Below are 111,641 nucleotides of genomic sequence, written 5' to 3' on the forward strand. Positions count from 1 at the left end.
ACTTCCCCATAGGTGATCTCGCCGGTCGCGCGGTCGACGATCTTGGTCGACTTGCCGATGAAGACACCCATGCCGAGCACCGAGCCCTCGCGGACGATGCAACCCTCGACGACCTCGGAGCGGGCGCCGATGAAGCAGTTGTCCTCGATGATGGTCGGCCCGGCCTGCAGGGGTTCCAGCACGCCGCCGATGCCGACGCCGCCGGATAGATGCACGTTCTTGCCGATCTGCGCGCAAGAGCCGACCGTCGCCCAGGTGTCGACCATGGTGCCTTCATCGACATAGGCACCGAGGTTGACGAAAGAGGGCATGAGCACCACGTTCTTTGCGACATAGGCCGAGCGGCGTACCACGGCGTTGGGAACCGCACGGAAGCCGGCCGAGCGGAACTGTTCCTCTCCCCAGCCTTCGAACTTGGACGGAACCTTGTCCCACCAGGTGGAAGCGCCCGGGCCGCCCTTGACGACGCCCATGTCGTTCAAGCGGAAGGAGAGCAGGACCGCCTTTTTGAGCCACTGATGGACGGTCCAGGTGCCGTCCGCTCCCCGGGTCGCCGCGCGTGCCTTGCCGCTGTCCAGCAGTTCCAGCGAAGCTTCCACGGCATCGCGGATTTCGCCTTTGGTCGCCGTCGTGACCGTATCGCGATTGTCGAAGGCGGCTTCGATGACCTTTTCGAGGGCGCTGATATCCGTGGCGTTCATTTGATTTCCTTAAATTTCGTTGTCTATCGTGGAAACGGACGATATCCGAATTCTCAATCGGGGAACCGGCACTGATCTAGCGTATTCGCCCGGGGTTGAAAACTGCCGCCGGCGCATTCGCGTCCAGGTAAGGCAAAGAAAGGCATGAAGCATGGCAAAGCTGCGCAACGGTCGGCATCGGCAGGACGACGGGGTTTGGAAGACGCTGAAGAGCAGTCAGACGGATCGCAGCCGCGTGGCCGGCATCCCACGGACCCCGCAATCGGAATCGCCCTCCTACCGGCTGGCCTATCTCGATGACGATTTTCTCTGCCGTGAAGAGTTACGACCCGTCAGGCTTCAACTCGAACTTCTGAAAACGGAGATGATCCTGACTGAGCGCGGCATCAAGTCGACGATCGTCATGTTTGGCGGTGCGCGCATTCCCGCGCCCGGCGCAAGCGCCTGGGCGGCCCGCAACGAAACCCAGAAAGCCAATCTTGAGGCAGCGTCGATCTACTACGAGGAAGCGCGCAAGTTCGCCCGTCTCTGCGGAGAGCATGCGGCTCTCCACAATCACCAGGAATATGTGGTCGTCACCGGTGGCGGACCGGGCGTGATGGAAGCCGGCAACCGTGGGGCCGCCGAGGTTGGCGCACCGACCATAGGTCTAAACATCGTCCTGCCGCACGAACAGGCGCCCAACGCCTTCGTGACGCCGGAACTGAGCTTCAATTTCCACTATTTCGCCATCCGGAAAATGCACTTCCTGATGCGCGCGAAGGCTATCGCGATCTTTCCCGGCGGCTTCGGCACCCTCGACGAGCTTTTCGAGGCCGTGACCCTGATCCAGACAAAGCGCATGGAACCGATCCCGCTTATCCTCTTCGCCGAAAAATTCTGGCGCAAGATCGTGAATTTCGAGGCGCTTGCCGAGTTCGGCACCATCGCGCCCGATGACCTGAAGCTTCTCCATTTTGTCGAGACGGCAGAGGAGGCATGGAAGATCATCGCGGACCGCTATGAACACACCCACGATGTCGCGGTGAAGTGAACTCAAGAAATGCGGAAAGCCGCCAGATGTCTGGCGGCTTCCTTTGTTCCCTGATCGGATTTTGTCAGGGCAGGATCTTCGGCCCGGCCGGGAAATCGTCGGCGGAGATGAAGCCGTCCTTGTTCGTGTCGAACCGGTCGAAGAGCTTGTCGGTCGCTGCTGCTGCTTCCGCTTTGCTGATCTGGCCGTTCTCGTCGGTATCCATCCGGGCCATGATGCGGCGCATCCCGTGATGCCCCATCGGTCCCATACCCATCTCGTCGCGCGGGCGATTACGATCGGGGCCGTCGCGGTCGTCATGCCGGCCGAAGCGCGGCTTGTCGTCTCTCCAGCCCTTGCCATCGTGCGGGCCCTTGCCGTCCCGCGGACCGCAATCGCGAGGACCGTTCGGCATGCCCATGTCGTCGTCATCCGCCATGTCGTCCGGGGGAGGCGGGGGCGCGGTCGAGGCATCGTCCTGAGGTGCAGGCGCCTGCGCCTTGTCCGCATCTTCGGCGGCCGGCGGTTTTGGCATCGAAGCTTTCCAGGCTTCCGTGCGGGCTTCGCGGTATTTGCGCAATTCGCCGGGCGTCAGGTTGCCGTCTTTATCCGCGTCGATAGCGGCAAAGAGCGTGTCGGAGCCGGCCTTGGCTTCATCCTTCGAAATCTTGCCATCCTTGTTGGCGTCGAATTCTTGGAGCCCATGGATGAACATACCGGCCGGTCCGCGCATCATCATCGGGCGTGGGCCGCAGGGGCCGTCCATCGGTCCGGAACCTTTGCCACTTTGCGCGAGCGCGATACCGGAGGAGGCGCTGACAAGCAGCGCGGTCGCAAGAGCGGCAAGCGTCGTTTTGCGAGCGTACATAAGACTTTCCTTTCCTCGTTTACGAAGAAAAGATTACCGCCGACGTTCGCCTATTCCGACTTAAACCTTGTTAAGGCTGGATGAAACTTCCGTAATGTTGGCAAGCCCTGCCGAGATCAGCCAACCAGCCCGGCAAGGAAGCGGGCGAGATCGTCGGTGACGAAATCGATGTTCTCGGGTTCGGCGTTTTCTGCCAGTTCCCAGCTTTCCAGAACCACGCTCTCCAGATTTCGGGGCACGAGCAGCACGGTCCTCATGCCGAGGGCTTTCGGAACCATCAGATTGCGCGGCAGGTCCTCGAACATGGCGGCCTTCTTCGTATCCACCCGGTTGAGGCTCATAAACTTGTCATAGGTGCTGCCGGCCGGCTTCGGCTGGTAATCGGCGGCGACGATATCGAAAATGTCGTCGAAATTGTCGAGGATGCCGAGCGCACGCGCCGCCGCTTCCGCGTGAGCGACGGTGCCGTTGGTGAAAATGAATTTGCGGCCCGGTAGGGCCTTGATTGCTGCTCCCAGGGCTTCATCGGGAAGCAGCGCGGAATAGTCGATCGCATGGGCCCTGGCGAGGAAGTCGTTCGGATCGACCCCGTGATGCAGCATCAGGCCGGCCAGGGTTGTGCCGTGGTCGTGGTAATATTTCTTCTGCAGAAGCTTCGCCTCGGCGGGCTCCATCTGCAGGAGTTCCGAAACATAGGCCGTCATGTTGCGGTCGATCTGCGCAAACAGGTCGATGTGATGCGGATAAAGTGTGTTGTCCAGGTCGAAGACCCAGTCACGGACATGGGCGAAATCGCCGGCTGTTGGGGCGGAGGCTCTCTTGTTCATGACGTCCTTATGGCACGCCTCGCCGGCAGAAGAAAATGCGAAACTCCGATTCCAGCCGGAAGTGACCTTGGCGGCGCTATCGATGCCGTGATACCGCCGCGGCATGGAACCCTGGATACTGATTACCGTCGCTGCCGCTTTCCTGCAGAACCTGCGGTCGGCCCTTCAAAAACATCTGCAGACATCGCTCGGTACGAGAGGCGCAAGCTTCGTCCGGTTCGGCTACGGTTTTCCGATCGCCATTCTTTATGTCCTTGGTCTGCATTTTCTCGGCGGCTATGAATTGCCGGTCCCCAATCCGGTCTTCGCCCTGTGGGCCATCATCGGTGGCCTTGCCCAGATTTTCGCGACCATGCTGCTGGTGCATCTCTTCTCGCTGCGCAACTTCGCAGTCGGAACCGCTTATTCGAAGACGGAACCAGTGCAGGCCGCGATTTTCGGCTTTATCCTGCTCGGCGAGCGCGTGACGACGGGTGCAGTAGGCGCCATCATCGTGGGTGTGGCCGGCGTGATGATGATCTCGGTGGCGCGCATGCCGCTCACTTTCGCCAACCTGTTGAAGGCGCTTGCCGGTCGCACAGCCTTGATAGGCATTGCCTCCGGTGCGGTTTTCGGCATATCCGCCGTGGCCTACCGATCGGCATCCCTGTCGCTTGGGGATCACAATCCCATCGTCGCGGCGGCCGTCACGCTTGCCTGCGTAACGACCTTCCAGACGGTTTTCATGCTTGTGTGGATGGTCCTGCAGGACAGGCGCGAGATCGTCGACGTGATCCGTTCCTGGCGCTCGTCCTCGCTCGTCGGTCTCGCCGGCGTCCTGGGCTCCGCCTGCTGGTTCACGGCGATGACGTTGCAGCAAGTCGCCTACGTTCGAGCGCTCGGTCAGATCGAACTGGTCTTCACCTTCCTCGCCTCGTTCTTTCTGTTTCACGAGCGCGTAAATCGCACGGAGGTCGCCGGCTGCCTCCTGATCGTTGCCGGCATCCTTCTGTTGTTGCTCGGCTGAAAGCGAGCCACCCGGATTGCATCTGTGCACTGATTGTTCTCTTCGCCGCAGGCGGGTAGACTGCGGCTCCAGGAGAGGAAGCGGGTCATGAAACGGACGGTTTATTGCGAATGGCTCGACAGTCCGGTCGGAGATCTGGTCGCGATTGCCGACGATAAGGCGTTGCTGGCGCTGCAGTTTCGCGAACGCACGACACCGGAGACCGACGATGCAGCGATCCGGCGGCAGATGAACGCGGATGCCGTGCTGCCCGGCAATGCCCTGACCCGGACGGTGGGCAAGGAGCTCGAAACCTATTTCGCTGGCCGCGCTTTTGAGTTCTCCGTGCCACTTGCACCGGCTGGGAGCGAATTCGAACGGAAGGTATGGGCGGAGCTTCTCAAGGTGCCGCTCGGCGAAACCTGTTCCTATGGCGATATCGCAAGAAATGTGGGCGGCATGGAAACCGTGCGGGCCGTCGGCAAGGCGAATGGCGCCAATCCCATCGGCATCATCGTCCCGTGCCACCGCTGCATCGGCGCGGATGGATCGCTGGTCGGTTATGGCGGGGGACTATGGCGCAAGAAATGGCTCCTGCGCCACGAGGGCAAGATGCGTCCGGTCGGCCTTTTCGCCTTGTGACCGGACTAGAGTACCGGTTCAGGGAACCAGCAGCGTGCCGGCGCCGTGTTCGGTGAAGATTTCCAGCAATACCGAATGAGCCGTCTTGCCGTTCAGGATGACGACGCCCTGAACGCCGGCATGGATGGCATCGATGCAGGTCTCCACCTTCGGGATCATGCCGCCGGAAATGGTTCCGTCCTTGATGAGGGCCCGCGCCTCGGCCACCGAGAGTTCCTTGATAAGTTCGCCCTGCTTGTTGAGTACGCCCGGCACGTCGGTGAGGAATAGCAGGCGGTCGGCGCGCAGCGCCCCGGCGATGGCGCCGGCGAAGGTGTCCGCATTGATGTTGTAGGTGTGGCCGTCACGGCCCGGCGCGACCGGAGCGATGACCGGGATCATTTCCGATTTTGCCAGAAGGTCGAGCAGGGTGCGGTCGACTTCCACGACCTCGCCGACAAAGCCGAGGTCGAGAACGCGCTCGATATTGGAGTCGGGATCGGTGACGGTCTTCTTGGCCTTTTCGGCGAAGACCATGTTGCCGTCCTTGCCGCAAAGGCCAATCGCCCATTCGCCAGTCTGGTTGATAAGCGCGACGATTTCCTTGTTGATCGAGCCGGCGAGCACCATCTCGACGATCTCGACGGTTTTCTGGTCGGTTACGCGCAGGCCGCCTTCGAACTTCGATTCGATGCCCATCTTGGTCAGCATGGCGCCGATCTGCGGGCCACCGCCGTGAACGACGATCGGGTTGACGCCCGACTGCTTGAGCAGCGCGATATCCGCCGCGAAGGCCTTGCCGAGCTCCGCATTCCCCATGGCATGGCCGCCATATTTCACGACGATCGTCTTGTTTTCATAGCGCTGCATGAAGGGCAGGGCCTGGGCCAGAAGTTGCGCCTGGATTTCGCTATCGGAAGCCGTCATGGAATACCCTCGTCGTTGGATCGCGGCCTTTTAGCGCAAGATCGATCCCGATGGAATAATCCGGGAAAAGATAAGCGAGGCGGATGATCCGCCTATGACCAGTGGGCGTAATCCCCAGCAGAACAGAAAAAAACTGCACCCGGGCGGGGGCTGTCTGGAGGAGAGGGCCTGAAAGCCGATGCCAAACGACGAGATCGCCGTATTGTTGAGCCGCGTGGCCCTTAAGGACCGCGCTGCCTTTTCCATACTCTATAGCCTTTCATCGCCGAAACTCTTTGCTATCTGCCTGCGTATATTGCGAGACAGGGCCGACGCCGAGGAGGCGTTGCAGGATATATTCGTGAAGGTCTGGCAGCGCGCCGAGACTTTCTCCTCGTCCGGCAATGGCGCCATGGGATGGCTGGCGGCGATCGCACGCTATCACTGCATCGATCGTCTGAGGGCCCGCCGCCCGACGACAGAGGAACTGGAAACTGTCCTCGAGCTTGCCGACAGGGCGGCGAACCCTGAACAGAGCGCAGTGTTGCGCTCGGAAGGAAAGCGGATTGACACCTGTCTGCAAGCATTGGATCCTGATTGCGCGAGCGCGGTGAGGCATGCCTATGTGGAGGGATTGTCCTATCAGGAGCTTGCGGATCGGTTCTCGGTGCCGCTGAACACGATGCGGACATGGCTACGTCGCAGCCTGTTGAAATTGAGAGAGTGCATGGATGACCACGCCAGACCAGAGCAAGGGTGACCGCTCGCGAGAAGAAGTCCTCGCTGGCGAATATGTGCTCGGCGTTCTCGGCGTCGAGGACCGCTTTAAGGTGGAGGAGCGGCTGCGCCACGATCGCACCTTCGCTGCCATCGTGCGCCGCTGGGAAGACAATCTTTCGCAGTTCAACGACGATTACGGTATGGAACTGCCGCCCGAGGCGCTGTTTGCCAGGATCGAGGGGCGATTGTTCAGGGAACCGCCGAAGAGCGCCTGGACCTCCGCCCTCGGGACCCTGTGGAACTCGCTCGCTCTTTGGCGTGGCCTTGCTTTCGCCGGCGTGGTTGTCGCGGCGGTTGTCGCCGGGACGGAAGCCGGTCTGTGGGACAGGCCCGCGGGTGGGCCTCCGTTGGTTGCCGAACTTGCTGGCAAGGATAGTGTCATCAGTCTGGTCGCGCGTTATGACAGCGGATCGGGCAGGCTACAGGTGACGCCGGTTGCGACCGGCGAGCGCCAGCAGAAATCGTTGGAGCTTTGGCTGATCGAGGGCGATATGGCACCCCGCTCACTCGGTGTCCTTCCACAGACGGGGGAGGGCGAGATCATCGTTCCTGACAGCCTCCGGGACCGTTTCGCCGAAGGAGTCGTGCTTGCTGTCAGCCTCGAGCCGTTTGGCGGCTCTCCGACCGGCCAGGCCACCGGTCCGGTCATTGCCCTCGGACCCGCCCATCTCTGATGGGCTCTTGCTGCGCGAAAACTCTCTTTTCGTTTCAGTGACTTGAGATTTTTTCCCGATCTTTTGGCTGCTCTCTGAAACTTTTTTCGCCGACCTCTCGTCCCTTGTTGTGTTCCCGATATCAGGATCGAAACAGCCGCCCGGATGGCAATTCTGCCGCCGAGGACGGATCGAGAACACAAGGACAGAGGAAAACCGAAATGTTCAAGACCACTCTTCGCCCGCTCACCCTTGCCGCCGCACTCGCAGTCGGTACCGTGGCCGCCCACGCCGAAAACCCCATGGTCGGCGGTGCTGCCATGTATGCAGACAAGAACATTGTCGAGAATGCCGCCAACTCCAAGGATCACACGACCCTGGTCGCCGCCGTGAAGGTTGCTGGCCTGGTCGAAACCCTGTCCGGCGCTGGCCCGTTCACGGTCTTTGCTCCGGTCAACGCCGCCTTCGATGCCCTGCCGGCAGGCACGGTCGATACGCTGCTGAAGCCTGAGAATAAGGAACAACTGACCAAGGTACTGACCTGCCATGTCGTGGCAGCCGAAGCCATGTCGTCCGCCGTTGCCAAGATGATCGCCGATGAGGGCGGCAGCCATGCGGTCAAGACCGTTGGCGGCTGCACGCTGAAGGCCAAGATGGACGGCGACAAGATCACCCTCACTGACGAAAACGGCGGCGTGGCGACTGTCACGATTGCCGACGTCAAGCAATCGAACGGCGTCATCCACGTGATCGACAAGGTCCTGTTGCCGAAGGCTTGAAGATCAAGCCGCTGGCCCCACCTCTGGCGGGGCCCCAGAAGGCCGGGCCCACTGCGTCAGGTGGCCTGGCCGATGGCCTTGAGGATTGCCGCGCGCAAATCCTCGAGGCCATTTCCTTTTTCCGAGGAGGTGGTGGCGACGAAAGGACAAGGTGGCAAGCCGTCATGGAATACCATCGTCGCTGGATCTCGGCCTTCCAGTGCAAGATCGATCCCGATGGGTAGTGGGGCTCTTATCGCCGGGTCCGTTCAATAAACCTCGATCCCCGTGGAACGAAAGCGGATTGACACTCGTATATAAGCGATAGATCCTGATGCTGTGTACGCGGGGAGGCGTGCCGATGAGGAGGAGCTCTCATATCCGGACCGATGGGACGGCGTGGCGTGCCGTAGGGGATGGTGTGCGCTCGTGGCTGCGTTGCAGCCTTTTGATCGTGGGGGAGGAGGGCATGCATGACGATACCGCACAAGAGCAAGGGTGATCGTTCGCGGGATGAGGTCCTCGCGGGCGAATATGTGCTCGGCGTCCTCGGGAGCAAGGAACGGCTGAATGTGGAGGAACGACTGCGCGGCGATCGCCTGTTTGCAGCCATGGTTCGCCGCTGGGAGGATAATCTCCTGCAACTCGATACGGTCGATGGCGCCGAGGTGCCGTCGGAAATGCTGCTCTCGAAGATGGAAGGCCTTCCGTGGCCCCCCCGCCGGCGCCGGGGTCCGGTGGCAGGCATTGTTTTTGCCTTCTGGTCTTCGCTTCCCTTCTGGCGTGGCATCGGGCTCGCCGCGCTTGGCACCTTCGCGCTTTATCTCTGTCTCGAGGCTGGCGCCGACATGCGCCCCGGCCCCGGTCAGCCCATGGCCCTTCGCTCGGTTGGCGGCGATGGGGCCATAAACCTGGTCGCCCATTATGACGATGTTTCGGGGCGCTTGCAGGTGACGCCAGCGGTGGTCGGCGGCGGCGGCAAGAAATCGCTCCAGCTATGGTTGGTCGGAGAAAAGGAGGAACCGCGCTCGCTCGGCGTTCTGCCGCAGACCGGAGAAAGCGAGATTGTCGTTCCCCCGGAATTGCGAAACCGGCTTCTCGAAGGAGCGAGCCTTGCCTTCAGTGCCGAGCCCCTTGGAGGCTCCTCCTCGGGCAAGGCGAGTGGACCCGTCATGGCTCTGGGCTTGGCGCATCCCTGAGATGTTCTAGGGCCTGCCGCGCAAAACTGTTCGGCTGTCCTGCGCGCGAAATTGCGTGACAACAGGGAAATAGGGCTTTGAATGCGCGTCCGTTCTTGCCGGGAATGCTCTAGCTGACGGTCTCTACGATTGCCGCGCGCAACTCTTCGAGACCGTTGCCCTTTTCGGATGAGGTGGCGAGGACGAAGGGGTATGCGGCCGGCCTCTTCCTGATCTTGTCGAGCGTTTCCGCGACAAGCCGCGGCACGCCGGCCTCCTTGATCTTGTCCGTCTTGGTCAGAACGATCTGGTAGGAAACCGCGGCCTTGTCGAGCAGGTCGAGGACTTCGTCGTCATTCTTCTTGAGGCCGTGACGGGCATCGATCAGCACATAGACGCGCTTGAGGGTCGCGCGGCCGCGCAGGTAATCGAAGACGAGCTTGGTCCATGCATCGACCTGTTCCTTCGGTGCCTGGGCATAGCCATAGCCGGGCATATCGACAAGAGCCATCGGCGGCAGGTCGCCTGCCTCGCCGGAATACCCGTCGGGAACGAAATAATTGAGTTCCTGGGTGCGGCCGGGCGTGTTCGAGGTGCGGGCAAGTCCCTTCTGCCCGGTCAGCGCATTGATGAGCGACGACTTGCCGACATTGGAGCGGCCGGCGAATGCGACCTCGAGCGGTCCTTCCGGCGGCAGGAACTTCATCGAGGGTACGCCGCGGATGAAGATCCACGGACGACCGAACAGGGGCTGTTCGCCGGCTGGCAATTTGGCTGTCATGGGCGTCGCCTCTCCCGGTGTGTTGATCGGTCCGTATACTCGCAAGATCCTTACAAAAAAAGCCCCGGACGAACCGGGGCTTTTCCGTCTTACTTGGTTTCGGCCGGTTTTCGTTTGAACATGCCCTTCAGATTGTCGAACAGCTCTACCTTGACGCCGTGGCGTTTCATGATGATCGCCTGCTGCAGGATCGAAAGCGTATTGTTCCAGGCCCAGTAGATGACGAGACCTGCGGGGAAGGTGCCGAGCATGAAGGTGAAGATCAGCGGCATCCAGTTGAACAGCATCGCCTGCGTCGGGTCCGGGGGCGTCGGGTTCATGCGCATTTGCAGGAACATGGTAATGCCCATGATGATCGGCCAGATGCCGAGATGCAGGAAGGTCGGCGCCTCGAACGGCAACAGGCCGAACAGGTTGACGAAGGTCGTCGGATCGGGAGCCGAAAGGTCCTGGATCCAGCCGAAGAACGGCGCATGCCGCATCTCGATGGTAACGTAGATCACCTTGTAGAGCGCGAAGAACACCGGGATCTGCAGGAGCACCGGCCAGCAACCGGCCACCGGATTGATCTTCTCGGTGCGGTAAAGCTCCATCATCGCCTGCTGCAGGCCCATCTTGTCGTCGCCGAACTTGGCCTTCAGCTCTTCCATCTTCGGCTGCACGCGCTTCATGTTGGCCATGGAGGCATACTGCTTGCTGGCGAGCGGGAAGAAGATCAGTTTGACCACGATCGTGGTCAGCAGGATCGCGACGCCGAAATTGCCCACCAGACGATAGAAATAATCCATCATCTTGAACATCGGCTTGGTGATGAAATAGAACCAGCCCCAGTCGATCATCAGATCGAATTTCGGGATAGCATAGGTCGCTTCATAGCTGTCGATGACCGGAACTTCCTTGGCCCCGGCAAAAACCAACTGCTTGACGCTCGCGCTCTGACCGGGAGCCACGGAAACCGCGGCGTTCTTGTAGTCGGCCTGGAAGCGGGGCTGCCCGTCGGTGAAATGCGAGAAGCGCGACTCGTAGCTCAGCGTTTGCTGCGGCACGAGGGCGGCCGCCCAGTACTTGTCGGTAATGCCGAGCCAGCCGCCGGTCGCGGCTTCGTTGGCGACGGCTTCCTTCTCGATGTTCGAATACTTGTCCTCGGTGAGGCCGTTGTCGGCGCCGATAACGCCGAGGAAGCCCTCATGCAGGACATACACGGAAGGCGTCGAGGGTTTGTTGTAGCGCGTTATGCGGCCATAAGGGGCGACGTCGAGGGCTGCCGCACCGGCATTGGTGATCGTGTCCTCGACCGTGAACATGTAGCGGTCGTCGACGGAAATCTTGCGCTGGAAGGTGAGGCCGGCCTCATTGGCGAAGGAAAGAGTAACTGGCGTCGTCTGGGTCAGCTTGTCGCCCTCGGCCAGCGTCCAGACAGTCGAGGGCCCCGGAGCAGCACCTGCGCCCGCGCCGGCGATGTAGCCGAGCTCGGCGAAATAACCGTCCTTGGTATCGGCCGGGTTGAAGAGTGTAATGATCGGGCTCGTAGGGTCCACGGTTTCGCGATATCCCTTGAGCTTCAGGTCGTCGAAACGGGCACCGGCGAGATTGATCGAGCCGGAAAGGGCGGGCGTATCGATGACCACCCGCGTCGATTTTGCGAGCGCTGCGTCACGATCGAGCCCCCCGGTGGCCGGCGCCGTGCTTCCCGGAAGCGTCCCGCTGACGGTGCCGGGTGTGGAGGCGGCGGTGTTCTGGTTTGCGGCGGGTGCGGTCTTGGCCTGTTCGGCGATCCGGGCCTGCTCTGCCTGGCGCTGCGCCTCGATCCTCGGATTCATGATGAAGAACTGCCATCCGAAGACGATCAGCACGGACAGAGCAATCGCGATGATGTAATTGCGGTTGTTTTGCATCATTCTTTCCTGGAATCGGTCGCGGAGGACCGAGCGTTTCTTGGTTTGGCCTTGATCCTGTCGGCCAATTGCGCGGCAAGCTGCTGGAAGGGGGCGTTCAACACGTCCCTCCGGGCGACAACCACATAGTCATGTCCGGGCTGCATTGCAAACGCTGCGTTCAGCCGCACGGCCTCCTTGAGGCGGCGGCGCATGCGATTCCGCTCGACGGCGTTTCCATGTTTCTTGGTGACGGTAAAGCCGACGCGGGCCTCGCTGTCGGGTGCCTTGCGATCGAGAACCTCGAGCAGGAACAGGCTTCCCCTGCGTTTCTCTCCTGCGCGGACCGCAAGGAACTGCGGCCGGCTTTTCAGCCGCCCGACAGATTTCTTGTCTTTGGGAGCAGTCATTCGCCCGGCTCTCTCAACGGGCCGGCCCGGCCTTAGGCCGAGAGACGCTTGCGACCGCGGGCGCGGCGGGCTGCGATGACCTTGCGGCCGCCGGTGGTGGCGATACGTGCACGGAAGCCGTGACGGCGCTTGCGGACAAGCTTGGAGGGTTGGTAGGTACGCTTCATTTATTTAATACCGCGGTGTGCGGCCCTTCTTGGGTTTGCATTGCTGCAAGAGCGTTGGATTGAGCGCACGGCAGACACCCGTCGGTATGGGCAGGTCGAGCCGAACGTGCGCGGCTTATAGGTGCGAAAGGCGCCTGAGTCAATTCCGGAGCCGTCTTCGCCTTGATTTGTAGGCCCTGCAAAAAATCGCAGTCATTTGTTAACTTTTCGGACCCGGCCGGTCGGGGGCGAGAATCTTGCTTTTCATCAATAATGGGCGGGATCGGTCCGCCGCGTGCATGAAGGTCTCATCGAGCGACGGATTTTGCGTCAATCATGCGCGTCGGAGAGGTGTAAAATCGAAAATTCCTCGCTGCAACAGTTCGTTAACGAGCATATTCTACTTTAGTAAAAATGTAGGGGTCTTCGCAGACGCCCGTCGAGGCCATCAGGGAGAGGTTCGTGAAGATTAGCGGCAAGGTTTATTCATTAGTTGGCATCCTGGGACTGGCGGCCATCGTCATAGCGGCGATGGGCATTTTCGTGACCGTTCAGTATGGAGCGAAATCCTACGAGCTCAAGACGGTTTCCGATCGTGCCTATCTGGGCGAACGTCTGAACCGCATGGTGACTGCGGTGGTCATGGAGGCACGCGGCATCTATGCTGCGCCGAATACTGAAAAGGCTGCCTCCTTCGGCAAGGGTCTCATGAAGAACCTGGACGAAATGGACAAGGTGATTGCCGAGTGGCAGCCGCTGGTGCCGGCAGCTCAGAGGGCGACCTTCGATGCAATGGTCAGCCGTGCCAAGGAATTCCGCACCTTCCGATCCGAGACGGTGCGTCTCGGCACCGAGGTTTCGCCCGCCGCCGCGAACGAACAGGGCAACAACGAAGCGAACCGCGCGAACCGCAAGGCCTTCCAGGCGGAAATCGATGCTGTGGTCAATGCCGACAAGACCGAACTGCAGGCATTGAGCAGCTCGCTTGCCTCCTTTCAGCAGCTGATGCTCATTCTGATCTCCGGTGTCACGTTTGTCGCTGTTGCCATTGGCGTCGGTTTCGGCATCCACATCGGCGTCAATCATCTGAGCCGCCCTATCCGCAATGTTACCGCTGCCATGAAGAGGGTGGCCGAGGGCGACTTCTCCGCTGAGGTACCCTATAACGGCCGGCCCGATGAAATCGGTGAAATGGCCGCAACCGTCGAGGTATTCAAGCAGAACGGCCTCGCTGTCCAGCGTCTGAACGCCCAGGAAGCCGCCATGCGGGCGAAGAGCGACGACCTGCAGTCCGGCATGTCCGTCGTGGTCGCTTCGGCCGCGGCCGGCGATTTCAGCAAACGCATCGAAAAGGACTATCAGGACGCAAATCTCAACCAGTTCGCGGCCAATATCAACGACCTCCTGTCCTCCGTCGACTCGGGCGTTTCCGAGACCCGTCGCGTCATTGCCAGCCTTGCATCCGGGGATCTCACCCAGTCGATGCGGGGCGAGTTCCGCGGCGCCTTCGCTGAACTCAAGACCAACGTCAACACGACCTTCGATCGCCTGCGCCAGACCATGATGGAGGTTCGCGGCAAGACCGATACGATCAACGGCAGCACCTATGAGCTGACGTCCGCGACCAATGATCTCGCCAAGCGTACCGAACAGCAGGCGGCGGCGCTCGAGGAGACTTCGGCGGCGCTCGACCAGATCACCGTCGTGGTCCGCGGTTCCAGCGAACGCGCCCAGGAAGCAAGCCGCATGGTAAGCGAGGCTAAGGAAAGCGCTGCCCAGTCCGCCATCGTCGTCAGCAACGCTGTCGAGGCCATGGGGCGCATCGAGCAGGCCTCGCGCGAGATCAGCCAGATCATCAACGTGATCGATGAGATTGCCTTCCAGACCAACCTTCTGGCGCTTAACGCCGGTGTCGAGGCCGCCCGCGCCGGCGAAGCCGGCAAGGGCTTTGCCGTCGTCGCCCAGGAAGTGCGCGAGCTTGCCCAGCGTTCCGCCAACGCGGCCAAAGACATCAAGGCGCTCATCACCAAATCCGGCCAGGAAGTTGCCGGCGGTGTTTCTCTCGTCCAGCGTACGGGCGAATCTCTCGCCGAGATCGAGACCCGGGTTCTGCAGATCAATGACCACATTCATTCGATCGCATCGGCGGCCAAGGAGCAGTCGACCGGCCTTGCCGAGGTTGCCACCGCCATGAATCAGATGGATCAGGTGACGCAACAGAATGCTGCGATGGTCGAGGAAACCTCTGCCGCCACGCACAAGCTCTCGGCCGAGGCCGACAACCTCGCGGCCCTGGTCGCCCGGTTCCGCACCGGCGAGGGGCATGCGCAGGCCTCGCCGGCGACGGTGGCCCGTGCCACGCAGCACAAGCCGGTATCGTCTCCGGCCCGCCAGATGGTCGGTACGGTTGCCAGGGCCTTCGGCGGCGGTCGCGCGGCGACGGCCAGGGCCCCAGTTCAGGAAAGCGAAAGCTGGGAAGAGTTCTGAGCGACACCCGATCGCTGCCCAGAGATATCGGCCCCGGACTATTCCGGGGCCTTTTCATTCGCCTTGGCTCCGATTTGCCGGTATTGGCCAAGTCCGGTTCGCTCGTTTATGATGGCAAGTCTGAATGAGCGATTTGCACCCGATGCGCCGCTGGAGGCGGCGGTCCGGAGATGTGGAATGTTGGAGCACGAAGGGGCCGAAACGAACGCGGAGGGCGGCGGCATCGCAGCGCGGCCGCGCTGGGTGCGGGGCCTTTCCGGCAAGCTGCTCTGGTTGACAGTCAGTTTCGTCATGCTTGCGGAGGTGCTGATCTTTGTGCCCTCGGTTGCCAACATGCGACTGCGCTGGCTGCAGGATCGCCTGAACACTGCGGCCGCGGCCGCCGTCGTGATCGATGGTCTCCAGCCGCTCGAACTTCCGCGCACCGTCCAGGACGATACCCTCCTCGCCACCGGTACGAAAGCGATCGTGCTGCGCAAGGAAGGCACCTCGCGGCTGCTCGTGGTCGATAACATGCCACCAGAGGTCGATGCCAAGTTCGACCTTGCCAGCGTGACGACCCTGCAATCGATCAGCGATGCACTCTATACACTTGCGCTGGGTGGCGATCGAATCGTGCGCGTCTACGGCCCGGTCGGAGACACCGGCACCGTCGTCGAGATGGTGATGCAGGAGAAAAGCCTGCGCAATGCGATGATCGCCTATGCTCGTAGCGTTTTCACCGTCTCGCTGCTGATTTCCGTATTCACGGCGCTTTTGATGTATCTCGCCATCAATCGCATGATGATCCGGCCGGTACGACAGCTGACGAACAGCATGCAGGCCTTCGCGGAACAGCCGGAGGATCCGACGCGTGTGCTGGTGCCGGCACCCGGCGATGATGAGGTCGCCATCGCCGGGCGTCACCTGTCGATGATGCAGCAGCAGTTGCAGAAGACGCTGAAGCAGCAGAAGAACCTTGCGGATCTCGGCCTCGCGGTCTCGAAGATCAATCACGACATGCGCAATATTCTCGCCTCGGCGCAATTGATGTCGGACCGGCTGGTCGATGTCGAGGACCCCATGGTGAAGAGCTTCGCGCCGAAGCTTCTGCGCACCATCGACCGTGCTGTCGGCTATACGAGCGAGGTTCTGGCTTACGGTCAGGCTTCGGAGGCCGCGCCGCGCCGCCGCCGCTTCCGTCTCGCTGAACTCAGCCAGGAAGTGCGGGATATCCTCGCGCTCGATTCCGACAGCGGCATTGAGTTTGTCGATCTCATTGGCCCCGACATCGAGGTCGACGCGGATAGCGAGCAGCTGTTTCGTGTGGTTCATAACATCTGCCGCAACGCGGTTCAGGCGCTGACGAACCATGGGGCCGATGATCCGGATTCCCTGCGTCGAATCACCGTTTCCGCCCAGCGCGTGGGCAGTGTCGTCGCGATTGCCATCGATGACACCGGTCCGGGCATGGCGCGCAAGGCGCGGGAAAACCTCTTCGCAGCCTTTCGCGGCTCCGCTCGTTCCGGCGGCACGGGGCTTGGTCTGGCTATTGCCCGTGAACTCGTGCTCGCTCATGGGGGAACGATTGCCCTTGTGGAAAAACCCGGGCCGGGGACGCTTTTCCGCATCGAAATCCCGGATCGCCCTGTGGCGCTTGACGATTGGCGAGTTCGGGCGTGATCGGGAAATTCCGCGATTTCAGCGGGCCGATCAGCTTGTTACAGCAAAATGACTATTTTTTCCGAAAGGCGCTTGCATTCCTGCGCGGCACGCTTTAGAGGATCGCCACGCAGCCGGTGACACACCGGTGAGGCAAGCACCCGTAGCTCAGCTGGATAGAGCACCAGACTACGAATCTGGGGGTCAGGAGTTCGAATCTCTTCGGGTGCGCCATTTCCTTCAAGAAAATCCTTAAATCCCAATAGTTTCAAGCCTTTCGCAATCTTTCCGGTCCACATTCGGGTCCACGGAAGGTACGCAATGGGGTTAACTTTGAAGCGTGTTATCAGAACCAAGGCGGGGACGTTTCACTACCGACGCAGGGTGCCGAAAGACGTTGCCGCGATCATCGGAAGGAATGAATTCAAGCGTCTCTTGGGCGAGACGGAACGCGAAGCCCTCAAAAATTACATGAAGGTCGATGCGCTTTATGAGCGGATGATCGAGGAAGCGAGAGGGCGGAGCGCCGGAGAAGCCCCGACGCCACTTGAGTTGCACCGCATGGCCGAACTAAGGGCCGCTGAACTGGCTGACATGAAGGTCTATGTCGGTGGCCGTGCGTTGACCGGAGCCGATCCCGAAGCCGCTGACGTGATTCGTGACAGCGCCCTGTCGCGGTGTGTCGCTGATCCTGTGGAGCGTCAGGCGGTCAATCTGGTGGCGAACGGGGGGACCCTTCCCCGGCCTATTCCGACTGTCGAGGACGCGAAGCGGCTCTATCTCAAAGAAAAGGTCAAGGGCGATATAAACGAGAGCAAGCGGACGCTCCGGCTTGAACGTGTCATGGACATTCTGGCCCACTCTGTCGAGGCCAGTAGGCCGCTCGACAAGCTGACCCGCGAAGATGCCCGTGAGGTCCGGGACCATATGCTCCGCGATCTCGACATGAAGCCCGGAACCGTGAAGCGGTATATCGCTGACATTCGCTCAATGGTGAACCTCGGCCTTCGGGAAAACGACATGAGCAATGTCGGCAACCCGTTCAATGGTCTTCCGATCAAGATGGAAACGCTTGCGGTGGATGAGCGGCACCCGATCCCGGAGGACATGCTTCCGGCGATCAATGGCACCATATCAACCCACGCGGGGGCCGATCTGTGGCAACTATGGCGGATGCTTGAGGGAACCGGATGCCGGTTGGCGGAGGTTGCCGCGCTGCTGGTCGAGGACGTGAAGCTAGACGCCCCGATCCCCTTCCTAGACGTAGGCTTCCGGGAGCATCGTCGGGTCAAGAACCAAGGGTCGGCGCGGCGGGTGCCGTTGATAGGCGATGCCCTGAACGCCGCCAGAGAAGCCGTAGAGGCTGCGGGCGGAGGCCCCTATCTCTTTGTCCAATATGCCGGTGTCCTGAAAACCAAGGGTGGCAGGGGCAAAGGGAAAAAGGACGCCACCCACGCCTCTAACGCGCTCATGAAGCATATCCGCAAGGTGACGGCTGATCCTAAGATCACCGTCCATTCCCTGCGGCATACGATGGAAGACCGGCTGATCCGGGCAGGGGTCGAGGAGTTTGACCGCAATCTCGTTCTAGGTCATTCCAAGGGCGGCATGAGTGAGCGGTATGGTGGCCCGGATGCGCGGCTAGAAGCGGCGGCGAAGGCCGTGAGGGCGGCTCTCGGGATATAGAAAATTCGGAGGAACAAATGCTGCTTAATGGACAAATCCCACACGACTTGGAAGCATACGTCCAATCTCAAGCGGTGTCGTTTGATGACGTTATGCAGGTGGAACGTGCGCTGCCCCTGACCGTTGTTGAAGCCTATGCCGTGGAAGACATGATAGCCTCGTTATGGCTGAAACGGGGGAAACGGACATTTCTATCCTCATTCGCCCTTGAGTTTTTCCCGCATAGTCCAGACGAGAGGCGTGAATACCTCGGATTGGCGTTGGCGGGCGGGTGGGTCCCTGTATATAGCGCGGACGCCCGTGTTGAGTTTCGCATTGTCAAAACGTTCCAAGGTACGGGCTTTTTCGGAAGAGAAAAGGCATTTTATAGGCTTTATCGTTCAATGTCTTCCGGGAGATTTGCCTTCATCAGCGAACACAAGTCTATGTCGGGTGCCATGCAACGGCTGAACGCGGAGCTATATGGATAATCTATTCTTGATGATGATCGGAACAAAAGACCCTACACCCAGAATGCTTAATGAATAGGCATCTTTGATCGTCGGGCCGAATGCCGATTTCTCGACAATGAACCGTGTCCAGTTTTAGGCGACAACTTTGTAGTAAAAACAGACAATAATTAAGGGACTAGGATGCGGTTCCGCTCGGGGTCCTCTTGCGCTGGTCGGCGGCAGCGATTTGACCAATCTGCGCCAAGCGGCCCCTTAGCTGTCTTTCGAGCATCGCTTTATGAGTAACGGAAGTCGTTCGCGCAATTTCATCGCGGACTTTAGTAATCTTCACATGTTGCCGATTCGGCGCTGCAATGCCACTTCTCCGTAGAATGACTCCCGTGATCTCTACGGGTTTATCGCGAATGGACCGTTCTTTATTCTTTACGTACCGATGGCCGTGGCGAAATAAGGTCTTTTTGATTTGCCATATTTGAGCTTCTGGAACTGAAACGCCGGAAATCGTTAAATCATCGGCATAAACGCTTAGCTTACACTGGCAGTCTTCTACCAACTTGGAAATCTCGTTCCACATATCGACGTAGCAAAGATAAGCGAGAATGGGACTGCACGGGCTTCCCTGCGGCAATGCGCCCCTAAAGGTCACGATATTCGCCAAAATGGCGGCAACGTCTGGCGAGCATTCCATTCGCGTTCGGAAGAACCATATAGCTTTCTTTGCGGTGCAGCTTGGGAAAAAGTCTTCTATATCGAGCAGCCGGACTGACCTTGCGCCGATATGAAACGCCGCATTGTCCGCATAGGATCGCCCCGACACGGGCGCAAACAAATAATTCGGGGGAGTAACCCGACTTAACAAGTCAGCGATCCGAGATTGGACCTGCTTAAGCGGAGCGATGGGCGCACTTATTTTCCGCACACCACCAGATTTCTTAGGTTTGGTGAACTCGAAATAACGCTGGTCGCCATCAGTAAGCGTTCGCAATTTGTCAAGAGACACATACAGCAGACTTGCGAGCTTCGCCTTCGATCTAAGTCTGAAAAAGGGGCTGTCGCGAAGCGAGTATGTGCGCTGGTCCATCAATTAAGTCCGAGCTTCTACGAATTGAAGAAACTGCAAAACTTTTCCGGCTATTGCGCCCTTCACTTTTGAAGCTTTGTTTGGGCTCCCAAGGTTTTCGGAAAAGAAAAGGATTGATGACGCAGGTATTCCGAACTGCGAAGCATATTTCTCGATTAGTTCGATTGTCGGAGTTTTCTTGCCACTCTCAATTTCAGATAGATATGATTTCGATATTTCCAGCCGCTCGGCAAGCTCCTGCTGTTTAAGATCGTGATAGATGCGGATGAGCCGCAACGCTTCTGATAACATGATACGGTCCTTTCCTATCGGGATATATTGGAAGCGACTTAGCTATCGGGATCACCAGTGAGCCAATTCCAGAAGCGCCAGAGGCGATACAGGAAAATCATCACTCGAAAAGTCCATTTCAGCAGAGAAGCGTTGCGAACCCATTTGGGAAAGACCCACTTCCTTTTCAGTCGCTGTCGTCGTTCATTAGTTTCTAAGACCATGTTGGTCTCCTTTCTGTCGCCCTCCCCACGGGATTGTGGTTCGGGGTCATCTCGACAGATCGGCGCGGAACACGACGACTTAACCAATATACCAAGAGACCCAAGGTCATCCTGGGTCTCGCTTCGCCCGCCATCGTCCTCCGGAGGGTCCGGGGCCGTGGGCCGGATAAGCAGTAGAGGGCTTCCCCTCCGCGAACTCCAAAGAGTTCAAGGTGTGATGAACTTACTTCCGCTACAACTAACGCGAACGGATATACAATGGCTCTCGGAGAATGTCAACGAAATTTGTTCGCCATAAGCGAACTAATTTCGATTGTACGGCAGCGGTTTCCATATCCCGGATCATTAATGGTCCCGCCGGTTCCCCCGGCGAGACCCGTATGTCTAGCTTTCGCTTCTTATCGCCCGTCAATCCGCATAGTGGGATTGGTGCCGCCCCCAAGAACCGTCTGGCCCCCGATCTTCACTGTCGGGACCAACGAACGGAAGAAGTTGGACAGGGTTCGGTCAATCCGATCTCCGCGAGCCTTCGCTTCACCCATCTTCTTGAGGGCTTCCGCTTTCCGGGCTTCTGCCTGTTCACTAACCGTTTGATCGTTGGCGATGCGCTCATTCAGGTTGTCCCGGAGTTTTTCCGCAACGTACCTGTTCAGCCGGGACGGGTTGCTTTCCGCCCGCCGTTCCCACTTGAGAACCGTCTGGCGCTCACTTTCGATGGAAGCCTTGTACTCCTCCATGTACTTCGCTTGCTCCTCGGCCTTCGCCTTGATGAGCTTGTCAGCGATTTCCCTGTCAGACCGCTCCTTCTTGTCCCGGAGGACGGCCAGGTCCTTGGGCAGGACAAAGAAGCCGGTTCCGCCGTACTTCTTGGAGGCGATTTCCCACCTGCTCTGGCCGGAGGCGGGACGGACGTAGAGGTCCTGATCGTTGTCCTCGTCGGTGCGCCCGCGCTGGAGCATCATGGGACGAATGTCGGAAAGGTACTGCTCCATGAGCGGCGGGAAGTCGGGCGGAAGGTCCCGGTGATCGGGAACCAGAACGCCATTAATGACCACCGTGCTGTCGGCAAGGCGCTTGGGAAGCTCCCTTTTGATCTCCTTGAGCGTCATGTTCTCGTTCTCGGCCATCTGCCGGATTTCTCCGGTGAGATACTGCCGGTCGGAGGATCGGTCGTCCAAGTTCAGGTCGTCAATCAGGTCGTCCACAAGGTCCTGTTCGTCCTTCGCGGAGATTTGCCGATTGGAGGCTTTGTTCCAAGGAGACCGCGAACTCCACCCTGCGGCCACGCGAAGGGCCTCTTCCGGGGGCATACGGTTCCGCGTCACAAGCCGGTCATAGTGGTCCAGCATGGCGCGGCTGCTGTCGTCGGTAAGAAAGGTCCGAAGGTATGCCGGATTGCCCGCCTTCAAGCGGCGATACAGTTCCGCGTTCTTGACGAGATACTTGGCGGTTTCCCCGCCCTGCAACACCGTGTCGGAGGCCGCTCTACCGGCGAAGCCATTGAGGAGATTGTCCCACTCCTCGTTCTCGATCTTCTGACCGGCGTACCAGTCGAGGCGCTTTGCATCGACCGTGGCTTGGGCCTGATCCGGGTCCATGCCCTGCGAGACGAGCCGGTCCCTCTCGTTGGCCCATCCATCCTCCATTCGCTGGACAACGGCGTCCACCTGTTGCTTGACGGTGATCGTTCGGGTTCCTTCACCCGTGGGGGACGGAATTTCCTGATCCCGCAAGCGATTGATGCCGCCCATCCGGGACAGGACGCCCGCCGCTTCGGAATAGACCCGGTTTTCCTCGGACTTGGCATAGACGCGCTGTTGGGACTTGACCTCTTCGCCTTGCTCCTTCGCAAAGATGCGCGCCCGGTTCTCCTCGCTCTGGAGGACCTGACGTGTGAGGTAGCTGTCGGGGACCTTGCCCTTGAACTCCTCGGCGTCCCGCTTGGTGAACTCGCCGTTGCGAACCTTCTCCTCGATCCCGAGGCGGCTGTTCAGGTCCTTGTCAAGGAACTCCTGCTCGGCCACGCTCTCCGCCTGTTTGATGAGCCGGAGGGACTTGGTGCCGTACTCTCGGGTGGACATGAGCGACGGGACCTTACGCCCATCCGCGCCCACTCGGTCAGCCGACAGAAGCTCACGGGCCACGTCAACCTGACCCTTGAGGGCGTATTCCTCGGCAATGGCGTAGATGGTTTCGTTCTGCTCCTGCCCGGACATTCCGAGAAAGATGCGGTTTGCCGCCGACTTCTCGAACACCATCCGAGCGGCGTCCTTGGGGGACTTACCGTGGAGACCGATAGCGTCGTCAATCGTGGCCCGGAAGGAGCCGACAACAGTGGTCCCGATCTCACCCTTGACGATGGCCGTCTTCTCCTCGGCGTCCTTCTCCAGCCACGCCCGACCGAAGTCATTGGACAGGCGGTAGAGGTGGCCTCTGGAGACTTCGGAGGGAAGTCCTGCGGCGATCTCGGAGCGCATACGCTCGAACTCCTCGGCGGCATTGCCGTTGGAGCGGTCGAACTCGGTATTGTAGTATTCGGACCACCTCTTGCGGAGGTCGTCGTTGGCCCGCTCGGCAAGAAGAACTTCGGCGGCGTCCTGCTGGACCCGCTTCCCGTCGAGGGAGCCGGAGGCGATTTCCGCCGCAAGCTGCTCACGGTTCATCTGCTGGAGGCGGGCAATCTGCTCCCTGTTGGCCCTAGCGTTCGGGTCCTCCTCGGTCGATTTCGTGACCACGGCGTAGTTCTGGAGGGCGCTGTTCATGGAACCGAGGGCTTCCGCAAGGGCGCGGGCGTTGCCCCCGACTTCGCGCTGCTGTGGGCGGACAAAGGTGGAACCGGGGATGCCGGTCGGTTGAATTGCGGTCTTCTGGATAGGTCGAATTTGGACGTTGGTGCCGAATAATCCTGCCATGTGGCTATGCTCCTTTCACGGCGCGATGGCCGGTGTTAGAGAATGTGGAAATGGAAACGCCCCTGCCGTGGTACGAACAGGGGCGACGGGGGTGGTGGGAAGAAAGGTTCGGATGCGGTCGGAAGCCGATCAATCCGCGAACATGATTTCGGCAGCTTTCCGCCGCGCCAATTCCTTCTGTTGATCGGCAAGCCGGTCTACTTCCTCGTTCATCGGATCACCGGCATGGCCCCGGACCCATTCCCAAGTGATCGCCTTGCCCTCGGCAGCGGCAATGATCCGCTCCCATAGGTCCCGGTTCAGGACAGGCTTTCCGTCGCCCTTGCGCCACCCTTTGGCGATCCATCCGGCAAGCCATTTGGTCATACCGTCCGGAATCATGCTATTATCGCTGCGGATGATTATGGGCTGCGGCTCATCCGGTTTCAGGTATTCGAGCGCCGACGCCACGGCTGTCATTTCCATTCGGACATTGGTGGTTTCGGTCGGGTCAAAGCCTTCAACCCTGCGGCATTTCAGGGCGCTGCCGTCTGCGGCGATGCGGCGGAGAGTGGCGGCATAACCTCCGGGACCGGGGTTTCCGTGGCAAGAGCCATCGGTGTAAATCAGGATATGTGGCTGGTTCTGTGGATTTTTCATGCGGGTCTTTCGGTTGGAGTGAAGCGGCATCGGGCGGAGCCAATGGCCGGAAGACAGCGAAGGAAGACATGAGGACGGAACGCCATGTCTCGTGGAACCTTCGGGCGATGATGCGGAGCATGGGGAGGAAGGTGTTTCGAGACCATCCAGCGGATGCGACACGAAAATGAAAGACGACGGAGGGCGGCGCTCCGCCCGAAGACAACAAAGGTATGAAGGACGTTGACGAGAACACCTTGGCGAAGCCAATAAGAGGGTGTCTTGGCCGTTCGGCTTCTCGCCGTCCGTCCTCGTCGGCTCAAGTAGAGCGATTAGTCCCCGTGTCTTCCGCTTCTGATGGACCTTGTTCCAAGGTCAGCCAGAACATCCGACATAACCCTAATAGGTCATCATCCTTGGTGTCAGCCCGCGTTATCTACCCTCGTCCCGAACGTGGTTTTCTTTATATAGACAAGAACGGGTTTCATTTGACCAATCATGCCGCCAGCTTCTTCGCGTGGTATGACACAAGCTGTTTGGAGAGCCCCATCATTCTGGAAATCTCCGCCCGGCTCTTCCTCTGCTCCAGCAACCGCCGTACCTCTTCGCGAACCTCATGGCGGCGATTGGGCTTCCTCCCTGTCGCCCTGTTGTGGAGCCGATCCGCCACCCATTCCTGCCCCTTCGTGGTCAACACGTCATAGGGCGGTCCCGAGCGTGGCTCCAGCCGACGCCCCAAGCCGCCCTTGACGGCCTCCGAGGTGAGGCGGGCGGTATGCAGGTATTTCGGCGGGGCGGCTCCTCGGTCCCTGACTACAATCTCGGTCTGGAGAAGCCTCAAGGAGAGGAGCTTCTTCCGTAGTTCCCGAGGGCCGACGCCGATATGAGCGCCGAACTCGGTCAGGGACAATTCCCCTTCCCGGCGCGTTCGGGCCTTCCGTGGCGCACTGACCTGTCGCGTTGGTGATCCCTTGCGGCCTTCCCGAAGGCGTTCCAAAAGGCCCATGACCTGTTTCCCGAGCGGGGAAATGAAGGGCGAAGGATATGGCGGCGCTGGTTCAAAGGGCCGGGAAAAAGCATAGTAACCCCGGATTTCTTTGGGAGGAACGTCTTTTCCCTCCGCCGCCCGTTGGTCGTGATACGTCGTCACAGGCCAACCCCCGGCATTGCCTCCACAACACCCTTGAGCCGCTGGAAAGCCTCCTCTGCGGCCCGCTCCGCCTCTTCGTCCCGGACAACGGGCGTCAAGCGAATGGCTTCCTCCTCGACCTGCAATTCCGGCCAACGGGCTTGGATGGTCGCCAGCTTTGGCCGAAGCTCCCGGACGACACGTAGGGGCTCGACAACGTTTCGAGACATTCCCCATCCCCCGGAGGTCAATTGCTTGAGATAACGTGCGTCCCGTGACGCGGACCCGAGGAGACCGGGTAGGTCGTCGCTTTCTCCTCTATAAGCCCGGTGCTGCGGTTCCACTGATGGCTTCTGTTGGGCGGGGCATTGGCGCTGGAGGGCCATGAGGTGCGCTTCCAGTTCCTCGGCCAGCTTCACGGCGGCGGTCACGTTCGGCTTTGCCTTCTTGCCGCCCTTGAGGGCATTAAACAAGGCATGACCTTTTTGAGAGATGCGCGGTGCGAGCGGTGAGGAATAGCTATCCGAAGCGACAAGCGCGGCAACAATGTCTTCGGATGGAGCCGCCATCTCGGTCCTATTCATGGTTATTTCAGTTCCTTTATCGCGTTGATGATGGTTTGTTTCTCCTCCTCGGCGGCTCGGCGTTCTCGTTCCTCCAATTCGGCCAACTGAATACCTGGGCTCCCGAAAGCCAGCGCCAGCTTATGCCCGAGGATCGCTCCCGCTTTCGGCGTCATTTCCCGATAGATCGCCTGTTGCTGTCCGGTGGCGTGGACATAGCGGCTCCCCCGGTGGCGCGTGGAAAGCGCCCTTACGCGGCGGGCAAGCTGCATTCGGAAGGCCCTGTCATCGGCAAATCGGTCGGGACGTTCCCGCCACATGACGAACATGGCAAGGGCGGTGATGACGATCTCCCGAACCGGAGCGTCCGCATTGATGCCGAGGATTTCACGGGCGGCGGAACGCTCATAGCGGTTGCCGACACGCTTCTCCGCGATGGTGTTCGCATCGGAGACGATAGCGGCCCATGAGGTTTCCAGCGCGGGCCACAGAGGGCTTGTCGGGTTCTTGTCGATCCTCGCCCGGATGCGGGCAAGATAAGGATTGAGTTCGCCCTTTCCGATGCCGGTTTGGTTCACCGCGCCGTGTCGGCGGAGCATGGACTTATGGCGTCGGCAATGTGGAGAGAACTTGGAGGAAGTCGGATTGCCGCAATGGGGAGCGGCGCAAATGCGAGCCGTCAATGGAGGTTCCTCTTTCTGGCCCGTGCCGTGGCGAAGCTGGAAATCAGGGAGACACCTTCCGCCGCGTTTTGAAGCGAGGCGAGGACTTCCGGGGACGAAAGATCATCGCCCTTTGCCAGATCGCGAGCGGCGCGGTGTAGGTCCTCGGCAAGAGCAAGAAGGGTGCCGAACGCGGCTCCATTGGGGCTGGAGCGTAGGGCCTCATCGGTGAACCTGTGCGTCTCTATTGCGTCTGCGATATGGGCGATTGAAGTCCCGGCAATCAGCATAAGGGCATCGCGATCAATGGAGTTTGTGTCATTGTTCGACATGGTGTTTTCCTTTTCTCGTATCCGCCCCTACGGACACAGGGACGGGAAGATTAAAACTTAGGCATTGCTGCCTGTGGTGCATTTTCTTCACTGTTTCGGCCCTGCCGTGGGCCATCGTCAGCGGTCGAGGCGTCACGACCGGACAGGAAAGCCGTTACTGCGGCACTAGGTCGGCTCCTCGCGTATCCCGCCCCCTTTGGTTTATGCCGTGGCGGTGGGAAACCGCCGTGCCGAGCTTTCCAGCCGTGGGCTGTGGACTGCTCGGGGAACCTGTTGGAGACACGCCTTCTCCACCCGGAGCCCGTCAGGGACCGAAGGGAAAACACACGTCTCCGGCCCGTGAACACGTCACGGGGACCGTCCGGCTTGCTGCCGGTGTTTTGGGAGAATGCTGGCTTGGTGCTGGTAGTGCCGGAGAACCTCCTTGCGACTACCGCCAGCGGGCTTCATTTCGGCGGAGAGTGCCGCCGCACCGGAGAGGCTGAACACCTCATGAGCCGGGTTATAGACGCGGATACGAAATCCGTCAATACGGAAACTTTATCAAGCCTTTGTTTCTGCTATACAAATTCATATTTATGTCTTTTGCGAAGCATTGATTTTCAAACGGTTACGTCCGAACAAGGCGTGAATTTGTGACCAAATCTGTGACCGAGAAATTTTCAGGGAATGGACATACCGGGGTTAGCCGCCCTCCCTCCGGCCATTCGCGGACAAAGAAAAAGCCCCCGGCAGGAACCGGAGGCGACAGGGCAATTAAATGGCGTCGGGCGGGTGTGTGTGTCAGTTCAGCGCCAGAACCCCGCAAGCCAGTCCTTCAACAACATCACTCGGAACGGGCAACCATCCCCCGCCGATCTTGAACGCCTCCTCCAGCTTGGAAGCCGCCCATTCAATCGGCTGTGAAAGCTCCCGGTCAGCCTCGCTGTGGCCCCAAGCGGCGCTCCGAAGGGCGCACATTAGAAACTCAACCGAAGTTGCCAGCGCGTCCACCGTCTCCGCCGTTGTGTTCTCGTCTTCCCCAGCTTCCAATACGGCGCGGATGGACGTGTTCAGAAATTCGGCCAAGGTGGAGATATTATAGGCCCGGTCAGCGGCGGTTGCACCGTGGGCGATGGTGGCGAAGTGGTTCAAAAGCTGGTTCTGCATATCCGTGGTTCCTTTTGCTGTCGGGGCCTATTCCCCTGTTCGTCTCGATTGGACAGCCGGAGCATGGATAGAAATTTCATGTTTGAAAACAATTATTTAGTCCCGATAATGGGACGATTTTCGCCCCTGTCGAAACCCTCCCGATAGTGGGAATGGGAAAGCCAAGCGCGGCACCGGAAGGGGCGACATGCGGGCAACGGATGGTGCCGATAGTGGGACGGTTTCTATGTCGATCACGAATTGTTACAAAGACATTCGGACAGTGTGAGGGCATGAAAAAGCCCCCGGAAGTGATCCGAGGGCGGAGCCTGTAGAGGGCGAGACAGGTGGTGCGGAGGGTGCTATGGGCGGGGCCAGACCCTACCACCGGAAGAACGTGTCGTAGACGCCCCATATTCCGGCCAGCGTCATTCCGCCGATAGTGGCATAGCAAATGCCGGTCATGATGATTTCCGCAATCGTCATGGTTATGCCTCCTCCCACTTTGCTAAAGCCTTCTCGGCCCCCACCCGGTCATCCCTGATCCTCAGAATGGCTTGTCTGGATAGCCCCGTGGCCTTCGATATGGCAGACGCCCCGGCCCCCTGTGCCAACATATCGACAACCTCCGCGAACGTATTCCGGTCATAGCTCGGCTTCTTCCCCCGATACCTCGTCTCATCCCCCTTCCTCGCCTCGATACCGGCCCGTTGAGCGGCCTTCGTCGCCTCGGCCTGTGCCTGTGCCGTCGCGGCCATGAAGGCTATCAGCGCGTCCCTGACGGCCTGTTGCACGGGGTCCGTAGTCGCTCCGTCGAATGTCATGTTGTTGATGACGGTGCGGATGACGACGCCTTGCCGCATGAAATGGCGGATCGTGTCCGTCACGTCCTGATAGTTGCGGCCCAAGCGATCAACCCACCTGACCACAAGCGTATCCCCGCGCCGGAGCTTATCGAACAGCCTCCTTCCCTCGGGCCGCTCCTGCAATCGTGTCGAGACGCCCGACACGCCCTCGTCGGCAATCACCTCGTCAATGACAAAGCCCGCTGCCTCGGCTTGGGTCCGTTGGTGAGAAAGGTTCTGCTCTAGCGTGGAGACGCGGGCGTAGAGAATGGTGGTCATGGGCTGCTCCGATATGTCCGTATGGGATGTGTCCGTTAATATGCCTGTCCGTTGAAAGAAGTCAACCCATACGGACACACTTTCCCGGCCTCTTGCGTGCGTCCGTTGAAGTATACCCTTGTGGACATAAATAGGCGGGCGACCAGCGCCAGAGCGTGGCGCTAATAAGGAAGAAGGTGGAGCCGGTGGTCTGGGATGGGCAGGAACCGGAGGACGGCCCTATGCGGGCATCGGATAGCGAGAAGGAAGGGGCCACGGGGGTAGCGCGGGTCATCACCTGTCGAGGTCGATGCCTCAGATTTTTGAGCCATTTTTAAACCGGCACAATCGAAAGGCCGCTGACTTCTCCCGAACGGGCAACAAGCGCAATCTGGAGGCCAGCCATTTTGACACGGGGCCGCTCTCTCCAGTCGGTGGCTATGCGGCGGAATGCCGGGGTGTCGGGAACCGCCGCGACGAGAATGTCGCTAGGGGCGGACGGGAAGAGGAGAGCTTGGCCCAGTGCCGAAGTGAGAAGTGGATACTCCTTGCTGCCCGGAAGTTTCACCAACGGGCCTTTCTTACACTCCGCTATTATCCTCCGCCCGCCAACGACTGCCACCACGTCCCCCATACCAGAACGGGAATGGATGCGCATGAGTGCATCCCGCCGCCGATACGTTGCGGCCCAATCGTTGCGGCCCATATTGGCGCGCTCGGCAACATTCCAGCCATGCACGGCAAGGTATCCCCGAATATCGAAAACGTCCGCACCGTGAACCCGCACCGAAGCGCCGTCGATAGCTACGTCAACTGTTCCAGCGAAGGACGGCAATTCAGAAAGGTACTCTGCCAGCCGGATAGAGACTTCGGCTTCCGGCATTCGGTCAATCGTTTCGTTCCAAGGTGCATTCGCCGCTCCGTTTCCTATGCTCAATTGTGCCATGCCGCCCGTCACCTTTTCAAGAATAAGCGACAAAATACGGAGCGGCGGCACCGGATGGCAAGACAGGCATTGATTAAACCCGGCCACCTAGATAAATTTGTGGTTGCGGTCCACATTTGGAGCCGTATGAAGTCCACACGAGCAAATTGGATCGAAGGCCGGATTGGCAGTAAGGCATTGAAATATACCGGATATTTCGGATTTCTTGAGGGGCGCATTCCATTCCCGACACGCTCTTCGGGTGCGCCATTTCTTTCCATATATTCTTTCCTTCTCATGGCCGTGAACGGCTCATCGCTGACATCTCGTCTGTCGGATGATGAGAATATCGCCCGTATGTCTCCATCGCATCTCATGGTCGACTCGAATCCAGAAGATATGCACAGATTGCATGTCAGGTCTGCTGCCGATCAGACTGAAGGATGATTGCGCCCGTGGCGGGCTGGCCGGTAAGCCATTGGCCACTCGCCTCGCTGTCAGGCGCCCGCAAAGTTATTCCATCGATAAGGACGAGAGATGTTGCGCGACCGGATCCGATACAAGCCCTTGCTTGACCGCGTGGTGAGCGCCGAACAGGCCGCAAGCTTCATCAAGGACGGCATGACTGTCGGCATGAGTGGCTTCACGCGTGCGGGCGAAGCGAAGGCGGTACCGCTGGCTCTGGCCGAGCGCGCGAAGAAGGATCCGTTAAAGATCACGCTGATGACCGGGGCCTCGCTGGGCAACGATCTGGACAAGACCCTGGCGGAGGCTCATGTGCTCGCCCGCCGCATTCCGTTCCAGTCCGATCCCGGCCTGCGCAAGGCGATCAACGCCGGCGAGGTCATGTTCATCGACCAGCATCTGTCGGAAACGGTCGAGCAGTTGCGGACCAACCAGATCAAGCCGGTCGATATCGCCGTGATCGAGGCCGTCGCCATCACCGAGCACGGTGGCATCGTGCCGACCACGTCCGTCGGCAATTCGGCAAGTTTTGCGATTCTTGCGGACAAGGTCATCGTCGAGCTTAATCTCTCCCAGCCGGTGACGCTGGAAGGTCTTCACGACATCTATATTCCGACACGCCGACCCGCCCGCATGCCGATCCCGGTGGTCACGCCGGAAGCCCGCGTTGGACTGCCCTTCATTCCGATTCCGCCGGAAAAGATCGTCGGGATCGTCGTGTCGGAGAAGCTCGACAGTTCCGCGACCATCCAGTCGCCGGATGTCGAAACCAGGGCGATTGCCGGACACCTCACGGATTTCCTGCTGAACGAAGTGAAGCAAGGGCGCATGGGTTACGAACTGCAGCCGCTGCAGGCCGGTATCGGCACCATCGCCAATGCCGTTCTGCACGGCTTCATCGATACGCCCTTCCATGACCTGAAGATGTATTCGGAAGTGCTGCAGGATTCGACTTTCGAACTTTTTGATGCAGGCAAGCTCACCTTTGCTTCGGGTTCATCGATCACCTTGTCGGCCGGCATGTATCAGAAGGTGCTGCCGCGCCTTGCCGAATACAAACATCGCCTGATCCTGCGGCCGCAGGAGATCAGCAACCATCCGGAGGTTATCCGGCGTCTCGGCCTGATCTGTATCAACACTGCGCTCGAATTCGACATCTACGGCAATGTCAACTCGACCCATGTGGGCGGCACCCACATGATGAACGGGATCGGTGGGTCGGGCGATTTCGCGCGAAACGGCTTCATGTCGATCTTCGTGACCAAATCGGTTGCCAAGAACGGTGCCATTTCCTCCGTCGTGCCGATGGTAAGCCACGTCGATCACACCGAACACGATGTCGACGTGCTGGTAACAGAGGTCGGCCTTGCGGACCTGCGCGGTCTCGCTCCGCGCGAGCGTGCCGCGGTCATCATCGCCAACTGTGTCGAACCGAGCTACCGCGATGCCCTGCAGGATTACTTCGACCGCGCGGTGAAGCGCGGCGGCCAGACGCCTCACGTCATCGAGGAGGCGCTGTCCTGGCATGTGAACCTGCGTGAGAAAGGCACCATGCGGCCCGCCTGAGGCGGGTCACACGGCGCAATAGGTTCCGTAAAGAGCCGTAATCACGTTGCGCGCCGGTTCGCTCTCTATCCGGTACCAGATGGTCTGGCCATCCCTGCGACCGGCGATGATCTTGTCGCGGCGCAGGAGCGCCAGATGCTGCGACACGGTCGAATCCCGGATACCGAGAAATTCGGCGAGCTGCCCGACAGAGCGTTCGCCATCCACCAGTTGGCAAAGGATCAGCAGCCGGTGACGGTTGGCCAGCGCCTTGAGCAGTTCGCTGGCGTCGTCGGCCGCAGTTTGCATGGAATCGGGGTCAATTTTCATTGTTGCGTATCTACGTTAGAATGAATATATTGTCAAGTGACCCACCCCGCCAGCATGGGGTTTGAAATCGCGGAGAATTGCAAGATGTCCGACGAGCTAAAAATCGTTTGTCCGCAATGTTCTGCCGTCAATCGGCTGTCATCGGCGCGTCCGGCTGCAGAGGCGCGTTGCGGCAAATGCGGGCACGCGCTGTTCGCGGGGCATCCCGTGGAGGCGAATGGCGTCACTTTTGAAAAACACACGAGCCGGAACGACATCCCGGTGCTGGTCGACGTCTGGGCACCCTGGTGCGGTCCCTGCCGCATGATGGCACCGGCCTTCGCGGAGGCAGCGGCGACTCTTGAGCCTTCCGTACGCCTTTTGAAGCTCAATTCGGATGCAGAGCCTCAGGTGAGCGCAGGCCTCGGCATCCGTGGCATTCCGACCATGCTGCTTTTTCGCGGCGGACGGGAAATCGGCCGCGTGTCTGGTGCAATGACCGCCCGCCAGATTGTCGACTGGACGAAGGGGACCCTCGGCGGCGCTGCCTGACCGCCCGATCCAGAGGGCGTATGGGGACTGGAAACCGGCCTTGAAGCCCGCTAAAACTAAAGCCGCTGCTTGCGTCTTGCGTTGGAGGGCTGCCGTCCTTGACATCCGTCGAACCTGATACCGGAGTTCGAATTGCTCTCCTTCACCGAGTTGGCTTGATCGTCCGTGGCCTCTGCACGCTTTCGATCGTCTTGCCGGTGCTTGCTGCCTGCGCCGGCCGGCCGATCGGCGTCATGGAGCCGGTCGGAAAGATCGCCGATGGAGCGACCCGAGTGGACCTGATTGCCGCGACCACCCGTGCGCCCGCAGCCGACAAGGCGATCCTCTTTACCGGGGAGCGCGGCACGGGCCTGATGATCGATGCGGTCACAATTTCCATTCCACCCGATGACAAACGGACCGTCGGCCAGGTTCAATGGCCCAAGAAGCTTCCGCCGGATCTCGAAAAGGATTTCGCAACGGTCGCTGTCGAGCCGATCGAGACGCGCCAGGAAGGCGAGAAATGGCTCGCCCGGCATGTGCCGAAAAGCCGCCGCGTCCTGGTCTTCGTGCACGGCTTCAACAATCTCTATGAAGAGGCGGTCTACCGCTTCGCCCAGATTGTGCATGACTCAAAGGCGGACGTCGTGCCTGTCGTGTTCACATGGCCGTCCCGCGGGTCGATTTTCGACTACGCCTATGACAAGGAGAGCACCAACTATTCACGCGACGCGCTGGAGGATCTGTTGACCCAGATCGCGCGCAACCCGGCGGTAGGCGAGATCACTGTCATGGCCCACTCCATGGGAACCTGGCTTGCCGTCGAAGCCTTGCGTCAGATGGCGATCCGCAATGGGCGCATCGACCCGAAGATCGGCAACGTTATCCTAGCGGCGCCGGACCTCGATGTCGACGTGTTCGCCCAGCAGTTCCAGAGTTTCCGGGGCAAGGCGCCGCATTTCACGCTCTTCGTTTCGCGTGACGATCGTGCGCTGACGCTTTCCAAGCGTATTTCCGGCAATGTCGAGCGCCTCGGCCGCATCGATCCATCGGTTGAGCCCTATCGCAGTGAACTGGAAAAGGCCGGGATTACGGTTCTGGACCTGACCAAGCTGAAATCCGGCGACCGGCTCAATCACGGCAAGTTTGCAGAAAGTCCCGAGGTCGTTCGCCTCATTGGAGACCGCCTGATCGCGGGCCAAGCGGTGACGGAATCCCAGATCGGCATTGGCGAGAGCCTTGGCGCCGTGGCGATTGGCGCCACCAATACCGTGGGTCAGGCGGCGAGTTCTGTGATCTCGGCTCCGATTGCCATCTTCGATCCACGCACCCGCCGAAACTACGGTCAGCAATTGCTGCTTCTCGGCAATTCCGCCGGAAATACTGTCGGTGCGGTGGGAGACAGCCTGGGAACCGTGGGGAACTGACCGGTCAGCGCCTTCCCGGATGCAGAAGGAAGAGGGGCCTGCCGTAGTCGGCAAGCGTGCCGTCCTCGATCAGTCGTTCGGTCAAAATACCGTCCCGAGGCGCGAGCACGGGACGTAACAGCATGCCTATCTGCAGAAAACCGATGATTTCGCCTTCCCGCACGTGCCGTGGTAACTCGACCGGTTGCGGTGAGACGGGATGTGCCGAACGGAAGATGCCGATATGGGGCGACCCGATTTCGATCGGTGCGGGGAGCGGTAAAGTTTCGTCGGATCGAGCGGGCGTTGCTTCGGTTATCCGGCCGTTGCCGGCGATGATATGCCGTGTTTCGTCCTCGTATTCGAATTCGGCGATGTCGTATCGTTCGAGAAGTCTGAGAACGGCCTCAAGCCATGCGTCGCTCATCGGCTCTTTCTCCCGAAACCCTCGGCGAGCAGGCGTTCGAGGTGATGGATGTCAAAGCCGCCATTCATGATGCCCGGTTCGCCGAGAAGCGTCTGGTGGAGCGCAATCGTTGTCTCCGGTCCGACGATGACCGTTTCATTCAGCGCGCGCCGCATGCGGGCAAGCGCGACTTCCCGTGTTGGACCATGGGCGATCAGTTTGGCGATGAGCGAATCGTAATGGGGCGGGATCGTGTAGCCGGGATAGAGATGCGTATCCATTCGGATTCCAGGCCCGCCGGGCGCGATGAAGCGGGACACCGCGGCTGGAGAGGGCGTGAAGGTGAAGGGATGTTCGGCATTGATCCGGCATTCGATGGCATGGCCGGAGAAAGCAACGTCCTCCTGTTTCACCTTTAGCGGTTCGCCCATCGCGATCTTCAGTTGTTCACGCACGATGTCGATGCCGGTGATTTCCTCCGTCACCGGATGCTCGACCTGAACCCGCGTATTCATCTCGATGAAGTAAAACGAACCGTTCTCGTAAAGGAACTCGAAGGTTCCCGCTCCGCGATAACCGATGGCAAGACAAGCCTCGGCGCAGCGCCTGCCTATGCTGTCGATGGTCTCGGATGCGATGCCGGGAGGGGGCGCTTCCTCGATCAGTTTCTGGTGTCGGCGCTGGGTAGAGCAGTCGCGCGCGCCGAGATGGATCGCATGGCCGTGGGCATCGGCAAGCACCTGGATCTCCACATGGCGCGGAAATTCGAGGAAACGCTCGAGATAGACTTCCGGATTGCCGAAGGCGCGCCCGGCTTCCTCCCGTGCCATCTGTACCGCTGTGGCAAGCGCCGTTGGTTCGCGCACGATGCGCATGCCGCGCCCGCCGCCGCCGCCCGATGCCTTGACGATCAGCGGATAGCCGACTTCATCGCCGATTGCCGCGATGGCTTCCGGATCGTCCGGCAGGCTGCTGTCCGGTCCGGGCACGCAAGGCACGCCGGCTGCAATCATTGCGCGCTTGGCCGCTACTTTGTCGCCCATCATGCGGATTGCGTCGGCAGGCGGTCCGACAAAGGCGAGACCTTTCGCCTCGACCATTGCTGCGAAGCGGGCGTTCTCAGAGAGAAAGCCATAACCGGGATGGATGGCTCCGGCGCTGGTCAACCTTGCCGCAAGCAGGATCTCATCGATGTCGAGATAGCTGCGGGCGGCCGGAGCCGGCCCGATACAGAGCGCCTGATCGGCGAGCTGTACGTGGCGCAGCTCCCGGTCGGCCTCGGAATGGATGGCGATGGTCCTGAGGCCAAGGTCGCGGCAGGCTCGGAGAATGCGCAGGGCGATTTCCCCGCGATTGGCGATCAGGACGCTGTCGAACATCGCCTCAGTCCGTCAGCAAAGTGATGAGAGGTGTCCCGGCTGTCACCGGCTGCCCGTCCTCGACGAGGATATGGCCTATACGACCGGCAATGGGGGCCTCGACCGGATTGAGCATCTTCATCGCCTCGATGAGCGCAAGTGTCTGGCCTTCTTCGATCAGATCGCCTTCCCGGGCATAGGGGTCGGCGCCCGGCGCCGGTGCGCGGTAGAAGGTGCCGGGCAGGCCGGCGACCACGACCGTTTCGACGCTGCTTTCGACCTCCGGCAGAGCAAGCAGCGAAGCGATTTCGGCAGCGGCCATTGCTTCCGGCGTTTCGCTTCGCGCCGAGGCCGGAACGACCGGTGCCCCGTTCCGGCTCGAGGTTTTGGAAAGGCGGATGCGCATGCCCGCCTCAGAAACCTCCAACTCGTTCAGCGTCGAATCCTGCAGCATTTCCATAAGTTTGGCGATAACGGCCAGATCCATGCGATGTCCTCAGCGCAGGAAGTTGCGGATGGTGATGCCGGCATCTTCGAGCCCGGCGCGCACGCGTGCCGCAATCCCGACGGCGGACGGCGTGTCGCTGTGGACGCAGATGGAATCGATCGGCGTAACGATCGCCCGGCCGGTGATGGTCTCGATCGCGCCGTTCCTGACCATGCGCACCACCCGTTCTGCAGCCGCCGCCGCATCGTGGATGACTGCTCCCGATTTGCTCCGGTGAACGAGGAAACCTTCATCCGTATAGGCACGGTCGGCGAAGATCTCGGAACGGCAGGCAAGTCCCATCTCCCGCGCCAACCGCTCCTGATGGCCGAGCGCGATGGTGAGGCAAACAAGCTTCGGATCGACCGCCTTGATCGCATTGTTGACGGCCCGCGCGACGCTTTCGTCCTGCTGGGTCAGGTTGCCGAGTGCGCCATGGGCTTTCACATGAGTAATCGGGTGACCGACATAGGTTGCAAGCGCCTGCGCCGAACCGACCTGGTAGGCGACGAGCCGTTCGATTTCTCCAGCCGAAAAGGGAATATTGCGCCGGCCAAAACCCCAGAGATCGGGAAAGCCGGGATGGGCGCCGACCGCCACGCCCTTTTCCTTCGCCAGAGCAAAAGTCTGCGCCATGATTTCGGGATCGCCGGCATGCAGGCCGCAGGCTATGTTGGCGGAACTGACGATCGACAGCATTGCCGCGTCGTCACCCATCCTGTAGGCGCCGAAGCCTTCGCCCATGTCTGAGTTGAGATCGACGCTGAGGCTCATGTCCTTGCTCCGTGTGTTCGGTCCTTGCCAATTCTAAGGGGAGCTTCGGGGAACAGACAATGGCGGCCGCGAAGAAATGCTTGGGGTCTCCACAGGCTTCTGATATATCACATCTGGCGAGGTTATCATGACGGGCAGTATGAATGAGCAGGACGGCAATCCGAGAGTGAGCGCGGAAGGCGCCGGTTCCCTCTTGCTCGATGTTGCCGGCCCTGTCTTCGATCAGTCGAAGCAGGAGCGCATTTGGACGCTTGCGGAAGCCCTCAAGGGGCTTCCCGGCGTTCTTGAAACGGCGCCGGGCATGAACAATCTCATGGTCGTTTTCGATCCCTTGCGACTTGATCCGGACGTGCTTCAGACGAAGCTTCTCGCCGCATGGGAAAAGGCCGAGGCCGGTCACTCGAGGGGCCGTCTCGTTGAAATTCCCGTTATCTATGGTGGGTCGGGCGGCGCGGATCTCGAGGAGGTCGCGGGTGTCAAGGGAATGATGCCGAAGGAACTGGTGAAGTTGCATGCCGCTCCGGTCTATTCGGTGGCTGCCGTGGGCGCGATGCCCGGCTTTGTCTATCTTTCCGGCCTCGATCCAAAGCTCGCAATCCCGCGGCGAGCGGTGCCGCGTATGGGTGTTCCCGAGGGCTCGGTGATTATCGGCGGTGCCCAGGCCGGCATCATGCCGCTCACGGCGCCGTCCGGCTGGCATATTCTCGGCCATACTGACTTCCGTCTTTTCGATGCGTTTCGCGAACAGCCGGCGGCACTCCGCCCTGGGGACAAGATCCGCTTTGTGCCCACGGAGGTCATCGCATGATCGAGATATTGACGACGGGCGTTGCCAACAGCGTACAGGATCTCGGCCGTTTCGGTTATCTCGAGGCTGGCGTTTCGCGTTCCGGCGCGATGGATGGGCCGGCGCTCGAAACCGCGAACCTCCTGCTTGGCAATCGGCCGGAGGCCGCGGGACTGGAGATTGCAGTTTTCCCGTTCCGCGCCCGCTTCGATTCTTCAACTCTAATTGCCGTGACCGGTTCGGATTGCCCGGTATCGCTCGGCGGCAGGATCTATCCGAGCTGGTGGGTTCAGGAGGCTCGCGCCGGCGACGTCCTGGAGCTTGGCCTGCCGCGTTTCGGTGCGCGCGCCTATATCGGCTTTTCCGGGGGGATCTCCGTCCCTCCCGTGCTCGGTTCCGCCTCCACCGACATCAAGAGCGGCTGGGGTGGCTTCGGGGGCAGGGGCCTTCGGCGTGGGGACAGGCTGGAGCTTTCCCCTGGCACTTCAGTCCTTGCCAATCTGCCGGGTGGCTTTGGTATCGATCCGGCCGAGATAAGGCCCAATGCCTCGGGAGGCGATGCGATCCGGGTTATCGCCGGCGCCGAGCATCCGGTTTTCGATCCCGCTTCGCTTTCGGCTTTCGAAGCCGCGCCATGGCGGGTAACGGACGAGGCCAATCGTCAAGGCTACCGTCTTGCCGGTCCCGAACTGAAGCTGACCCGCCGTCTCGAACTTCTCTCTCACGGCATCATGCCCGGCACAATCCAGGTGCCGCCATCCGGACAGCCGATCATACAGCTCGCCGAGGCGAATACCTGCGGCGGCTACCCGAAGATCGCGCATGTCATCGAGGCCGATCTCTGGCGCCTGGGCCAGGCGCCGGTCGGAACCGAACTGCGTTTTACCGTGGTGAACCGCCACGAAGCGGTTGAAGCCTTGAAGCGCCAGCGGAGCGCGCTCGCGCGCGTGGCGGACGAAGCCGCACTTGCCCGCCGGGACGCGACACGCCACCGGGGGACGGTCGGTCGTGCGGCGGAATGAACCCTTTTGATTAACGGAGCAATCTCATGAGATGGAAACGGACCCTTCAGCTTCTCGACGTGCATGCGGAAGGTGAGATCGGCAAGGTGGCGATCGGAGGCGTGCCGAAGATCCCGGGCGAGACGATTGCCGAGCAATTGCACTGGCTGAACACTGATCCCAAGGGCCAGGAACTGCGCCGCATGCTCGTGTTGGAGCCGCGCGGCGCGCCGATCGGTTCCGTCAATCTGCTGCTGCCGGCGAAGAACCCGAAGGCCGATGCAGGGTTTGTGATCCTGCAGCCTGACCAGGCCCACGCGAGCTCCGGTTCCAATTCCATCTGCGTCACCACCGCCTTGCTGGAAAGTGGCATCGTCGAAATGCAGGAGCCCGAGACGATCGTCATGCTGGATACGGCCGCCGGACTCGTCCGGGCGACGGCCACCTGCCGAGACGGCCGCTGCGAGCGGGTGAGGCTCACCATGGTTCCCTCCTTCGTGCATGAACTCGACGTCGGTATCGATACCGCCGAATGGGGGCGAATCACCTTCGATCTGAGCTATGGCGGTATCTTCTATGCGCTTGTCGATGTCGGCCAGATCGGCCTCACGATTGAAAAGGCCAATGCACGCGGTCTTGTCGAGGCGGGCATGATCCTCAAGGAGCAGATCAACCGAGCGATCCCGGTCGCGCATCCGGAAATTCCGGCCATCTCCGGTGTGGCCTACGTAATGTTCCGGGACGTCGATCCCGATGGCGCGATTCGCACCTGCACCACCATGTGGCCGGGGCGCGTCGATCGTTCTCCATGCGGAACGGGCAACTCCGCCAATCTCGCGACGCTCTATGCCCGCGGCAAGGTGAAGGTCGGCGATACCTTCAAGTCCCGCTCCATCATCGGTTCGGAATTCGAGGTAGGGCTTGATTCGGTTGCCGAGGTGGCTGGGCGGACAGCTGTGATCCCGACGATCAGCGGGCGCGGCTTCACCTTCGGATTGCACCAGGTTGCCCTCGATCCGTTCGATCCTCTCGGGAACGGCTTTGCCCTGACCGACGTCTGGGGGCCCTCCGCCGGGTCCATAGGCTAGAAAAGAAGAGAAGTTATCCTCGAACAAAATTGGTAATAGTTCAGTAGGCTTCTTGTCGTCGCCTATCTTGCTATTGATGAAATGCAGGGAATATGTAGGAATTCCGCCCGCGCATCGCGTAAATTAGCAAGTATAATAAGTGGAACGCACAATTGACGACAGGAGCCACCCTGCTGACAATCTCGCAAAGTTTGTCTTCTTTGCGTGGAGGCCCGATTTTTTCGAGTCTGACTGTGGAGGAGGACAGGGAGTGGCTGACGAAGTGCCACACCCGCAGCCTCTACGCCGGCGAAAGTCTCGTCGATTACGAGGATCTCACCAAGGATGTATTTCTGGTGCAGAGCGGGGAGATGCGCGCGGTCTTGCGTTTCTCGGTTGGCAAGGAAGCTATTCTCGGGACGTTTCGGCGGGGCGACCTGATGGGCGAGCTGTCGGCGATCGACGATCTCTCCCGTTCGGCAAGCCTGATGGCGGTGACGGATGCGGTGGTAACCGTCATTCCCTATGTGGTTTTTCACGACATATTGCGCACTTGCCCGGGCGTGACACGGGCATTGATGCAGCTCCTGTCTCTCCGCATCCGGGCCATGAACGAGCGGGTTTCGGAGCTTTCCTTCCTGGATACCAAGCATAGGCTCTATAACGCCTTGCTGCGGCTCTCCCGTTCGCGCGGCGATGGCGGCGGCGAACGCATTATCTCGCCGCCGCTCGTGCATGCGGAGCTTGCCGAGCACATCGGTTCCAGTCGCGAGACGGTATCCCGCGAAATGTCCCGCCTGATCCGCGAGCAGCTGATCGAACGCACCAGCCGGGCGATCGTGCTGAAGAACCCCGTCGAGCTTTCGCGGCGGATTTCGAAGGCTCTGGAGGGCTAAGCCCGCTCAGGGATAGATGACGCCCTTGCGCAGGATGACGTTGGCATAAAGCCGAGGTTCGCCCGTCTGGATGACCGCATGCGCCGCGCGTACGCGATCGTAGAAGGCGGCCCCCACCAGCGACACGACATTGGTGTTGGGTTCGTGACGGGCGCAGCAGGCTATGATTTCCTGATGCACCGGATCGAGCCGCTGGGGGTCGGAACCCACTGTCGAGCGGAAGATTGCCTGTGGCACGAAGTCGTCGATCGGCAGCACGCTGAGAACGGCGTTGAGCACGGGAACCAACGGATGTCCGTCAAGGCGAACGAGGCGCCGTGCATGTTCCAGCGCCGGATAGTTGCCGTCGACGATGGCGATCTCGTCGCCATGGCCCATGGCGCGCAGTGTCGCGAGCAGATCGGGGCTCAGAAGCGGGTCAATTCCCTTCAGCATTGTCTATTTCCTTGAACAGGACCGTCTGGTCGATGAGGTAACGGGCAAAGATCGGCAGGCTGGCGCCGCCGATGGCACGGGCCTGGGGGCCGACGACGCCTTCTATGATATCGGGTGTGACGATCCCCTGCAGGTCGAGACGGTTGACTGCTGCGACCGTCGCCTTGACGAGGCGGGCGCGCACCCAGTCCGGAAAGCCGCCGTCGATGATCGCGGCCGAAAAGTCGATGATCGATACCGCCGCGACGATGGCCTGTGCCAGGGCGTCGGCGCTGTCCTGTATCCAGATTTCCAGCGGGTCCCCGAAATCGATCCATTCCTCGGCCGCATACCAGAGAGGCTGCGGGTCGAGGCCGCGTTCGCGGAGCAGGTTTTCAAGGACGAAAATGGAGGCGATTTCCAGTAACTGCCGGGTTTCTCCATGCTTGTTGCGCACGGGCAGGGGGGCAATCGCACCGGCTGTCCCGGTGCGCCCCACGAAGACCGACGAGTTCAGTACGATGCCGCCGCCGATGAACGAGCCGACATAGAAATAGATGAAGTCGGGATAGCGCGGGCCGGCGCCGAAGACGAGTTCCGCCCCGCATGCACTTGTCGCATCGTTCTGGAGATAGACGGGATAGCTGATCCGCGCGGCGACTTCTGCCTGCAGGTCGAAGCCTCGCCAGGCGTCCATGGCGCCCTCGGGGGCGCCTACTTCCTCTGCCCAGTTCCAGAGTTCGAAGGGGGCGGCGATACCGACACCGGCGATGCTGTCTCTCTGAGCGGAGTGAATTGCAGCTTCGACTTCGGCAATTCCATCGCTGATGAAGGAAAGGATTTCCTCCGGATCCGGATAGCGATAGGTGCGATGGAGCTGCTTGCGGATCTTTCCGACAAAATCCATCAGCACGAGATCGGCGCTGCGTCGGCCGATTTTCACGCCGAACGAGAAGACCGCCTCGGGGTTGAGATACATCGGTATCGAGGGCTGGCCCACCTTGCCGCGCATCGGTTCGCCGCGCATCAGCAGGCCGTCCTTTTCCAGTGCCCGCATGATGACCGAGACGGTTTGCGCGGAAAGACCGGTGCGCCTTGCGATATCGGCCTTTGAAAGTCCGAGGTGACGTCGCACGACCGAAAGCACCAGTCGCTCGTTATAGGCGCGAACACGCACCTGATTAGCGCCGCCGCCGGTGCTGATCGGTTCGGGCGTGCGGGTCGGCGATGATGAATTGTCGTGCGTCAGGGACATGGCCGCTCCTCTCGACCCTCTCCTACCTTGAAGCAGCAGAGGGCGCCAGCATGTCACATCCAATTAATAATTCAATTGGATTTATTTATTGACACTCGAATTTTCTGATGTTCTAAATGGCTACGTGGAGGAGCGGTACGGCCGAGAACGGCGTGCCCGACCGGGCAAATGGGTTTGCCCGGGCCGACATCTCGTGGCCGGAGGAGCCGGTCGAGTCTTTTTCGGGAGGAAAATATGAAAAAATCACTGATCGCAGCAGCCCTGTCCACGCTTGCTCTCGGCGTAGTCTTCGCCGCACCGGCCAGCGCGGCCGACGTTTCTGCCTGCCTGATCACCAAGACGGATACCAACCCCTTCTTCGTGAAGATGAAGGAAGGTGCCACCGCCAAGGCCAAGGAACTCGGTGTCACGCTGAAATCCTATGCCGGCAAGGTTGATGGCGACCATGACAGCCAGGTCGCGGCCATAGAATCCTGCATTGCAGACGGCGCGAAGGGTATCCTGCTCACCGCTTCCGATACCAAGGCCATCGTCGATCAGGTGAAGAAGGCGCAGGAAGCCGGTCTTCTGGTGATCGCGCTCGACACGCCGCTCGATCCGGCGGACGCAGCGGACGCCACCTTTGCGACCGACAACCTTCTCGCCGGTAAGCTGATCGGCCAGTGGGCGGCAGCAACCCTCGGCGACAAGGCCAAGGATGCAAAGATTGGCTTCCTCGATCTCACTCCGTCCCAGCCGACCGTCGACGTTCTGCGCGACCAGGGCTTCATGATCGGCTTCGGCATCGATCCGAAGGACCCGAACAAGATCGGCGACGAGGACGATCCGCGCATCGTCGGCCATGACGTGACCAACGGCAACGAGGAAGGCGGCCGCAAGGCGATGGAAAACCTTCTCCAGAAGGACCCGGATATCAACGTCATTCACACGATCAACGAACCCGCTGCCGTCGGCGCCTACCAGGCTCTCAAGGCTGTGGGCAAGGAAAACGACGTCCTGATCGTGTCAGTCGACGGCGGATGCCCGGGTGTCAAGTCCGTTGCTGCCGGCCAGATCGGCGCGACCTCGCAGCAATACCCGCTGCTGATGGCTTCGCTCGGCATTGAGGCGATTGCCAAGTATGCGAAGGACGGCACCAAGCCGCAGCCGACGCCCGGCAAGAGCTTCTTCGACACCGGCGTTTCGCTGGTGACCGACAAGCCGGCCCCTGGCGTGGAATCGATCGATACCAAGGTCGGCACGGAAAAGTGCTGGGGCTGATCGGCTGATCGATAACACGACGACATCATGAAGAAGGGGCGGTGTAGGCCGCCCTTTCCGAAGGTGCAACGCACCTGTCCTATGGGATGGAGACACGTCCATGGCAAGCATCCAGGAATTCGAGAAGGTTCTTGAAAAGAGCGACACGTCCGTTGCCGCGTTCGAGGATCATTCGCCCCTTCGCAGGATCCAGCATTTCCTGCATTCCACGCCGGCCGCAGTCCCGCTGATCGTGCTGATCGCATCGATCGTCATTTTCGGTCTGGCCATCGGCGGCAAATTCTTCTCCAGCTACACCCTCACCCTGATCCTTCAGCAGATCGCGGTGGTGGGCATTCTCGGAGCGGCCCAGACCCTCGTTATCCTGACAGCCGGCATCGATCTGTCGATCGGCGTCGTCATGGTCATCTCGGCGGTGGTGATGGGTAACTGCGCCCTGCATTATGGCATTCCCTCGCCAATCGCCGTCATCGTCGGGCTGGCGGTGGGCACGCTGTGCGGTCTCCTGAACGGATTCCTGGTAGCCAAGATCAAGCTGCCGCCTTTCATCGTGACGCTTGGCACATGGAATATCGTCATGGCCACCAACTTCATCTATTCGGCCAACGAGACGCTGCGCGATGCCGACATCGAGGCCATTGCGCCCTTCCTGCAGATCTTCGGCGAAAGCTTCCGGATCGGTAAGGCAGTGTTTACGCTCGGCGTCCTCTTCATGGTCCTCCTGGTCTTCGTGCTCTGGTATGCGCTCAATCATACCGCCTGGGGCCGACATCTCTATGCTGTCGGTGACGATCCGGAAGCGGCGCAGCTTGCCGGCATCCGTTCGGATCGTGTGCTGCTCGGCACTTATGCGCTGGCCGGGTTTATTGCAGCGCTTGCTGCCTGGGTTTCGATCGGCCGCAATGGTTCGATCTCTCCGTCCGCAGCCGTCACCGACTACAATCTTCAGGCGATAACGGCGGCGGTCATCGGTGGTATCTCGCTCTTCGGCGGGCGCGGTTCCATTCTCGGAACCTTGTTCGGCGCGCTGATCGTCGGTGTGGTGTCGATGGGTCTCAACATGCTTGGCGCCGATCCGCAATGGAAAGTGCTTCTGACCGGCGTCCTCATCATCTCGGCGGTTGCCGTCGACCAGTGGATCAGAAAGGTAGCAGGCTGATGGAACGCACCCCCATTCTTACCACCCGCGGTCTGGTCAAGCGTTATGGCCGTGTCACCGCTCTCGACAACGCCGATTTCGATCTCTACCCGGGCGAAATCCTCGCCGTGATCGGCGATAACGGCGCAGGCAAATCCTCGCTGATTAAGGCGATTTCCGGCGCCATCACGCCGGATGAAGGCGAGATCAGGCTGGACGGCAACCTCGTGAACTTCCGCAGCCCGATGGAGGCGCGCGACGCCGGCATCGAGACGGTTTACCAGAACCTCGCCCTCTCGCCGGCGCTTTCCATCGCCGACAACATGTTTCTCGGCCGCGAAATCCGCCGGCCGGGCATCATGGGATCGCTGTTCCGCACCCTGGACCGCAAGAAGATGGAAAAGGTCGCGCGCGACAAGCTTTCCGAACTCGGCCTGATGACCATCCAGAACATCAACCAGGCGGTGGAAACGCTTTCGGGCGGCCAGCGTCAGGGGGTTGCGGTTGCCCGCGCGGCGGCTTTCGGCTCCAAGGTTGTCATCATGGACGAACCGACAGCCGCACTCGGGGTCAAGGAATCCCGCCGCGTTCTCGAACTGATCCTGGAGGTCCGTTCGCGTGGACTGCCGATCGTGTTGATCTCGCATAACATGCCGCATGTGTTCGAGGTGGCCGACCGTATCCACATCCACCGTCTCGGACGGCGGCTCTGCGTCATCAACCCTAAGGACTATACGATGTCGGACGCCGTTGCCTTCATGACGGGCGCCCGTCCGGCGCCGGAAGAGAGCATCGCGGCATGACGTCAGCCATGTCGGCGGTTGACACACTGGCGAAAGCCATCAGCGAGCAGGCGGCGGGCTCTCCACGCCTGCTCGTTGCTATCTCAGGGCCTCCGGCTTCGGGCAAGTCCACGCTCGCCGAAGCGCTGGAACGGGAACTGGTCGCGCGGGGCGTACCGACCTCCGTCTTGCCAATGGACGGCTTCCATATGGATAATGCCGTGCTGGAAGAACGCGGCCGGCTGGCGCGCAAGGGCGCACCCGATACCTTCGACGTCCGCGGACTGATCGATATCGTCCGCGCGGTTAGGGCCGGCGGCGAGGTTCTTGTGCCGGTATTCGACCGCAGCCGCGAGCTTGCCATTGCCGCTGCCCGCACGATTCCGGCAGGCCCGCGCATCGTGCTTGCCGAGGGCAATTATCTCCTGCTTGAAGACGAACCCTGGTCCGCGCTTGCGCCGCTCTTCGACCTGACGGTGATGATCGCGCCGCCGGCGGACGAACTCAGGCGGCGCCTCGAAGCCCGCTGGCGGGGTTTCGGCCTCGGCGAAGCCGAAGTCGCCGCCAAGGTCGAGCAGAACGACCTGCCGAACGGACGGCTCGTGCTTTCACGCAGCCGCAAGGCCGACTTCGTGTTCGGCGACAACTGATACCCAACCCGATTTGCCTGTTGCGCCGTCTTTTCCCTGAAACCAAAGGGAAAGGCGGCGTTTTAGCTCCGTCTAAAAATTTAAGGAGCACTTAATGTAGCAACAGTTAAAATTGTCGCGATTTGCTTCAACGAATTTCAGGGTCCGGTTGCTACAACCCCTCCATGAACCGGTGAGGAATTTCCCCTTCAGTGTGGACGAAAGGGATGGAACTCGACAGCCGGCACGCTGGAGGACAAAACCAATGACCATTCTGATCGTGGAAGACAATGCGACCAACGCGCTGATCCTGAAGCGTCTCGCCGGAAAGGTCACGGACGAGGAAATCGTCATCGAGGCGGACGGGTCCCGCGCTCTCTCCCTTTGCCACAATACCTTCTTCAGCATGCTCGTCGTCGATCAGATGCTGCCCGGCATGAGCGGCCTGCAGTTCGTGAAGGCGATCCGCATGCTGCATCGCTATGACGATGTGCCGGTAATCATGGTCACAGCCGATCAGGATCCGAAGTTGCGTGAAACCGCGTCCGCAACGGGCGTCACCGGTTTTCTGACCAAGCCCGTCGACGCCGTCACCTTCCGAGATCTGCTCGCAGCCCATGTCGGTCATGTGCCGCCGCCGCGCGTGGCTGCCCGCTGAACCCTGGGAGCCGTCGGAACATCCGCATGACGCACTTCTCCAACGCACTTCCGGATAGACTGCTTCGCCCGCTCCGTCTCATGGCGCTGCGCAATGGCGGACAGGTCGCCCGTTGCGGCGGGGAAGTCAAGCGCATCGGAGTGATGCTGTGACAGTCCTTTCTTCCAGCAGCGCAATCATGAAGAAGGCAGGCAGCACGACCCTGATCCTCCAGGTTCTGTCGACTGTCCTGCTGATCGTGCTGATTTTGCTGGCGATTGAGATTTCCCGGCAATTCCTTTCTCTTCATGACGGTGCCGGCGAAAATACCGTCTGGTCGGTCTACCAGCTCGACCGGGATGTCCGTGCGGCAGGAGCCGCCGCTGAGGAACTGCGTCGCCTTCCGGGCGATGTTCTTGGCGATGCATTGTCTCAGCGTCTCGATGCCCTTCGCTCCGGTGTCGCCCTCCTGCGCGAACCGCAGTTCAGCCGCGTCATTCTGGAAAATCCCGAAACCGCGCCCCTTTTCAACCGGATTGCCGGCTCCGTTGAACGTCTTGCTCTCCTGTCTGGAAGCGGTGAGCAGGCATCACGGCCCGACGCGGCAAAGCTTGATGCACTCGCATCCGAGCTGGCTGAACTTTCCGAGGTGAGCGAAAGCCTTCTTGCTTATACCAACACCCGGCTCGGGAAAGAGCGGGCCGCCGCTCGGGCAAACATCGTCAGTCTCGAAAAGACTTCCGCGGTGATGCTGGGTCTTCTGATGGTCTCCGTGGTGTTTCTTGTCGTCACCCTTCGCCGTCAGCTGAAATCGGTTCGCAAGGCGGGCCTCGAACTCGAAACCATGGCGAGGCAGCTTACCGAAGCGCTGGAAGGCGCCGATGCCGGCAATCGCGCCAAGTCGCAGTTCATGGCGACCATGGGGCATGAGATCCGCACCCCGCTCAACGCCATCCTCGGCATGTCCGAACTGTTGGAACTGTCGCAGCTTCCGCCCGACGCACTTTCAAGCGTCAAGACCATCAGGTCCTCGGGCGAGGCTCTGCTCGAGATCATCAACGAGATCCTCGATTATTCGAAGATCGAACACGGCAAGCTGGAACTCGAGGAGCGCATCGTCGACGTTGCCGCTCTGGCCGAGACGACCGTCAGCATCATTCGCGGCCGCGCCGACGACCACGAGAATACCGTGGTTCTCGACATCCCGGAATCGCTCGATGCGCTCTATGTCCGCACCGACCCCACCCGTCTCCGCCAGGTGCTCCTCAACCTGCTCTCCAACGCGGTGAAATTCACCAACAACGGTACGGTGACGCTCCGGCTGCGCGAATTCTATCGCCTCGGCAAGCTGATGCTGCGTTTCGAGGTCGAGGACACCGGTATCGGCATCGATGAGGCCGGCCTTTCCAAGCTCTTTAAACCCTTCTCGCAGGTCGATGCCTCGATCAGCCGGAAATATGGCGGCACGGGCCTCGGCCTCACCATCTGCAAGCAGATCGTCGAGAAGCTTGGTGGTGAGCTCGGTATGAGCAGCACCGTCGGTGTCGGCAGCATCTTCTGGTTCGAGCTGGCGGTGGTTGCCGTGGGCAAGGACGAGATGCGCCGCCTTTCCACCGCCAAAAGCCATAAGGGGGACGAGCTGCCGCAGCTTCGTGTTCTGCTCGTCGAGGACAACAGGGTCAACCAGCAGGTGGCAACCCGCTTCCTCAATCATCTGGGCCAGGATGTGGTCGTGGCCAACGACGGTGCGGAGGCGGTCGCCATCGCCGCAAGCCAGGCTTTCGATGTCATCCTGATGGACATGCAGATGCCGGTGATGGACGGCATCGAGGCCACCCGCCGGATCATGTCCGGCGGCGGTCCCTGCGCCGGCGTTCCGATCATCGCGATGACGGCGAATGCCTCCGATGACGATCGCCGCCGCTGTCTCGATGCCGGCATGACCGGTTTCGAATCCAAACCCGTCACCATGGAAAGGTTGCGCAACGTGCTGTCCTCGCTGAACGAGACACTGGTGGCCGATTTCGTCGACACGCCGGCCGACGATGGCGCCTTGCCGGACCCCGTGCTGCTTGAGGGGCTCAATATTCCCGGCCTTCAGCAGCTCTGCCCGGATGGCCTCGACGAAGCCCGTTACTCGGAGCTTGTGGACGCTCTCGGCGAGGATGTCTTCCAGGAACTGGTCGAATCCTTCTTCGACGATGCTTCCGCGCTCATTGGCGAACTGCATGGCGCGCTCGAAAGCCGCGACGCCGAACATGTCGACCGCGTGCTCCACACGATCAAGGGTGCGGCGGTGAATGTCGGGCTCAAGGAAATTGCCGGCAAGGCCAACGCTCTGCGCGAGCAGCAGCCGACGATGGCCGATGTCGAAATGCTCAACAACGAAATCGAAACGATGAAGTTCAAGCTGGTCGCTTAGAACGAAGGAGGCGTCAATGCGTATCTTGCTGGTGGACGACAACAGCACCAACCTGAAGCTTCTGACGAAGCTCGTCGGCAAGCTCGACAATTGCGAGGCCGTTGCTTTCTCGAGCCCGGATGAGGTTCTTTCCTCGCTGCCGGACATCGATTTCGACATTGCCATCATCGACTACCAGATGCCGGTCTATAACGGTGTCGAACTCTACACGGAGATCGTGCGCTTCGACAAATATGCCGATGTGCCGGTTATCTTCGTCACCGCCGACAAGGACATGACGACCCGAATGGCCGCGCTCAACGCCGGCGCGATCGATTTTCTCACCAAGCCGGTCAATCCGATGGAATTCCAGGCGCGTGTGCAGAATATCGTCAGCCTGTCGCGCGCGCGCCGTCAGCTAGCGGATCAGGCCGAGTGGCTGCGTCGCGAAGTGGATCGCGCCGTGGGCGAATTGCGGCAGCGCGAACAGGAAATCATTCACCGCCTGACGGTCGCTGCCGGTTACAAGGACCCGGAAACGTCGCGCCATACGCTGCGCGTTGCCGCCTATTCCGAGGCGATTGCGCTCGAACTCGGCCTTTCCCCGGAATTCTGCAACGACATCCGCATGGCGGCGCCGATGCATGACATCGGCAAGGTCGCGATGCCCGATACGGTGCTCCTGAAACAGGGCCGGCTGACCGAGGCGGAATACCGCCAGATGCAGGCGCATGCCCAGATCGGCAGCGATATCCTTGCGCGCTCCCATTCGTCGCTGCTGCAGCTCGCCTCGGAAATTGCCGTCAGCCATCACGAGCGCTGGGACGGCCAGGGCTACCCGAACCGGCTCGCCGGCACGGCCATCCCGCTTTCCGGCCGGATCGTCTGCATCGCCGACAATTTCGACGCCCTGACCACGGAGCGCCCGTATAAGCCGGCCTGGAGTTTCGAACGCACCGTCGAACATATTCTCGGCCGTGCCGGCACCCAGTTCGATCCGGATTGTGTCGCTGCCTTCGAGCGTGCCTTGCCGCGCATTCGACAGATCATGGAGGACGATCGTCGGGAACAGGCCCAGGAAGCTGTGCAGAAGACGTTTACCACCAGCAATGAAAAGGTTGCCTGAGACGCAGCCCCGAAACGCGGCTTTGACCGGCCGGCGGAACATGGTATCTGCGGGCGACAATCGATGCCCGGAGGTTACATCATGCGCTCGCTCACCATTCGCCGTCCGGATGACTGGCACCTGCATCTGCGGGACGGCGCCATGCTCGAAGGGGTGATCGGCGATACAAGCCGGCATTTCGCACGCGCTATCATCATGCCGAACCTCGTGCCTCCGGTCGTGACGACGGCGGACGCGCGGGCCTATCGCGAGCGCATCGTGAACGCCCTGCCGAAGGGCGATCGCTTCGAGCCCCTGATGACACTCTATCTTACGGAAGATACCAGCCCCGACGATGTCGAGGAGGGCAGGAAGAGCGGCCTCATCACCGCCGTGAAGCTCTATCCAGCCGGCGCAACCACCAATTCCCATGGCGGCGTGCGCAACATCGAAAACGCCATGCCGGTTCTGGAACGCATGGCGAAGATCGGTCTGCCGCTCTGCGTTCACGGAGAGGTGACGACCCCCGAGGTTGATATCTTCGACCGCGAGAAGGTTTTCATCGACACGGTCCTCGACCCGTTGCGCCGACGTCTGCCGGAACTGAAGGTGACGATGGAACATGTCACGACGTCCGACGGCGTGGACTACATCCGCTCCTCCGTCCGCAACATCGCGGGATCGATCACCACACATCACCTCATCATCAACCGTAATGCCATTCTGGTGGGCGGCATCAAGCCGCATTACTATTGCCTGCCGGTCGCCAAGCGTGAAAGCCATCGCCTCGCACTCAGGGCTGCCGCCACATCCGGCGACCCTCGCTTCTTCCTCGGCACTGATTCTGCACCGCATGTCGATCCGCTCAAGGAATGTGCCTGCGGCTGTGCCGGCATCTACACTTCGATCAACACCATGAGCTGCCTTGCCCATGTCTTTGAGCAGGAGGATGCGCTTGACCGGCTGGAGGCTTTCGCCTCGCTCAACGGGCCGGCCTGGTACGGCCTTGCCGCCAACGAGGAAACGATCACGCTGGAGAGGGGTGACGAACCGGTGGTCTTCCCAGCCAAGATCGAGACCGGCGCGGGTCCGGTGACGGTCTTCGATCCGATGTTCACGCTATTTTGGCGGGTTCGGTGAATTGACCGCGAGTTGCTAGGATTGTTGCGATCCGGGTAACCTTTTGGAGAGAACCGGTGGTTAGCCTTCGCCAAGGAAGATCGGCGGCGGTTTCACGCTGAAGAGAGCGCTTGGCATGATGCTTGACTATAATTCTCTTCTGCTCGCCCTGGGTTTTTCCGCGACCTGTCTCATGGTGACCCTTCTGGGAACCTGGGTATCGCGTCGCACGGATTCTTTCCTGCTGACCCTCGTCGTCGCGCTGCTCTTCATCGTTATCGGTATCTTTGCCTACAGTTCCTACACGCTGGAAGCGGGTCTTCTCAGGGCGTCTTTTGCCTATGTCTTCCTGATGATCGGCTTCAGCATGATCTACGCGGGTTCCGTGCAGTTTAGGACCGGCGGGGCCCCCTGGACGCGATCGATCGTTCTTTCGATCGCCACCATCGCACCCGGATTGCCACTGATACTCGGCGGGCTCGATGGATTGGGCATCATTTTCATGAATGCGGCCACCGCGCTGCTCCTGATCGGCACGGGATGGCAATATTGGCGTGCGCGTGCGGAGGCGCCGGGACCGCTCATCGGAATGGTTTTCCTTTATGTCGTCAGTGGACTGTCCTTCGCGCTGTGTGCCGCCGTGCTGATCGACAAACGCCAGTGGGTTCTCGGCCATGCGCCGGACAATTGGGCGGAAGATCTGAATATCGCGATTTGCATTGCGGGCATGTCCGGCATCGGCGCGCTGTCGCTTGCGCTTCACCAGTGGCGACTTGCGGCGCGCCATCGGCACGAGGCCAACACCGATCCGTTGACCGGGCTTCTCAATCGCCGGGCGCTTTTCGACCAGGTCGCCGGTCGCCCCATCGGATCGAAGACGGCGGTTGTCGTCTTTGATATCGATCGGTTCAAGTCGATCAACGACGAGCACGGCCACGCCACCGGCGATGCGGTCATCCGGATATTTGCGGAAGAACTGACGACCGGAACCGGTGGCCAGCAGACGGTCGCCCGACTGGGGGGCGAGGAGTTCGCCGTCATCCTCTCCAACACCCTGCCGGGCCGGGCCGAACGTGTGACCGGCGATATCGTCCGCAGCTTTGCCGCGCGCGAAATCCGGATCGGGGAGGTGGTGCTGCGATGCACGGTGAGCGCGGGCATTGCCTTCGGTACAAAGGAGACAGACAGCTTTGACGCAGTTCTGAGCCTCGCTGACGCGGCCCTTTATCAGGCGAAGCGCAACGGTCGTAACCGGGTCGAAATGGCAGACTTCCTGCACAGGGTCGAAACGGTGGAAACCCGTACCAACGTTTCCCCCTGAATGGCAGCACTATCTAGTATCCGCCGGCGCATGCTGCTATTCGCCTGACAAGGACGATCAAGGAGCGGGCGCATGATTCAGACGACATTTCCCGAACCGGCCGTGATGGCCGAACTGGTGGCCAGGATGCTCTGGGAGATCAAGGCGGTGCATTTCAATGCGGCCGAACCTTACAAGCTCTCTTCAGGCATGCGCAGCCCCGTCTACATCGATTGCCGCAAGCTCCTGTCCTATCCACGCATCCGCTCGGCCGTCATGGATTTCGCCGCCGCGACCCTGATGCGCAATGCAGGCTTCGAGCAGTTCGACTGCATCGCTGGCGGTGAAACGGCTGGCATTCCTTTCGCCGCTCTCCTGGCGGATCGTCTTGGCCTGCCGATGATCTATGTCCGCAAGGCGCCCAAGGGGCATGGCCGCAATGCCCAGATCGAAGGCCATATGCCGGAAGCCGCCCGTGTCCTCGTCATCGAGGATCTGACGACGGCCGGTGGCAGCATGTTCAAGTTCATCGATGCCGTGCGCGCTGCCGGCGGCGTGGTCGATCACGGTATCGCCCTCTTCTACTACGGTATCTTTGCCGAAGCCGAGGAACGTTTCACCAACGGCAATGTGAAGCTGCATTACATCGCCACCTGGCGTAATGTGCTGGCCGTTGCGCGCGAGCAGAAGCTTTTCGATGAAAGGACGCTGACCGAGGTCGAGTCCTTCCTCGATGCCCCGCTGGCCTGGTCGGGCCGCCACGGCGGCGTTACGGAACTCGCTTAAACCGAAAGCAGCTCTGGCGTTTCCACTCGGATTGCTTTAAATCGATTGAAAGTCGTTCTTGGTAAGGGAGGATGCCCGGATGATCCTGTGCTGTGGCGAGGCGCTCATCGACATGTTGCCGCGCGAAACCACGCGCGGTGAGAGGGCATTTGCGCCCTATGCCGGCGGCGCGATCTTCAACACCGCAATTGCGCTCGGGCGCCTCGGCATTCCGACCGGTTTCTTCACCGGTCTTTCCGACGATATGATGGGCGACATCCTGCGTGAGACGCTGAAGCAGAGCAATGTCGACTACGCCTTCTGCGCGACGCTCTCGCGTCCGACCACCATCGCTTTCGTCAAGCTGGTCGACGGGCACGCAAGCTACGCCTTCTATGACGAGAACACTGCCGGCCGGATGATTGCCGAGTCTGACTTGCCGGTGCTCGGCGACGATTGCGAGGCCCTGCATTTCGGTGCGATCAGCCTCATCCCCGAGCCGTGCGGCGCGACCTACGAAGCGCTGATGACCCGTGAACACGCGAAGCGCGTGATCTCGCTCGATCCGAATATTCGTCCCGGCTTCATCAAGGACAAGCAGGCGCATATGGCGCGCATCAACCGGATGGCAGCCATGTCCGATATCATCAAGTTCTCCGATGAGGACCTTGCATGGTTCGGTCTGGAAGGCGATCAAGATACTCTCGCCCGTCACTGGCTGAACAAGGGTGCCAAGCTCGTGGTGATTACCCGCGGTGCGGAAGGTGCCACCGGTTACACCGCCGGTTTCAAGCTTTCCGTGCCGAGTGAACGGGTTGAGGTCGTCGATACCGTCGGTGCCGGCGACACCTTCGACGCCGGTATTCTCGCCTCACTGAAGCGTCAGGATAGACTTACCAAGGAAAAGATCGCCACGCTCGACGAAGCGGGTGTCGAGGCGGCGCTTCGACTGGGCGCAAAGGCCGCGGCGGTGACGGTTTCGCGGGCAGGGGCCAATCCGCCCTTCGCAGCGGAAATCGGGTTTTAAGGAAAATAAGCGCGGCCTCAGCCGCGCGCATTTCGAAGAGCGGTGACGAGACCGGCCGTCGAGCTGTCGTGACCGGTTGCTGCGACCTTGCCTTCCACCACCGGCAAAAGGCCGGTCGCCAGTTCCTTGCCGAGCTCCACGCCCCACTGGTCGAACGAGTTGATGCGGAAGATCACGCCTTCCACGAAAACGCGATGCTCGTAGAGCGCGATCAATCGCCCCAGCGCGAACGGGGTCAACTGCTCGTAGACGAAGGTGATCGAGGGACGGTTGCCTGAAAACACCCGATGCGGCGCGAGGAAATCCGCTGTCGCTTCGTCCACGCCCTTTGCCGTCAGCTGCGCCTTGGCCTCGGCAAGCGTGCGGCCGCGCATCAGGGCCTCAGACTGGGCAAGGCAATTTGAAATCAGCAGTTCGTGCTGGTGGCGGAGGTCGGGCTCGAAGCCTTTGGCGGCGATCATGAATTCGGCCGGAATGATGCTCGTTCCCTGATGGATGAGCTGATAGAAGGCGTGCTGACCATTGGTGCCGGGCTCGCCCCAGACGACCGGGCCGGAGGCGCCGGCGACCGGCTTGCCGTCGATCGTCACGCTCTTGCCGTTCGATTCCATGTCGAGCTGCTGCAGGTAGGCCGGAAAGCGCGACAGACGCTGGTCATAGGGCAGGATGGCCCGAGTCGGATAGCCGAGCACGTTGCGGTGATAAACGCCGATCGCGCCAAGCAGCATTGGCAGGTTCTTCGAAAACGGCGCCGTGCGGAAATGCTGGTCCATCGAATGGGCGCCATCGAGGAAGCGGCCGAAATTCTCAGGCCCGATGGCGATCATCAGCGGCAGGCCGATGGCCGACCAGATCGAATAGCGACCGCCGACCCAATCCCAGAAGCCGAAGACACGATCGGCGGAGATGCCGAAAGCGGCGACCTTGTCGAGTGCGGTCGACACGGCAGCGAAATGCGCGCCGACGGCATCCTCGCCGAGCGCCTTCGCGATGAAGGCGCGGGCCGTCTGTGCGTTGGTCATCGTCTCGATGGTGGTAAAGGTTTTGGACGCCACGATGAACAGCGTCGTCTCCGCAGAAAGCTGCTTCAGCGTATCTGCGATATGGGCACCATCGACATTCGACACGAAATGCAGGCGCGGGCCATCATGAAAGGGAGCGAGCGCCAGTGTCGCCATGGCTGGGCCGAGATCCGAGCCGCCGATGCCGATGTTGACGACGTCGGTGACGGTCTTGCCCGTCGCGCCGGTAAGCCGGCCGGAACGAACCGAATCGGCGAACGTTCCCATCGCTGCAAGAACGCCGTTGACGTCGGGCATCACATCGGCGCCGTCAACGATCACCGGCGTATTTGCCCGATTGCGCAGCGCGGTATGCAGCACGGCACGGTTTTCGGTGAAGTTGATCTTCTCGCCGGCAAACATCGCGTCACGCTTTTCCGCGACGCCGGCGGCCATGCAGAGTTCTTCCAGCAGCGCCATGATTTCATCGTTCACGGCACATTTCGAGTAGTCCATCAGCAAATCGTCAAGGGAAGTGCTGAAGCGGGTGAAGCGCTGGGCGTCGGCGGCAAAGGCGGCTCGCAGATCCTCCGCGCGAGTGGCGGCGGCAGTGCTGGTGAGTTTGTCGATGATAGCCTGCATCTTCTTTTCCCTGGTTGGCAAAGATGAGGGCGACACTATTCTGGGGAATGCGCCCGATCAAGGCGCACTCCGCGAGAATGAAACATCGACGGCAGGTATCGGCTCCGCCGGCCGGCCATTGTTGCAAAGACGTTACTTGGCGGCCGAACTGTCGCGGAGCTCGCGCCGCAGGATCTTGCCGACGTTGGATTTGGGTAATTCCGCGCGAAATTCGATGTAACGCGGGCGCTTGTAATTCGTGAGGTTTTCGGCGCAATGGGTCTTGAGCTCGGCCTCGGTCAGAGCCGGGTCCTTCTTCACGACGAAAAGCTTGACCGCCTCGCCGGAATGTTCGTCGGGAACGCCGATTGCCGCGCATTCCAGGACACCCGGATGCATGGCCGCAACTTCCTCGATCTCGTTCGGATAGACATTGAAACCGGACACCAGGATCATGTCCTTCTTGCGGTCCACGATCTTCACGTAGCCTCGCTCGTCCATCATGCCCATGTCGCCGGACCTGAAGAAGCCATCCGGGGTCATCACCTTGGCGGTTTCGTCGGGGCGCTGCCAGTAGCCGGCCATGACCTGCGGCCCGCGGATGCAGATCTCGCCGGTCTCGCCGATCGGCAGCGTATTACCGTCCTCGTCCCGGATCTCGATATCGGTCGAAGGTAGAGGCAGGCCGATCATACCGGAAAACTCGTTGCTATCGAGTCGGTTCACGGTTGCGACAGGCGATGTTTCCGAAAGACCGTAGCCCTCGGTGATCGGGCAGCCGGTCATCTGGAACCAGCGTTCGGCGACGGGCCGCTGTACCGCCATGCCGCCGCCAAGCACCAGAAGCAGGGACGAGAAATCAAGCGATTTGAAGTCCGGGTTGTTCATCAGCGCATTGAACAGGGTGTTCAGACCGGGAAAGATATGGGCCTTGTGCTGCTGAAGTTCCTTGACGAAGGCGGGAATATCGCGCGGATTGGCGATCAGAACATTGTGGCTGCCTGTCGCGACCCCCATCAGCGAATTCACCGTCAGCGCGAAGATATGATAGAGCGGCAGCGCGCAGATGAAGGTCATTACCTCCGGCCGGCCCTTGCTGTTGAACGCCGCCTCGAGCCACAGTGCGATCTGCGCCTTGTTGGCCAGTAGGTTGGAATGGGTAAGCGTCGCGCCCTTGGAAACACCCGTCGTGCCGCCGGTATATTGCAGGAAGGCGATGTCATCGCCCGCGACATCGGACGGCTTCAGCGTCTGGCGAGCGCCTTCCGCCAACACGCGATTGAAGCTCTTGTGCCCGGGAATGGACCAGGCGGGCACGAGTTTCTTGACCTTGCGCACCACGAAATTGACGATGTGGCCCTTGAGGCCCAGCATATCGCCCATGGTGGCCACCACCACATGCCGGATCGGAGTATGGGCGATCACCTGCTGGACAGTCCGGGCGAAGTTTTCAAGGACGAAGATGACCTTGGCGCCGCTGTCCTTCAACTGGTGTTCCAGTTCACGCGGCGTATAGAGCGGGTTGACGTTGACCACGGTGAAGCCGGCTCGCAGTATGCCGTAGACCGTCACGGGATTTTGCAGGATGTTGGGCGTCATCACTGCTACACGGTCACCCTTCTGCAAGCCCTGCGCCTGCAGCCAAGCCCCGATCTTGCGCGACTGTGCTTCCAGTTCGCGATAAGTCATGCCGCGTCCCATGCTGGAAAAGGCGAGACGATCCGCATATCTGGCGCAACTGCTCTCGAAAAGCGCGCCGAGCGAGGCATGGTCCGGGGGAGGAACTTCCGCCGGCACCGTAGACGGATAAGATGAAAGCCAGATTTTTTCCGCTGCCCGGCCGCTATGGCGGCTCGCGAGATCAGACATGTTTACCTCCCGGTCAAAGTTTCCTTCATGCCCGCCCTCCCGTGGCCGGCATGCCCCCTCCTCGACGCGCAAACCGAGCTTATGCCTTTGGTAAGCCGGTTCAAGCCCTCTTAGCTCTATATAACCTTAACGTAAGCGTCAATAAATCTCGTACTCTTCGTCTTTGCCTTGACGGCGGCTTTTCCACGTATTTCCAGTGGTCTCGAGCCGCTGCCGGCGAGAACCAGGCGTGTCTTGCGCGGGTGTTCAAGGAACTCCGGAGCCGCTGGGGCGTTGCCCTGACGTATCGAAGAGAAAAAGGAGGTGCATCATGCTGCACGAAAGCGGACAAACTTCTGGTCGTGACCCCTATGTGAAGGATACCCCGACCCTGATCGCCAGCGACAAGGTGGAAGGCACGGCTGTCTACGGCGCCGATGGCAAGCGTATCGGTTCCATCCAGCGAATCATTCTCGAAAAGCGCGGCGGTCGCGTCGCCTATGCAGTCCTGAGTTTCGGTGGCTTCCTCGGTATCGGGGACGATTACTATCCGCTGCCGTGGGAGAAGCTTACCTATGACGAGGAACTCGATGGATATCGGGTTGACCTGACCCGGGAGCAGATCGAGCGTGCACCGCGCTTCCGCAGCGAAGACCGCGACTGGTATCGCGAAAACGGCCGCTCCGTTTATGATTACTATGGCGTGCCGCCCTATTGGATGTAGGACTTTCACCCTGAAAAGGCCCCGCTTCGGCGGGGTTTTTTTATGTAAAACGGGAAGGCAAAATCCCTTAAGTGACGGAGCAGGAAAGTAACGGGGGCTTTTCGCAGGATGAGCTTGGTTTACGTTTCGCAATGCGGTAAGTGTTAACCGGCAATTAACATTTCTGAGTATCGGTCAGCGGAATGACCGGTTTTCGCGGTCGCTCGCCGGGTCTCCCAAGCCGGCGGAGGGGTCATGCGAGACTGCCATTCCCCACACAAAATCGAGTGGAGTCTGTTGTGCGCATAGCGATTATTGGTACCGGTTATGTCGGCCTCGTTTCGGGCGTCTGCCTTTCTGATTTCGGTCATGATGTCGTTTGTATCGACAAGGTCGAAGAAAAGATCTCCATGCTCAATAGCGGCAGAGTGCCGATTTTCGAGCCGGGTCTTGAGGAACTCATCAAGAAGAATGTCGCCGCCGGGCGTCTGAGCTTTACCACGGATCTCGCCGGCCCGGTCGGCGAGGCGGATGTTGTCTTCCTCGCCGTCGGCACGCCGTCTCGAAAGAGCGACGGTCATGCCGATCTGGCCTATGTCTTTGCCGCCGCCCGGGAGATTGCGCGCGCGGTGAAGGGGTTCACGGTCGTTGTCACCAAGTCGACGGTTCCCGTCGGTACGGGTGACCAGCTCGAACGAATCATTGCCGAAGAAAATCCGGATGCCGATGTCGCCGTGGTTTCCAATCCGGAATTCCTCCGGGAAGGTGCGGCGATCGAGGACTTCATGGCGCCCGACCGCGTGGTCGTCGGCATGAATGACGATCGCGCCAAGACCATCATGGCCGATGTCTATGCAGCCCTCGATCCGCAGAAGCATCCGGTGCTCTTCACATCGCGTCGTACCGCGGAACTGACGAAATATGCGGCAAATGCCTTCCTCGCCCTGAAGCTTGCCTACATCAACGAGATCGCCGATCTCTGCGAACAGGTCGGTGCCAATGTGCAGGACGTGTCGAAGGGCATGGGCCTCGACAGCCGCATCGGCCAGAAGTTTCTCAATGCCGGCCCCGGCTATGGCGGATCGTGCTTCCCGAAGGATACGCTCGCCCTCGTCAAGACCGCGCAGGATCACAACAGCCCGATCCGCCTCATCGAGACGATTGTCGGCATCAACGAGACCCGCAAGCGCGCCATGGCCCGCAAGGTTGAACGCGCCCTGGAAGGCGATATTCGCGGCAAGACCATCGGCATTCTCGGACTGACCTTCAAGCCGGACACCGATGACATTCGCGAATCGCCGGCTCTGGCGATCGTCCAGGCCCTTCTCGACAAGGGTGCCATCCTTCAGGCCTACGATCCCGAGGGTATGCCCGCTGCCCGTGGCTTGATGCCGGAAATCAGCTATCGCGACGGTGTCGAAGACGTTGCGAAGGATGCCGATGCGCTGGTCATCATCACCGAGTGGAAGCACTTCCGCGCGCTCGATTTCGGGAAGCTGAAGTCGTTGATGAAGCAGCCGGTTCTGATCGATCTGCGCAACGTCTACGTACCGTCCGAGCCGCTGAGCCACGGCTTCATCTACGACAGCGTTGGTCGTGCCGATTGACGATGCACGGTCGGGGCGCCTGTGTTCCGGCCCGATCTCCCCGAAACAAGAAGAGCGTCCCACACGGGCGCCCTTTTTGTTTTAGAGATATCGATTCCACGCGGCAGGAACGGACCAGATGAAAACGATCGGACCCGCGCCGCTCAATTTTCAATCTCTCTTTGGTTTTTGGAAAAATGGTGCCGCTTACGTGACTCGAACACGTGACCCCATCATTACGAATGATGTGCTCTACCGACTGAGCTAAAGCGGCCCCTAGGCAACCGTCGTCTCTGCGGTTGCGATATGTCGGCGCTGATACAGGCATCGCGCCGGAATTTCAAGCGGGGAAATCGGTGGTGTTGCGGTTTTCCTCCTGATCGCCGCAACACCTCGTCTTAGAGCAGGTCTCAAAGCGAAAGGCGTGCGCGGGCCGCCTTGTATTCGTTCTCCAGCCGGTCGACGACCTTCGCCACGGGATCAATCGCCTTGACGGCGCCGATGCCCTGGCCGCAGCCCCAGATATCCTTCCAGGCCTTGGCGCCGGTGGTCGCCTTGTCGAAATCCATTTTCGAGGGGTCTGCGACCGGAAGGTTGTCCGGATCCATCCCGGCGGCGACGATCGAGGGTTTCAGGTAATTGCCGTGTATGCCGGTGAAATAGTTGGAATAGACGATGTCGCTGGCATGGGCCTCCACGATCGCCTGTTTGTAGGCATCGCTGGCGCGGGCCTCCGTGGTGGCGATAAACGGCGATCCGATATAGGCCATGTCCGCGCCCATCGCCTGGGCAGCCAGAATGCCGCCGCCGGTGGCGATCGCGCCTGCCAGCAGCAGGGGGCCGTCGAACCATTCGCGGATCTCCTGCACCAGCGCGAAAGGCGACAGCGTGCCGGCATGCCCACCTGCTCCGGCCGCGACTGCGATCAAGCCGTCGGCGCCCTTGCGGATTGCCGAATGGGCGTGACGGTTGTTGATCACGTCATGCAGCACGATACCGCCATAGGAATGCACGGCCGCATTCACTTCTGGCACCGCGCCGAGCGAGGAGATGACGATCGGCACCTTGTATTTGACGCAGAGCATAAGGTCGTGTTCCAGCCGCTTGTTGGAGGTGTGCACGATCTGGTTGACCGCAAACGGGGCGGCGGGCCGATCCGGATTTCGCGCATTATGTGCCGCGAGTTCTTCGGTGATCCGGGCGAGCCATTCGTCGAGTTGGGCCTCGGGCCTTGCATTGAGCGCCGGAAAGGCGCCGACGATGCCAGCCTTGCACTGCGCCAGCGTCAGGTCCGGATGGGAAATGATGAAAAGCGGCGAGGCGACCACAGGAAGCCTCAGGTTGTCGGACAGAACTGGCGGAAGCGCCATGGTAACCTCCCCACTATGACGTTTACGAAAACGTCAATTGTCTACCAGAGTCCTGTCTTCGGGAAAAGGGTGTGGATGCCGGTCCGGCACGTGAAAGCATCGCAAATAAGGCAGGGTCGGATCGGGTATCTTCATGTTCTTTCGATGCATGTCCTTCCCTTGCCGCCCGCCTTCCGGCCGTCGACTTTCTGCCAGGTATCGGTGGGAAGCGAAAGGGCGGGGCTTGCGGATCGGATCGGCACCCGTTACCGAATCGTTAAGAAAACGGGTCTCGGCGGCGTCAATCCGCCTGAAGGAGCAGTATAGCCAGTGAGCGGATTGGAAACGGCCATCAGAAACGCTCTCGAGCGGTCGGATCGCACCAATGCGGAAACCCGTGCCCGCATCTATCAGTCGGCGCGCCAGGCGCTCGAAAGCGGATTGCGCAAGCAGAATGTCAACGATCCCGAAACGATAGCCTATCAGCGTCATCGGCTGGAAACGGTTATTCATGCAATCGAGCTTGAGGAGCGGGCGCGCGTCGACGTTCAGGTTGCGCCGCCTGTGCCCGCGCCTTCAGCCTCTGTCCCCCCGGTCGCGACGCCCCCGGCACCGGCTCGGCCGGGATTGCGCGAGGAACCGCGTTTCGCCGACCATCAGGCCGTTGAACGCCATGCGGGCGAACGCCCCGCCGTCGAGCCCTCCTTCGATGTGGAATCTCCATCGCGGGAGGCAGATCCTTGGCTGGACGATCCGTCTGACAGAATCGAGCCCGAACCTGAAATCAGGGTGGGAGGGGACGTGTCCGCAAGGGGGAAAGGCCCCAAGCTCGATATTCGTCCGGAAGCCGTCGTTCGGCGCCGGCCCCGCCGGGGCTTTTATTCGCGGCTCTTCATATCCTGCACGCTTCTCGCGTCTCTCGGCATGGGTGTCTGGTGGGTCTATACCTCGGGCGTTCTGCTGACTGCGGCCGAGCGGGATACCAGCGTGCCCAATCCTCCGCCGCATGCGGAAGCCGAAGATTTCGACGCGGCCCAGCCGACCCAGGAGCCGAAGGCGCTCGATGCGCGCAGCGGTTTCTCCGACGACTGGATCGAGGTTTTCGAACCGAAGCAGATTTCTGCCATCCGTCCGCGTGGCAATGCCCTGGTCGATGTCGTCACCGCCAGTGACGGCACAGCCGTCCGCGTCCTTTCGCGCAGCGGCGATGCCGATGGCAGCGTGGAGATCACTTTCCCGACGGAGGTGCTGAGGGAAATGGCGGGTCGTACCTCGACCATCGCGCTAACCCTGCAGTCGGCCGATGACAAGCAGGTGCAGATCTCGGTCTCCTGCGAGTTCGATCGGCTGGGCGATTGCGCCCGCCATCGCTTCACCGCAAATCCTGAAAAGACGGACGCCCTTTTCCGGGTGTCGTTCGAACGATCGATTGCTCCGGGTACGCCCGGACGTCTCGTGCTGAATGGCGACCTAGCCGGCACCGGGCGCGGCATCAATCTCTACTCCGTGCGGGTGTTGCCGGGAGAGTGACGCCGCCCGCGGGCTATTTCTTCGACAGGAAATCCGGGCCGGAACCGATGATTTTCCGATCGATCTTGCCGATCTTTTCCTCGTCGCGGTCCTCGTAGTCGATCGATAGCAGGATGTGCCGGATAACGTTGAGGCGGGCCCGCCGCTTGTCGTTCGCCTTTACGATTGTCCAGGGCGCATACTCGGTATGGGTTTCCTTCAGCATCCGGTCGCGCTTTTCCGTATAGTCGTCCCATTTGTTGAGGGCGGCGATATCCATCGGTGACAATTTCCAGACTTTGAGCGGATCGTGCCGGCGGTCATGGAAGCGTTCCAGTTGCATCTTTCGGCCGATATCCAGCCAGAACTTGAAGAAATGAATGCCGTCCTGTTCGATCAGTTTTTCGACGCGGGGCGCCTGTTTCAGGAAATCCTCGTACTGCTCCTTGGTGCAGAAGCCCATGACGGGTTCCACGCCGGCGCGGTTGTACCAGGAGCGGTCAAACAGCACGAATTCTCCGCTTGTCGGGAAATGCGAGACATAGCGCTGGAAATACCACTGTCCGCGCTCGGTCTCGGTCGGTTTGGTGAGCGCGACGACCCGGGCGGAGCGGGGATTCATGTAGGAGAGGGTGGCATGGATGGTGCCGCCCTTGCCCGCGGCATCACGGCCTTCGAGCAGCGCCATAACCCGTTTGCCGGTCTTCTGTTGCCAGAATTGCAGCTTCACCAGTTCGATCTGCAGTTTCTCCAGTTCGTCCTCGAACTCTTCCTCGTCCATCTTCTTGTCATAGGGAAATTCACCGGAAGCGAGGGATTCGTCGTCGATCCATTTTGGCAGTTTGGGATCGTCGATGTCGAAGATGCGGCTTTCCCCGTCGATGACAAGCGTGACGGCACGGCTTTCCTGTCCGGTTTCCATATTCTTTCCTCTCCCGGTTCGGCGACGATGCGATCGTAATCCGCCAAAGGGACATATTTGCTGCGTTGTTTCAAGATCTTGCTGAAATAACCCCGCGGGTTCGCCGCTGTCGTGTTCAGTCATGGGGATAACCGGGGCGAATGATGGCGGCCCCCGCATAGATCTGTCATGAATCGGCGATATCACGGTTGTTTGATGATCGGCTACGCATCCATCAGGCGAGGTTTTTGTGGCAGAAAGTTCATTCGAGTGGCGCAGGCTCCTGCGGCGGATGCGGTCCGGCTGGGCTTACCTGCTGGCGGCCGTGCTGATTTCCGTCGCCGCCTATCTGTCCGGCGCCGATCCTGTATTTGCCGTCATTCTCCTCGTCCTCGGCGTTCTGGCCATCCTGGTGCAGAAGGGCGACGAACAGGCTGAGGTTTCCTTCGTCGCCCCGCCAGAACATGTTGCGGACGAGGCGGAGGACGACGAGCCGGTTTTGCCTGTCATCTTGTCAACGCTCTCCGCATTGGACCTGCCGGTCTTCATCATTGGCAGGGACGGCATGCTGCGAGGGCAGAATTTCGCGGCGGAAAAAGCCTTCGGAACCCTCTCCCCAGGGCAGCATATCTCCGCGCGCTGGCGCTCTCCGAGCATTCTCGACATGGTGCGGGAGACGATCGCGACAGACGAGCCGAACCAGATCGAACATTCCGAACGGCTTCCCTCCGAACGGGTCTATATCGTGCGGATCGCCCCAGTGCCGCAGTCTGCGGAAAAGGGCGGTGAAGCACTCTTCCTTCTGTCGTTCAGGGACATTTCGGAGCTGCGCCGGCTGGACCGCATGCGCAGCGACTTTGTCGCCAACGCGAGCCACGAGCTTCGCACGCCGCTCGCTTCTTTGCGCGGTTTCATCGAAACGATGCAGGGGCCGGCGCGCGGCGATCCGAAGGCGCAGGAGCGGTTTCTGGCAATCATGCTTGAACAGGCCAACCGAATGAGCCGGTTGGTGGACGATCTTCTCTCGCTTTCCCGGCTGGAGCTGAAAGCCCATCTGGCCCCGGACCAGAAGGTGGATCTGGTGCCGGTGATCGGCCACGTGCGGGATTCCCTGACCCCCCTGGCGAGGGATCTCGATGTCGAAATCCGCCTGCACTTGCCGGAAGATAGGGTCGAGGTTCTGGGGGATCGTGACGAACTGGTCCAGGTCTTCGAAAACCTCATCGAAAACGCCTGCAAATACGGGCAGGAGGGGCGTGTCGTCGATGTCTATGTGCGCAATCCGCAAGGTGGTCCGGTCGAGGTCAGCGTTCTGGATTTCGGCCCCGGCATTCCAGCCGAACATGTTCCGCGATTGACGGAAAGATTCTACCGCGTCAGCGTCGCCGACAGCCGGTCCAAGAAAGGCACCGGTCTCGGTCTCGCAATCGTCAAGCACATCCTGACACGGCACCGCGCAAGGCTCATCGTCAAGTCGGCCGTTGGCGTGGGTACGGAGTTCACCGTCCGCTTCTGAAGGCTCGCCGCCGTCCGCCTCGCCCGGTCGGGTGAAATGTTGCAGCGGTTGACACAAAAACCGCGTCAAACGCCCCCGAGACATAATAAAAACATTAAATATCAATAGGTTGATATGTCATAAATGTTTCATCGAACTGACATAAAAGGGTGGGTGAACAGGGTCTAAGAAGGGCCTGCCGATCGCGACGACAATGAATGCCGTTGGCGGTCGCATCGACACACAAGCCCACTGACGGGAGATTTTGTATGAATATCCTCAAGATTTCGGTTGCAGCCCTGGTTGCCTCCGTCGCCTTCGCTGGCGCCGCTGCTGCTCGCGACCAGGTGCAGGTCGCTGGCTCCTCGACCGTTCTGCCCTATGCCAAGATCGTCGCTGAAACCTTCGGCGAGACCTTCTCCAACTTCAAGACCCCGGTTGTTGAGTCCGGCGGTTCGTCCGCAGGTCTCAAGGAATTCTGCAAGGGCGTTGGCGCTGAAACGATCGACATTGCCAATTCTTCGCGCAAGATCAAGGATTCCGAAGTCGAGGCCTGCAAGGCTGCCGGCGTGACGGAAATCCAGGAAGTCAAGTTCGGCTATGACGGTATCGTCTTCGCCGTCGATGCTTCCAACAAGGATCTCGCGCTGACCCCGGCCGACATCTACAAGGCTCTGGCCGCTGAAGTCGTCGTTGACGGCAAGCTGGTTGCCAACCCCTACATGAAGTGGTCGGAAGTCAACAAGGATCTGCCGGACGTTGAAATCGCAGCCTTCATTCCGGGCGAAAAGCATGGCACCCGTGAAGTCTTCGAAGAAAAGGTTATGGCCCACGGCTGCAAGGACACCGGCGCACAGGACGTAATCAAGACGCTGGTCGACGAAAAGACCGCGCCGAAGAAGTGCATTGCTGTTCGCAAGGACGGCAAGGCTGTCGATATCGACGGTGACTACACCGAAACGCTCGCTCGCATCGACGCCAACAAGACCGCTGTCGGCGTCTTCGGCCTCTCCTTCTATGAAAACAACGCCGACAAGCTGAAGGTCGCCACCATCAGCGGCGTCAAGCCGAGCGTTGAAACCGTCGCTTCCGGCGAATATCCGGTTTCCCGCCCGCTGTACTTCTACGTCAAGAAGGCCCACCTCGGCGTGATCCCGGGCCTGAAGGAATACGTTGAGTTCTTCCTCGACGATCAGATGGTTGGCCCGGAAGGCCCGCTGGCTGCTTACGGCCTGGTACCGGCCCCGGATGCAGAGCGCGAAGCCGCTCGTACCCAGTTTGCCGAAGGCAAGTAATGAGAATTCCCGGCGCGGCGCTTTCGCCGCGCCGGTTTCTTTCGTGAATACTGTGGCCGTCCCGCTAATGCTCCGGCCCGGGCCGCTGGCCCATTTTTTAAGTCGTGATCAGGTGAAACTTCGAGCAACGGACGCATGGTGGTCAGGCCTGCAGGTCCGGGGAAGTGACGATGAGTACATCTCTTCTGCTGCTGATAGTGATCGTCATAGGCATCGTCGCCTATGTGATCGGTTCCTCGAGAGCCGCAAGTCTCGCTGCGGGCAGGCCCTCCAGCCTTCATTCCCGTTACGGCTATCATGGCGCATTTTCCGCGCTTGTTGCCATATTGCCCGCCGTTCTGCTGCTGGCCGTCTGGGCTGCAGTCACGCCGGCCATGGTCGAAAGCCGCGTCGCCGCGACTTTTCCGGAAGAGGTCAAGGCGCTGCCCGAAACGACGCGCAACCTCAACTACGGCATGATCTCGTCGATTGCGAACGGTCTGCGTCGGCTTGACGAGAACGGACGTGCTGCGGTTGAAACTGCAGCTCCGGCCGAGATACGCGCGCTGCTCGCAGAACGCGGTGTCGCGATCGCCGATGATCCGCAGCCCTACATGGTGACGGCCGCGAAGGCGATGATTGAGTTCGCCGACACCAATCGTCTCGCCATGGTCGTCGCCGTGATAGCCGTCGCCGTCATCGGCGCAATCGTCAGCCAGCGCCTGATCGCCCCCCGTTTCCGCGCACGCAATCGCGTCGAACAGATGATGCTCATCGGCCTGATCGTCGCATCGTCGATCGCGATCCTGACGACCGTCGGCATCGTGCTGTCCATGCTGACCGAGGCGATCCACTTCTTCCGCATGGTTCCGGCCTGGGAGTTTTTCTTCGGAACAGTGTGGGACCCGCGATTTGCGGCCGCCGGTTCGACGGACTCCTCCGGTCAGTTCGGCCTGCTGCCGCTTCTGCTGGGCACGCTTTACATCGGCTTCGTCGCCATGCTGTTTGCGGTGCCCGTCGGCCTGTTTTCAGCCATCTACATGGCCGAATACGCGACCCCGACGGTCCGCTCCATCGCCAAGCCGCTGCTGGAAGTCCTGGCAGGCATTCCGACGATCGTCTACGGCTTCTTCGCGATGACCACCGTCGGTCCCTTCCTGCGCGACCTTTCGGCTCAACTCAGCGGTCTTGCGACCGGCAACTATGTCAGCTTCATTCAGGCGCAGAGCGTTCTGACCGCCGGTTTCGTCATGGGCATCATGCTCATCCCATACGTTTCCTCATTGTCGGACGACATCATCACCGCGGTTCCCCGCGCGCTGCGTGACGGTTCGCTCGGCCTCGGCGCCACGCGGTCGGAGACAGTCAAGCGCGTCATCCTGCCGGCTGCTCTTCCCGGCATCGTCGGCGCCTTGCTGATGACCGCATCCCGCGCTATCGGCGAAACCATGATTGTGGTGCTCGCCGCCGGCGTTGCTGCCCGCATGCAGCTCAATCCGTTCGAACCGATGACCACAGTGACCGTCAAGATCGTCAACCAGCTCACTGGCGACCTCGAGTTCACCTCGCCGCAGACGCTGGTGGCTTTCGCCCTCGGCATCACGCTGTTCGTCATCACGCTTTGCCTCAACATCTACGCGCTCTACATCGTGCGCAAATACCGGGAGCAGTACGAATGAGCCAGGTCGTCACCCCCGCCTCGACTGCGGTCTCCGGCGCCGCCAGAACCTCCGGACGCCGCGATATTGGCATCAAGCGCCGCTATGCCGCAGAACGTCGTTTCCGTGCCTATGGCGTTGCCGCCATCGCCTTCGGTCTGCTGTTCCTGTTCCTCCTGCTGTTCTCGGTCGTTTCCAAGGGCTATACGGCTTTTGAACAGACGATGATTACCGTTCCGATCGAGTTTTCGGAAAAGGTCATCGATCCGAATAACAAGCGGGCAGAAAACCCGAATGTGTTGCAGATGGCGAATTATCCGCTTCTGGCAAGGGATGCGGTCGCCAAAGTCCTCGGTGTCGATACGAGTGATCGCGTCAAGGCGCGCGCCGTTCAGGACATGCTGTCCGACAGCGTTCGCGTGGCATTGCGCGATATGGTTCTTGCCGATCAATCGCTGATCGGAAAGACGGTTCCGGTGACCCTGCTTGCCAACGCCAACATCGACTCCGCCTACAAGGGCCAGATCGATCTGTCGGTTGCCGAGCAGAACCGCAAGGTTTCCGACCAGCAGCTCGCATGGATGAACCAGCTCGCCGAAAGCGGCGCGCTTGCCGGGCACTTCAACACCGGCATTTTCGTGAACGGCGCATCGAGCCGTCCGGAAGCGGCGGGTGTCGGGGTGGCACTCATCGGTTCGGCCTACATGATGCTGATCGTCCTCGTGCTTTCGCTGCCGATCGGTGTCGCGGCTTCGATCTACCTTGAAGAGTTCGCCCCGAAGAACCGCTTCACCGACCTGATCGAAGTGAACATCAACAACCTTGCTGCCGTCCCCTCGATCGTATTCGGTCTTCTTGGTCTTGCGGTGTTCATCAACTTCATGGGCCTGCCGCGTTCGGCCTCGATTGTCGGCGGTCTCGTGCTGACGCTGATGACCTTGCCGACCATCATCATCGCCACGCGTGCGGCTTTGAAGGCCGTGCCGCCGTCGATCCGCGCTGCCGCGCTCGGCCTCGGCGCTTCGAAGATGCAGACGGTCTTCCATCATGTGCTGCCGCTTGCCATGCCGGGCATCCTGACCGGCACGATCATCGGCCTGGCGCATGCTCTCGGTGAAACGGCACCGTTGCTGCTGATCGGCATGGTGGCTTTCGTCGCCAACTATCCAGGTACGCCGCTCGAGCCGTCGACCGCCCTTCCGGTGCAGATCTACCAGTGGGCGAACGAGGCGGAGCGTGCTTTCGTCGAACGTACATCGGGAGCGATCATTATTCTGCTCCTGTTCCTTCTGGTAATGAATGTGGGCGCAATCCTGTTGCGGCGACGCTTCGAACGGCGCTGGTAGAGGGAGAAGAGACATGAACATGATGTCGGAATCAGCAGTTGAAAAGGCGCTGGATCAGAAAATGAGCGATGTGAACTACAAGATGATTGGCAAGGACGTCTCGGTTTACTACGGCGAGAAGCGCGCGCTTTTCGACGTGAACCTGAACGTTCGCGAGCATACGGTAACCGCGCTCATCGGCCCTTCGGGCTGCGGTAAGTCGACCTTCCTCAGGACGCTCAACCGCATGAATGACACGATCGACGGTTGCCGGGTCACCGGCAAGATCACGCTCGACGAGATGGACATCTACGATCCGTCCATCGATGTGGTCGAACTGCGCGCGCGCGTTGGCATGGTTTTCCAGAAGCCGAACCCGTTCCCGAAGTCGATCTACGAGAACATTTCCTACGGCCCGCGCATCCATGGTCTCGCCAAGTCGAAGGCCGATCTCGACCAGATCGTCGAGACCAGCCTTCAGAAGGCCGGCCTCTGGAACGAGGTGAAGGACCGCCTCCATGAGTCTGGCACCGGTCTCTCCGGCGGCCAGCAGCAGCGCCTGTGCATTGCCCGTGCAGTCGCCGTCAGCCCGGAAGTCATCCTGATGGACGAGCCTTGCTCGGCACTCGATCCGATCGCGACCGCCAAGGTCGAGGAACTGATCCACGAGCTCAGAACCAACTTCACGATTGTCATCGTGACGCACTCCATGCAGCAGGCGGCCCGCGTTTCCCAGCGCACGGCGATGTTCCACCTCGGTCTGCTGGTCGAGGAAAACGATACCGACAAGATGTTCACCAATCCGGACGATCAGCGCACGCAGGACTACATCATGGGCCGCTTCGGCTGATGTCGCCGCATCCGGTGATCGATCTTCCATTTCAAGGATACCAAGAACATGTCTTCATCGCATATCTACTCGGCCTATGACGAGGAACTGAAATACCTGATGCGCCGCATCTCCGAGATGGGTGGGCTTGCCGAACAGATGGTGGGCGACAGCATTCGCGCGCTTGTCAATTCCGATGCCGCCCTTGCCCAGAAGGTCATCTCCGACGACGTCATCATGGATGCCGCCGAGCGCGAGATCGGCGACAAGGCGATCGTCACCATCGCCCGCCGCCAGCCGGTTGCAGCTGATCTTCGCGAGATCATCGGCGCGCTCAAGATTGCCAATGACCTGGAGCGGGTCGGCGATCTCGGCAAGAGCAACGCCAAGCGCGTCATGGCCGTTCAGGCCACCGGCGTTCCGCGCAAGCTCGCCCGCGGCATCGAGCATCTGTCGGAGCTTGCGCTCGTGCAGCTCAAGGAAGTGCTCGACGTCTACACGACACGCTCGGCCGAAAAGGCCAAGTCGATCCGTGATCGCGACGAGGAGATCGACGCCATCTATACCTCGCTCTTCCGCGAGCTTCTGACCTACATGATGGAAGATCCGCGCAACATCACCAGCTGCACGCATCTTCTGTTTTGCGCCAAGAACATCGAGCGCATCGGCGACCATGCCACCAATATCGCTGAGACGATCTACTACATGGCGACGGGCGCTCAGCCGGAAGGCGAGCGCCCGAAGGAAGACCTGACGGCTACCGTCGGCGCCATCGCCGAGTGAGCCGTCGGTCCTGAGAGAGGTAGTTGAAGTCGATGTTGCCCAAGATTGCTGTCGTTGAGGACGAAGAAGCACTGAGCGTGCTTCTTCGTTACAATCTCGAGGCTGAAGGTTACGAGGTCGAGACCATCCTGCGTGGCGATGAAGCGGAGTTGAGGCTGCAGGAGCGGGTTCCCGACCTGCTCATCCTCGACTGGATGCTGCCCGGTGTCTCGGGCATCGAGCTTTGCCGCCGGTTGCGTATGCGGCCGGAGACGGAACGTCTGCCGATCATCATGCTGACGGCCCGCGGCGAAGAAAGCGAGCGCGTGCGCGGTCTGGCGACCGGGGCGGATGACTATGTCGTCAAGCCGTTCTCGACCCCGGAACTGATGGCGCGTGTCAAGGCCATGCTGCGCCGCGCACGTCCGGAGGTCCTCTCCAGTGTCTTGCGTTGCGGCGATATCGAACTGGACCGCGAGACCCATCGGGTTCATCGCAAGAGCCGCGAAGTCCGGCTTGGGCCGACCGAATTCCGTCTGCTGGAGTTCCTGATGGCTTCCCCCGGGCGCGTTTTCTCGCGTTCCCAGCTTCTGGACGGCGTCTGGGGCCACGACATCTATGTCGACGAACGCACGGTCGACGTGCATGTGGGTCGCCTTCGCAAGGCTCTCAACTTCTCGAATATGCAGGATGTGATCCGCACCGTGCGCGGCGCGGGATATTCCATGGAAGCCTGATTGGGTTTTTCCAGGATCACATTGCGGATACGTTGTGACAGACAAAAAACGGGCCGAAAGGCCCGTTTTTACATTTCCGGTTTTGTCCGAAGACGCCGGACTTTATCGAGCCGACCTACGCCTGTCGCCAATCGGCTGGTAGGCGAGCTTGGCGTGATAGTTGCAATAAGGGGAATTATCGGACGACTCGCAGCCGCAGAAATGGAAATCGTCCTTCATAGGATCGCCGATCGGCCACTTGCAGGTGCGTTCCGTGAGTTCCGTCAGCGCCAGACGCCGGGAAATCGGCACGACCACGTTGCTCGCCGGAGCGATATCGATTTCCTCGATGCCTTCGATCTCGATTTCTTCCTTGAGCATGTTGGCGCCGGCAGGCCGCGCAACGGTGCGGGTGGTGACGCGCGGCGCATAGTTCTGGGCGCGGGGCGGCGTCGCCGTGCGCTTTGCCGTCCGCGTCGTCGCGACGCTGCCGCCGGCCTTGGCGCGGCCCGGGAGGCTGAGGCGGTGAACTTTGCCGATAACGGCATTGCGGCTCACTCCGCCAAGTTGCGCGGCAATCTGGCTCGCGCTCAAGCCTTCGGCCCAAAGCCGCTTCAGCTTTTCTACTCGCTCATCCGTCCAGTTCATGCCATTTTCTCCGCCGGTCGCAATTCGTGCTGGCAGAATCCCTCGCCGTTGCTTCGGAAAATTCCGAAACAAAACTGCCTCGATACTGTCGGTGACTAATTCCGCCGCATGCAATTTCTTTATTGGTTCTTAACCTAGTGTGAGGCTGACTCCGTGACAAGAGTCGGCGGAATCATCGGGAATCGATTTCGAAGTTTTCCCCAACTTGCTACCGAGGCGCGATCATGTTCGCCCATGCGCCGCTTGGCTCTGTCCCTCGACTCCGAGTGGCGAAAATTCCGCTTTTCCGCGGTGTTTCGTTGACAGGGAGGGGCGAAATGACGATAGTGCAGCCGCCGCCGCAAGGCGGCATTTTTGATTTTTTGGACCCGGCGGAACAGGGGTTCCGGTGCGGTCCGCACCCGAAAAGACAAAAGCTCTTCGAAAGGAGTCTTTCGCTATGGCCGAGGCCTCTCCGCTTTATCAGACTTACATGCGCGCTCCGCTGCGTTTCGAGCGAGGCGAGGGCGTGTGGCTGATTACGGAAAACGGAGAGCGATATCTCGATTTCGCAGCGGGTGTCGCCGTGAATTCGCTGGGCCACGCCCACCCTCATCTCGTCGGCGCATTGCGTGAGCAGGCCGATAAGGTCTGGCATCTTTCGAACCTCTATGAGATCCCAGGCCAGGAAAAGCTCGGCAAGCGCCTGACCGAGGCGACCTTTGCCGACCGGGTGTTTTTCACCAATTCCGGTGCAGAGGCGCTTGAATGCGCCATCAAGACGGCCCGCCGCTATCAGTTCTCCAAGGGACATGGCGAGCGGTTCCACATCATCACTTTTGAAGGCGCCTTCCATGGCCGCACGCTGGCGACGATTGCCGCTGGCGGCCAGGCGAAATATCTCGAAGGCTTCGGCCCCAAGGCGCCGGGTTTCGATCAGGTGCCTTTCGGCGATCTGGAAGCTGTGAAGGCGGCGATTACTGACGAAACGGCAGCCATCCTCATCGAGCCCGTTCAGGGCGAGGGCGGCATCCGCACCGCGCCTGCCGGTTTCCTGCGGGAACTGCGCAAGATCTGCGATGACAACGGTCTTCTCCTGATCTTCGACGAGGTCCAGTGCGGGATCGGCCGTACAGGCAAGCTGTTCGCCTACGAATGGACGGGTATCACGCCTGACATCATGGCCGTGGCCAAGGGCATTGGCGGCGGGTTTCCGCTCGGCGCCTGCCTTGCGACAGAAGACGCTGCCTCGGGCATGAAGGCCGGCACCCATGGCTCCACCTATGGCGGCAATCCGCTTGCCATGGCAGTCGGCAATGCCGTGCTCGATGTCGTCCTCGCCGACGGTTTTCTCGAACATGTGCGCGACGTTGCGCTCGTCTTCCGCCAGGGTCTTGCCGAGCTCAAGGACCGGTTCCCCGGTGTCATCGAGGAGATACGCGGCGAAGGCCTTATGCTCGGCATCAAGGCGAAGGTGCCTTCCGCGGAGCTGCTGCAGGCGATGCGCGACGAGCATATCCTCGGCGTACCGGCGGGCGATAACGTCATCCGCCTTCTGCCGCCGCTTGTCGTCACGGCCGAGGATGCCAGGGAGGGGCTGAACCGCATCGGCCTTGCGGCGGAAAAGGTTCAGACGACACTCGACACGACTGCCCGGATTTAAACAGGTAACAGCATGGCCGCTCCCAAGCATTTTCTCGATCTTTCGGCAGTCAATTCTTCCGACCTTCGGCAGATTCTCGAAGACGCCAAAACCCGCAAGCAGGCCACGAAGGCCGGTACGGCTGACAAGCCGCTGGCCGGCAAGATGCTGGCAATGATTTTCGAAAAGCCGTCCACCCGCACGCGCGTATCCTTCGATGTGGGCATGCGCCAGCTCGGCGGCGAAACGCTGTTCCTGTCCGGAACCGAGATGCAGCTTGGCCGTGCCGAAACCATCGGCGACACAGCCAAGGTTCTCTCGCGCTACGTCGATGCCATCATGATCCGCACGACCGATCATTCCCGGTTGCTGGAAATGGCGGAGCATGCAACCGTTCCCGTCATCAACGCGCTGACGGACAGCACGCATCCCTGCCAGATCATGGCGGATGTCATGACCTTCGAGGAGCATCGCGGCCCGATCAAGGGCAAGACCATTGCCTGGACGGGCGATGGCAACAACGTGCTTCATTCCCTGGTCGAAGGCGCCGCCCGCTTCGGTTACCGCATGAACATGGCGGTGCCGCTCGGTTCCGAGCCCGACGACAAGTTCCTGAACTGGGCCCGCAACAATGGCGGCGAGATCATGTTGTGCCATGAGGCCGAACGGGCCGTCGACGGAGCCGACGCGGTTATCACCGACACGTGGGTGTCGATGAACCAGGAGCACAAGGCGCGTGGGCACAACGTCTTCCAGCCCTTCCAGGTCAATTCGTCGCTGATGAAGCGCGCTTCGGCTGATGCGCTGTTCATGCATTGCCTGCCTGCCCATCGCGGCGAGGAGGTGACCGACGATGTGATCGACGGGCCGCAATCCGTGGTGTTCGATGAAGCGGAAAACCGTCTCCATGCCCAGAAGGCGATCCTTGCCTGGTGTCTTGGCGCCATCTGAGTACATGACGTGCCGGAGCGTTGTTTAACGGGATTGTGCCGGCCATTCGCTTGACCTTGTTGTGCAACGACCCCATTTGTGCGGAAAATGGGGCTTTCGCCCCGCATCTTTATGCGCCTCGGCGCCAGGAGTTCATGACATGCAAAGCAGGCCTGCCGAACTCGGCGAATTCGGTTTCGCCGGAGACGACCGCGTTGTCCCCTTCCAGGTGGAGGGGCTCGATGTGCGCGGCCGAGCCGTACAGCTCGGTCCCTTGCTCAACACCATTCTCGGACGGCACGACTATCCGCAGCCCGTGGCGCAGTTGCTTGCGGAGGCGATCGTCCTGACGGTTCTGATTGGAACCTCCCTCAAGTTTGAGGGCAAGTTCATCGTCCAGACGAAGAGTGATGGCCCGGTCGATCTGCTCGTCGCCGATTTCTCGACGCCGGAGAACCTGCGTGCCTATGCGCGGTTCAATGAAGAAGCACTGGCGGAAGCCATTGCCGCCGGCCGCACCTCGCCGCAGGAGCTTCTCGGGACGGGCGTTCTGGCCTTTACCATCGACCAGGGCAGTTTCATGCAGCCCTATCAGGGCATCGTGCCGCTGGACGGGGCCTCGCTTGAAGATATAGCCGGCGTTTATTTCCGCCAGTCGGAGCAGATCCCGACCCGCGTGCGTCTCGGCGTGGCCGAACTGTTCGATCGCGATGGGGAAGGGCGTCCGCGCCGCGGCTGGCGGGCCGGCGGCCTGATTGCGCAATTCCTTCCCGAAGCGCCGGAGCGAATGCGTCAACCGGACCTGCACGGTGGCGACGGCGATAACGGCGAACGGGCATTCTCCGAAGACGATTCCTGGTCGGAAGCCCGCATGCTGGTCGAGACGATCGATGCGGACGAACTCACCGATCCGCAGGTCGGGATCGAACGCCTGTTGTTCCGCCTGTTCCACGAGCGCGGCGTTCGGGTCTACGAGCCGCAGGCTGTCTATGATCGCTGCAGTTGTTCGCGTGAAAAGGTAAAAGGCGTGCTGAAGGGATTTTCCGAAGACGAGATCGCCTCCAGCTCTGAAGATGGCAAGATCAGCGTCACCTGCGAGTTCTGCTCGACAGTGTATCACTATGAGGCGGAAGAGGTTCGCGACGCCTGAGGAGACCGCTCTGCGGCCTGTTCAGAGGTCAGTTAAGGATGCGCTGCATGCCCGGTGCGTCGAGCGAGAAGGCGGGGATGGCGACGTCGAATTCGTCGCCGTCGTCCGTTTCCATCCGATAGTGGCCGAACATCATGCCGGATGGAGTGTCCAGCGGGCAGCCCGAGGAATACTCGTAGGTGTCGCCGGGCCGCAGACGCGGCTGTTCGCCGATCACGCCCGGTCCGCTGACCTCGTCGACCTGACCGTTCTGGTCGGTGATGTGCCAATAGCGATGGGTAAGCCGGACAGGCACCTTGGAATGATTGGCGATCACGATCCGGTAGCCCCAGACATAGCGGCTGTCATCCGGATCGGATTGCTCCTCCAGATAGTATGGCTCGACGCAGACCTCTATATCTCGTGTCAGGGCGCGATACATGCACCAGACCTTCTTAATGCCTCACTTACCATAGCTTACAGCAAGCGGCCCGGCTCTGGAATTCAATAATGCCGGAAAGGTTACCGGCTGCCTTGGGTAACGTCGTTAACGCTAATGGTTGCGCGGTGAAACCGTTCCGGGCGAATATGCTGGAACCGCCCGGAAGTGCCGCGTCGGCGGCCTTTTGGCCGCCGGGCTTGATGCCTCAGGCGGGTACCGACTTCAGCGCGCGGGCGAAATCTTCGAGAAGGTCGTCCGTGTCCTCGATGCCGCAGGAAAGACGCAGGGTGCCGCCGGAAATCCCGAGTTCGGCACGAGCCTCCTCGGTCAGGTTCTTGTGGGTAGTGGTGGCCGGATGGGTAATCAGGCTCTTGGCGTCGCCCAGATTGTTGGAGATCTTCACGACCTCAAGGGCATTCTGGAGCGCGAACGCGGCAGCCTTGCCGCCTTTGAGTTCAAGTGCGACAAGCGTCGAGCCACCCTTCATCTGCTTGGCGACGATATCGGCCTGCGGGTGATCGGCCCGACCCGGATAGATGACCTTGGCGATCTGCTTCTGCTCGGCCAGGAAATCGGCGATGCGCGCAGCGTTGCGGGCCTGCTGGCCGATACGCAGCGGCAGCGTCTCGACGGCCTTCAGCAGCGTCCAGGCGTTGAACGGCGACATGGACGGGCCGGTGTGGCGGAAATAGTCCTGGAAGTTCTCCTCGATCCATTCCTTGCTCGAAAGTACAACGCCGCCGAGGCAGCGCCCCTGTCCGTCGATATGCTTGGTCGCCGAATAGACGACGACATGAGCGCCGAGTTCGAGCGGCTTCTGGAACAGCGGCGTTGCAAAGACGTTGTCGACAACGACCTTCGCGCCGATCTGGTTGGCAAGCTTTGCCACCCCGGCAATGTCGACCACTTCGAGCGTCGGGTTGGTTGGGCTTTCGAGGAACATGACCTTGGTATTGGGACGGATCGCCTTTTCCCAGTTTTCCAGGAAGCGTCCGTCGACGAGCGTGCATTCGATGCCGTATTTGGGGGCGAGCGTTTCGACCACCCAGCGGCAGGACCCGAACAGGGCGCGCGCGGCAACGATATGGTCGCCTGCCTTCAACTGGCAGAGGATGGCGCCGGCGACGGCGGCCATGCCGGAAGCGGTGGCGCGGGCTTCCTCGGCGCCTTCGAGCAGGCACATGCGCTTTTCGAACATGTCGTTGGTCGGGCTGCCGTAGCGGGCATAGATGAAGCCGTCATCCTCGCCCTTGAAGCGGGCTTCCGCCGCCTCCGCCGTTTCGTAGACGAAGCCCTGGGTGAGATAGATCGCCTCTGAGGTTTCGCCGAACTGTGAACGGAGGGTTCCGCCATGCACCAGCTGTGTTGCCGGACGCCAGTTCTTGCTCATGCCATGCGCCTTTCAAAACAAAAAAACCGGTCGCAGGAAGCAGACCGGTTTCACCCCGGTCTCTTTAGCCATTTGTTTAACGTGGCTGCAAGCCGACCGGCCAAATCACCACGGGATAAGGCTGCATTACGCCTATCTCGGGCTTGCGTCAATTCCTTGAGTTTGGTTTTGTCGGCTCCGAAAAGGATGGGCAGAATGATGAGGAATTCGGGGATTTTGGCCGACCGTGCCATCGGCGCACTGTTCGGAGAAGGCCGGTTGAAGAGCGAGGTCATGCTCGACCACGACCAGATCCAGCCGGCGAGCCTCGATTTGCGTCTAGGCTCAAAGGCCATGCGTGTGCGTGCGAGCTTCATGCCGGGTCGCGCCCATACGGTTGCCGAAAAGCTCGAACGGTTGACGCTCCATGAGATCGACCTGAGTGAGGGAGCCGTTCTCGAGACTGGGTGCGTCTATATCGTACCCCTGATGGAAAGCCTCGACCTGCCGGAAGAAATCTCGGCGTCGGCGAACCCGAAAAGCTCGACCGGCCGGCTCGATATCTTTACCCGCGTGATGGTCGATCATGCCCAGGAGTTCGACAAGGTGCCTGCGGGTTACCGGGGACAGCTTTATCTGGAAATCAGCCCGCGGACGTTCCCGATCATTGTCCGGCGCGGCTCTCGCCTCTCCCAGATCCGCTTCCGCGTCGGGCATGCCCTGCTCAACGAGAAGGATCTGCTGGACCTGCACGCAGCCGAGACCCTTGTGGCGAGCGATGCTCCCAACGTTTCCGGCGGTGGCATCGCGCTCTCCATCGACCTAAGGGGTTCGGGCAGCGACGGATTGATCGGCTATCGCGGTAAGCATCATACCGCCGTCATCGATGTCGACCGCAAGGACGCACACGACATTCTGGATTTCTGGGAACCGCTCTACAGTCGTGGCGGCAACGAGTTGATCCTCGACCCGGACGAATTCTACATCCTCGTTTCGAACGAGGCGGTTCATGTCCCGCCGCTCTATGCGGCCGAGATGACACCCTATGATCCGCTGGTGGGAGAATTCCGCGTGCATTATGCCGGCTTCTTCGATCCCGGCTTCGGTCATGCGGCGGCCGGCGGTTCGGGCAGCCGGGCGGTGCTCGAGGTGCGCAGCCATGAAGTGCCCTTCATCCTCGAACATGGCCAGGTGATCGGCCGACTGGTGTATGAGCACATGCAGGAACACCCGCAGGGCCTTTATGGCGCCGGCGTCGGTTCGAACTATCAGGCCCAGGGCCTCAAGCTATCCAAGCACTTCCGCCGGGGTTGACCGTCCCTCGGCGCGTATCATGGCCACCTCGCGGCGAAGCGCCCGCAACTCGTCGAGGATCTGCCTTTGCTCTTCAGCCATCTTGTCCTGCGCATGCTGTGTCGGGATCTCGTGTTCGGCCTGCATCGAGGACACGATAATGCCGATGAACAGGTTGAGCACGGTAAATGATGTCGCGACGATGAACGGGATAAAGAACACCCAGGCAAGCGGGTGCAGCGCCATGACCGGTCGAACCACCTCGCTCGTCCATCCCTCGAGTGTCATCACCTGAAACAGTGTGAAGGCGGAGGTGGCGATCGAGCCGAAGAGATCGGGAAAATCCGCAGCAAACAGCTTTGTGGCCGCGACGGACGAGACATAGAAGACGAGGCCGAGCAGCAGGAAGATCGATCCCATGCCGGGAAGGGCGGAAAAAAGCCCGCCCACGACCCTGCGCATCGACGGAACCGCGGAGATCAACCGGAAGATCCGGATTACCCTCAGCGCGCGCAGGATGGAAATGCTCTCCGTCGCGGGGACAATCGAAATGGCGATGACGCCAAGATCGAAGATGCGCCACGGCTCGCGAAAGAAATCCCGGCGATAGACCAGAAGCTTTGCCACGAGTTCGAGCACGAAAAGGCCGAGCAGGAACTGATCCGCCCAATGCAGAAAATGACCGAAACGCGCCATCAGTTCGGGCGAGGTTTCAAGCCCGAGTGTCAGCGCATTGGCAAGGACCAGCGCGGTGATGGCGGATTCGAAGGCGTGGGACTCGATGAGCCGGCGCAAGGCATTCATGATGAAACCGTAGCAACAGAAAAGAGAGAATATCCGAAGCGCATCTTGGCGGCCCGAGGTTAATATCTTCCCTTGGAAATGATCTGTAGGGCACCCCGCGCGTTCGTCTCGTCCGCGGCTTTCACTCTTGACATGACGCTGTAACTGTTGGAACTGTGCGGGCCGTTGCGGGTGTAGCTCAATGGTAGAGCAGCAGCTTCCCAAGCTGAATACGAGGGTTCGATTCCCTTCACCCGCTCCAGCTTTCCCGATTGTGCTTCATGTCTCGTTTTTGTGGCTCATGCCTATCCGCTCCCTGAGCGGCAACAGGCCGGCAAGCGTTAGAAGTGTGAAGATTGCCCCGCCGATGAAGGTGCCGGTTGGGCCCATGCCGTCCCAGATCGCGCCGGCGATCACGCTTGCAAGAAGCAGCGCCAGACCCGTCACCAGGTTGAACATGCCAAAGGCAGTCCCCCGCAACGTCGGTGGCGCCGTATCTGCGACCAGCGTCGACAGCAGGCCCTGCGTGAAGCCCATGTGCAGACCCCAGAGTGTTGCCCCCAATGCAAGGCCGGCAACGCCTGGAGCAAAAGCAAGCACAAGATCGGCGGCAAGCAGCAGGAGAAGCCCGCTCGCAAGCAGCGACAGCCGGTTCATCCGGTCAGAGAGTGCACCGACAGGATAGGCCGACAGGAAGTAGGCGACATTCATGACCACCATGATTGACGGCACAAGGGCGATGGATACGCCGATATCCTGTGCCTTGAGCACGAGGAAGGCTTCGCTGAAGCGCGCCAGCGTGAAAGCCGAGCCGACGATCACCACCCACCAATAGGTCGCTCCGAGCTTGGCGAGTTCCTTGCGGCTGAGCGGTGCACGCACCTTGTGCTGGCCGTCACCGCGCTTCGGGTCCTCGACCGCAAAAACGGCCAATCCCGCGGAAAGAAAGGCCGGAACCACGGCGATCCAGAAAACGAGCGTGAAATTTTCGGAGAAGAGCGCCATGAAAAGTATAGCAAGCAGGGGGCCGAGCAGAGCGCCCGCGGTATCCAGCGATTGCCGGAGGCCGAAGGCTGCACCGCGCAGGTCGGGCGGCGTTATGTCGGTAATCAAAGCATCGCGCGGCGCCCCGCGAATACCCTTGCCGATGCGGTCGATGAAGCGGGCCGCTACGAGAAAGCCGATGTGAGGCGCGAGCGGAAAGATCGGCTTGGTCAGGGCCGCGATCCCGTAGCCCAGCGCCACGAGCAGTTTTCTCTTGCCGAGCCAGTCGCTCAGGGCGCCGGAGAAGACCTTGGTGATCGCAGCGGTCGCTTCCGCGATGCCTTCGATAATACCGACCGCGAGTGTCGATGTGCCGAGAACGCCGACCATGTAAAGCGGCAGTAGCGCATGGATCATTTCCGAGGAGATGTCCATGAAGAAGGAAACAAAGCCGATGGTCCAGATGCTGCGCGGCACTCTGCGCCAGGCAGCAATTGCCGTCCTCTTGTCACCCATCGTCCGAAGCTCCGGTTGGTCCGACGCATTGAGGGCGGCGGTGGCGAAGATGTTCGGGATTCGGCCGCTGCCGTCAAGCGGGCTCGGGGCTCGTCTCGCCGGATGGCAGAGCCGCTGCCTGCGGCGATTGAGCTGCGATCGGTTGGTGCGGTGTCTTGTTCCAGAAGAATGGGCGAGAGCGGAGCTCGAACACCGCGCGCCATGCGGCGACGGAGGTCATGACCCAGTAAAACGGAACGCCGGCCCAGCGACGTCCGATCCGCTTCTTCTCATGCTCGGTCATCGCGGCAGCCCCAAGCGCAAGGAAGGCCGCATAGCTGCCGAAGATGTTGATGAAGTCGATCGAGAAGAGCACCGCCTGCAGCAGGCCGATGTTTTCCGCCGGGCTTTGCATCATCGCAATGGCCGATGAAGCGAGGAAAAAGATGATGGCGGGGTGGGCGAGCGAGGAGATGAGCATGCCGCCCACCATCAGTTGGACCACGAGAAAGGCGATGATGCCCATCTCCCGTGCCGTCCTCACCGGCTCGCGCATCAGCACCAGCCAGGTCTGCAGCCAGCCCTTGAACCAGCGGGTTCGCTGGCCGAGCCAGACAAGCGTTGTGGTCGGCGCATCCTCCAGCGTCTGGCGGCGCATGGTTTGCGAGCGATAGCCCTGCCGATAGAGGCGCATGCCGAGATCGGCATCCTCCGTGACGTTGAAAGGGTCCCATGCGCCGACTTCGATAAGCGGGCGGGTGCGGAAATGGTTGGAGGTGCCGCCGAGCGGCAACGGCATCCGGTAGCGGGAGAGAACGGGCAGCAATCGCCGGAAGAGTGCCGAATATTCAAGCGCGAACAACGCGCTCATGTAGGATTGTTCGATGTTGGTGATGATGAGCGGGGCCTGCAGGCAGGCGACTTCCGGTGGCGCCGCCAGGAACCTCGCATGGGCTTCCCGCAACTGGCCGGGATGTGGCCGGTCCTCGGCGTCGTATACGGCGACATAGGCGCCCCGTGCGCCGGCAAGCGCATAGGTTAGTGCCTTCGGTTTAGTGCGGGGCGCCATGGGCGGAACTTCGACGATCTCGATGTGCGGACCGGGCGCAAGTGCCCGGATTGCCGAAATCGTTGCCGCGTCGTCGGCCTCGCATACCAGCTTGATATCGAGCCGGGACCGCGGCCAGTCGAGACGATCAAGCGCAGCCAGAAGCTGCGGCACGACATCCTGTTCCCTGTAGAGCGCGACAAGAACCGTGTAGACGGGCAAATCGCCATCCTCCCGGTTCACGGGCAGATGGCTTTTCGGACGATTACCATGGAAGAGAGCGGCAAGACGAAGCTGTAGTGCCGCGAGATAGAGCAGGGACAGAACGATATGGGTCGTCAGCACGGCCTCTTCCGGGAGAAGCAGGAAGAACGCAATGGCAAGGCTGAGCAGGGTGCCGGAGAAAAAGCCCTGCCGTCCCGTCATGACGATGCGAGCCGAATGCCGGGGGTGCTGTTCGAAAAGGTGATTGACGCTTCGCTCCACCCGCCGCTCCGCACCGGCTCTCCAGGCGGCCGCCCGGATTGCCGAAGGCGTCGCGATCGCCAGCGCATTTCGAAGTGCGGGAAAACGCTGAAGCCGTTCGATCAGGTGGTCTATGCGCTTGGCTTCCGGAGCGATCAACGTGACAGGCGGGCGGCTCGCATCGTGCAGGCGGATCGTGCAGGGCCGTTTCAACTGGCTGTCGAGCCCCCGGTGATCGACGACTGCCGTCTCGGGAATGGTCTCGACGAAGGGCAGCCGCAATAGCCTGGCCATGGCTTCGTAATAGGCCTCTTCGCGCACGTGACCGCTGGTCAGCAGTTCCCGCTCGATCGTCGTGCCGTTCGCAATGGCCGCGCGGCCCATGCGCGCGATCAGCGGCTTTGCGAAGCCCAGTGATTTCAGGATCAACGCTTCGGCCTGCAGCGAGGACAGATTTCCCGAACCGCCATCCGTCGTTGCCATATTTTCGGATTTTTCACGCAATGCCGCTGTGGCGGCCGCGTGCTCCGGACTGCCGTATTCCCCGATCTGCATGACTCTGTTACATCGTCATACGTGATGACGCCCCACATACCCCTGGATCGGCATGATAATGAAACACTCCACGTTTTCATCCCCGGATTTCAGGGGGTTGCAGCTTATAATTGCATATCTTCTGGCGGTTCTTTCCACATTTTTCGTTCCCGGCACGGCTCGCGCCGATGACATGCCGGTCATGTTCGACGTGCGCGAGCGGCTGGTACGGCCGGATCTTTCGACGCTGCTGCGGTTGCGCTTTCTCACAACCACGGATTTTCCACCGTTCAATTTCACCGACCAGACCGGCCGGCTCGCAGGCTTCCATGTGGAGTTGGCGCGCGCCATCTGTATTGAGCTTGGCATCGAGAACAAGTGTCAGATTCAGGCCTTGCCCTATGCCGAGCTTGAAACGGCGTTAAACGTCGGACAGGGGGAAGCGATCATCGCCGGGGTCGCGGTGACGGAGGAGATGCGCAGGCGCTTTGCATTCACCCGGCCGTTCATGATGCTGCCGGCGCGGTTCGTTCGCAACAGACAGGCGGAGCTTGCGGGGCAGGATGCCCGCGCCTTGTTCGGCCGCCCCGTCGGTGTCATGAGCAATACGGCCCATGAGGCCATGCTCAAGGCCTTCTTTCCCGATATTCGCGCGGTTGGGTTCACTGACCGGGCTGCGATGCTGGAGGAACTGAAGCAGCGCAAGATTGATGCCGTTTTCGCCGACGGCCTTCAGCTCTCGTTCTGGGCATCGGGTGAGGCCTCCGCCGGCTGCTGCACCCTGTTCGACGGGCCTTATGTGTCGGAACGTTTTCTCGGCGAAGGCCTGACGGTCATGGTGCGCAAGCAGGACGCGAACCTCGCGCAGGCGCTGGACAGCGCACTCGCAGCCCTGTCGCACGATGGCCGGCTGGAGGAAATCTACCTGCGGTATTTTCCCTACGGACTGTTCTGAAACGGCGTCTCGGCCACCGGTGCCACTCAGAGCGAACGGTAGCGGATGACGGCGGAATGTTCGATCGCCGCGCAGGTCAGCTTGTCCAGGTTGAGGCGGTCCCGAAGCAATTGCAGGAAGCGGATTTCTTCCGGCTTGACGGCAAGATCGACGGCCATGATCTCGACGGCGAGCGCATAGGCAGCGCGATAGGCATGAGGCGGCATCGCGTCCTTGATTGTCTCGAGTGCGATATCGAGACCTTCCTGCCCGGCGAGGATCTCCGCGCAGCGCTGCGAAACCTCGATCAACCGCTCCTTTTCGAAGCCTGCGAATACCGGAAGGATATCGATCAGTTGGCCGATCCGGCGCAGTTCTTTCTCGTTCATCGAGTTGTCGACGGCGGAGGCCATCACCATGACGAAGATAAGGGCGTCATGGGGCGTTACGCGGTTTGTCATCTGCTCAGGGTTCCTCGTTGTTTTGGCGGAGAGTAGGAAGTGAAGGCGCCACTTTCAAGTTCGACCCGCGGATCAGCGCGGATCGCCGCCGAACAGTCCAAGACGCGCCGAACGCGCCTTTTCGGTCAGCGGCCGAAGTGGTGAGCCCTGCGGGGTCTCGACCCAGCCGTTTTCCGCAAGCCAGGAGGAAAGGTCGATCTCTCCGAGCCGGCAACGGGTTTCAAGCGTTCCCTGCCATTCCGCGCCGTCGACGTCGCAGGTGACTGTGCGGTTTCTGATGAACAGCCGCTGCTGCGTGCGCGCCAGCATGCCGCATGGCCATTGCGTGCCTCCGGCGCCCGTGCATGTACGGGCCGGGTCCGTCGGCTCTATGTCGGCAAGCTTCAAGATTCTGTCCCCGAAGGTCAGAATGCCGGCTTCCGCGGTCTGCGGCCGAGGCAGGGCGATGCCTTCGCCTTGCCCCGTCGCGGTTTGTGTGCCGGAAGACTGCTGTGGTTGCGTCTGCGCAATGATGGTTCCGGTGGATGCGGCCTCCGCCGCATTTTCTTCAGGCAGGCCTGCGGACTGCTGTTCGCCATCCTGTGCCGTTGGTTCGAGCGCGGAGGATGCTTCCGACGAAATCTCCGGTTCCGCCGCCGGCGGAACATCTGTGATGTCGATAGTCTCCATGGTCGACGGATCGAACTCGGATGCGGTCTCTTCGGCCGTGCCGATATTGCGCGCACCCGCGACGACGGCGATCCCCCACAGCGTCAGGCCGGCAAATCCGATGACGAGCGTCGATGCTGATCGCATAGGTCGTAATTCCTATTGGCTTGCCCAGATGATGCGGGCGATCCACTCGACATCGGCCATGTCGAGATTGCGGTTCGGATGTTCGGGGTTGAGGGAGATGAGTTCGATCGCCTTTGCGGTCTGCCGCGCCAGCACCTTTGCCATCACCTCGCCCTCGCGGGTCTTGACTACCACCCGGTCGCCACGGCGCACTTGAGCGCCCGGCTCGACGATCAGAACGTCGCCGTCACGGTAAAGCGGCTTCATGCTGTCGCCCTGTACCTCAAGCGCGTAGACGCCGGCTTTCAGACCCGGCGCCGCCGGAAATTCGACGAGGTCCCAGCCCTGGCCGGCCGGAAATCCGCCATCGTCGAAGAACCCGCCGGCGCCTGCCTGCGCAAAGCCGAGAAGCGGGATCGATCCGGCCTGCGGCGGAAACGTGCCGTTCGGAACGCCGTCGCTCTGCATGTAGCTCATGAACTGGTCGATGCTGGCACCGGTTGCCTCCAGGACCTTGGAGATCGATTCCGTCGATGGCCAGCGCATGCGGCCGTCGGACGCGATCCGCTTGGATTTGTTGAACGACGTGGGATCGAGACCGGCGCGGCGCGCCAGTCCGGAGGGGGTCAGGTGATGCCGTTCGGCAAGCCTGTCGATCGCGGCCCAGATCTTGTCGTGCGAAAGCATTGTCGCCCATGCTCCAAGCCCTGACGGATTCCTTCCTGCCGGGCGCTGGCCGCGATTCTAGCGAAGCCGTTCCCTGGAGTAAAGACCAAAGAGGAATAAAATCCTCTTTGGTCCGCTGCCGGTCCGTCAGGCGACCATCGCCATGTTGATTTTGCTGAGCTGGATCACGGCCTGGGTACGGCTGTCGACCTTGAGCTTCAGCAGGATGGCCGAAACATGCGCCTTGATGGTCGCTTCCGAAACGCCGAGTTCATAGGCGATCTGCTTGTTGAGCAGTCCTTCGCCGAGCATGCCGAGAACACGGCTCTGCTGCGGCGTCAGCGTGCGCAGGCGATTGATGAGATCGGCGACATCCGGATCCTGTTCCTGCCCGCCATGATAGAATTTCGGGGTCCAGATATCGCCTTCGAGGACGGACTGGATCGCCGCGCGGATATCGTCGATGCCGGAGGATTTCGAGATGAAACCGGAGGCGCCGAGTTCAAGCGCACGGCGAATGGTGGTCGGATCGTCGGAGGCCGACACGATGACGATTGGTAGGCTGGCGAATTCGGCGCGCAACGCCATCAGGCCGGAAAAGCCGGAGACGCCGGGCATTGCGAGATCGAGCAGCAGCAGGTCCGCTTCCGGATGGGCGGATGCGGCCTTGCGGGCTGCCTCGAAATCACCGGCCTCGATGATCGTCTGTTCGCCTTCGAATCCCCCGACAGCCTGTCGAAGCGCTCCGCGGAAAAGCGGATGGTCGTCTGCAATGATGAAAGTGGATGCCGTCATGTCGAAGCCCCCTCCCAAGAGCGAAGTCCTTACGCCGCGCCGGCGGATGTTTTTCTTTTAGCCGCTACTGTGAATATATACAATAGTCTATGTTTTGTTCGAAGAACCATTCTCTTCTTGTTGCTTGAACTCTTCCACCAGTCCGAAGAAGGCGCGCATGAAGCGTTCCATGATGCCGATGGAGCGTTCGATCTCCTCGTCGGATGGCAGGTCCTTTCCCGATTTCGCAAGCGGTTGACCGTCTCCCAACGTCTTTTCGATCGCTGCGACTCTTTTCTCCAGACGGTCCAGTTCCTCTTCATAGGCCGCGCGTTCGTCGGCGGCCATCCGGCAAGTCAGCGTGCCATTTTTCTCCTGGCAAAGCGTCAGCGCGCCGGTCCTGCGGTCGAGCCGCACGAAACCCGAATCGGTCTTTTCGAGTGTGAAACGGGTGGTGTCGGCGTCCTGGGCAAGGGCCTGAGTGGCGCCACAGGCCAGCACACTCATCAGCGGCACTGCCATCAGACTTATCGGCTTCATGCATCTGTCTCCCGAAATGACCCGACACCGAAGGATGAAGCGGTGATGGGCGTGGACAAGCCGGGCACTTTCCGGCAAACCGCATGCATCGATCGCATCGGAGACGGAAGGACGCGCCCTTGCAACGCATCATATACAAGATCGTGCCGCAGGAATTATGGCAAGAGGCGCGGGCCGAAGGTATATTTCGCGGCGCGGCCATCGACCTTCAAGATGGCTATATTCACTTCTCGACGGCGGAGCAGGCCGTGGAGACGGCGCAGCGTCATTTCGCCGGTGTTGCCGGCCTGCTGCTGGTCGCCGTGGAGGCGGCGGCCCTCGGCGATGCGCTGCGTTACGAGCCATCGCGGGGCGGGGATTTCTTCCCGCATCTTTACGCCGACCTGCCACTTGGCGCCGTGCTTTGGGAAAAGCCGCTGGCGCTGAAGCCGGACGGCACCCATGACTTTCCGGAGATGGTATGATGATCGATGCATTCAAGACCTTCGCCCGCCGCGGACTCTTTCTTTTCGATGCCGAGACCGCACACGGTATGTCGATTGCCGCGCTGAAATCCGGCCTCCTGCCGGCCTGCCGCCAGTCCGAGGATTCCCGGCTTGCCGTAACGGTCGCGGGTCTCCGCTTCCCAAACCCGCTCGGCATGGCCGCTGGCTACGACAAGAACGCCGAAGTGCCGGACGCTCTCTTACGCCTCGGCTTCGGTTTCGCCGAAGTCGGCACGCTGACGCCGAAGCCCCAGTCCGGCAATCCGAAGCCGCGCATTTTCCGTCTGGAGCGGGACATGGCGGTCATCAACCGCCTGGGCTTCAACAATGAAGGCCATGAGGCGGCGTTTGCGCGTCTTTCCGCCAGGCAACCTTCCGGCATCGTCGGCGTCAACATCGGCGCCAACAAGGACAGCGCGGATCGCATCGGCGATTATGTCCTCGGTATCAGGCGCTTCCAGTCGGTTGCGGATTATTTCACCGTCAATATCTCGTCGCCGAACACGCCCGGCCTGCGCGACCTGCAGGCTCGCGAAAGTCTGGCGGCTCTCCTTTCCGCCGTTCTCGCGGCCCGCGACGAGGGTGCGAAGGCGACCGGCAAGCGGCGGCCGGTCTTCCTGAAGATCGCGCCGGATCTGACCGAAGAGGGCATGGACGATATCGCGGCGGAAGCGCTCGCTCATGATCTCGATGGCCTGATCGTTTCCAATACCACGCTGTCGCGGGAGGGGCTTGTCGAGCCTCGTCTTGCCGATGAGGCCGGAGGCTTGTCCGGGCGGCCGCTGTTCGAAAAGTCGACGGCGGTTCTCGCGCGCATGCGCAAGCGGGTCGGTGCCGCGCTTCCGATCGTCGGTGTTGGCGGTGTTTCGTCTGCCGAGACGGCACTGGAAAAGATCCGCGCGGGCGCCGACCTGGTGCAACTCTATTCCTGCATGGTGTATGAGGGGCCGGGTCTTCCCGGTAGCATCGTCCGAGGTCTCTCGTCGCTTATGGATCGGGAGAAGGTGAACTCGGTTTCGCAGTTGCGCGACACCAGATTGGATCACTGGCTGGCGATAAAGGTCTGAGCGAGCTTGCGCGGCAGGATCGCGGCAAGGGTGAGGCCGCGGAGTGCCAGAAAGACGTTCAGTGCCAGCCAGAGCCCGTGATTGCCGAGCGTCGGGGCAAATAACGCAAGCGCTGCGCAATAGCCGGCGAGTGCGAGCAGCATCATGTTGCGCATTTCGCGCGACCATGTTGCCCCGATGAAGACGCCGTCCATCTGGAAGGCGAGCGCACCGGTCAGTGCCGTGAGCGCTGCCCAGGGCAGAAAATCGCGCGCCAGCGCCCGCACGGGCTCAGAGGTGGTCATGACGTCGATCAGCGTGCCGCCGAGAACGAGGAAGAACAGGGCGCAGACCGAGGCAAGCCCGAACGACCAGATGGCCGTGAGCCGGATTGCCCGTTCGAAGCCGATGCGGAAACGGGCGCCGACGGCCCTTCCGGTAATCTGCTCGGCGGCGTTGGCCATGCCGTCGAGGAAGAAGCTTGCAATCAGGAAGAAATTCATCAGCAGCGCATTGGCCGCCAGCAGTTCCGGTCCGAAAAGCGTGCCGATCCGGGTCTGCAGCGTGAAGGCTGCCACCAGCGCCAGGGAACGGATCATGATGTCGCGGTTGATGGAAAACAGCGCTTTCAGCTTTTCGCGGGATAGAACGACCGGCAGCTTGGGGCGCGGGGTTCCGCGAAAGGCAAACAGCATGTAGGCGAGCCCGGCGATGAAGGCGACGGCTTCGCCCGCCAGCGTTCCCCAGGCAACACCGGCAATGCCGAAATCGAGCCAAAGCCCCAGCCAGATCGACAGGACGATGTTCACGCCGTTGAGCAGGATCTGCAGGGCAAGTCCGATGGAGCCCCGCCCCATGCCGAGCACCGAGCCCAGCAGGGTGAAGTTGCCGAGCGTCAGCGGCGCTCCAAGCACGCGGATAGCGAAATAGGTCGCAGTCGCCTCTGCAACCCGTCCTTCCGCACCCATCAGCATGATGCCGATGCGCAGGATCAATGGCGAAGCCGCAAGGACGACGACGCCGAGGCCGATTGACAGCAGAAAGGAGCGGTAGAAGACCGCCTGCTGTTCTACCCGATCAGCCCTACCGAGCGCCTGCGCGGTCAGTGCCGTGGTCGAGGCGCGTACGAAGCCGAAGGCGGCGAAGATCAGATCGAAGAGAACGGCTGCAATCGCCAGCCCCGCAAGAGCTTCCGCCGAACCGGTGCGTCCCACAACTGCCGTTCCGGTGAGACCCAGCAGTGGCGTGGTGACGAAGCCGAGCGTCATGGGGACGGCGATCGACAGCACCAGTCGATGTGTCACTGCGAAGGAGTTCTGCTGTCTGCCGGCCTGATCCATGCCATCGCTCTTTTCCGGCCTGACGGGAATCGCTCAGGCCGATAGCACCATGGCCCAGAAAGGCCTGTTGGCGGAAGAGGGCGCGTGGGCCACGGCAACGCCAAGCCCGTTATATTGGCCGAGCATGTTTTCGAGATGCTTCTTCGAGTCGATCCAGGCCTGTATCGCCCGCTCGACCGTGTCCTGGCCCGTTGCTATGTTTTCAGCGGCAGGCAAAGGCACTTCACCGGCTTTCATGCGGCTCAGAAAGCTGTCGTTGAAGCCGATCAGATGGGACATCTTGTCGGCCCTGGCCATACGTCGCGCCTGGAAGATCGCCGCCGTCTCCGCCGCCGGGTTCTTGGAAAGCGCGCCAAGTCCCTTCTTTGCGCGCAGCGCGTTGACGAGCGGAAGTGCCGCGTCCGTCTCGGGCTTGGCCGTGTCGTCCGAAACGGTCAGCACTTCCGTGCTGCGGCAGCCGGCAAGAGCGATCGCGAGCCCGCTGCCGGCAAGAATCAGCAGGCCGCGGCGCTGGAATGGCTGAGCGATGACGGAAAGCTGCATGTCAGTTGCGGCTATTGAAAAGACGAAGAACGATGAAAACCGGAATGACGACCGTCGCCCCGAGCAGGAGATAATCGCCGACCCGTCCGAGCGCGGCGAAGCCCCTGTACCAGAGTTCGAGGAAGAAATGACGGATGCCTTCCACGATGTCGAGCGGATAGATGCCGAAGACGGTCATGATGAAACCGACGATCAGCGATACGACCACAAGTTTGACGAGGGTCCGGCCCGGTGTGTCGCCCAGAAATCTGTTCACTCGATCCGACATGCAAATCTCCTGTTTCGCCTGAGATAGGTCGACTCTTCCGGTCCCGCAAGCGCGGTGCGCGGACGGCCGGCACGCAGCGCAGCAAATAGCTCTTGTGTTTTTCTCACGTATCGGTCAAGACCGCGCGCCGCCAGAGGTTTCATCATGCAGCCGACCCAGTTCTCGTCCGGCGACGTCATCGCCGACCGCCGCGCCGATTATGCCCGAATGCTTGCCGAAAGTGGCGATCCTGCGGCAGCAGCCGAATTGATGGAACAGGCGCTGGAACTGGCGCCCGGATGGGCCGCCGGCTGGCTGCGCTTTGCCGAATATCTGGAAAAGGCGGGAGACGGTAAGCGAGCGATAAAAGCCTTACGTAAAGTCGAGGAACTCGATGCGGAGGAAATCTTCGGCGCGCGGCTGAAACTCGCGCTGCTTGGCGCTGTCGATGTGCCGGTCCAACCTCCGAGCCGCTACGTCGAAGCGCTTTTCGACGATTATGCCGACCGCTTCGAGGCCGCCCTCGTCGAACGGCTCGATTACAGTGTGCCGCAGAAACTCTCGGCGCTTCTCGCGCGCTACCATGGCGACGCCCCGTCTTTCCGGCTTGCCGTCGATCTCGGCTGCGGAACCGGCCTTTTCGGCGTGGAGGTCCGTTCAATCGTGAAGCGTCTCGAAGGCTTCGACCTTTCCGTCAACATGCTGGCCAAGGCCGCGGAAAAGGGCGTCTACGATCTGCTCGGGCGCGCTGACCTTTCGCTCGATGCGGAAGGGTCCGGCCTGTTTGGCGCAGGGCTTGCCCGGCATCGTGCCGATCTGCTGACTGCGGCCGATGTGCTGATGTATCTCGGTGACCTTGATGCGGCCCTGTCGCTCGCAACCGAGTTGTCCCGGCCGGGTGCTCTCTTTGCATTTTCCGTCGAGGATGCCGGCACGGACGAGGGTTTCCATCTCGCGCCGTCGCTCCGCTATGCCCATTCTGAGGCGCATGTGCGCGCGAAGCTTGTCGCTGCGGGCTTCGAGGTCGCCGATATCGAGCGAACAGTCATTCGCATGGATGGCGGAAAACCCGTCTCTGGTATACTTTTTATTGCGGTGCGAAAGGCATGATCCGACCGAAAATTGCGAAGATTGCGATAGGTCAGTATTGCTTACGTATTGCGCTTGCGAACACCTGAATCTGCGCTACCCTAAAGCCATCGAAGCCCGGTATCCGGAGATGGTGGCATGGCACAGATCAGCAGCATGTTGGGTATCTGGAACACGAACCCCTCTCGTCACACACCCGTGGAAGATATACAGGGAATTCTGGCCGGGGCCATGATTTCCGCGCTAGGCCTCTACCTGCTGGCAAAGGTCGGTTTGCTGACCGGCGGCATGGCCGGGTTGGCCTTCGTGATCCATTACTGGAGCGGCGTGAGCTTCGGTCTTCTCTTCTTCCTGTTCAACCTGCCGTTCTATTGGCTTTCGCTGCGTCGCGTCGGGGTCGATTTCACCCTGAAGACCTTCGTCGCCGTCGGCCTGACTTCTTTCCTCGTCGAAATCGAGAGCCGTTTCCTCGTCATCGAGACGGTTGCGCCCTTCTGGGCCGCTGTGCTTGGCGGTCTGCTTCTCGGTTTCGGCCTTCTTGCGCTTTATCGCCACCGCGCAAGCCTTGGTGGCCTCGGCATTCTCGCGGTCTATATCCAGGATCGTTTCGGTATCCGCGCGGGCCTTGTCCAACTCGCCTTCGATCTCTGCATCATGGCGCTCGCCTTCGCGGTTCTCTCGCCCATGGTGGTTGCCTATTCGGTGGTCGGTGCTGTCGTGCTCAATCTCTTCCTTGCGATCAATCACCGTTCGGACCGCTACATCGCTCTCCGCTGAAACCTGTTCGCCTTGCCTCTTGAGCAATTGTCTCGGGCGCGATACCGAGACTGAAAGGCTTCAAAGGAGAGAGTCGGTTTATGGTGACAGGTGAGGTGAAGACGCGGTTAAAGGGCTTGCTGGCGTCTTCGGCCGAACGGCATTCGCTCGTCGACGATGTGCAGGGTGTGCTCGCCGGCAGCATGCTGGCGGCTCTCGGTGTTCTGTTGCTGTCGGGTGGAAAGCTGCTTTCAGGCGGAACGGCGGGCGTGGCCTTCCTGCTGCATTACCTGACGGAGACCGGCTTCGGCCCCATCTTCTTCGTCCTCAACCTGCCGTTCTATTATTTCGCCTACCGGCAACTCGGCGCGGCCTTCACCATCAAGACCTTTTCCGCTGTAGCCCTGACGTCGTTCCTCACAGCGACGCTGCCACGCTTCGTCTCGTTCTCCTCGCTCGACCCCCTGATCGCCGGGGTCTTCGGCGGGTTGCTCGTGGGAACAGGCATGTTGGCGCTCTTTCGCCACCGGGCGAGCCTTGGCGGGTTCGGCATCCTCGCGCTCTATCTGCAGGATCGCTTCGGCTGGCGCGCCGGACTGGTGCAACTCGGCTTCGATGGCCTCGTGCTGGTCTTTTCCTTTTTTGTCGCCACGCCCTTTATCATCTTCTGCTCGGTCATGGGCGCTGTCGTGCTCAATCTGACGCTTGCCATCAATCACCGGAAAGACCGCTACATCGCGATGTAACGGTCTTTCCGCTGGCATCAACCCGACTGGTATCAGGCCGCTACGGCCGGCTGGTCGACCGGGTGCTGGAAGCGAAAACCGATGGCAAGACGGTTCCAGACGTTAATCGTCCCGATAGCCACGGTGATGTTGGATATCTCCGTTTCGCTGAAATGCTCCCGCAGCGCCTGGAATTCGGCATCCGGTGCGCCGGTCCCGGCAATGTTGGTGACGGCATCGACCCAGCCCAGCAGGGCCCGTTCGCGCGGGGTGTAGACGGTCGATTCCCGCCACACGCTCATCAGGTTGATCCACTGCTCGGAAAGACCGTCGTGGCGGGATTCCTTCACATGCATGTCGACGCAGTAGGCGCAGCCGTTGATGATCGATGCCCGGAGCTTGATCAGGTGGATTTCGGCGCGGCTGAGGCCGCTGTTCTGCACGAAGAGTTCGAGTGCATAGACGGCCTTGAATGCGGCCGGGGATGCCTTCTGGAGATCGAGACGCGGATGCATGGCTTTCTTCCTTTCATTCCTGCCCCTGGCGGGCGGATTTGCGTTCGTTGATTTCGAGGAAGGCACAACCGCGGGCGGCGATACCTCCATCGTCGGTGGCGTTCAGATCCGAAATAAGATCCGCGATGCTCGTCTTCTTGAGCTCCGCCCGGTAGACGCGCTCGGCCGCCAGCATCGCAGCGGCAATCCCACAGGGTCTTTCGAAATACCGCCCGGGGAGGGGATTGGGTCCCCGTTGACGGATTTCCTGACAGCGAAAGGCTGGCTGGGGGCCTTCCACCGCAATCACGATGTCGAGCAGGGTGATCTCGTTCGGTTTGCGTGCAAGGCGATACCCGCCCTTGGGACCCGGAACCGTCGTCACCAGATCCGCAGCGGAAAGCGCCTGCAGGTGTTTCAGGAGATAGCTGGGAGAAACGCCGTGAAATTCCGCAAGCGCTGCCGCCGACAGGACGCCGTCCCCAGAAAGCGAAGCCAGCATGGTCATGCTGTGAATGGCCTGTTCAACGCCGTCGCCGAGTTTCATATCGTCATCTCCAAATCGTGGATAATAATTATCCGTGATTTGCGATGCTGTCAACAGCGCTTCTCTTTCGCGCTGCATGCACTAGGTTGACGCTGTGTTCATGAATCAGGCCGCCGATATGCCGCTGCCCGCTCCCTTCATCCGCTGGTTTGCGGAAAAGGGATGGCAGCCGCGTGCCCATCAGCTGGAACTTCTGCAAAGAGCGCGAGGCGGGGAAAGCCTCCTGCTGATCGCGCCGACTGGCGCTGGCAAGACGCTCGCCGGCTTCCTGCCGTCGCTCACGGAACTTGCCGAACGCGGACGTCTTCCGCCCGGCGCGCCGTTCACTGGCGTCCACACGCTCTACATCTCGCCGCTGAAGGCGCTTGCTGTCGATATCGAGCGCAATCTCATGAAGCCGGTATCGGAAATGGCATTGCCGGTCACGATCGAAAACCGCACCGGCGATACCCCCCAGGGCAAGCGCCAGCGCCAGAAGCTCAATCCGCCCGACATACTACTGACCACGCCCGAACAGCTGGCCCTGCTGCTTTCCCACTCGGATTCCGAACGCTTCTTCCGCGACCTGCGTTATGTGGTCTTCGACGAACTACACTCGCTGGTCACATCCAAACGCGGTCACCTGTTGTCGCTCGGGCTTGCGCGTCTTCGTCGCCTCGCACCCGATCTGCGCACCGTCGGTCTCTCGGCTACGGTGGCTGAGCCCATGGAGTTGCAGCGCTGGCTGGTTGGCCAGCCGCCGCGGGGGGCAAGCCATGCCGGGCTGATTACGGTGACCGGCGGCGCCAAGCCGGAGATCACAATCCTGAAGACCGAGGAACGTGTTCCTTGGTCCGGCCATTCGGCTCGCTATGCCATGCCGGAGCTCTATCAGGTGCTCAAGGAATTTCGGACGACGCTGATCTTCGTCAACACACGTTCGCAGGCCGAATTGCTGTTTCAGGAACTCTGGACGATCAACGACGACAACCTGCCCATTGCGCTCCATCACGGTTCGCTCGATGTCGCCCAGCGCCGCAAGGTCGAGGCAGCCATGGCCGACAACCGGCTCCGGGCCGTCGTCGCTACCTCAACGCTCGATCTCGGCATCGATTGGGGCGACGTCGATCTCGTGGTTCACGTTGGCGCGCCGAAAGGGGCATCGAGGCTTGCCCAGCGCATCGGCCGTGCCAACCACCGCATGGACGAACCGAGCCGTGCGATCCTCGTGCCGGCCAACCGTTTCGAGGTGATGGAATGTCAGGCGGCGCTGGATGCCAACTACGTGGGGGCACAGGACACGCCGCCCATCGGCGACGGCTCGCTCGACGTTCTGGCGCAGCATGTGCTCGGTATGGCCTGTGCGGCACCTTTCCTTGCCGATGACCTGTATGAGGAGGTGACGAGCGCTTCGCCTTATGCGCTGCTGCCGCGCGAGACCTTCGACCGTATCGTCGATTTCGTCGCCACCGGCGGCTACGCGCTCAGAACCTATGAACGCTATGCCCGCATCCGGCTGAACAGGGAGGGACGCTGGCGGGTTTCCAACCCCCAGGTCGCACAGCAATACAGGCTGAATCTCGGCACCATCGTCGAAATGCCGATGCTCAACATCCGGCTCGTCAAGCGCAACCATCTCGGCTCCATCGGCCGGGGCGGCATGTCGCTTGGCAAGGTCGAGGAGTATTTTCTGGAGCAGTTGAGCCAGGGAGACACCTTTCTGTTTTCTGGTAAGGTGCTCCGCTTCGAAGGCATCCGGGACAATGAATGCCTCGCTTCCAATGCCTTTTCTCAGGACCCGAAGATCCCGGCCTATGCCGGCGGCAAGTTTCCGCTCTCCACCTATCTCGCCGAACAGGTCCGTGCCATGCTGGATGATCCCGCCCGGCGGGCCGGCCTGCCGGATCAGGTCCGGGATTGGCTGGAAATCCAGCGGGAGAAGTCTATCCTGCCGAAGCGTAGCGAACTGCTGATCGAGACCTTTCCCCGCGCCAACCGCTTCTTTCTGGTCGCCTATCCATTCGAGGGACGGCTGGCTCATCAGACGCTCGGCATGCTGCTCACCCGCAGGCTTGAGCGAATGGGTGCGAAACCCCTCGGCTTTGTCGCGACCGACTATTCGCTGGCCGTCTGGGGGCTGGAGGACATGGGCGCCATGATCGCCTCTGCTCGCCTGCGCCTCGCCGATCTGTTCGACGAGGACATGCTGGGCGATGATCTCGAGGCGTGGCTCGACGAATCCTGGATGCTGAAGCGTACTTTTCGCACTTGCGCCGTCATCGCCGGCCTGATCGAAAAGCGGCATCCCGGCAAGGAAAAGAGCGGCCGGCAGGTGACGGTGTCGGCGGATTTGATCTATGACGTGCTGCGCAGCCACGAACCGGATCATATCCTCTTGGACGCGACGCGACAGGATGCCGCCGTGGGTCTTCTCGATATTGCCCGGCTCGGCGATATGCTAAAGAGAATCAAAGGGCATATCACCCACAAGCGGCTGGATCATATTTCGCCGCTCGCCGTGCCGGTGATGCTGGAGATCGGCCGCGAGCCGGTCGCTGGTGAAGCCCAGGAACACGTGCTTGCCGAAGCCGCAGACGATCTGATCGCCGAGGCCATGGCGTGAAGGAAAAGAACACCGCATGAACCGCCTGGCCCAACTCAAGGCTCCGGCCCTCGATGATCCCGATTACTCTGCCCGTTTCGTGCTGAACGGAGTGGAGGCGATCGCCGATGCCGGTGGCGTGCTGATCCTGCCAGAACTCGGCATGCTCGTCGTGTCGGACCTGCATCTCGAAAAGGGTGCCGCCTTCGCGCGCCGCGGCCTGTTGCTGCCACCCTATGACACGCTGTCGACGCTTCGCATCCTCGAAGCTGCGATTGCGCGACACGATCCGAAGATCGTTATCAGCCTGGGCGACAATTTCCACGATCCCGTCGGCTCCGCCCTGCTGCCGGCGCCGTTTCGCGAGAAGATCGCCGCCATGGCCCGGGGCCGCGAATGGATCTGGATCAACGGCAACCACGATCCCGACGGCATTGCCGACCTGCCGGGTATCTCCGCCGATGAAATCGTCTTCGGTGGCCTGACGTTTCGCCACGAGCCGAGCCTGATTGCCGGCAAGGGGGAGGTCTCGGGCCACCTCCATCCCTGCGCCACCGTGCGGCGAAGGGAAAAATCGGTGCGGCGCCCCTGTTTCGCGACCGATGGGCAGCGATTGCTGATGCCGGCTTTCGGGGTCATGACAGGAGGGCTCGACCTTCGCCACCGGGCGTTTGCCGGTCTGTTCGACCGGGCTGAACTCGTTGCCCATCTGCTCGGCCGCGACCGCATCTACTCCGTGCGCTTTGCCAACCTGCTCGGCTGATGGATGCGGGAACTCGCTATCAATCCTTGCGGAACAACAGGCTTGCACCCCAGCCGGTGACCAACGCCAGAAGTACGGAAAGCATGCCATAGGAGAGGGGATTTTCGTGGGCGGCTCTCGAAATCGAATCCTCGATACCAGTCTTGATGACCCGCAGCGCCAGTTCCTTCTCGCCGATGAATTCGCCGGTCTTGAACAAATAGGCATGCACGATGTGTACGCCATCGGGAATGTTTGCCGGTAGCCGCAGCGTCGCCTTGAACAGGCTGGAACTGACGAAGCGGACGCCGTTGGTGTCGCGCTGGTAGAGCCCGTGCGACTGCTTGATGCGACGGAAGGCGTCGCGGAATTCGGTGAGGTTGGCGTCGTAGCTGATATAGCCGGTCGGCGTCAGCGACAGATGGTCGATGCCGATGCCGAGACCCGTCAGTGTCTGAGCCGGCGCGATCTGTTCCACCGGGCGGGTACTCGCCAGCGAATAGGAGATCGGCATCCGCTCGAAGGTCATCGAGGTCCGGTTCATCCATATGCCGAACAGCCGGTCCTTGCGGCGTACCGTCGTTTCTTCCCGCGGGCCCTCCAGCGTCACCACAACGTCGTACTGGCCGATGGCCAGCAGCAATTGATCGGCATTGGTGAGCGCCCCGAAGATCGTAAGGTCTGCGCCGCGAAAATCCGAGGTGATGGCGATTTCGCTGGTCGATGTCCCGATATCCAGGCCTTCCTTACCCATCATGTCGCCGGCAAGCGGTATCTGCGCGAGACCGTGGGAGGCGGAGAAGAGGCCGGCTGCGATGGAGAGCGTTGCGAGGAGCCTGCGCATGTCAGCCTCCGATCGCGATCGAATAGAGGTCGTCCGGCGTCACCACCAATTCGATGGCGAGCCTCAGGCCCACGGCAAGGACCAGCAGGCCTAGCAGGGCGCGCAATTGTTCGCCGCGCAGCTTCTGGCCGACGCGAACGCCGTATTGCGCGCCGATCACGCCGGCAAGCATCAGGATGAAGGCGAGCACGATGTCGACGGAATAGTTGGTCGCGGCCTGCATCACAGTGGTGAAGGCGGTGGTGAAGATGATCTGGAACAGCGACGTGCCGACGACCACGCTTGTCGGGATGCGCAGGAGATAGATCATCGCCGGCACCATGATGAAGCCGCCGCCGACGCCCATGACGGAGGTCAGGATGCCGATGGCGAAGCCGAGACCGAGCACCGGCAGGACGCTCAAATAGATCTTCGACTTCTTGAAGCGCATCTTGAACGGCAGGCGATGCACCCAGTTGTGCTGCCCCGGTCGTTTCAGGCTGATCGGCTGGTTTTTCGCGGCCCGCCGCATGGCATTCAGGCTTTCCATCAGCATCAGGGCGCCGACCGTGCCGAGAAAGACGACGTAGAGCAGGGAGATGACAAGGTCGAGCTGGCCGAGCCGCCGGAGCCAGGAAAAGATCACGACACCGACCGAGGCGCCCGCTAGGCCCCCGATCAGCAGCACCGTGCCGAGTTTCACGTCCAGCGTGCCGCGGCGAAAATGGGTAATTGCACCGGAAACCGAGGAGGCGACCACCTGATTGGCACCCGTCGCAACGGCAACCACCGGCGGGATATTGTAGAAGATCAGGAGCGGCGTAATCAGGAAGCCGCCGCCGACGCCGAACATGCCGGAAAGGAAACCGACTGCCGCGCCCATCCCGAGAATGATGAAGATGTTCACCGACAATTCTGCTATCGGCAGGTAGATCGTCACGCTCGGGCCTCTGAATGCGTCTGCCCGCCGGAGCGAGCTGGTACAAAACGGGATCGGAAATGCGGCCGGTCTCAGGCAAAAGCTAAACGGGCTCAAGTCCTTGCCGGACTTGATCCCCGTCATTTCTCTTGCGCTCACAGGCCGGTCAAGTCAATTCGCGCTCAAGCCATACGCCGGCATTTTCCGATTTTTATGACCGTTAGCGACTATTTGTTGCGTTCCAGCAGCGCATTCACCAGCTTGTCGGTGACCTGACCCGTCGGCTGCTCGCCGATCGAGGTCTGGAAGGCCTTGATCGCGGCGGTGGTCTTGGCTCCCATCATGCCATCGGGTGTGCCAGCGTCGAAACCGTTCTTGTTCAGGATCGCCTGGATGTTGCGGATTGCCTTCTTCATGTCGACGCTCGCGGTCTTCAGGCCCTTGCCTGCCCATTCGTCCGGTGTGTTGGCCGTATTGGCATCTGGGTTGAGCGGCTTCGGCTTCCAGAGATCGACTTGCGCGCGGGCGCGCTCGAGCTGTTCCGGCCGCATGGCGTTCGCGACCTCGTCGCGCTTTTGCGCTGCGTCCTTGTCACCGTCTCTCGCTGCGATCGCGAACCACTTGTAGGAAGCCTCGAGATCCTGCTGCACGCCGTTGCCGCGCGCATAGAGGATGGCTAGGTTGAACTGGCTGTCCGATACGCCGTATTCGGCGGCCTTCGAGAACCATTCCACCGCCTTTGCATAGTCCTGGCCGCCATCGGCGCCGGATGCGAAGAGCACGGCGAGATTGTGCATGGCGCTGGCATTGCCCGCTTCAGCCGCCTGCTGGTAGAGGCTCTTGGCCTTGGCGATGTCGCGTGGAACGCCTGTGCCCTTTTCGTAGAGGTTGGCGAGCCGGTATTGCGCCGGCACGAAGCCGCGGTCAGCGGAAAGCTGATACCATTTTGCCGCCTCGGCGAAATCGCTGGCCACACCGCGGCCTTCCGTATAGCGGGCTCCGATTTCGAAAAGTGCGATCGGATCGCCTTCCTTCGCGGCAATGGCAAGCGAGGGCGGCGAGATTGCGTCCGGAACGACAATCGCGACGGCCGGAGCGGTTTCCGACTGCGGAGGCTGCACCGGCGTGTTGTCCGTCGTCTCTGCCGTCTGGGCCTCTCCGGTCGCAGGCGCGAAGGCGGCGCTGTCCTGCTGGCTGTCCTCGGTCGCGGGCTGTAGCGTCGAAAGAGCGTCGCCGCTGTCAAGCGGCGCCTGTTCCACACGTGCAACCGGAGCCGCCGGAACGGGTTCGGAAGCGCCGGTTGCCTCTGAAGCGGGCGGAGCGATGGCCGCGGCGACATTGGTTTCCGGCCGCTCTTCCACGGGTGCGGTGGCCGGCGCCATGCCGCTTTCCTGCGGCTTCGGCGTCTCGATGACGACGGGCGGCGCCTTCTCGCCACGGATGAGGGTCGTGACGAGCGGCATTGCCATGGCGGCGAGCAGGATTGCACCGACGGCCATCAGGATCGGACGGCGATAACGGGCAAAGCCCGTAAGCGCGGCGGCGCCGGGCTTGGCGCCGCGCACACTCTTCTGGCTGAGGTCCATTTCCTGGGCGGCGGCCTGCGCTGCGCGCCGAGCGGCGGCGATGTAGTCGGCCCGGTCTGCCTCTCCTGCGGGAGCACCGCTCTCGTTCTTCGCCTGGCTGGCGCGCACGCGCTCCAGGATCTTGCGGACGTCGGGAGCCCCGGAGCCGGGCTCCAGCAGTTCGTTTGCCTGTTCAGGCGGCAGCATATCGGAGGGATCGATCGACGGCGTCGGATCGATCACCTGCCGGCCTGCCACCGGCTCCTCATTCTTCTTCTGGCCGGGAAGGAAGCGCTTGCCCAATCCGGCGAGCAGGCTCGGCTTGCCCGGTTTCCTGTCGGATCGCGCTGCCTCGATGACTGGCAGGGCCGTCATCGTCGCTTCGACGGCTGGCGCCTCGATATGTGGAACATCATTCCGGCCGGTGTCTGCCGTTTCCATGGCATGAGCGGCGAGGGGAGCCCGGATCGACGGTTCCTCTGCCATAGAGGGCGTTTCGACGGATTGCGACGGTTGGCGGAAGGGAACCTGTGGCTCCTCGAAATGGGCCGTGCGGTCATCGATCTGGTCGAGCCGGTTCGCGATCTGCACAAGGGTATCGTGCAGCGCTTCGAAGGTGCGATGAGTGCGTTCCTCGGAGTTCCGGCTGAAATCCTCAAGATTGCGCAGATGCTCTGAAAGCGCCGAGAGTGCGGCGATATCCGCCAACCCGGCGGCCCCTTGCGCCGGAAGCCGCTGCGCATAGCTTTCCATAACGGTCTCGGCGGCCTGCCGGGCGGCTTCGATGATGTATTCGTCACTCGTCGCCATATAGTCTTCGAGCGCCGAGATACGTTCCGCAACCGCATCATCTATGCCGCCACCCGTCGACGGCCTGGCGATCAGCGTGGAAAGATGGGCAATCTGCTCTTCCAGTCCCCGCAGGCTGGCGCTTTCGCCGGCCGGTACGCCGGCATTCTCCTCGATGCGGTCGACCACGGCATTCAGACGGTCCTCGAGCCCGCGCAACAGGCTGTCGTCGATACGCGCGACGGCGGGCTGCGGTACTTCCAGTCCTTCGATGCGGCGTGCGAGAAGCTCCAGCCTGTCTGCCAGCCTGTCGTTGACGGCGCCGTGATCCAAAGCGTCGATCTTGCGGGAGATGTCAGCCAGATAGCCGGTCAGTTCCGGCTGCGGCACCGGCGCCTGGGTGCGCTCCAGCATGTGCGAGAGCATGTCCAGCCGTTCCTCGAGATGGCTTGCGGTGCGGGCTTCGGACAGTTGCTCGATGCGGCCGGTCAGCGACTCGATGCGCCGGGCAAGATCCGAGGCAGGCTGTTCTTCGGTGGCCCGACGATTGGCAAAGGCCTCGATCTGGTGGGCGAGTCCGGTAATCCGGTCTTCGAGACGCTGAAAAAAGCCGTTGTCCGGGCCGCCGGAATTACGTGCGCTGGCCACGATGGCGCGGCTGATCTCGTCCAGCCGCATGTCGATGCCGGCGAACTGTTCGCTCATCATCCGCTCGCTGGGGTCGATATGCGAACCGATCTGCTCGAGCGCGGTCGCGACCTTCATCAGCTTGTCTTCGAGCGCGTGGAGGGCGCGGTTGTCGCCGGTGCGTCCGATATGGCTTTTGATGTCGTCGAGACGGTCTGCAAGACGCACCAGTTCCTCGCGCATTGCAGCCGGATCGGCGTCGCTGATTTTTTCCTCGATATGGCTCCAGCGATTGTCCATGCGGCGCACGGAATCCTCGCGGGCAAGTCCGTCCATGAGAGAGCGAAGCTCCTCGAATTCCTCGCGCAGACCGTCAGCGCCCGGAGCGCGTGACAGGCTGAGATGCTGAATGCTCTCTGCGAGACGGGCGATATCGTTGCGCAACGCCTCCGAGGGCCGCTGGTCTTCGGCGAGCGCGCGTATGCTGCGCATCTCTGCGCGCAGGGTGCCGACTTCGCGCGAAAGGCTCTCGGAAATGTCCTGCTTCAGTTCCTGGCGCAATCCGAGCAGGGCCTGCGTGATTTCACGGGTCATGGTGTCAGGGCTCGCGACTGCCGAAGCCGCGCCGTAAGGCGAGGGTGGGTTTTGGCGGAACGGCGCCTGCCGCGGGCGGTCTTCCTGCGGGTCGTAAGCGCGGCCGTAACCAGCAGTCGTCCGCTCGGCGGGGCGCTGGCGGCTGTCTTCCAGAGCGCGCTGGCGCTGGCGTATTTCGGCAAGCGGATCCGTCGAGGCTTCGCGCGCGGGCCGCGCATAGCGATCGTCGCCGCGCTCACGATAGGCTTCGCGCGCAATGTCCTCCGCGAGACGTCCGCGAGACGAGGTGGTTCCCATCAGTCCTTCGATCCTCGCTTCCAATCCCTCGATCGTGCGGCTCAGCGCATCAAGCGACGAAGATCCGCCGGGGCGGGAAGAAGTGGATCGCGATCCGTTCATGGTCTTGCTCGCTTCGAAAATGCACCTTCGGTTGGGCTGAAGGTGAACAATTGGGGCCGACGATGCGCATTTTCGCCTGTTTCGGCGGTGGTGCCGACTCAATGCGATCACGGATTGCGGATCATCACCTTTCTCCGGCCACAATTCATGAAACGTGGTAAACAAGCCGTTAACCTGCCTGAAAATTTTTTAACGTTTGAGCGATAAGATCCGGCGGCTAGTGGGCGGATTAACTCCTTCGGGTGAGGTGTGGGGGAGTGTCAGCACAGCAAAAATGCGGTTGCATCCAGATTTTGACGTTTACGCGCACGTCAATTATTTGTATAAGCATGAACTATGCCGGCCTGCCCGGTTTCAAGTCTCGGAGGAAGATGATCCATGCCTGTCTACAAGGCTCCCGTAAACGACACGCTTTTCGTTCTGAACAATGTTCTTGGCCTCGAGCGCTACCACAACCTGCCCGGGTTCGAGGATGCGACGCCGGACATGGTCGAAGCGATCGTCGGGGAGGCCGCGAAGCTTGCAGAGGAACAACTTTTCCCGCTCAACCTTTCCGGCGACCAGGAAGGATGCAAGCGCCACGACGATGCGAGCGTCAGCGTTCCGAAGGGTTTCAAGGAAGCCTATGATGCCTATTGCCAGGGCGGCTGGATCGGCCTTGCCGTGCCGCAGGAATTCGGCGGGCAGGGCCTGCCCTACACCCTTCACGCCGCTGTCGGCGAATACATGTCGTCCGCCAACATGGCACTGATGATGTATCCCGGACTGACCCAGGGCGCGATTGCAGCCATCCTCGTCCACGGCTCGGAAGAGCAGAAGCAGACCTATCTGCCGAAGATGGTCGAGGGCACCTGGTCGGGCACGATGAACCTGACGGAACCCCATTGCGGCACCGACCTCGGCCTGCTGCGCACCAAGGCCGTTCCGAACGGCGACGGCAGCTACAGGATCTCCGGCCAGAAGATCTTCATCTCCGCCGGCGAACACGGCATGACCGACAACATCATTCATCTGGTGCTTGCCCGCATCGAGGGCGCGCCCGAGGGAACCAAGGGCATCTCGCTCTTCATCGTGCCGAAATACATCGTCAACGAAGACGGTTCGCTCGGTGCGCGCAACGGCGTTTCCTGCGGTGCGATCGAGCACAAGATGGGCATTCACGGCAACGCCACCTGTGTCATGAACTATGACGAGGCGACCGGCTTCCTGATCGGTCAGGAAAACAAGGGCCTCTCCGCCATGTTCGTCATGATGAACGAGGCCCGACTCGGCGTCGGCCTGCAGGGCCTTTCCATTGCCGAAGTCGCCTACCAGAACGCCGCCAACTATGCCCGCGAGCGCATTCAGGGTCGTTCGCTTTCCGGCGTCAAGGCGCCGGACAAGAAGGCCGATCCGATCATCGTCCATCCGGACATTCGCCGTTCGCTCCTGACCATCAAGGCTTTCACCGAAGCCGGCCGCGCCTTCACGCTCTGGACCGCGCTGCAGTCCGATATCGCCCATCGCTCCGGCGATGAGAAGGAAAAGCAGGCAGCCGACGATCTGCTTGGCCTGATGACGCCCATCCTGAAGGGCGTGTTGACGGACAAGGGCTTCGATCACGCCGTCATGGCGCAGCAGGTCTTCGGCGGTCACGGCTATATCGAAGAACATGGCATGAGCCAGTATGTCCGCGATGCCCGTATCGCCATGATCTATGAGGGCGCAAACGGCATTCAGGCGCTCGACCTGGTCGGCCGCAAGCTCGGCATGAACGGCGGCCGCGCCGTCATGGCGCTGTTCAACGAGATCGGTGCCTTCTGCGAGGAAAACCGCAGCGACGAGAACCTCGTCCTCTACACCAAGGGACTGAAGAAGGGCCTGAACGACCTGCAGGCCGCGACCATGTGGTTCATGCAGAACGCCATGGCCAAGCCGGACAATGCCGGTGCCGGCTCCACCGACTACATGCACCTCTTCGGCCTCGTCGTCCTCGGCTACATGTGGGCGAAGATGGCGAAATCCGCCAACGAGGCTCTTGCCGCCGGCAATGGCGATGCAGACTATTACCGGAACAAGCTTCTGACCGGCCGCTTCTACATGGAGAAGATCATGCCGGAAACGGCACTGCGCAAGACCCGTATCGAGGCTGGCAGCGACAGCCTGATGGAGATGACGGCGGAAGCATTCTGAGGATTTGCCCCTCACCCTGGCCCTCTCCCCGTGCACGGAGAGAGGGAACTTGCCCTAAATGCGGCACGGAGAGGTCGGCAATCGTCCTTCTCCCCGTCAGGACGGGGAGAAGGTGCCGGCAGGCGGATGAAGGGGCCATCATCGTATGGCCAGCAACAATTCGGCGCTTGAGCGCCAAAGGGAGAGAGAACGATGACAGAAGTCTTCATTTACGACCACGTGCGCACGCCGCGCGGGCGCGGCAAGAAGGACGGCTCGCTGCACGAAGTGCCGTCCGTGCGTCTTGCGGCCAAGTCGCTGGAAGCGATCCGCGACCGCAACGGTCTTGATACCGCGACCGTCGACGACATCATCATGGGCTGCGTCGATCCGGTGATGGACGCCGGCGCCGTGATCCCGAAGGCGGCGGCTTTCGAGGCGGGCTATTCGAACAAGGCCCCGGGCATGCAGATTTCGCGCTTCTGCGCATCCGGTCTCGATGCCGTGAATTTCGCCGCCGGCAAGGTGAAGGCGGGCTCGGACGATATCGTCATTGCAGGCGGCGTCGAGAGCATGTCCCGCGTCGGCATGGGCATGTCGGGCGGCTCCTGGTACATGGACCCGTCGGTCAACTTCCCGGCCTATTTCATGCCGCAGGGCGTCTCCGCAGACCTGATCGCCACCAAATACGGCTTTAGCCGCGATGATGTCGACGCCTATGCCGTGGAAAGCCAGAAGCGCGCCGCCCATGCCTGGGAAAAGGGTTACTTCTCCAAGTCCGTCATTCCGGTGAAGGACATCAACGGCCTGACCATCCTCGACAAGGATGAGCACATGCGGCCGGGCACTGACATGCAGGCTCTGGCCCAGCTTCAGCCCTCGTTCCAGATGCCGGGTGAAATGGGCGGCTTCGAAGCCGTCGGCATCCAGGCCCATCCCGAAATCGAACGCATCAACTATGTCCATCACGCCGGTAACTCGTCGGGCATTGTCGATGGCTCGGCCGCCGTGCTGATCGGCTCGAAGACTGGCGGCGAGACCATGGGCATCAAGCCCCGCGCCCGTATCAGGGCTTTCGCCAATATCGGTTCCGATCCGGCGCTGATGCTGACCGGCCCGGTCGACGTCACCGAGAAGCTCCTCGCCAAGACCGGCATGAAGATTTCGGATATCGACCTGTTTGAGCTTAACGAAGCTTTCGCCGCTGTCGTGCTTCGCTTCATGCAGGCCTTCGAAGTCGACCACTCGAAGATGAACGTTAACGGCGGTGCGATCGCCATGGGCCATCCGCTCGGTGCCACCGGCGCGATGATTCTCGGCACGGTGCTGGACGAACTGGAGCGCCGTGACCTGAATACGGCACTCGTCACGCTCTGCATCGGCGCCGGCATGGGCACCGCAACCGTCATCGAACGCGTCTGATTTCTGGGAGGAAGCAATGACCTACAAGAACTTCACCATCGAGACCGACGCAGACGGCATTGCCCTTGTCACCTGGGACATGCCCGACAAGTCGATGAACGTCTTCACCGTCGAAGTCATGGACGAGATCGAGAAGATCGTCGACCAGACCGTGGCCGATGCCGGCGTCAAGGGCGTGGTTTTCACCTCCGGCAAGAAGACCTTCTCCGGCGGCGCCGACCTCACCATGATTAAGGGCATGTTCTCCATGCTCGAGGAGGAAAAGGCGAAGGACCCTGCCGGAGCCGTGAAGAAGCTGTTTGACGCTGCCGGCCGCATGACCTGGCTGTGGCGCAAGATCGAGACCTGCGGCAAGCCGTGGGTCGCCGCGATCAACGGCACCTGCATGGGCGGTGCCTTCGAACTTTCGCTGGCTTGCCATGGCCGTGTTGCTTCCAATTCCAAGTCGGTGAAGCTCGCTCTGCCCGAGGTCAAGGTCGGGATCTTCCCAGGCGCCGGTGGCACCCAGCGCGTCTCGCGCCTTGCCAACACGCAGGATGCGCTGCAGATGATGACGACGGGCTCGAGCCTGACTGCATCGCGCGCCAAGGCCATGAACCTCGTGCATCAGGTGGTCGAGCCCGATCAGCTGATCCCGGCCGCCAAGCAGATGATAAAGGATGGCCTGAAAGCTGTGGCTCCCTGGGACGAAAAGGGTTTCAAGGCTCCGGGCGGCGGTATCTGGACGCCTGCCGCAGCACAGCTCTGGCCGGCTGCTCCGGCAGTCCTGCGCCGCGAGACTGCCGGCAACTATCCGGCCGCCCTGGCTATCCTGAAATGCGTCTATGAAGGTCTGCAGGTTCCCTTCGATACGGGCCTGAAGATCGAACAGCGTTATTTCACCCAGATTGTCCAGACGACCGAAGCCTTCTCGATGATCCGCTCGCTGTTCGTTTCCATGCAGGAACTGGGCAAGGGCGCCCGTCGTCCGGCAGGCGCGGGCAAGACCGAATTGAAGAAGGTCGGCGTTGTCGGCGCAGGTTTCATGGGCGCTTCCATCGCCTACGTAACGGCTGCCGCAGGCATTCCGGTCGTGCTGATCGACCGCGACATGGAGGCCGCCGGCAAGGGCAAGACCGTGTCCGAAGGACTGGTGGCTGGTGCCGTCGGCAAGGGTAAGATGAGCAAGGACGAAGGCGAGGCGCTGCTTTCGCTGATTACGCCGACGGATGACTATGGCTCCCTGAAGGATGCCAACCTCGTCATCGAAGCCGTCTTCGAAGATCGTGACGTCAAGAAGGCCGTCATCGAGAAGGTCGAGGCCGTTCTGCCGGAAGGCGCGATCTTCGCTTCCAACACCTCTACGCTGCCGATCACGGGTCTGGCGAAGAATTCGAAGCGTCCGGTCGATTTCATCGGCATTCACTTCTTCTCGCCGGTCGAGAAGATGATGCTGACCGAGGTCATTCTCGGCAAGGAAACGGACGACAAGGCACTGGCCGTCGCACTCGATTACGTTGCCGCGATCAAGAAGACCCCGATCGTCGTCAACGATACCCGCGGCTTCTTCGTCAATCGCTGCGTGCTGCGCTACATGTCGGAAAGCTACAACATGCTGATCGAGGGCGTGCCCCCGGTCATGATCGAGAATGCCGCGAAGTTCGCCGGCATGCCGGTCGGCCCGCTGTCGCTCAATGACGAAGTGGCGATCGATCTCTCGCTCAAGATCCTGAAGGCGACTGTCGCCGATCTCGGCGAGAAGGCCATCGATCCGCGCCATATGGAACTCGTTTCCCGCATGGTCGAGAAGGAAGGACGCTTCGGCCGCAAGAACGGCAAGGGCTTCTACGAATATCCGGCAAAGCCGGCCAAGAAGTTCCTGTGGCCGGGCCTCAAGGACTTCTACCCGCAGAAGAAGGCCGAGGACGTCAACATCAAGACGCTGCAGGAACGTTTCCTCGCAACGATTGCGCTGGAAGCTGCTCGCACCGTCGAGGAAGGCATCGTCATCGACCCGCGCGAAGCCGATGTCGGCTCCATCCTCGGTTTCGGCTTTGCGCCCTACACCGGCGGCGCGCTGAGCTACATCGACGGCATGGGCGTGAAGACCTTCGTCGAACTCTGCGAGCGACTTGCAAAGGACTACGGCGCCCACTTCAAGCCGACGCCGCTGCTCATCGACATGGCGGCCAAGGGAGAGACCTTCTACGGACGGTTCGATCCTTACGCCGAGGAAAAGAAGGCGGCGTAAGGCTGTTAGTCTCCCCTAATTTATATAGAGGCGGCTTCGGCCGCCTTTTTCGTTGGTTGGTTGCGTTGTAATAGCCATTGATTGTGTTGTGCGTCGCCGCCTATGTTGACGAGTAGAAGGGTTGGGTTGGGAGATGGGAAATGGGTTGGCGCGGAATCGTGCGATCTGCAATAGCTGCATCACGGGCTGCAGAGAGAGAGGCACATCGCCGACAGAAGCAGGCGCTTCGCCAAGAGATGTCAGATGCCTCTGCCAATGCCGTATCAGAGTGGGAGGACTATCTCGACAAACTCGGATCTCTTCACCACGTTTCCGGAACGCAGATAAACTGGTGGGCGATACTCAATAGTCCCGAACCGACGTCACCAGTTCGATCAACGGTTCGGTCAGACGAACTATCCCGTCAGGTGGAGCGCTTTAAGCCTTCCGCCTTTCATTTCTTCAGGGGAGGTTCGCGATGGCTCAAAGCTCGGCTTGATGGTCAGGTGACCCGGGCTTTGGCGGACGAAGAGCGCTTATATCGGAAGGAATTGGCAGACCATGAAAAACGTCGGTCTGAGTGGGCCGACGATGTTGAGATGGCCCGTAAGGTAGTTGACGGGGAGCCACAAGCGATCAAAAGTGCCCTCGCTGAATTTCAGGCTTTGAGTGAGAGCAATCTGGTCGGACTGGCGGTTGAGTTTGCCATTTCACGGGAATTCATTCACGCCGTAGTGGACGTGCACACGAGCGACATCGTACCGAAGTTCAGAAGAAAGCAACTGGCCTCAGGCAGGCTTTCCGAAACGAAGATGCCGATTGCGGAGTTCAACGAACGATATCAGGACTACGTTGCTAGTGTGGCGTTCAAGGTGGCTGGAGATGTTTTCAGTTTGTTGCCCGGTTCCGAGGTCTACGTCACTTGTCGCACGCAGATGGTTGATAGCAGTACGGGACACCTTGAGGAGACACCTGTACTGTCCGTGCGGTTCATCAGGGAGACCTGGGAACGGTTGAACTTGACGAGCTTGGACCCGTCCGATGCACTGGCCAACTTTTCTCACGCGATGAACTTCAAACGAACCAAGGGTTTCGAACGAATAACGCCCTTGCAGTCGTCTTAGGAGCTTTCGTCAACTTCCCGTCGCATAGGACTGCCGCAAGCCCTGACCTTCCAGCCAGCCGATCACGGCTTCTGGCTCGTCGGTCTGGATGATGGTTGCACCGCGGTCGATCCAGAAGCCGTAGACCGCATCCGTCTGCCCCTGCGCCCAAGCCATCCCGTCACCGCGCCCCCCGGCGACCATGCCTTCCGGACGGTCGGTGATCGGATAGGTGTTGATCCACATGTGGAAATTGCCGCGGATTGCCGCTGCCCGGGCGCGCGGGGAAAAAAGCGGTCCGCCCGTTGCCGTCAGAGGTTCGGCTGCATCCCTGTGCCAGTGAATCATTTCGGCGGCGGGAGCGTCGAATGCTCCTGCGACCTTCGCCACGAAGGCGCTGT

At 60.8% G+C, this 111,641-nt stretch carries 107 protein-coding genes, 3 tRNA genes and 1 riboswitch (2 of these 111 cut by a window edge); of the genes, 59 read left to right on the plus strand and 51 right to left on the minus strand.

The window, feature by feature from the left end; genetic code table 11:
- Nucleotides 1-701 carry the 5' portion of a 2,3,4,5-tetrahydropyridine-2,6-dicarboxylate N-succinyltransferase gene (gene dapD, locus ACLBKR_RS00290; RefSeq protein ID WP_113443785.1) on the minus strand. The gene continues 154 nt to the left of window position 1, outside the view, so the window shows 701 of its 855 coding nt (coding positions 1-701); it begins with the start codon at nt 699-701; the stop codon falls past the left edge of the window.
- A gap of 151 nt (nt 702-852) precedes the next feature.
- Here dapD and ACLBKR_RS00295 point away from each other — a divergent pair, with 151 nt between their 5' ends.
- On the plus strand, nt 853-1,734 hold the full coding sequence (locus tag ACLBKR_RS00295) for an LOG family protein (RefSeq protein WP_112827723.1): 882 nt from the start codon (nt 853-855) through the stop codon (nt 1,732-1,734).
- 64 nt (nt 1,735-1,798) lie between these two features.
- Here the strand turns inward: ACLBKR_RS00295 and ACLBKR_RS00300 are convergent, their stop codons facing one another.
- On the minus strand, nt 1,799-2,581 hold the full coding sequence (locus ACLBKR_RS00300; protein ID WP_113446946.1) for a calcium-binding protein: 783 nt from the start codon (nt 2,579-2,581) through the stop codon (nt 1,799-1,801).
- Between the two features lie 116 nt (nt 2,582-2,697).
- The gene (locus ACLBKR_RS00305; RefSeq protein WP_113447117.1) at nt 2,698-3,408 is read right to left on the minus strand and encodes a pyrimidine 5'-nucleotidase; all 711 of its coding nucleotides are present in this window, start codon (nt 3,406-3,408) and stop codon (nt 2,698-2,700) included.
- 103 nt (nt 3,409-3,511) lie between these two features.
- Here ACLBKR_RS00305 and ACLBKR_RS00310 point away from each other — a divergent pair, with 103 nt between their 5' ends.
- Nucleotides 3,512-4,414, plus strand: coding sequence for a DMT family transporter (locus tag ACLBKR_RS00310; RefSeq protein WP_113446945.1), 903 nt, complete (start codon nt 3,512-3,514; stop codon nt 4,412-4,414).
- An 87-nt stretch (nt 4,415-4,501) separates the two neighbouring features.
- A complete protein-coding gene (locus ACLBKR_RS00315) occupies nt 4,502-5,035 on the plus strand; it encodes a methylated-DNA--[protein]-cysteine S-methyltransferase (RefSeq protein ID WP_112827726.1) in 534 nt (177 codons plus the stop codon).
- 18 nt (nt 5,036-5,053) lie between these two features.
- On the opposite strand, the gene argB is transcribed toward ACLBKR_RS00315, so the two are convergent.
- A complete protein-coding gene (argB, locus tag ACLBKR_RS00320; RefSeq protein WP_112827727.1) occupies nt 5,054-5,941 on the minus strand; it encodes an acetylglutamate kinase in 888 nt (295 codons plus the stop codon).
- Nucleotides 5,942-6,119: 178 nt separating this feature from the next.
- On the opposite strand from argB, the gene ACLBKR_RS00325 reads away from it, so the two are divergent.
- The 4 genes from ACLBKR_RS00325 to ACLBKR_RS00340 all read left to right on the plus strand — a co-directional run bounded on the left by ACLBKR_RS00325 (nt 6,120) and on the right by ACLBKR_RS00340 (nt 9,310).
- Nucleotides 6,120-6,680, plus strand: a complete 561-nt coding sequence (locus ACLBKR_RS00325) for a sigma-70 family RNA polymerase sigma factor (RefSeq protein ID WP_113446944.1) — start codon at nt 6,120-6,122, stop codon at nt 6,678-6,680.
- A complete protein-coding gene (locus ACLBKR_RS00330; protein WP_113446943.1) occupies nt 6,652-7,374 on the plus strand; it encodes an anti-sigma factor domain-containing protein in 723 nt (240 codons plus the stop codon). The genes ACLBKR_RS00325 and ACLBKR_RS00330 overlap by 29 nt, the downstream gene beginning before the upstream one ends.
- A gap of 200 nt (nt 7,375-7,574) precedes the next feature.
- Nucleotides 7,575-8,132 (plus strand): fasciclin domain-containing protein, encoded by a 558-nt coding sequence (locus ACLBKR_RS00335; protein ID WP_113446942.1) that lies wholly within the window; start codon nt 7,575-7,577, stop codon nt 8,130-8,132.
- A 452-nt stretch (nt 8,133-8,584) separates the two neighbouring features.
- Nucleotides 8,585-9,310, plus strand: coding sequence for an anti-sigma factor domain-containing protein (locus ACLBKR_RS00340; protein WP_113446940.1), 726 nt, complete (start codon nt 8,585-8,587; stop codon nt 9,308-9,310).
- Nucleotides 9,311-9,419: 109 nt separating this feature from the next.
- Here ACLBKR_RS00340 and yihA read toward each other — a convergent pair whose 3' ends face one another.
- The 4 genes from yihA to rpmH all read right to left on the minus strand — a co-directional run bounded on the left by yihA (nt 9,420) and on the right by rpmH (nt 12,521).
- Entirely contained in the window at nt 9,420-10,070 is a 651-nt protein-coding gene (gene yihA, locus ACLBKR_RS00345) for a ribosome biogenesis GTP-binding protein YihA/YsxC (RefSeq protein ID WP_112827732.1), read from the minus strand.
- Between the two features lie 89 nt (nt 10,071-10,159).
- A complete protein-coding gene (gene yidC, locus ACLBKR_RS00350) occupies nt 10,160-11,965 on the minus strand; it encodes a membrane protein insertase YidC (RefSeq protein ID WP_113338360.1) in 1,806 nt (601 codons plus the stop codon).
- Nucleotides 11,965-12,354, minus strand: a complete 390-nt coding sequence (gene rnpA / locus ACLBKR_RS00355) for a ribonuclease P protein component (protein ID WP_112827734.1) — start codon at nt 12,352-12,354, stop codon at nt 11,965-11,967. Before rnpA ends, yidC begins: the two co-directional genes overlap by 1 nt.
- A gap of 32 nt (nt 12,355-12,386) precedes the next feature.
- Nucleotides 12,387-12,521, minus strand: coding sequence for a 50S ribosomal protein L34 (rpmH, locus tag ACLBKR_RS00360; protein WP_112827735.1), 135 nt, complete (start codon nt 12,519-12,521; stop codon nt 12,387-12,389).
- Nucleotides 12,522-12,962: 441 nt separating this feature from the next.
- Between rpmH and ACLBKR_RS00365 the strand changes: the two genes are divergently transcribed.
- The 5 genes from ACLBKR_RS00365 (at nt 12,963) to ACLBKR_RS00385 (ending at nt 18,784) form a co-directional block, all read left to right on the plus strand.
- Nucleotides 12,963-14,987: a methyl-accepting chemotaxis protein gene (locus tag ACLBKR_RS00365; protein WP_113338359.1), complete on the plus strand. Its 2,025-nt coding sequence runs from the start codon at nt 12,963-12,965 to the stop codon at nt 14,985-14,987.
- A gap of 177 nt (nt 14,988-15,164) precedes the next feature.
- On the plus strand, nt 15,165-16,649 hold the full coding sequence (locus ACLBKR_RS00370) for a sensor histidine kinase (protein WP_113486044.1): 1,485 nt from the start codon (nt 15,165-15,167) through the stop codon (nt 16,647-16,649).
- A 136-nt stretch (nt 16,650-16,785) separates the two neighbouring features.
- A tRNA-Arg gene (locus ACLBKR_RS00375) sits at nt 16,786-16,862 on the plus strand.
- A gap of 87 nt (nt 16,863-16,949) precedes the next feature.
- Complete coding sequence (locus tag ACLBKR_RS00380; RefSeq protein WP_414900209.1) at nt 16,950-18,314, plus strand: tyrosine-type recombinase/integrase; 1,365 nt, start codon at nt 16,950-16,952, stop codon at nt 18,312-18,314.
- 17 nt (nt 18,315-18,331) lie between these two features.
- A complete protein-coding gene (locus ACLBKR_RS00385) occupies nt 18,332-18,784 on the plus strand; it encodes a hypothetical protein (protein ID WP_414900211.1) in 453 nt (150 codons plus the stop codon).
- Nucleotides 18,785-18,941: 157 nt separating this feature from the next.
- Here ACLBKR_RS00385 and ACLBKR_RS00390 read toward each other — a convergent pair whose 3' ends face one another.
- The 11 genes from ACLBKR_RS00390 to ACLBKR_RS00440 all read right to left on the minus strand — a co-directional run bounded on the left by ACLBKR_RS00390 (nt 18,942) and on the right by ACLBKR_RS00440 (nt 29,734).
- Entirely contained in the window at nt 18,942-19,847 is a 906-nt protein-coding gene (locus tag ACLBKR_RS00390) for a reverse transcriptase family protein (RefSeq protein WP_414900213.1), read from the minus strand.
- A gap of 3 nt (nt 19,848-19,850) precedes the next feature.
- The gene (locus tag ACLBKR_RS00395; RefSeq protein ID WP_414900215.1) at nt 19,851-20,138 is read right to left on the minus strand and encodes a helix-turn-helix transcriptional regulator; all 288 of its coding nucleotides are present in this window, start codon (nt 20,136-20,138) and stop codon (nt 19,851-19,853) included.
- A 601-nt stretch (nt 20,139-20,739) separates the two neighbouring features.
- Nucleotides 20,740-23,253: a hypothetical protein gene (locus ACLBKR_RS00400; RefSeq protein ID WP_414900217.1), complete on the minus strand. Its 2,514-nt coding sequence runs from the start codon at nt 23,251-23,253 to the stop codon at nt 20,740-20,742.
- A gap of 129 nt (nt 23,254-23,382) precedes the next feature.
- Nucleotides 23,383-23,892 (minus strand): ribonuclease H family protein, encoded by a 510-nt coding sequence (locus ACLBKR_RS00405; RefSeq protein ID WP_414900219.1) that lies wholly within the window; start codon nt 23,890-23,892, stop codon nt 23,383-23,385.
- A 475-nt stretch (nt 23,893-24,367) separates the two neighbouring features.
- Nucleotides 24,368-24,781, minus strand: a complete 414-nt coding sequence (locus ACLBKR_RS00410) for a hypothetical protein (protein WP_414900221.1) — start codon at nt 24,779-24,781, stop codon at nt 24,368-24,370.
- A 236-nt stretch (nt 24,782-25,017) separates the two neighbouring features.
- A complete protein-coding gene (locus ACLBKR_RS00415; protein WP_414900223.1) occupies nt 25,018-25,584 on the minus strand; it encodes a hypothetical protein in 567 nt (188 codons plus the stop codon).
- 2 nt (nt 25,585-25,586) lie between these two features.
- Nucleotides 25,587-26,141 carry a hypothetical protein gene (locus tag ACLBKR_RS00420; RefSeq protein ID WP_414900225.1) on the minus strand — a complete coding sequence of 185 codons (555 nt, stop codon included), beginning with the start codon at nt 26,139-26,141 and terminating at the stop codon, nt 25,587-25,589.
- 101 nt (nt 26,142-26,242) lie between these two features.
- Entirely contained in the window at nt 26,243-26,557 is a 315-nt protein-coding gene (locus tag ACLBKR_RS00425; RefSeq protein ID WP_414900227.1) for a hypothetical protein, read from the minus strand.
- Nucleotides 26,558-27,340: 783 nt separating this feature from the next.
- The gene (locus tag ACLBKR_RS00430; RefSeq protein WP_414900229.1) at nt 27,341-27,706 is read right to left on the minus strand and encodes a hypothetical protein; all 366 of its coding nucleotides are present in this window, start codon (nt 27,704-27,706) and stop codon (nt 27,341-27,343) included.
- 467 nt (nt 27,707-28,173) lie between these two features.
- Nucleotides 28,174-28,809 carry a recombinase family protein gene (locus tag ACLBKR_RS00435; protein ID WP_414900231.1) on the minus strand — a complete coding sequence of 212 codons (636 nt, stop codon included), beginning with the start codon at nt 28,807-28,809 and terminating at the stop codon, nt 28,174-28,176.
- A gap of 313 nt (nt 28,810-29,122) precedes the next feature.
- Nucleotides 29,123-29,734: a hypothetical protein gene (locus ACLBKR_RS00440; protein ID WP_113425278.1), complete on the minus strand. Its 612-nt coding sequence runs from the start codon at nt 29,732-29,734 to the stop codon at nt 29,123-29,125.
- A gap of 54 nt (nt 29,735-29,788) precedes the next feature.
- Here ACLBKR_RS00440 and ACLBKR_RS00445 point away from each other — a divergent pair, with 54 nt between their 5' ends.
- Together ACLBKR_RS00445 and ACLBKR_RS00450 are read left to right on the plus strand one after the other, a co-directional pair.
- Nucleotides 29,789-30,160 (plus strand): hypothetical protein, encoded by a 372-nt coding sequence (locus ACLBKR_RS00445; RefSeq protein ID WP_414900233.1) that lies wholly within the window; start codon nt 29,789-29,791, stop codon nt 30,158-30,160.
- A 90-nt stretch (nt 30,161-30,250) separates the two neighbouring features.
- Nucleotides 30,251-31,744 carry an acetyl-CoA hydrolase/transferase family protein gene (locus ACLBKR_RS00450; RefSeq protein WP_113446938.1) on the plus strand — a complete coding sequence of 498 codons (1,494 nt, stop codon included), beginning with the start codon at nt 30,251-30,253 and terminating at the stop codon, nt 31,742-31,744.
- A gap of 6 nt (nt 31,745-31,750) precedes the next feature.
- Here ACLBKR_RS00450 and ACLBKR_RS00455 read toward each other — a convergent pair whose 3' ends face one another.
- Entirely contained in the window at nt 31,751-32,053 is a 303-nt protein-coding gene (locus ACLBKR_RS00455; RefSeq protein ID WP_112827739.1) for an ArsR/SmtB family transcription factor, read from the minus strand.
- A gap of 84 nt (nt 32,054-32,137) precedes the next feature.
- Here ACLBKR_RS00455 and trxC point away from each other — a divergent pair, with 84 nt between their 5' ends.
- A complete protein-coding gene (gene trxC, locus ACLBKR_RS00460; RefSeq protein ID WP_113338356.1) occupies nt 32,138-32,584 on the plus strand; it encodes a thioredoxin TrxC in 447 nt (148 codons plus the stop codon).
- 158 nt (nt 32,585-32,742) lie between these two features.
- Complete coding sequence (locus tag ACLBKR_RS00465; protein WP_414901848.1) at nt 32,743-33,990, plus strand: alpha/beta hydrolase; 1,248 nt, start codon at nt 32,743-32,745, stop codon at nt 33,988-33,990.
- Nucleotides 33,991-33,994: 4 nt separating this feature from the next.
- Here ACLBKR_RS00465 and ACLBKR_RS00470 read toward each other — a convergent pair whose 3' ends face one another.
- The 4 genes from ACLBKR_RS00470 to ACLBKR_RS00485 are packed head-to-tail and all read right to left on the minus strand — an operon-like array spanning nt 33,995 to nt 36,994.
- The gene (locus ACLBKR_RS00470; protein ID WP_113446937.1) at nt 33,995-34,396 is read right to left on the minus strand and encodes a hypothetical protein; all 402 of its coding nucleotides are present in this window, start codon (nt 34,394-34,396) and stop codon (nt 33,995-33,997) included.
- Complete coding sequence (accC, locus tag ACLBKR_RS00475) at nt 34,393-35,754, minus strand: acetyl-CoA carboxylase biotin carboxylase subunit (RefSeq protein ID WP_113446936.1); 1,362 nt, start codon at nt 35,752-35,754, stop codon at nt 34,393-34,395. Before accC ends, ACLBKR_RS00470 begins: the two co-directional genes overlap by 4 nt.
- A 4-nt stretch (nt 35,755-35,758) precedes the next feature.
- Nucleotides 35,759-36,220: an acetyl-CoA carboxylase biotin carboxyl carrier protein gene (gene accB / locus ACLBKR_RS00480; RefSeq protein ID WP_113446935.1), complete on the minus strand. Its 462-nt coding sequence runs from the start codon at nt 36,218-36,220 to the stop codon at nt 35,759-35,761.
- A 9-nt stretch (nt 36,221-36,229) separates the two neighbouring features.
- A complete protein-coding gene (locus tag ACLBKR_RS00485; RefSeq protein WP_113446934.1) occupies nt 36,230-36,994 on the minus strand; it encodes a 5-oxoprolinase subunit PxpA in 765 nt (254 codons plus the stop codon).
- 127 nt (nt 36,995-37,121) lie between these two features.
- Here ACLBKR_RS00485 and pxpB point away from each other — a divergent pair, with 127 nt between their 5' ends.
- From pxpB to ACLBKR_RS00505, 4 genes are all read left to right on the plus strand, one after another.
- Nucleotides 37,122-37,802 (plus strand): 5-oxoprolinase subunit PxpB, encoded by a 681-nt coding sequence (pxpB, locus tag ACLBKR_RS00490; protein ID WP_414900238.1) that lies wholly within the window; start codon nt 37,122-37,124, stop codon nt 37,800-37,802.
- Nucleotides 37,799-38,803, plus strand: a complete 1,005-nt coding sequence (locus tag ACLBKR_RS00495; protein WP_113446933.1) for a biotin-dependent carboxyltransferase family protein — start codon at nt 37,799-37,801, stop codon at nt 38,801-38,803. The genes pxpB and ACLBKR_RS00495 overlap by 4 nt, the downstream gene beginning before the upstream one ends.
- 26 nt (nt 38,804-38,829) lie before the next feature.
- Nucleotides 38,830-39,870 carry a 4-hydroxyproline epimerase gene (locus ACLBKR_RS00500; protein ID WP_113446932.1) on the plus strand — a complete coding sequence of 347 codons (1,041 nt, stop codon included), beginning with the start codon at nt 38,830-38,832 and terminating at the stop codon, nt 39,868-39,870.
- Between the two features lie 233 nt (nt 39,871-40,103).
- Nucleotides 40,104-40,745, plus strand: coding sequence for a Crp/Fnr family transcriptional regulator (locus ACLBKR_RS00505; RefSeq protein WP_414900241.1), 642 nt, complete (start codon nt 40,104-40,106; stop codon nt 40,743-40,745).
- 6 nt (nt 40,746-40,751) lie between these two features.
- On the opposite strand, the gene ACLBKR_RS00510 is transcribed toward ACLBKR_RS00505, so the two are convergent.
- Together ACLBKR_RS00510 and ACLBKR_RS00515 are read right to left on the minus strand one after the other, a co-directional pair.
- A complete protein-coding gene (locus ACLBKR_RS00510) occupies nt 40,752-41,180 on the minus strand; it encodes an RbsD/FucU family protein (protein ID WP_113425281.1) in 429 nt (142 codons plus the stop codon).
- On the minus strand, nt 41,164-42,414 hold the full coding sequence (locus ACLBKR_RS00515; RefSeq protein ID WP_113338352.1) for an ROK family transcriptional regulator: 1,251 nt from the start codon (nt 42,412-42,414) through the stop codon (nt 41,164-41,166). Before ACLBKR_RS00515 ends, ACLBKR_RS00510 begins: the two co-directional genes overlap by 17 nt.
- 234 nt (nt 42,415-42,648) lie before the next feature.
- On the opposite strand from ACLBKR_RS00515, the gene ACLBKR_RS00520 reads away from it, so the two are divergent.
- From ACLBKR_RS00520 to ACLBKR_RS00575, 12 genes are all read left to right on the plus strand, one after another.
- Nucleotides 42,649-43,674, plus strand: coding sequence for a sugar ABC transporter substrate-binding protein (locus ACLBKR_RS00520; protein ID WP_112827750.1), 1,026 nt, complete (start codon nt 42,649-42,651; stop codon nt 43,672-43,674).
- A 100-nt stretch (nt 43,675-43,774) separates the two neighbouring features.
- The gene (locus ACLBKR_RS00525; RefSeq protein ID WP_112827751.1) at nt 43,775-44,833 is read left to right on the plus strand and encodes an ABC transporter permease; all 1,059 of its coding nucleotides are present in this window, start codon (nt 43,775-43,777) and stop codon (nt 44,831-44,833) included.
- Nucleotides 44,833-45,615: an ATP-binding cassette domain-containing protein gene (locus tag ACLBKR_RS00530; RefSeq protein ID WP_112827752.1), complete on the plus strand. Its 783-nt coding sequence runs from the start codon at nt 44,833-44,835 to the stop codon at nt 45,613-45,615. Before ACLBKR_RS00525 ends, ACLBKR_RS00530 begins: the two co-directional genes overlap by 1 nt.
- The gene (locus ACLBKR_RS00535) at nt 45,612-46,244 is read left to right on the plus strand and encodes a nucleoside triphosphate hydrolase (protein ID WP_414900245.1); all 633 of its coding nucleotides are present in this window, start codon (nt 45,612-45,614) and stop codon (nt 46,242-46,244) included. Before ACLBKR_RS00530 ends, ACLBKR_RS00535 begins: the two co-directional genes overlap by 4 nt.
- Nucleotides 46,245-46,488: 244 nt before the next feature.
- The gene (locus ACLBKR_RS00540) at nt 46,489-46,881 is read left to right on the plus strand and encodes a response regulator (protein WP_112827754.1); all 393 of its coding nucleotides are present in this window, start codon (nt 46,489-46,491) and stop codon (nt 46,879-46,881) included.
- Between the two features lie 26 nt (nt 46,882-46,907).
- Complete coding sequence (locus ACLBKR_RS00545; RefSeq protein WP_414900247.1) at nt 46,908-47,033, plus strand: hypothetical protein; 126 nt, start codon at nt 46,908-46,910, stop codon at nt 47,031-47,033.
- Nucleotides 47,030-49,282 (plus strand): ATP-binding protein, encoded by a 2,253-nt coding sequence (locus tag ACLBKR_RS00550; RefSeq protein ID WP_414900249.1) that lies wholly within the window; start codon nt 47,030-47,032, stop codon nt 49,280-49,282. The genes ACLBKR_RS00545 and ACLBKR_RS00550 overlap by 4 nt, the downstream gene beginning before the upstream one ends.
- A 16-nt stretch (nt 49,283-49,298) precedes the next feature.
- A complete protein-coding gene (locus ACLBKR_RS00555; RefSeq protein ID WP_112827755.1) occupies nt 49,299-50,387 on the plus strand; it encodes an HD domain-containing phosphohydrolase in 1,089 nt (362 codons plus the stop codon).
- A gap of 81 nt (nt 50,388-50,468) precedes the next feature.
- Nucleotides 50,469-51,506, plus strand: a complete 1,038-nt coding sequence (gene pyrC / locus ACLBKR_RS00560) for a dihydroorotase (RefSeq protein ID WP_113446930.1) — start codon at nt 50,469-50,471, stop codon at nt 51,504-51,506.
- Between the two features lie 115 nt (nt 51,507-51,621).
- The gene (locus ACLBKR_RS00565; protein WP_113446929.1) at nt 51,622-52,806 is read left to right on the plus strand and encodes a GGDEF domain-containing protein; all 1,185 of its coding nucleotides are present in this window, start codon (nt 51,622-51,624) and stop codon (nt 52,804-52,806) included.
- A gap of 72 nt (nt 52,807-52,878) precedes the next feature.
- Nucleotides 52,879-53,571: an orotate phosphoribosyltransferase gene (locus tag ACLBKR_RS00570; RefSeq protein WP_113437210.1), complete on the plus strand. Its 693-nt coding sequence runs from the start codon at nt 52,879-52,881 to the stop codon at nt 53,569-53,571.
- A 79-nt stretch (nt 53,572-53,650) separates the two neighbouring features.
- Nucleotides 53,651-54,577, plus strand: a complete 927-nt coding sequence (locus ACLBKR_RS00575) for a carbohydrate kinase family protein (protein WP_113437209.1) — start codon at nt 53,651-53,653, stop codon at nt 54,575-54,577.
- A gap of 17 nt (nt 54,578-54,594) precedes the next feature.
- On the opposite strand, the gene pgi is transcribed toward ACLBKR_RS00575, so the two are convergent.
- The gene (gene pgi / locus ACLBKR_RS00580; RefSeq protein ID WP_113446927.1) at nt 54,595-56,220 is read right to left on the minus strand and encodes a glucose-6-phosphate isomerase; all 1,626 of its coding nucleotides are present in this window, start codon (nt 56,218-56,220) and stop codon (nt 54,595-54,597) included.
- A gap of 132 nt (nt 56,221-56,352) precedes the next feature.
- The gene (locus ACLBKR_RS00585) at nt 56,353-58,068 is read right to left on the minus strand and encodes a long-chain fatty acid--CoA ligase (RefSeq protein ID WP_113446926.1); all 1,716 of its coding nucleotides are present in this window, start codon (nt 58,066-58,068) and stop codon (nt 56,353-56,355) included.
- Between the two features lie 310 nt (nt 58,069-58,378).
- Here ACLBKR_RS00585 and ACLBKR_RS00590 point away from each other — a divergent pair, with 310 nt between their 5' ends.
- Nucleotides 58,379-58,771: a PRC-barrel domain-containing protein gene (locus ACLBKR_RS00590; RefSeq protein ID WP_112827761.1), complete on the plus strand. Its 393-nt coding sequence runs from the start codon at nt 58,379-58,381 to the stop codon at nt 58,769-58,771.
- 278 nt (nt 58,772-59,049) lie between these two features.
- On the plus strand, nt 59,050-60,357 hold the full coding sequence (locus tag ACLBKR_RS00595; RefSeq protein ID WP_112827762.1) for a UDP-glucose dehydrogenase family protein: 1,308 nt from the start codon (nt 59,050-59,052) through the stop codon (nt 60,355-60,357).
- A 177-nt stretch (nt 60,358-60,534) separates the two neighbouring features.
- Here the strand turns inward: ACLBKR_RS00595 and ACLBKR_RS00600 are convergent.
- Nucleotides 60,535-60,610: transfer RNA gene (locus tag ACLBKR_RS00600), tRNA-Thr, on the minus strand.
- Nucleotides 60,611-60,746: 136 nt separating this feature from the next.
- Complete coding sequence (locus tag ACLBKR_RS00605) at nt 60,747-61,706, minus strand: NAD(P)H-dependent flavin oxidoreductase (RefSeq protein WP_113444334.1); 960 nt, start codon at nt 61,704-61,706, stop codon at nt 60,747-60,749.
- Between the two features lie 309 nt (nt 61,707-62,015).
- Between ACLBKR_RS00605 and ACLBKR_RS00610 the strand changes: the two genes are divergently transcribed.
- Nucleotides 62,016-63,215, plus strand: a complete 1,200-nt coding sequence (locus ACLBKR_RS00610; RefSeq protein ID WP_113338343.1) for a hypothetical protein — start codon at nt 62,016-62,018, stop codon at nt 63,213-63,215.
- Between the two features lie 13 nt (nt 63,216-63,228).
- On the opposite strand, the gene ppk2 is transcribed toward ACLBKR_RS00610, so the two are convergent.
- Nucleotides 63,229-64,116, minus strand: coding sequence for a polyphosphate kinase 2 (gene ppk2 / locus ACLBKR_RS00615; RefSeq protein WP_113338342.1), 888 nt, complete (start codon nt 64,114-64,116; stop codon nt 63,229-63,231).
- A 262-nt stretch (nt 64,117-64,378) separates the two neighbouring features.
- Here ppk2 and phoR point away from each other — a divergent pair, with 262 nt between their 5' ends.
- The 7 genes from phoR (at nt 64,379) to phoB (ending at nt 72,175) form a co-directional block, all read left to right on the plus strand.
- Complete coding sequence (gene phoR / locus ACLBKR_RS00620; RefSeq protein ID WP_414901850.1) at nt 64,379-65,611, plus strand: phosphate regulon sensor histidine kinase PhoR; 1,233 nt, start codon at nt 64,379-64,381, stop codon at nt 65,609-65,611.
- A 248-nt stretch (nt 65,612-65,859) separates the two neighbouring features.
- Nucleotides 65,860-66,885, plus strand: a complete 1,026-nt coding sequence (locus ACLBKR_RS00625) for a PstS family phosphate ABC transporter substrate-binding protein (protein WP_112827767.1) — start codon at nt 65,860-65,862, stop codon at nt 66,883-66,885.
- Between the two features lie 170 nt (nt 66,886-67,055).
- A complete protein-coding gene (gene pstC / locus ACLBKR_RS00630; RefSeq protein WP_113338340.1) occupies nt 67,056-68,543 on the plus strand; it encodes a phosphate ABC transporter permease subunit PstC in 1,488 nt (495 codons plus the stop codon).
- Nucleotides 68,540-69,868 (plus strand): phosphate ABC transporter permease PstA, encoded by a 1,329-nt coding sequence (pstA, locus tag ACLBKR_RS00635; protein ID WP_112827769.1) that lies wholly within the window; start codon nt 68,540-68,542, stop codon nt 69,866-69,868. Before pstC ends, pstA begins: the two co-directional genes overlap by 4 nt.
- 13 nt (nt 69,869-69,881) lie before the next feature.
- Complete coding sequence (gene pstB, locus ACLBKR_RS00640; RefSeq protein WP_112827770.1) at nt 69,882-70,697, plus strand: phosphate ABC transporter ATP-binding protein PstB; 816 nt, start codon at nt 69,882-69,884, stop codon at nt 70,695-70,697.
- A gap of 48 nt (nt 70,698-70,745) precedes the next feature.
- On the plus strand, nt 70,746-71,459 hold the full coding sequence (gene phoU / locus ACLBKR_RS00645; RefSeq protein ID WP_112827771.1) for a phosphate signaling complex protein PhoU: 714 nt from the start codon (nt 70,746-70,748) through the stop codon (nt 71,457-71,459).
- A 32-nt stretch (nt 71,460-71,491) separates the two neighbouring features.
- Nucleotides 71,492-72,175, plus strand: coding sequence for a phosphate regulon transcriptional regulator PhoB (gene phoB / locus ACLBKR_RS00650; RefSeq protein ID WP_112827844.1), 684 nt, complete (start codon nt 71,492-71,494; stop codon nt 72,173-72,175).
- 102 nt (nt 72,176-72,277) lie between these two features.
- Here the strand turns inward: phoB and ACLBKR_RS00655 are convergent, their stop codons facing one another.
- On the minus strand, nt 72,278-72,802 hold the full coding sequence (locus ACLBKR_RS00655) for a GcrA family cell cycle regulator (protein WP_113446923.1): 525 nt from the start codon (nt 72,800-72,802) through the stop codon (nt 72,278-72,280).
- Between the two features lie 439 nt (nt 72,803-73,241).
- Between ACLBKR_RS00655 and ACLBKR_RS00660 the strand changes: the two genes are divergently transcribed.
- From ACLBKR_RS00660 to ACLBKR_RS00670, 3 genes are all read left to right on the plus strand, one after another.
- On the plus strand, nt 73,242-74,444 hold the full coding sequence (locus ACLBKR_RS00660) for an aspartate aminotransferase family protein (RefSeq protein WP_113486047.1): 1,203 nt from the start codon (nt 73,242-73,244) through the stop codon (nt 74,442-74,444).
- Between the two features lie 12 nt (nt 74,445-74,456).
- The gene (argF, locus tag ACLBKR_RS00665) at nt 74,457-75,374 is read left to right on the plus strand and encodes an ornithine carbamoyltransferase (protein WP_113338337.1); all 918 of its coding nucleotides are present in this window, start codon (nt 74,457-74,459) and stop codon (nt 75,372-75,374) included.
- A gap of 139 nt (nt 75,375-75,513) precedes the next feature.
- Complete coding sequence (locus tag ACLBKR_RS00670; RefSeq protein WP_113486049.1) at nt 75,514-76,503, plus strand: Hsp33 family molecular chaperone; 990 nt, start codon at nt 75,514-75,516, stop codon at nt 76,501-76,503.
- A gap of 28 nt (nt 76,504-76,531) precedes the next feature.
- Here ACLBKR_RS00670 and apaG read toward each other — a convergent pair whose 3' ends face one another.
- Both apaG and ACLBKR_RS00680 read right to left on the minus strand, forming a co-directional pair.
- Entirely contained in the window at nt 76,532-76,924 is a 393-nt protein-coding gene (apaG, locus tag ACLBKR_RS00675) for a Co2+/Mg2+ efflux protein ApaG (RefSeq protein WP_112827776.1), read from the minus strand.
- 205 nt (nt 76,925-77,129) lie between these two features.
- Complete coding sequence (locus tag ACLBKR_RS00680; protein WP_113437202.1) at nt 77,130-78,314, minus strand: O-succinylhomoserine sulfhydrylase; 1,185 nt, start codon at nt 78,312-78,314, stop codon at nt 77,130-77,132.
- Between the two features lie 43 nt (nt 78,315-78,357).
- Nucleotides 78,358-78,436, minus strand: a riboswitch (SAM riboswitch).
- 73 nt (nt 78,437-78,509) lie between these two features.
- Here ACLBKR_RS00680 and ACLBKR_RS00685 point away from each other — a divergent pair.
- The gene (locus ACLBKR_RS00685) at nt 78,510-79,607 is read left to right on the plus strand and encodes a 2'-deoxycytidine 5'-triphosphate deaminase (RefSeq protein WP_112827778.1); all 1,098 of its coding nucleotides are present in this window, start codon (nt 78,510-78,512) and stop codon (nt 79,605-79,607) included.
- Here the strand turns inward: ACLBKR_RS00685 and ACLBKR_RS00690 are convergent.
- On the minus strand, nt 79,581-80,390 hold the full coding sequence (locus ACLBKR_RS00690; protein WP_113338334.1) for an ion transporter: 810 nt from the start codon (nt 80,388-80,390) through the stop codon (nt 79,581-79,583). The genes ACLBKR_RS00685 and ACLBKR_RS00690 overlap by 27 nt on opposite strands.
- A gap of 167 nt (nt 80,391-80,557) precedes the next feature.
- On the opposite strand from ACLBKR_RS00690, the gene ACLBKR_RS00695 reads away from it, so the two are divergent.
- Nucleotides 80,558-80,631, plus strand: a tRNA-Gly gene (locus tag ACLBKR_RS00695).
- A 17-nt stretch (nt 80,632-80,648) separates the two neighbouring features.
- Here the strand turns inward: ACLBKR_RS00695 and ACLBKR_RS00700 are convergent.
- A complete protein-coding gene (locus ACLBKR_RS00700; RefSeq protein WP_113338333.1) occupies nt 80,649-81,869 on the minus strand; it encodes an MFS transporter in 1,221 nt (406 codons plus the stop codon).
- A 73-nt stretch (nt 81,870-81,942) separates the two neighbouring features.
- On the minus strand, nt 81,943-83,844 hold the full coding sequence (locus ACLBKR_RS00705; RefSeq protein ID WP_414900262.1) for a glycosyltransferase family 2 protein: 1,902 nt from the start codon (nt 83,842-83,844) through the stop codon (nt 81,943-81,945).
- Between the two features lie 130 nt (nt 83,845-83,974).
- Here ACLBKR_RS00705 and ACLBKR_RS00710 point away from each other — a divergent pair, with 130 nt between their 5' ends.
- Nucleotides 83,975-84,850, plus strand: a complete 876-nt coding sequence (locus tag ACLBKR_RS00710; RefSeq protein WP_113486051.1) for a transporter substrate-binding domain-containing protein — start codon at nt 83,975-83,977, stop codon at nt 84,848-84,850.
- A gap of 26 nt (nt 84,851-84,876) precedes the next feature.
- Here the strand turns inward: ACLBKR_RS00710 and ACLBKR_RS00715 are convergent, their stop codons facing one another.
- The 5 genes from ACLBKR_RS00715 to ACLBKR_RS00735 form a co-directional block, all read right to left on the minus strand.
- Entirely contained in the window at nt 84,877-85,290 is a 414-nt protein-coding gene (locus ACLBKR_RS00715) for a tellurite resistance TerB family protein (RefSeq protein ID WP_113448268.1), read from the minus strand.
- Nucleotides 85,291-85,362: 72 nt separating this feature from the next.
- Entirely contained in the window at nt 85,363-86,085 is a 723-nt protein-coding gene (locus ACLBKR_RS00720; protein WP_113486053.1) for a thermonuclease family protein, read from the minus strand.
- A 12-nt stretch (nt 86,086-86,097) separates the two neighbouring features.
- Nucleotides 86,098-86,751: a helix-turn-helix transcriptional regulator gene (locus ACLBKR_RS00725; protein ID WP_112827785.1), complete on the minus strand. Its 654-nt coding sequence runs from the start codon at nt 86,749-86,751 to the stop codon at nt 86,098-86,100.
- Nucleotides 86,752-86,877: 126 nt separating this feature from the next.
- Nucleotides 86,878-87,525, minus strand: coding sequence for a response regulator transcription factor (locus ACLBKR_RS00730; protein WP_112827786.1), 648 nt, complete (start codon nt 87,523-87,525; stop codon nt 86,878-86,880).
- Nucleotides 87,526-87,612: 87 nt separating this feature from the next.
- Nucleotides 87,613-88,026: a hypothetical protein gene (locus tag ACLBKR_RS00735; protein ID WP_113467159.1), complete on the minus strand. Its 414-nt coding sequence runs from the start codon at nt 88,024-88,026 to the stop codon at nt 87,613-87,615.
- Between the two features lie 101 nt (nt 88,027-88,127).
- Between ACLBKR_RS00735 and ACLBKR_RS00740 the strand changes: the two genes are divergently transcribed.
- Both ACLBKR_RS00740 and ACLBKR_RS00745 read left to right on the plus strand, forming a co-directional pair.
- Nucleotides 88,128-88,508 (plus strand): DUF952 domain-containing protein, encoded by a 381-nt coding sequence (locus ACLBKR_RS00740; protein ID WP_113444347.1) that lies wholly within the window; start codon nt 88,128-88,130, stop codon nt 88,506-88,508.
- Nucleotides 88,508-89,596 (plus strand): quinone-dependent dihydroorotate dehydrogenase, encoded by a 1,089-nt coding sequence (locus ACLBKR_RS00745; protein WP_113448280.1) that lies wholly within the window; start codon nt 88,508-88,510, stop codon nt 89,594-89,596. The genes ACLBKR_RS00740 and ACLBKR_RS00745 overlap by 1 nt, the downstream gene beginning before the upstream one ends.
- Here the strand turns inward: ACLBKR_RS00745 and ACLBKR_RS00750 are convergent.
- The 3 genes from ACLBKR_RS00750 to ACLBKR_RS00760 are packed head-to-tail and all read right to left on the minus strand — an operon-like array spanning nt 89,572 to nt 91,726.
- Nucleotides 89,572-90,915 (minus strand): MATE family efflux transporter, encoded by a 1,344-nt coding sequence (locus ACLBKR_RS00750; RefSeq protein ID WP_113448266.1) that lies wholly within the window; start codon nt 90,913-90,915, stop codon nt 89,572-89,574. The two genes, ACLBKR_RS00745 and ACLBKR_RS00750, sit on opposite strands and share 25 nt — an antisense overlap.
- 33 nt (nt 90,916-90,948) lie before the next feature.
- On the minus strand, nt 90,949-91,458 hold the full coding sequence (locus ACLBKR_RS00755; RefSeq protein ID WP_113448265.1) for a CAP domain-containing protein: 510 nt from the start codon (nt 91,456-91,458) through the stop codon (nt 90,949-90,951).
- A gap of 1 nt (nt 91,459) precedes the next feature.
- Complete coding sequence (locus ACLBKR_RS00760; RefSeq protein ID WP_112827790.1) at nt 91,460-91,726, minus strand: DUF6460 domain-containing protein; 267 nt, start codon at nt 91,724-91,726, stop codon at nt 91,460-91,462.
- A gap of 144 nt (nt 91,727-91,870) precedes the next feature.
- Between ACLBKR_RS00760 and ACLBKR_RS00765 the strand changes: the two genes are divergently transcribed.
- From ACLBKR_RS00765 to ACLBKR_RS00775, 3 genes are all read left to right on the plus strand, one after another.
- Nucleotides 91,871-92,815, plus strand: a complete 945-nt coding sequence (locus ACLBKR_RS00765) for a methyltransferase domain-containing protein (RefSeq protein WP_113448264.1) — start codon at nt 91,871-91,873, stop codon at nt 92,813-92,815.
- A gap of 117 nt (nt 92,816-92,932) precedes the next feature.
- The gene (locus ACLBKR_RS00770) at nt 92,933-93,571 is read left to right on the plus strand and encodes a YitT family protein (RefSeq protein WP_112827792.1); all 639 of its coding nucleotides are present in this window, start codon (nt 92,933-92,935) and stop codon (nt 93,569-93,571) included.
- Nucleotides 93,572-93,651: 80 nt separating this feature from the next.
- Nucleotides 93,652-94,296, plus strand: a complete 645-nt coding sequence (locus ACLBKR_RS00775) for a YitT family protein (RefSeq protein WP_113448263.1) — start codon at nt 93,652-93,654, stop codon at nt 94,294-94,296.
- Between the two features lie 32 nt (nt 94,297-94,328).
- Here ACLBKR_RS00775 and ACLBKR_RS00780 read toward each other — a convergent pair whose 3' ends face one another.
- On the minus strand, nt 94,329-94,790 hold the full coding sequence (locus ACLBKR_RS00780; RefSeq protein WP_113448262.1) for a carboxymuconolactone decarboxylase family protein: 462 nt from the start codon (nt 94,788-94,790) through the stop codon (nt 94,329-94,331).
- Nucleotides 94,791-94,803: 13 nt separating this feature from the next.
- Nucleotides 94,804-95,316 carry an RrF2 family transcriptional regulator gene (locus ACLBKR_RS00785; RefSeq protein ID WP_112827795.1) on the minus strand — a complete coding sequence of 171 codons (513 nt, stop codon included), beginning with the start codon at nt 95,314-95,316 and terminating at the stop codon, nt 94,804-94,806.
- A gap of 100 nt (nt 95,317-95,416) precedes the next feature.
- Here ACLBKR_RS00785 and ACLBKR_RS00790 point away from each other — a divergent pair, with 100 nt between their 5' ends.
- Nucleotides 95,417-97,918 carry a ligase-associated DNA damage response DEXH box helicase gene (locus ACLBKR_RS00790; RefSeq protein WP_113466994.1) on the plus strand — a complete coding sequence of 834 codons (2,502 nt, stop codon included), beginning with the start codon at nt 95,417-95,419 and terminating at the stop codon, nt 97,916-97,918.
- A 16-nt stretch (nt 97,919-97,934) separates the two neighbouring features.
- Nucleotides 97,935-98,660: a ligase-associated DNA damage response endonuclease PdeM gene (gene pdeM, locus ACLBKR_RS00795; RefSeq protein WP_112827797.1), complete on the plus strand. Its 726-nt coding sequence runs from the start codon at nt 97,935-97,937 to the stop codon at nt 98,658-98,660.
- Nucleotides 98,661-98,679: 19 nt separating this feature from the next.
- Here pdeM and ACLBKR_RS00800 read toward each other — a convergent pair whose 3' ends face one another.
- From ACLBKR_RS00800 to ACLBKR_RS00810, 3 genes are all read right to left on the minus strand, one after another.
- Nucleotides 98,680-99,483, minus strand: a complete 804-nt coding sequence (locus ACLBKR_RS00800; RefSeq protein ID WP_112827798.1) for a TIGR02186 family protein — start codon at nt 99,481-99,483, stop codon at nt 98,680-98,682.
- 1 nt (nt 99,484) lies between these two features.
- Entirely contained in the window at nt 99,485-100,402 is a 918-nt protein-coding gene (locus tag ACLBKR_RS00805; RefSeq protein ID WP_112827799.1) for a sulfite exporter TauE/SafE family protein, read from the minus strand.
- Between the two features lie 206 nt (nt 100,403-100,608).
- A complete protein-coding gene (locus ACLBKR_RS00810) occupies nt 100,609-104,355 on the minus strand; it encodes a peptidoglycan-binding protein (RefSeq protein ID WP_414900271.1) in 3,747 nt (1,248 codons plus the stop codon).
- A 378-nt stretch (nt 104,356-104,733) separates the two neighbouring features.
- Between ACLBKR_RS00810 and ACLBKR_RS00815 the strand changes: the two genes are divergently transcribed.
- The 4 genes from ACLBKR_RS00815 to ACLBKR_RS00830 all read left to right on the plus strand — a co-directional run bounded on the left by ACLBKR_RS00815 (nt 104,734) and on the right by ACLBKR_RS00830 (nt 111,261).
- Nucleotides 104,734-106,527, plus strand: coding sequence for an acyl-CoA dehydrogenase C-terminal domain-containing protein (locus ACLBKR_RS00815; RefSeq protein WP_414900273.1), 1,794 nt, complete (start codon nt 104,734-104,736; stop codon nt 106,525-106,527).
- A 192-nt stretch (nt 106,528-106,719) separates the two neighbouring features.
- Nucleotides 106,720-107,928 (plus strand): acetyl-CoA C-acetyltransferase, encoded by a 1,209-nt coding sequence (locus tag ACLBKR_RS00820; protein WP_112827802.1) that lies wholly within the window; start codon nt 106,720-106,722, stop codon nt 107,926-107,928.
- 16 nt (nt 107,929-107,944) lie between these two features.
- Nucleotides 107,945-110,158 carry a 3-hydroxyacyl-CoA dehydrogenase NAD-binding domain-containing protein gene (locus ACLBKR_RS00825; protein ID WP_113448257.1) on the plus strand — a complete coding sequence of 738 codons (2,214 nt, stop codon included), beginning with the start codon at nt 107,945-107,947 and terminating at the stop codon, nt 110,156-110,158.
- A 140-nt stretch (nt 110,159-110,298) separates the two neighbouring features.
- Nucleotides 110,299-111,261 carry a hypothetical protein gene (locus tag ACLBKR_RS00830; RefSeq protein WP_162757781.1) on the plus strand — a complete coding sequence of 321 codons (963 nt, stop codon included), beginning with the start codon at nt 110,299-110,301 and terminating at the stop codon, nt 111,259-111,261.
- A gap of 9 nt (nt 111,262-111,270) precedes the next feature.
- Here the strand turns inward: ACLBKR_RS00830 and ACLBKR_RS00835 are convergent, their stop codons facing one another.
- Nucleotides 111,271-111,641: the 3' end of a glycerophosphodiester phosphodiesterase family protein gene (locus tag ACLBKR_RS00835; RefSeq protein ID WP_113448255.1), read on the minus strand. 661 nt of this gene lie beyond the right edge of the window; only the last 371 of its 1,032 coding nucleotides appear in the window; its start codon lies beyond the right edge, outside the window; it ends in the stop codon at nt 111,271-111,273.

This window comes from Paenirhizobium cremeum, assembly GCF_047553425.1.
Taxonomy (GTDB): Bacteria; Pseudomonadota; Alphaproteobacteria; order Rhizobiales; family Rhizobiaceae; genus Allorhizobium; species Allorhizobium cremeum.

What these genes read in the sequence shown, in the direction of transcription:
- ACLBKR_RS00660 (WP_113486047.1), top strand. Translation starts at nt 73,242, where the DNA reads ATGGCCGAGGCCTCTCCGCTTTATCAGACTTACATGCGCGCTCCGCTG.
- ACLBKR_RS00540 (WP_112827754.1), top strand. Translation starts at nt 46,489, where the DNA reads ATGACCATTCTGATCGTGGAAGACAATGCGACCAACGCGCTGATCCTG.
- ACLBKR_RS00395 (WP_414900215.1), bottom strand. Translation starts at nt 20,138, where the DNA reads ATGTTATCAGAAGCGTTGCGGCTCATCCGCATCTATCACGATCTTAAA.
- ACLBKR_RS00390 (WP_414900213.1), bottom strand. Translation starts at nt 19,847, where the DNA reads ATGGACCAGCGCACATACTCGCTTCGCGACAGCCCCTTTTTCAGACTT.
- ACLBKR_RS00455 (WP_112827739.1), bottom strand. Translation starts at nt 32,053, where the DNA reads ATGAAAATTGACCCCGATTCCATGCAAACTGCGGCCGACGACGCCAGC.
- phoU (WP_112827771.1), top strand. Translation starts at nt 70,746, where the DNA reads ATGTCTTCATCGCATATCTACTCGGCCTATGACGAGGAACTGAAATAC.
- rnpA (WP_112827734.1), bottom strand. Translation starts at nt 12,354, where the DNA reads ATGACTGCTCCCAAAGACAAGAAATCTGTCGGGCGGCTGAAAAGCCGG.
- pxpB (WP_414900238.1), top strand. Translation starts at nt 37,122, where the DNA reads ATGACGGGCAGTATGAATGAGCAGGACGGCAATCCGAGAGTGAGCGCG.
- ACLBKR_RS00515 (WP_113338352.1), bottom strand. Translation starts at nt 42,414, where the DNA reads ATGTCCCTGACGCACGACAATTCATCATCGCCGACCCGCACGCCCGAA.
- ACLBKR_RS00520 (WP_112827750.1), top strand. Translation starts at nt 42,649, where the DNA reads ATGAAAAAATCACTGATCGCAGCAGCCCTGTCCACGCTTGCTCTCGGC.
- pgi (WP_113446927.1), bottom strand. Translation starts at nt 56,220, where the DNA reads ATGCAGGCTATCATCGACAAACTCACCAGCACTGCCGCCGCCACTCGC.
- trxC (WP_113338356.1), top strand. Translation starts at nt 32,138, where the DNA reads ATGTCCGACGAGCTAAAAATCGTTTGTCCGCAATGTTCTGCCGTCAAT.
- ACLBKR_RS00655 (WP_113446923.1), bottom strand. Translation starts at nt 72,802, where the DNA reads ATGAACTGGACGGATGAGCGAGTAGAAAAGCTGAAGCGGCTTTGGGCC.
- phoB (WP_112827844.1), top strand. Translation starts at nt 71,492, where the DNA reads ATGTTGCCCAAGATTGCTGTCGTTGAGGACGAAGAAGCACTGAGCGTG.
- ACLBKR_RS00830 (WP_162757781.1), top strand. Translation starts at nt 110,299, where the DNA reads ATGGGTTGGCGCGGAATCGTGCGATCTGCAATAGCTGCATCACGGGCT.
- ACLBKR_RS00565 (WP_113446929.1), top strand. Translation starts at nt 51,622, where the DNA reads ATGATGCTTGACTATAATTCTCTTCTGCTCGCCCTGGGTTTTTCCGCG.
- ACLBKR_RS00555 (WP_112827755.1), top strand. Translation starts at nt 49,299, where the DNA reads ATGCGTATCTTGCTGGTGGACGACAACAGCACCAACCTGAAGCTTCTG.
- ACLBKR_RS00585 (WP_113446926.1), bottom strand. Translation starts at nt 58,068, where the DNA reads ATGTCTGATCTCGCGAGCCGCCATAGCGGCCGGGCAGCGGAAAAAATC.
- ACLBKR_RS00340 (WP_113446940.1), top strand. Translation starts at nt 8,585, where the DNA reads ATGACGATACCGCACAAGAGCAAGGGTGATCGTTCGCGGGATGAGGTC.
- accB (WP_113446935.1), bottom strand. Translation starts at nt 36,220, where the DNA reads ATGGATCTGGCCGTTATCGCCAAACTTATGGAAATGCTGCAGGATTCG.
- pyrC (WP_113446930.1), top strand. Translation starts at nt 50,469, where the DNA reads ATGCGCTCGCTCACCATTCGCCGTCCGGATGACTGGCACCTGCATCTG.
- ACLBKR_RS00450 (WP_113446938.1), top strand. Translation starts at nt 30,251, where the DNA reads ATGTTGCGCGACCGGATCCGATACAAGCCCTTGCTTGACCGCGTGGTG.
- ACLBKR_RS00500 (WP_113446932.1), top strand. Translation starts at nt 38,830, where the DNA reads ATGAGATGGAAACGGACCCTTCAGCTTCTCGACGTGCATGCGGAAGGT.
- ACLBKR_RS00700 (WP_113338333.1), bottom strand. Translation starts at nt 81,869, where the DNA reads ATGGGTGACAAGAGGACGGCAATTGCTGCCTGGCGCAGAGTGCCGCGC.
- ACLBKR_RS00825 (WP_113448257.1), top strand. Translation starts at nt 107,945, where the DNA reads ATGACCTACAAGAACTTCACCATCGAGACCGACGCAGACGGCATTGCC.
- ACLBKR_RS00330 (WP_113446943.1), top strand. Translation starts at nt 6,652, where the DNA reads ATGACCACGCCAGACCAGAGCAAGGGTGACCGCTCGCGAGAAGAAGTC.
- pstA (WP_112827769.1), top strand. Translation starts at nt 68,540, where the DNA reads ATGAGCCAGGTCGTCACCCCCGCCTCGACTGCGGTCTCCGGCGCCGCC.
- ACLBKR_RS00570 (WP_113437210.1), top strand. Translation starts at nt 52,879, where the DNA reads ATGATTCAGACGACATTTCCCGAACCGGCCGTGATGGCCGAACTGGTG.
- ACLBKR_RS00545 (WP_414900247.1), top strand. Translation starts at nt 46,908, where the DNA reads ATGACGCACTTCTCCAACGCACTTCCGGATAGACTGCTTCGCCCGCTC.
- apaG (WP_112827776.1), bottom strand. Translation starts at nt 76,924, where the DNA reads ATGTATCGCGCCCTGACACGAGATATAGAGGTCTGCGTCGAGCCATAC.
- ACLBKR_RS00770 (WP_112827792.1), top strand. Translation starts at nt 92,933, where the DNA reads ATGGCACAGATCAGCAGCATGTTGGGTATCTGGAACACGAACCCCTCT.
- ACLBKR_RS00440 (WP_113425278.1), bottom strand. Translation starts at nt 29,734, where the DNA reads ATGGCACAATTGAGCATAGGAAACGGAGCGGCGAATGCACCTTGGAAC.
- ACLBKR_RS00720 (WP_113486053.1), bottom strand. Translation starts at nt 86,085, where the DNA reads ATGCGATCAGCATCGACGCTCGTCATCGGATTTGCCGGCCTGACGCTG.
- ACLBKR_RS00625 (WP_112827767.1), top strand. Translation starts at nt 65,860, where the DNA reads ATGAATATCCTCAAGATTTCGGTTGCAGCCCTGGTTGCCTCCGTCGCC.
- ACLBKR_RS00525 (WP_112827751.1), top strand. Translation starts at nt 43,775, where the DNA reads ATGGCAAGCATCCAGGAATTCGAGAAGGTTCTTGAAAAGAGCGACACG.
- ACLBKR_RS00485 (WP_113446934.1), bottom strand. Translation starts at nt 36,994, where the DNA reads ATGAGCCTCAGCGTCGATCTCAACTCAGACATGGGCGAAGGCTTCGGC.
- ACLBKR_RS00810 (WP_414900271.1), bottom strand. Translation starts at nt 104,355, where the DNA reads ATGAACGGATCGCGATCCACTTCTTCCCGCCCCGGCGGATCTTCGTCG.
- ACLBKR_RS00435 (WP_414900231.1), bottom strand. Translation starts at nt 28,809, where the DNA reads ATGACCACCATTCTCTACGCCCGCGTCTCCACGCTAGAGCAGAACCTT.
- ACLBKR_RS00415 (WP_414900223.1), bottom strand. Translation starts at nt 25,584, where the DNA reads ATGAATAGGACCGAGATGGCGGCTCCATCCGAAGACATTGTTGCCGCG.
- pdeM (WP_112827797.1), top strand. Translation starts at nt 97,935, where the DNA reads ATGAACCGCCTGGCCCAACTCAAGGCTCCGGCCCTCGATGATCCCGAT.
- yidC (WP_113338360.1), bottom strand. Translation starts at nt 11,965, where the DNA reads ATGCAAAACAACCGCAATTACATCATCGCGATTGCTCTGTCCGTGCTG.
- ACLBKR_RS00495 (WP_113446933.1), top strand. Translation starts at nt 37,799, where the DNA reads ATGATCGAGATATTGACGACGGGCGTTGCCAACAGCGTACAGGATCTC.
- ACLBKR_RS00605 (WP_113444334.1), bottom strand. Translation starts at nt 61,706, where the DNA reads ATGGCGCTTCCGCCAGTTCTGTCCGACAACCTGAGGCTTCCTGTGGTC.
- ACLBKR_RS00765 (WP_113448264.1), top strand. Translation starts at nt 91,871, where the DNA reads ATGCAGCCGACCCAGTTCTCGTCCGGCGACGTCATCGCCGACCGCCGC.
- ACLBKR_RS00750 (WP_113448266.1), bottom strand. Translation starts at nt 90,915, where the DNA reads ATGGATCAGGCCGGCAGACAGCAGAACTCCTTCGCAGTGACACATCGA.
- ACLBKR_RS00775 (WP_113448263.1), top strand. Translation starts at nt 93,652, where the DNA reads ATGGTGACAGGTGAGGTGAAGACGCGGTTAAAGGGCTTGCTGGCGTCT.
- ACLBKR_RS00380 (WP_414900209.1), top strand. Translation starts at nt 16,950, where the DNA reads ATGGGGTTAACTTTGAAGCGTGTTATCAGAACCAAGGCGGGGACGTTT.
- ACLBKR_RS00730 (WP_112827786.1), bottom strand. Translation starts at nt 87,525, where the DNA reads ATGACGGCATCCACTTTCATCATTGCAGACGACCATCCGCTTTTCCGC.
- ACLBKR_RS00310 (WP_113446945.1), top strand. Translation starts at nt 3,512, where the DNA reads ATGGAACCCTGGATACTGATTACCGTCGCTGCCGCTTTCCTGCAGAAC.
- ACLBKR_RS00685 (WP_112827778.1), top strand. Translation starts at nt 78,510, where the DNA reads ATGATGAGGAATTCGGGGATTTTGGCCGACCGTGCCATCGGCGCACTG.
- ACLBKR_RS00295 (WP_112827723.1), top strand. Translation starts at nt 853, where the DNA reads ATGGCAAAGCTGCGCAACGGTCGGCATCGGCAGGACGACGGGGTTTGG.
- ACLBKR_RS00425 (WP_414900227.1), bottom strand. Translation starts at nt 26,557, where the DNA reads ATGTCGAACAATGACACAAACTCCATTGATCGCGATGCCCTTATGCTG.
- ACLBKR_RS00790 (WP_113466994.1), top strand. Translation starts at nt 95,417, where the DNA reads ATGAATCAGGCCGCCGATATGCCGCTGCCCGCTCCCTTCATCCGCTGG.
- ACLBKR_RS00725 (WP_112827785.1), bottom strand. Translation starts at nt 86,751, where the DNA reads ATGCTTTCGCACGACAAGATCTGGGCCGCGATCGACAGGCTTGCCGAA.
- rpmH (WP_112827735.1), bottom strand. Translation starts at nt 12,521, where the DNA reads ATGAAGCGTACCTACCAACCCTCCAAGCTTGTCCGCAAGCGCCGTCAC.
- ACLBKR_RS00590 (WP_112827761.1), top strand. Translation starts at nt 58,379, where the DNA reads ATGCTGCACGAAAGCGGACAAACTTCTGGTCGTGACCCCTATGTGAAG.
- ACLBKR_RS00430 (WP_414900229.1), bottom strand. Translation starts at nt 27,706, where the DNA reads ATGCAGAACCAGCTTTTGAACCACTTCGCCACCATCGCCCACGGTGCA.
- ACLBKR_RS00445 (WP_414900233.1), top strand. Translation starts at nt 29,789, where the DNA reads ATGGCAAGACAGGCATTGATTAAACCCGGCCACCTAGATAAATTTGTG.
- ACLBKR_RS00575 (WP_113437209.1), top strand. Translation starts at nt 53,651, where the DNA reads ATGATCCTGTGCTGTGGCGAGGCGCTCATCGACATGTTGCCGCGCGAA.
- ACLBKR_RS00670 (WP_113486049.1), top strand. Translation starts at nt 75,514, where the DNA reads ATGCAAAGCAGGCCTGCCGAACTCGGCGAATTCGGTTTCGCCGGAGAC.
- accC (WP_113446936.1), bottom strand. Translation starts at nt 35,754, where the DNA reads ATGTTCGACAGCGTCCTGATCGCCAATCGCGGGGAAATCGCCCTGCGC.
- ACLBKR_RS00785 (WP_112827795.1), bottom strand. Translation starts at nt 95,316, where the DNA reads ATGAAACTCGGCGACGGCGTTGAACAGGCCATTCACAGCATGACCATG.
- ACLBKR_RS00510 (WP_113425281.1), bottom strand. Translation starts at nt 41,180, where the DNA reads ATGCTGAAGGGAATTGACCCGCTTCTGAGCCCCGATCTGCTCGCGACA.
- ACLBKR_RS00405 (WP_414900219.1), bottom strand. Translation starts at nt 23,892, where the DNA reads ATGAAAAATCCACAGAACCAGCCACATATCCTGATTTACACCGATGGC.
- ACLBKR_RS00370 (WP_113486044.1), top strand. Translation starts at nt 15,165, where the DNA reads ATGTTGGAGCACGAAGGGGCCGAAACGAACGCGGAGGGCGGCGGCATC.
- yihA (WP_112827732.1), bottom strand. Translation starts at nt 10,070, where the DNA reads ATGACAGCCAAATTGCCAGCCGGCGAACAGCCCCTGTTCGGTCGTCCG.
- ACLBKR_RS00305 (WP_113447117.1), bottom strand. Translation starts at nt 3,408, where the DNA reads ATGAACAAGAGAGCCTCCGCCCCAACAGCCGGCGATTTCGCCCATGTC.
- pstC (WP_113338340.1), top strand. Translation starts at nt 67,056, where the DNA reads ATGAGTACATCTCTTCTGCTGCTGATAGTGATCGTCATAGGCATCGTC.
- ACLBKR_RS00800 (WP_112827798.1), bottom strand. Translation starts at nt 99,483, where the DNA reads ATGCGCAGGCTCCTCGCAACGCTCTCCATCGCAGCCGGCCTCTTCTCC.
- ACLBKR_RS00735 (WP_113467159.1), bottom strand. Translation starts at nt 88,026, where the DNA reads ATGGCAGTGCCGCTGATGAGTGTGCTGGCCTGTGGCGCCACTCAGGCC.
- ACLBKR_RS00760 (WP_112827790.1), bottom strand. Translation starts at nt 91,726, where the DNA reads ATGTCGGATCGAGTGAACAGATTTCTGGGCGACACACCGGGCCGGACC.
- ACLBKR_RS00815 (WP_414900273.1), top strand. Translation starts at nt 104,734, where the DNA reads ATGCCTGTCTACAAGGCTCCCGTAAACGACACGCTTTTCGTTCTGAAC.
- ACLBKR_RS00745 (WP_113448280.1), top strand. Translation starts at nt 88,508, where the DNA reads ATGATCGATGCATTCAAGACCTTCGCCCGCCGCGGACTCTTTCTTTTC.
- ACLBKR_RS00820 (WP_112827802.1), top strand. Translation starts at nt 106,720, where the DNA reads ATGACAGAAGTCTTCATTTACGACCACGTGCGCACGCCGCGCGGGCGC.
- ACLBKR_RS00315 (WP_112827726.1), top strand. Translation starts at nt 4,502, where the DNA reads ATGAAACGGACGGTTTATTGCGAATGGCTCGACAGTCCGGTCGGAGAT.
- ACLBKR_RS00755 (WP_113448265.1), bottom strand. Translation starts at nt 91,458, where the DNA reads ATGCAGCTTTCCGTCATCGCTCAGCCATTCCAGCGCCGCGGCCTGCTG.
- ACLBKR_RS00400 (WP_414900217.1), bottom strand. Translation starts at nt 23,253, where the DNA reads ATGGCAGGATTATTCGGCACCAACGTCCAAATTCGACCTATCCAGAAG.
- ACLBKR_RS00705 (WP_414900262.1), bottom strand. Translation starts at nt 83,844, where the DNA reads ATGGCAACGACGGATGGCGGTTCGGGAAATCTGTCCTCGCTGCAGGCC.
- ACLBKR_RS00680 (WP_113437202.1), bottom strand. Translation starts at nt 78,314, where the DNA reads ATGAGCAAGAACTGGCGTCCGGCAACACAGCTGGTGCATGGCGGAACC.
- ACLBKR_RS00530 (WP_112827752.1), top strand. Translation starts at nt 44,833, where the DNA reads ATGGAACGCACCCCCATTCTTACCACCCGCGGTCTGGTCAAGCGTTAT.
- ACLBKR_RS00535 (WP_414900245.1), top strand. Translation starts at nt 45,612, where the DNA reads ATGACGTCAGCCATGTCGGCGGTTGACACACTGGCGAAAGCCATCAGC.
- ACLBKR_RS00325 (WP_113446944.1), top strand. Translation starts at nt 6,120, where the DNA reads ATGCCAAACGACGAGATCGCCGTATTGTTGAGCCGCGTGGCCCTTAAG.
- ACLBKR_RS00300 (WP_113446946.1), bottom strand. Translation starts at nt 2,581, where the DNA reads ATGTACGCTCGCAAAACGACGCTTGCCGCTCTTGCGACCGCGCTGCTT.
- ACLBKR_RS00710 (WP_113486051.1), top strand. Translation starts at nt 83,975, where the DNA reads ATGAAACACTCCACGTTTTCATCCCCGGATTTCAGGGGGTTGCAGCTT.
- ACLBKR_RS00470 (WP_113446937.1), bottom strand. Translation starts at nt 34,396, where the DNA reads ATGAGCGACGCATGGCTTGAGGCCGTTCTCAGACTTCTCGAACGATAC.
- argF (WP_113338337.1), top strand. Translation starts at nt 74,457, where the DNA reads ATGGCCGCTCCCAAGCATTTTCTCGATCTTTCGGCAGTCAATTCTTCC.
- ACLBKR_RS00690 (WP_113338334.1), bottom strand. Translation starts at nt 80,390, where the DNA reads ATGAATGCCTTGCGCCGGCTCATCGAGTCCCACGCCTTCGAATCCGCC.
- ACLBKR_RS00740 (WP_113444347.1), top strand. Translation starts at nt 88,128, where the DNA reads ATGCATCGATCGCATCGGAGACGGAAGGACGCGCCCTTGCAACGCATC.
- ACLBKR_RS00780 (WP_113448262.1), bottom strand. Translation starts at nt 94,790, where the DNA reads ATGCATCCGCGTCTCGATCTCCAGAAGGCATCCCCGGCCGCATTCAAG.
- ACLBKR_RS00715 (WP_113448268.1), bottom strand. Translation starts at nt 85,290, where the DNA reads ATGACAAACCGCGTAACGCCCCATGACGCCCTTATCTTCGTCATGGTG.
- ppk2 (WP_113338342.1), bottom strand. Translation starts at nt 64,116, where the DNA reads ATGGAAACCGGACAGGAAAGCCGTGCCGTCACGCTTGTCATCGACGGG.
- pstB (WP_112827770.1), top strand. Translation starts at nt 69,882, where the DNA reads ATGAACATGATGTCGGAATCAGCAGTTGAAAAGGCGCTGGATCAGAAA.
- ACLBKR_RS00335 (WP_113446942.1), top strand. Translation starts at nt 7,575, where the DNA reads ATGTTCAAGACCACTCTTCGCCCGCTCACCCTTGCCGCCGCACTCGCA.
- ACLBKR_RS00385 (WP_414900211.1), top strand. Translation starts at nt 18,332, where the DNA reads ATGCTGCTTAATGGACAAATCCCACACGACTTGGAAGCATACGTCCAA.
- argB (WP_112827727.1), bottom strand. Translation starts at nt 5,941, where the DNA reads ATGACGGCTTCCGATAGCGAAATCCAGGCGCAACTTCTGGCCCAGGCC.